Annotated in this window: 91 protein-coding genes (2 of these 91 cut by a window edge); 50 read left to right on the top strand and 41 right to left on the bottom strand. The window is 47.5% G+C overall.

The window, feature by feature from the left end:
* The 8 genes from AC1DXC_RS18375 to AC1DXC_RS18340 all read right to left on the bottom strand — a co-directional run.
* On the bottom strand, positions 1-1,274 hold the 5' portion of the coding sequence (locus tag AC1DXC_RS18375) for a peptidylprolyl isomerase (protein WP_477460634.1). 826 nt of this gene lie to the left of the window's left edge; 1,274 of the gene's 2,100 nt are visible here — the first part of the coding sequence; the start codon lies at positions 1,272-1,274; the stop codon falls past the left edge of the window.
* A gap of 109 nt (positions 1,275-1,383) precedes the next feature.
* Positions 1,384-1,959 carry an LPS export ABC transporter periplasmic protein LptC gene (gene lptC / locus AC1DXC_RS18370; RefSeq protein ID WP_477460633.1) on the bottom strand — a complete coding sequence of 192 codons (576 nt, stop codon included), beginning with the start codon at positions 1,957-1,959 and terminating at the stop codon, positions 1,384-1,386.
* Positions 1,960-1,970: 11 nt separating this feature from the next.
* On the bottom strand, positions 1,971-3,287 hold the full coding sequence (gene bamG, locus AC1DXC_RS18365) for a BamG family beta-barrel-assembly machinery protein (protein ID WP_477460632.1): 1,317 nt from the start codon (positions 3,285-3,287) through the stop codon (positions 1,971-1,973).
* The gene (locus AC1DXC_RS18360) at positions 3,280-4,023 is read right to left on the bottom strand and encodes a type III pantothenate kinase (RefSeq protein WP_477460631.1); all 744 of its coding nucleotides are present in this window, start codon (positions 4,021-4,023) and stop codon (positions 3,280-3,282) included. Before AC1DXC_RS18360 ends, bamG begins: the two co-directional genes overlap by 8 nt.
* A 2-nt stretch (positions 4,024-4,025) precedes the next feature.
* On the bottom strand, positions 4,026-4,718 hold the full coding sequence (purQ, locus tag AC1DXC_RS18355) for a phosphoribosylformylglycinamidine synthase subunit PurQ (protein ID WP_477460630.1): 693 nt from the start codon (positions 4,716-4,718) through the stop codon (positions 4,026-4,028).
* Between the two features lie 45 nt (positions 4,719-4,763).
* Positions 4,764-5,750: a DUF6427 family protein gene (locus AC1DXC_RS18350; protein ID WP_477460629.1), complete on the bottom strand. Its 987-nt coding sequence runs from the start codon at positions 5,748-5,750 to the stop codon at positions 4,764-4,766.
* A gap of 76 nt (positions 5,751-5,826) precedes the next feature.
* Positions 5,827-6,531 (bottom strand): hypothetical protein, encoded by a 705-nt coding sequence (locus AC1DXC_RS18345; protein ID WP_477460628.1) that lies wholly within the window; start codon positions 6,529-6,531, stop codon positions 5,827-5,829.
* A 95-nt stretch (positions 6,532-6,626) separates the two neighbouring features.
* Complete coding sequence (locus AC1DXC_RS18340; protein ID WP_477460627.1) at positions 6,627-7,610, bottom strand: glycosyltransferase family protein; 984 nt, start codon at positions 7,608-7,610, stop codon at positions 6,627-6,629.
* Positions 7,611-7,777: 167 nt separating this feature from the next.
* Here AC1DXC_RS18340 and AC1DXC_RS18335 point away from each other — a divergent pair, with 167 nt between their 5' ends.
* Positions 7,778-8,515, top strand: coding sequence for an EcsC family protein (locus tag AC1DXC_RS18335; RefSeq protein ID WP_477460626.1), 738 nt, complete (start codon positions 7,778-7,780; stop codon positions 8,513-8,515).
* 43 nt (positions 8,516-8,558) lie between these two features.
* On the opposite strand, the gene AC1DXC_RS18330 is transcribed toward AC1DXC_RS18335, so the two are convergent.
* Positions 8,559-8,900: a HopJ type III effector protein gene (locus AC1DXC_RS18330; protein WP_477460625.1), complete on the bottom strand. Its 342-nt coding sequence runs from the start codon at positions 8,898-8,900 to the stop codon at positions 8,559-8,561.
* A gap of 239 nt (positions 8,901-9,139) precedes the next feature.
* Between AC1DXC_RS18330 and AC1DXC_RS18325 the strand changes: the two genes are divergently transcribed.
* Positions 9,140-10,039: a VOC family protein gene (locus tag AC1DXC_RS18325; RefSeq protein ID WP_477460624.1), complete on the top strand. Its 900-nt coding sequence runs from the start codon at positions 9,140-9,142 to the stop codon at positions 10,037-10,039.
* 203 nt (positions 10,040-10,242) lie between these two features.
* Here AC1DXC_RS18325 and AC1DXC_RS18320 read toward each other — a convergent pair whose 3' ends face one another.
* From AC1DXC_RS18320 to AC1DXC_RS18300, 5 genes are all read right to left on the bottom strand, one after another.
* Positions 10,243-11,958, bottom strand: a complete 1,716-nt coding sequence (locus AC1DXC_RS18320; RefSeq protein WP_477460623.1) for a tetratricopeptide repeat protein — start codon at positions 11,956-11,958, stop codon at positions 10,243-10,245.
* Positions 11,955-13,670, bottom strand: a complete 1,716-nt coding sequence (locus AC1DXC_RS18315) for a tetratricopeptide repeat protein (protein WP_477460622.1) — start codon at positions 13,668-13,670, stop codon at positions 11,955-11,957. The genes AC1DXC_RS18320 and AC1DXC_RS18315 overlap by 4 nt, the downstream gene beginning before the upstream one ends.
* 20 nt (positions 13,671-13,690) lie before the next feature.
* Positions 13,691-13,936, bottom strand: coding sequence for a hypothetical protein (locus AC1DXC_RS18310; protein ID WP_477460621.1), 246 nt, complete (start codon positions 13,934-13,936; stop codon positions 13,691-13,693).
* Positions 13,937-14,074: 138 nt separating this feature from the next.
* Positions 14,075-14,746: a molybdopterin-dependent oxidoreductase gene (locus tag AC1DXC_RS18305; protein WP_477460620.1), complete on the bottom strand. Its 672-nt coding sequence runs from the start codon at positions 14,744-14,746 to the stop codon at positions 14,075-14,077.
* An 86-nt stretch (positions 14,747-14,832) separates the two neighbouring features.
* Positions 14,833-15,582, bottom strand: a complete 750-nt coding sequence (locus AC1DXC_RS18300) for a cytochrome b/b6 domain-containing protein (RefSeq protein WP_477460619.1) — start codon at positions 15,580-15,582, stop codon at positions 14,833-14,835.
* Positions 15,583-15,988: 406 nt separating this feature from the next.
* Between AC1DXC_RS18300 and AC1DXC_RS18295 the strand changes: the two genes are divergently transcribed.
* From AC1DXC_RS18295 to AC1DXC_RS18280, 4 genes are all read left to right on the top strand, one after another.
* The gene (locus AC1DXC_RS18295) at positions 15,989-18,763 is read left to right on the top strand and encodes a TonB-dependent receptor (protein ID WP_477460618.1); all 2,775 of its coding nucleotides are present in this window, start codon (positions 15,989-15,991) and stop codon (positions 18,761-18,763) included.
* A 5-nt stretch (positions 18,764-18,768) separates the two neighbouring features.
* A complete protein-coding gene (locus AC1DXC_RS18290; protein WP_477460617.1) occupies positions 18,769-20,181 on the top strand; it encodes a hypothetical protein in 1,413 nt (470 codons plus the stop codon).
* Positions 20,182-20,321: 140 nt separating this feature from the next.
* Positions 20,322-21,857, top strand: coding sequence for an IS1182 family transposase (locus AC1DXC_RS18285; RefSeq protein WP_477460616.1), 1,536 nt, complete (start codon positions 20,322-20,324; stop codon positions 21,855-21,857).
* A gap of 237 nt (positions 21,858-22,094) precedes the next feature.
* Positions 22,095-23,183 carry a metallophosphoesterase family protein gene (locus AC1DXC_RS18280; protein ID WP_477460615.1) on the top strand — a complete coding sequence of 363 codons (1,089 nt, stop codon included), beginning with the start codon at positions 22,095-22,097 and terminating at the stop codon, positions 23,181-23,183.
* 657 nt (positions 23,184-23,840) lie between these two features.
* Here AC1DXC_RS18280 and AC1DXC_RS18275 read toward each other — a convergent pair.
* The 3 genes from AC1DXC_RS18275 to msrA all read right to left on the bottom strand — a co-directional run bounded on the left by AC1DXC_RS18275 (position 23,841) and on the right by msrA (position 27,250).
* Positions 23,841-24,752 (bottom strand): restriction endonuclease, encoded by a 912-nt coding sequence (locus AC1DXC_RS18275; protein WP_477460614.1) that lies wholly within the window; start codon positions 24,750-24,752, stop codon positions 23,841-23,843.
* A 418-nt stretch (positions 24,753-25,170) separates the two neighbouring features.
* Positions 25,171-26,442 carry a CFI-box-CTERM domain-containing protein gene (locus AC1DXC_RS18270; protein ID WP_477460613.1) on the bottom strand — a complete coding sequence of 424 codons (1,272 nt, stop codon included), beginning with the start codon at positions 26,440-26,442 and terminating at the stop codon, positions 25,171-25,173.
* A gap of 313 nt (positions 26,443-26,755) precedes the next feature.
* A complete protein-coding gene (gene msrA, locus AC1DXC_RS18265) occupies positions 26,756-27,250 on the bottom strand; it encodes a peptide-methionine (S)-S-oxide reductase MsrA (RefSeq protein WP_477460612.1) in 495 nt (164 codons plus the stop codon).
* A gap of 493 nt (positions 27,251-27,743) precedes the next feature.
* Between msrA and AC1DXC_RS18260 the strand changes: the two genes are divergently transcribed.
* Complete coding sequence (locus tag AC1DXC_RS18260) at positions 27,744-29,714, top strand: gliding motility-associated C-terminal domain-containing protein (protein WP_477460611.1); 1,971 nt, start codon at positions 27,744-27,746, stop codon at positions 29,712-29,714.
* A 214-nt stretch (positions 29,715-29,928) separates the two neighbouring features.
* On the opposite strand, the gene AC1DXC_RS18255 is transcribed toward AC1DXC_RS18260, so the two are convergent.
* Complete coding sequence (locus AC1DXC_RS18255; protein ID WP_477460610.1) at positions 29,929-31,578, bottom strand: SUMF1/EgtB/PvdO family nonheme iron enzyme; 1,650 nt, start codon at positions 31,576-31,578, stop codon at positions 29,929-29,931.
* Positions 31,579-31,795: 217 nt separating this feature from the next.
* Between AC1DXC_RS18255 and porV the strand changes: the two genes are divergently transcribed.
* Both porV and ispF read left to right on the top strand, forming a co-directional pair.
* Positions 31,796-32,956, top strand: a complete 1,161-nt coding sequence (porV, locus tag AC1DXC_RS18250) for a type IX secretion system outer membrane channel protein PorV (RefSeq protein WP_477460609.1) — start codon at positions 31,796-31,798, stop codon at positions 32,954-32,956.
* A gap of 2 nt (positions 32,957-32,958) precedes the next feature.
* Positions 32,959-33,441, top strand: coding sequence for a 2-C-methyl-D-erythritol 2,4-cyclodiphosphate synthase (ispF, locus tag AC1DXC_RS18245; RefSeq protein ID WP_477460608.1), 483 nt, complete (start codon positions 32,959-32,961; stop codon positions 33,439-33,441).
* Between the two features lie 360 nt (positions 33,442-33,801).
* Here ispF and mnmL read toward each other — a convergent pair whose 3' ends face one another.
* A complete protein-coding gene (gene mnmL, locus AC1DXC_RS18240; RefSeq protein ID WP_477460607.1) occupies positions 33,802-34,764 on the bottom strand; it encodes a tRNA modification radical SAM protein MnmL/YtqA in 963 nt (320 codons plus the stop codon).
* Positions 34,765-34,893: 129 nt separating this feature from the next.
* On the opposite strand from mnmL, the gene AC1DXC_RS18235 reads away from it, so the two are divergent.
* Complete coding sequence (locus AC1DXC_RS18235; RefSeq protein WP_477460606.1) at positions 34,894-35,358, top strand: hypothetical protein; 465 nt, start codon at positions 34,894-34,896, stop codon at positions 35,356-35,358.
* Between the two features lie 77 nt (positions 35,359-35,435).
* The gene (locus AC1DXC_RS18230) at positions 35,436-35,828 is read left to right on the top strand and encodes a hypothetical protein (RefSeq protein WP_477460605.1); all 393 of its coding nucleotides are present in this window, start codon (positions 35,436-35,438) and stop codon (positions 35,826-35,828) included.
* Between the two features lie 147 nt (positions 35,829-35,975).
* On the opposite strand, the gene AC1DXC_RS18225 is transcribed toward AC1DXC_RS18230, so the two are convergent.
* The gene (locus AC1DXC_RS18225) at positions 35,976-36,317 is read right to left on the bottom strand and encodes a hypothetical protein (protein WP_477460604.1); all 342 of its coding nucleotides are present in this window, start codon (positions 36,315-36,317) and stop codon (positions 35,976-35,978) included.
* A 164-nt stretch (positions 36,318-36,481) separates the two neighbouring features.
* Between AC1DXC_RS18225 and AC1DXC_RS18220 the strand changes: the two genes are divergently transcribed.
* Positions 36,482-39,922, top strand: coding sequence for a methylmalonyl-CoA mutase family protein (locus tag AC1DXC_RS18220; protein ID WP_477460603.1), 3,441 nt, complete (start codon positions 36,482-36,484; stop codon positions 39,920-39,922).
* A 95-nt stretch (positions 39,923-40,017) separates the two neighbouring features.
* Here the strand turns inward: AC1DXC_RS18220 and AC1DXC_RS18215 are convergent, their stop codons facing one another.
* The 6 genes from AC1DXC_RS18215 to AC1DXC_RS18190 form a co-directional block, all read right to left on the bottom strand.
* Complete coding sequence (locus tag AC1DXC_RS18215) at positions 40,018-40,611, bottom strand: hypothetical protein (RefSeq protein WP_477460602.1); 594 nt, start codon at positions 40,609-40,611, stop codon at positions 40,018-40,020.
* A 10-nt stretch (positions 40,612-40,621) separates the two neighbouring features.
* On the bottom strand, positions 40,622-42,169 hold the full coding sequence (locus tag AC1DXC_RS18210) for a serine hydrolase (protein ID WP_477460601.1): 1,548 nt from the start codon (positions 42,167-42,169) through the stop codon (positions 40,622-40,624).
* A gap of 62 nt (positions 42,170-42,231) precedes the next feature.
* The gene (locus tag AC1DXC_RS18205; RefSeq protein ID WP_477460600.1) at positions 42,232-42,591 is read right to left on the bottom strand and encodes a DUF5615 family PIN-like protein; all 360 of its coding nucleotides are present in this window, start codon (positions 42,589-42,591) and stop codon (positions 42,232-42,234) included.
* Positions 42,591-42,821 (bottom strand): DUF433 domain-containing protein, encoded by a 231-nt coding sequence (locus tag AC1DXC_RS18200; protein WP_477460599.1) that lies wholly within the window; start codon positions 42,819-42,821, stop codon positions 42,591-42,593. The genes AC1DXC_RS18205 and AC1DXC_RS18200 overlap by 1 nt, the downstream gene beginning before the upstream one ends.
* Positions 42,822-42,953: 132 nt before the next feature.
* Positions 42,954-43,814, bottom strand: coding sequence for an ester cyclase (locus AC1DXC_RS18195; RefSeq protein WP_477460598.1), 861 nt, complete (start codon positions 43,812-43,814; stop codon positions 42,954-42,956).
* Between the two features lie 68 nt (positions 43,815-43,882).
* Positions 43,883-44,656 (bottom strand): helix-turn-helix domain-containing protein, encoded by a 774-nt coding sequence (locus AC1DXC_RS18190; protein WP_477460597.1) that lies wholly within the window; start codon positions 44,654-44,656, stop codon positions 43,883-43,885.
* Positions 44,657-44,815: 159 nt separating this feature from the next.
* On the opposite strand from AC1DXC_RS18190, the gene AC1DXC_RS18185 reads away from it, so the two are divergent.
* The 16 genes from AC1DXC_RS18185 to sov all read left to right on the top strand — a co-directional run bounded on the left by AC1DXC_RS18185 (position 44,816) and on the right by sov (position 67,314).
* Complete coding sequence (locus AC1DXC_RS18185) at positions 44,816-45,385, top strand: pentapeptide repeat-containing protein (RefSeq protein WP_477460596.1); 570 nt, start codon at positions 44,816-44,818, stop codon at positions 45,383-45,385.
* 268 nt (positions 45,386-45,653) lie between these two features.
* Entirely contained in the window at positions 45,654-46,709 is a 1,056-nt protein-coding gene (locus tag AC1DXC_RS18180; protein WP_477460595.1) for a type III polyketide synthase, read from the top strand.
* 2 nt (positions 46,710-46,711) lie between these two features.
* Positions 46,712-47,212, top strand: coding sequence for an isoprenylcysteine carboxyl methyltransferase family protein (locus AC1DXC_RS18175; protein WP_477460594.1), 501 nt, complete (start codon positions 46,712-46,714; stop codon positions 47,210-47,212).
* 222 nt (positions 47,213-47,434) lie between these two features.
* On the top strand, positions 47,435-47,710 hold the full coding sequence (locus AC1DXC_RS18170; protein WP_477460593.1) for an acylphosphatase: 276 nt from the start codon (positions 47,435-47,437) through the stop codon (positions 47,708-47,710).
* A 27-nt stretch (positions 47,711-47,737) separates the two neighbouring features.
* Complete coding sequence (locus tag AC1DXC_RS18165) at positions 47,738-49,240, top strand: lipopolysaccharide biosynthesis protein (RefSeq protein ID WP_477460592.1); 1,503 nt, start codon at positions 47,738-47,740, stop codon at positions 49,238-49,240.
* Positions 49,237-49,671, top strand: a complete 435-nt coding sequence (dut, locus tag AC1DXC_RS18160) for a dUTP diphosphatase (protein WP_477460591.1) — start codon at positions 49,237-49,239, stop codon at positions 49,669-49,671. The genes AC1DXC_RS18165 and dut overlap by 4 nt, the downstream gene beginning before the upstream one ends.
* A gap of 5 nt (positions 49,672-49,676) precedes the next feature.
* On the top strand, positions 49,677-51,419 hold the full coding sequence (locus tag AC1DXC_RS18155) for a tetratricopeptide repeat protein (protein ID WP_477460590.1): 1,743 nt from the start codon (positions 49,677-49,679) through the stop codon (positions 51,417-51,419).
* A complete protein-coding gene (gene lolB1 / locus AC1DXC_RS18150; RefSeq protein WP_477460589.1) occupies positions 51,397-52,188 on the top strand; it encodes a lipoprotein insertase outer membrane protein LolB1 in 792 nt (263 codons plus the stop codon). Before AC1DXC_RS18155 ends, lolB1 begins: the two co-directional genes overlap by 23 nt.
* Before the next feature lie 18 nt (positions 52,189-52,206).
* Complete coding sequence (locus tag AC1DXC_RS18145) at positions 52,207-53,526, top strand: murein hydrolase activator EnvC family protein (RefSeq protein ID WP_477460588.1); 1,320 nt, start codon at positions 52,207-52,209, stop codon at positions 53,524-53,526.
* Positions 53,527-53,582: 56 nt separating this feature from the next.
* Positions 53,583-54,065: a Sec-independent protein translocase subunit TatA/TatB gene (locus AC1DXC_RS18140; protein ID WP_477460587.1), complete on the top strand. Its 483-nt coding sequence runs from the start codon at positions 53,583-53,585 to the stop codon at positions 54,063-54,065.
* A 30-nt stretch (positions 54,066-54,095) separates the two neighbouring features.
* Complete coding sequence (locus AC1DXC_RS18135; RefSeq protein WP_477460586.1) at positions 54,096-54,266, top strand: Sec-independent protein translocase subunit TatA/TatB; 171 nt, start codon at positions 54,096-54,098, stop codon at positions 54,264-54,266.
* Between the two features lie 102 nt (positions 54,267-54,368).
* The gene (gene gatA / locus AC1DXC_RS18130; protein WP_477460585.1) at positions 54,369-55,793 is read left to right on the top strand and encodes an Asp-tRNA(Asn)/Glu-tRNA(Gln) amidotransferase subunit GatA; all 1,425 of its coding nucleotides are present in this window, start codon (positions 54,369-54,371) and stop codon (positions 55,791-55,793) included.
* A gap of 61 nt (positions 55,794-55,854) precedes the next feature.
* The gene (locus AC1DXC_RS18125; RefSeq protein WP_477460584.1) at positions 55,855-57,147 is read left to right on the top strand and encodes a lytic transglycosylase domain-containing protein; all 1,293 of its coding nucleotides are present in this window, start codon (positions 55,855-55,857) and stop codon (positions 57,145-57,147) included.
* A gap of 106 nt (positions 57,148-57,253) precedes the next feature.
* The gene (locus AC1DXC_RS18120; RefSeq protein WP_477460583.1) at positions 57,254-59,560 is read left to right on the top strand and encodes an NADP-dependent malic enzyme; all 2,307 of its coding nucleotides are present in this window, start codon (positions 57,254-57,256) and stop codon (positions 59,558-59,560) included.
* Positions 59,561-59,563: 3 nt separating this feature from the next.
* Positions 59,564-60,148, top strand: coding sequence for a Holliday junction branch migration protein RuvA (gene ruvA, locus AC1DXC_RS18115; RefSeq protein ID WP_477460582.1), 585 nt, complete (start codon positions 59,564-59,566; stop codon positions 60,146-60,148).
* Between the two features lie 98 nt (positions 60,149-60,246).
* Entirely contained in the window at positions 60,247-67,314 is a 7,068-nt protein-coding gene (sov, locus tag AC1DXC_RS18110) for a T9SS outer membrane translocon Sov/SprA (protein WP_477460581.1), read from the top strand.
* A gap of 216 nt (positions 67,315-67,530) precedes the next feature.
* Here the strand turns inward: sov and AC1DXC_RS18105 are convergent, their stop codons facing one another.
* Positions 67,531-69,345 (bottom strand): AsmA family protein, encoded by a 1,815-nt coding sequence (locus tag AC1DXC_RS18105; protein ID WP_477460580.1) that lies wholly within the window; start codon positions 69,343-69,345, stop codon positions 67,531-67,533.
* Between the two features lie 148 nt (positions 69,346-69,493).
* Between AC1DXC_RS18105 and miaB the strand changes: the two genes are divergently transcribed.
* The 9 genes from miaB to AC1DXC_RS18060 all read left to right on the top strand — a co-directional run bounded on the left by miaB (position 69,494) and on the right by AC1DXC_RS18060 (position 78,768).
* A complete protein-coding gene (miaB, locus tag AC1DXC_RS18100; RefSeq protein WP_477460579.1) occupies positions 69,494-70,939 on the top strand; it encodes a tRNA (N6-isopentenyl adenosine(37)-C2)-methylthiotransferase MiaB in 1,446 nt (481 codons plus the stop codon).
* Between the two features lie 62 nt (positions 70,940-71,001).
* Entirely contained in the window at positions 71,002-71,373 is a 372-nt protein-coding gene (locus AC1DXC_RS18095; protein WP_477460578.1) for a four helix bundle protein, read from the top strand.
* A 32-nt stretch (positions 71,374-71,405) separates the two neighbouring features.
* Positions 71,406-72,656 carry a sigma-54 interaction domain-containing protein gene (locus AC1DXC_RS18090; RefSeq protein ID WP_477460577.1) on the top strand — a complete coding sequence of 417 codons (1,251 nt, stop codon included), beginning with the start codon at positions 71,406-71,408 and terminating at the stop codon, positions 72,654-72,656.
* Positions 72,657-72,669: 13 nt separating this feature from the next.
* Positions 72,670-73,185: an LptE family protein gene (locus AC1DXC_RS18085; RefSeq protein ID WP_477460576.1), complete on the top strand. Its 516-nt coding sequence runs from the start codon at positions 72,670-72,672 to the stop codon at positions 73,183-73,185.
* A 21-nt stretch (positions 73,186-73,206) separates the two neighbouring features.
* Entirely contained in the window at positions 73,207-74,907 is a 1,701-nt protein-coding gene (locus AC1DXC_RS18080; protein WP_477460575.1) for a hypothetical protein, read from the top strand.
* 12 nt (positions 74,908-74,919) lie between these two features.
* Positions 74,920-75,276 carry a preprotein translocase subunit SecG gene (gene secG, locus AC1DXC_RS18075; protein WP_477460574.1) on the top strand — a complete coding sequence of 119 codons (357 nt, stop codon included), beginning with the start codon at positions 74,920-74,922 and terminating at the stop codon, positions 75,274-75,276.
* 223 nt (positions 75,277-75,499) lie between these two features.
* Entirely contained in the window at positions 75,500-75,796 is a 297-nt protein-coding gene (locus AC1DXC_RS18070; RefSeq protein ID WP_133230047.1) for a co-chaperone GroES, read from the top strand.
* Between the two features lie 187 nt (positions 75,797-75,983).
* Positions 75,984-77,618 carry a chaperonin GroEL gene (groL, locus tag AC1DXC_RS18065; protein WP_477460573.1) on the top strand — a complete coding sequence of 545 codons (1,635 nt, stop codon included), beginning with the start codon at positions 75,984-75,986 and terminating at the stop codon, positions 77,616-77,618.
* Between the two features lie 364 nt (positions 77,619-77,982).
* Positions 77,983-78,768 (top strand): mechanosensitive ion channel family protein, encoded by a 786-nt coding sequence (locus tag AC1DXC_RS18060; RefSeq protein ID WP_477460572.1) that lies wholly within the window; start codon positions 77,983-77,985, stop codon positions 78,766-78,768.
* A gap of 102 nt (positions 78,769-78,870) precedes the next feature.
* Here AC1DXC_RS18060 and AC1DXC_RS18055 read toward each other — a convergent pair whose 3' ends face one another.
* Together AC1DXC_RS18055 and amaB are read right to left on the bottom strand one after the other, a co-directional pair.
* Positions 78,871-80,508, bottom strand: coding sequence for a S8 family serine peptidase (locus AC1DXC_RS18055; protein WP_477460571.1), 1,638 nt, complete (start codon positions 80,506-80,508; stop codon positions 78,871-78,873).
* Positions 80,509-80,531: 23 nt separating this feature from the next.
* On the bottom strand, positions 80,532-82,073 hold the full coding sequence (gene amaB, locus AC1DXC_RS18050; RefSeq protein ID WP_477460570.1) for an L-piperidine-6-carboxylate dehydrogenase: 1,542 nt from the start codon (positions 82,071-82,073) through the stop codon (positions 80,532-80,534).
* Positions 82,074-82,310: 237 nt separating this feature from the next.
* Between amaB and AC1DXC_RS18045 the strand changes: the two genes are divergently transcribed.
* The 3 genes from AC1DXC_RS18045 (at position 82,311) to AC1DXC_RS18035 (ending at position 84,995) form a co-directional block, all read left to right on the top strand.
* Entirely contained in the window at positions 82,311-83,714 is a 1,404-nt protein-coding gene (locus tag AC1DXC_RS18045; RefSeq protein WP_477460569.1) for a tetratricopeptide repeat protein, read from the top strand.
* Between the two features lie 251 nt (positions 83,715-83,965).
* Entirely contained in the window at positions 83,966-84,724 is a 759-nt protein-coding gene (locus tag AC1DXC_RS18040) for a phosphosulfolactate synthase (protein WP_477460568.1), read from the top strand.
* A gap of 34 nt (positions 84,725-84,758) precedes the next feature.
* Positions 84,759-84,995, top strand: coding sequence for a hypothetical protein (locus tag AC1DXC_RS18035; protein WP_477460567.1), 237 nt, complete (start codon positions 84,759-84,761; stop codon positions 84,993-84,995).
* A 9-nt stretch (positions 84,996-85,004) separates the two neighbouring features.
* Here the strand turns inward: AC1DXC_RS18035 and AC1DXC_RS18030 are convergent, their stop codons facing one another.
* The gene (locus tag AC1DXC_RS18030; RefSeq protein WP_477460566.1) at positions 85,005-85,574 is read right to left on the bottom strand and encodes a hypothetical protein; all 570 of its coding nucleotides are present in this window, start codon (positions 85,572-85,574) and stop codon (positions 85,005-85,007) included.
* 3 nt (positions 85,575-85,577) lie between these two features.
* Entirely contained in the window at positions 85,578-89,825 is a 4,248-nt protein-coding gene (locus AC1DXC_RS18025; RefSeq protein ID WP_477460565.1) for a T9SS type B sorting domain-containing protein, read from the bottom strand.
* A gap of 140 nt (positions 89,826-89,965) precedes the next feature.
* Between AC1DXC_RS18025 and AC1DXC_RS18020 the strand changes: the two genes are divergently transcribed.
* The 3 genes from AC1DXC_RS18020 to AC1DXC_RS18010 all read left to right on the top strand — a co-directional run bounded on the left by AC1DXC_RS18020 (position 89,966) and on the right by AC1DXC_RS18010 (position 91,787).
* Complete coding sequence (locus AC1DXC_RS18020; protein WP_477460564.1) at positions 89,966-90,214, top strand: hypothetical protein; 249 nt, start codon at positions 89,966-89,968, stop codon at positions 90,212-90,214.
* Positions 90,215-90,446: 232 nt separating this feature from the next.
* Positions 90,447-91,157, top strand: coding sequence for a sensor histidine kinase (locus AC1DXC_RS18015; RefSeq protein ID WP_477460563.1), 711 nt, complete (start codon positions 90,447-90,449; stop codon positions 91,155-91,157).
* Positions 91,158-91,160: 3 nt separating this feature from the next.
* Positions 91,161-91,787 (top strand): response regulator, encoded by a 627-nt coding sequence (locus tag AC1DXC_RS18010; protein WP_477460562.1) that lies wholly within the window; start codon positions 91,161-91,163, stop codon positions 91,785-91,787.
* A 352-nt stretch (positions 91,788-92,139) separates the two neighbouring features.
* Here AC1DXC_RS18010 and AC1DXC_RS18005 read toward each other — a convergent pair whose 3' ends face one another.
* From AC1DXC_RS18005 to AC1DXC_RS17965, 9 genes are all read right to left on the bottom strand, one after another.
* Positions 92,140-92,940: a carboxylesterase family protein gene (locus AC1DXC_RS18005; protein WP_477460561.1), complete on the bottom strand. Its 801-nt coding sequence runs from the start codon at positions 92,938-92,940 to the stop codon at positions 92,140-92,142.
* Between the two features lie 418 nt (positions 92,941-93,358).
* Complete coding sequence (locus AC1DXC_RS18000) at positions 93,359-94,708, bottom strand: glucoamylase family protein (protein WP_477460560.1); 1,350 nt, start codon at positions 94,706-94,708, stop codon at positions 93,359-93,361.
* A gap of 17 nt (positions 94,709-94,725) precedes the next feature.
* Entirely contained in the window at positions 94,726-96,396 is a 1,671-nt protein-coding gene (locus tag AC1DXC_RS17995; protein WP_477460559.1) for a glucoamylase family protein, read from the bottom strand.
* Between the two features lie 417 nt (positions 96,397-96,813).
* Positions 96,814-97,647 carry a LamG domain-containing protein gene (locus AC1DXC_RS17990; RefSeq protein ID WP_477460558.1) on the bottom strand — a complete coding sequence of 278 codons (834 nt, stop codon included), beginning with the start codon at positions 97,645-97,647 and terminating at the stop codon, positions 96,814-96,816.
* A gap of 20 nt (positions 97,648-97,667) precedes the next feature.
* The gene (locus AC1DXC_RS17985; RefSeq protein ID WP_477460557.1) at positions 97,668-99,152 is read right to left on the bottom strand and encodes a RagB/SusD family nutrient uptake outer membrane protein; all 1,485 of its coding nucleotides are present in this window, start codon (positions 99,150-99,152) and stop codon (positions 97,668-97,670) included.
* Positions 99,153-99,162: 10 nt separating this feature from the next.
* Positions 99,163-102,186 (bottom strand): SusC/RagA family TonB-linked outer membrane protein, encoded by a 3,024-nt coding sequence (locus AC1DXC_RS17980; protein ID WP_477460556.1) that lies wholly within the window; start codon positions 102,184-102,186, stop codon positions 99,163-99,165.
* A gap of 261 nt (positions 102,187-102,447) precedes the next feature.
* On the bottom strand, positions 102,448-105,336 hold the full coding sequence (locus tag AC1DXC_RS17975; protein WP_477460555.1) for a ligand-binding sensor domain-containing protein: 2,889 nt from the start codon (positions 105,334-105,336) through the stop codon (positions 102,448-102,450).
* Positions 105,337-105,440: 104 nt separating this feature from the next.
* Positions 105,441-106,400, bottom strand: coding sequence for an oxygen-dependent tRNA uridine(34) hydroxylase TrhO (gene trhO, locus AC1DXC_RS17970; protein ID WP_477460554.1), 960 nt, complete (start codon positions 106,398-106,400; stop codon positions 105,441-105,443).
* Positions 106,401-106,596: 196 nt separating this feature from the next.
* Complete coding sequence (locus AC1DXC_RS17965) at positions 106,597-109,080, bottom strand: DUF5686 family protein (protein ID WP_477460553.1); 2,484 nt, start codon at positions 109,078-109,080, stop codon at positions 106,597-106,599.
* Positions 109,081-109,203: 123 nt separating this feature from the next.
* Between AC1DXC_RS17965 and kbl the strand changes: the two genes are divergently transcribed.
* From kbl to AC1DXC_RS17935, 6 genes are read left to right on the top strand one after another with little or no spacing between them, the layout of a single operon-like run.
* Positions 109,204-110,394, top strand: a complete 1,191-nt coding sequence (kbl, locus tag AC1DXC_RS17960) for a glycine C-acetyltransferase (RefSeq protein ID WP_477460552.1) — start codon at positions 109,204-109,206, stop codon at positions 110,392-110,394.
* A gap of 48 nt (positions 110,395-110,442) precedes the next feature.
* Positions 110,443-110,727 carry a DUF6364 family protein gene (locus AC1DXC_RS17955; protein ID WP_477460551.1) on the top strand — a complete coding sequence of 95 codons (285 nt, stop codon included), beginning with the start codon at positions 110,443-110,445 and terminating at the stop codon, positions 110,725-110,727.
* Positions 110,717-111,136 carry a PIN domain-containing protein gene (locus AC1DXC_RS17950; RefSeq protein WP_477460550.1) on the top strand — a complete coding sequence of 140 codons (420 nt, stop codon included), beginning with the start codon at positions 110,717-110,719 and terminating at the stop codon, positions 111,134-111,136. The genes AC1DXC_RS17955 and AC1DXC_RS17950 overlap by 11 nt, the downstream gene beginning before the upstream one ends.
* On the top strand, positions 111,136-112,173 hold the full coding sequence (gene pheS, locus AC1DXC_RS17945) for a phenylalanine--tRNA ligase subunit alpha (RefSeq protein WP_477460549.1): 1,038 nt from the start codon (positions 111,136-111,138) through the stop codon (positions 112,171-112,173). The genes AC1DXC_RS17950 and pheS overlap by 1 nt, the downstream gene beginning before the upstream one ends.
* Positions 112,170-112,661 carry a Rieske (2Fe-2S) protein gene (locus tag AC1DXC_RS17940; protein WP_477460548.1) on the top strand — a complete coding sequence of 164 codons (492 nt, stop codon included), beginning with the start codon at positions 112,170-112,172 and terminating at the stop codon, positions 112,659-112,661. Before pheS ends, AC1DXC_RS17940 begins: the two co-directional genes overlap by 4 nt.
* A 3-nt stretch (positions 112,662-112,664) precedes the next feature.
* On the top strand, positions 112,665-113,246 hold the full coding sequence (locus AC1DXC_RS17935) for a TetR/AcrR family transcriptional regulator (protein ID WP_477460547.1): 582 nt from the start codon (positions 112,665-112,667) through the stop codon (positions 113,244-113,246).
* A 4-nt stretch (positions 113,247-113,250) separates the two neighbouring features.
* Here the strand turns inward: AC1DXC_RS17935 and AC1DXC_RS17930 are convergent, their stop codons facing one another.
* Positions 113,251-114,099, bottom strand: coding sequence for a TIR domain-containing protein (locus AC1DXC_RS17930; protein ID WP_477460546.1), 849 nt, complete (start codon positions 114,097-114,099; stop codon positions 113,251-113,253).
* A gap of 203 nt (positions 114,100-114,302) precedes the next feature.
* On the opposite strand from AC1DXC_RS17930, the gene creD reads away from it, so the two are divergent.
* On the top strand, positions 114,303-115,343 hold the 5' portion of the coding sequence (creD, locus tag AC1DXC_RS17925; RefSeq protein ID WP_477460545.1) for a cell envelope integrity protein CreD. The gene runs 276 nt beyond the window's last position; only the first 1,041 of its 1,317 coding nucleotides appear in the window; it begins with the start codon at positions 114,303-114,305; the stop codon falls past the right edge of the window.

The following is a 115,343-nucleotide window of genomic DNA, read 5'->3' as shown; positions in this document are numbered from 1 at the left end:
ATCTGGCCGGTTTTGCCACTGAAAACGGCATTGTCGAAAATAGGTATCATGGCGTTGCGGCCAAAAGTGCCCAGATCACCGCCTTTTTCGCCGGATGCCCTATCGGTAGAGAAATCTTTCGCAAGTTCAGCAAAGCTTTTGCCGCCTGCCAATAGTTTCTTTAATGAATCGGCCTTGGCTAAAGCTTTATCTAAACCACCCTCTTTAGTAGGGTCGATAAGGATGTGGCGTGCCTGTACAGAATCGGGGCCAACTTTAGCGTCTAGCAGTTTAGCTATTTTGTAGAAGCCGTTAGACAGGTATGGGCCGTAAACAAAGCCTTTTTCTGCAGAGAACATCACCGAATCGAGCTGCGGCTCTAATTGTCCTTTCTTCTGGAAAAGGAACGGTGCTTTGTTAACCGAGTTTATCTGCACGAATAATGAATCGGTGGTAGATGCCTTAAAATCGGCCGCCAACTTATCTGCTTGTGTTTTTATAGCCAGGGTATCTTCTTTAGAAGGTGCCGCGTTGAAGCTTACGTAATCGAAGCTGCGCAGTTCCTGCTTGTTTTTAAACTCGGGCTTGTGATCGTTATAGTACGCGCTATAATCGTCATCGGTAGGGGTGACTTTGCTATCCGGTATGGATGCATAATCAAGCACGGTGTATTTGAAATTGGCAAGTTTGTTTTTGCCGGTGTAATCGTCTTGCGCATCCAGCGAGTTTACGTACAAGCCGTTGCTCACCAGGGCCATGTATTTTTGCCTTTTCTTATCCTTTATCAGTTCGGTAAGGAAGGTACCCCACTGCTTTATCTGCGCAGTATCTGCCTGTGGGCTCTGGATATAAGAAAGGAACTGGTTTAACCTATCGCGGCTGAATTGGCCTGTTTGCTGATCGGTAAACTGGCGCATAATTTGCTGATCCGGCGTGGTGCCGCTGATCATGTTCTGCCTTTCGGCATCGCCTACGGTGATACCCAGTTTCTCAACCTCTTTGCTCAATAGCTTATCGGTAAGGAACTGGTTCCAGGTGCTTTCCTGCAAATAAGTAGTAATCTGCGGCGAAATGGCCTGGCCCGATTGCTGCTGGAATTGCTTTGTAGACATATCCAGCCTGTCGTTGAATTCTTTGTTGCTGATGGTGGAGCCATTCACTTCGCCTATTTCGGAATTGCTATCCCTGAAAATTGAACTGCCCGACTTGATAACTTCGCCGGCAACAAACGCTAAAAGCGCAAAACCAATAAAAACTGCGAGGATTGTTCCCATCCTATCCCGCAAGTAACCCATGATACCCATATAACTCTTATATCTATTTTATATTTCTCAAAAAGAGGCGCAAGATACAACTTTTACTAAAATTCTATAGCACAATTTTTTGCGCCCCCGATTTGCCTGATTATTGCGACAATCCGTCGCCATTGACGTGTATAGTAGCGGTGGAATTTTGGAAGATGGGGTGCTTAAGGGCATCGTCGCTTTTAAAGCTGGTGCCCCGCATAATATCGCCGCCCACCTTGGTCATCTCCACCTGTTTGTTAGAATAAATTTGCTTTAAGTTCATGTCCCAAATAAGTTCTTCTGATTTGTAAACCGTGCCTTCGGCATTGGTGGCCACCACATTATGACGGAACTCGATGAATTTATCGTCGTTGCGCGTAAGGGCCGAGTCGGCAGTGATAGTGCCCGCCGGCATGGCATCTTTATCAAGGAAGGTAATCTTGATTCCCTTTGGCAGCACCTTGTAGGGCTTTGCAACCATATATTCAATCATCAAAGGCGCATTCAGCCGGAATTTCACCAGGGCCGAATCGCTGTAAATCAAATCGATATTGGTAGTTTGCTGTATGGGTTTGGTAGAATCGGCCGCCGCTAAAGCTTTTATTTTATTGATATCGTTTTCGCAGGCCGCCAGCAGCATCGTTATAAACAATGCCGGCAACCCCAACCTCAATACCAATAACCTGCTGCGCATGCGGCTGAATATTAATCGTAGCGGTACTTCACAAACCACTGATCGTTAAGCGTAAACGACAGGTGGAAGTTGATGTAGTTTTCTTTTACCAGTCCGTTGGTTAGCGTGCCCCGCTTGCCGTACTCTGCCGCAAGGTTTATTTTGTAGAATGCGGTATTGTTACGTGGCAACGGCAGGCCCATGCCAAAGGTGGCGGCATACCTTTTTATATTGGTGTTGTTTACGTTGAGGTAGGTTTGATCGTATATTACTCCAAAACGGTAGTCGACCCGGGCAAAGTAATTGGATAAAGAGTACATATTTGGCGTTACCTGGCCGCCAACATTCAAAGTTTTGCTGTTTTGAAGGCCCTTGTTTACGCCCGCAACGGTGAGCGAACTCCAGTTGCCTATGCTATAATCGGCACCGATAATGTATTTGCCATCGTGCTGGTAGCTGATGCCGAAGTGGTTTATCTGCGGCAGATTTATCTTCGATTTCGCATCCTTTCGGTTGATGAGGCTATCGGTAGCAACACCCTCGCTGCCAGCTTCGGTAAAGTAGCTACTTACGATATAGCTGTTTTGGGTGTTGAGCTTTGAACTTGCCGATGCCGAGTAACCGAATACCAGGTGTTTCTTTTCAGAAAAATCGAAGCTGTATTGTGCGCCGTAATCGTAATTAAATCCGTTGATGCTGTTGCTTTCTTCTATACGGGAGTTGAGGGTGCCGAACAGGTCTGGCACTTCGGTAGATTGCGTTTCTTTAAGGTTGCCGAATATGTATGATGCATTGGCACCGATAGACAAGTGCTTGCCTATGCGCACGCCGTAACCTAAATAAGCTTTTGTTAAGCCACCATCGCCCTGGTAGAGGTAGTTAACGGCATTGGTATCTGCAGGCAGGCCGGTGCCGAAATTGCTTTGTTTCTGGCGGTAGTTGTAGCCCAGCTCGGTATAAGGGCGCATGCCGAAGCTGATAGCCGATTGCTTTGACACCGGTATGCCGAATGCGATATGGCTGAGCCTGAAACTGGAGTTGCTTTGGTTGCTTAGCCCGCTTTTGCTAAGCGTATTGAAATTGCTGGAGATGCCCGCGTCTATAACCACATAATTCATGGATGAGTAGGCAGCCGGGTTTAAAAAGTTTATATAGTTGTAGCTGTTTATTTTATTGATTGCGGTACCTATGCCGCCCATGCCGATGTTTTGCGGCATAACCGAAGGGCTAAGATCGCCAAGGCCATACCTGGAATACGGCGAACTGGTAGTTGCGGTAGATTGGGCATTTGCACCCAAGGCGGTTGCAGTAAGAGAAACTATTATAAAGAGCCTTATATATCTAATCATTATGCTTTTGTATAGCTGCGTTTAATCCTTTAAGAACCAGGTAAGGCTCATTTTTTATATAGGGGGCAAAGATGCTATTTTTTAACAGCGTATCAAAAAAAATACTATCGCCCCCGTGTAGTATGATATTGTACGCTTTTTGTGTTTTTATGTACTCGTTTATAAAGCCCGTAAGCTCGTATTTGATGCCGTTTTGCACGCCCGACATAATCGCCGAGGCGGTGTCGTGGCCCATATTATCATCAAAATTGCTTTCAGCCTCTATCAGCGGCAATCCCCCTGTGTAATGATTTAAGGCTTTATAACGCATTTTTAAACCCGGCGATATGCTGCCTCCAAAATAATTTGCCCCTGCATCAACATAATCGTAAGTGATGGTAGTGCCTCCGCCTATAACCATGTTGCCGGCCAGCGGGTATAAATGGTATGCGCCTGTTACGGCTGCCAGCCTATCGGGGCCGAGTGTTTTGGGTGTTTTATAATGGTTGTTAATGCCTGTAGGTGTGCTGCTATCGAACTTTACTACTGTAATCTTTTGCTGAAGCGCGGCCTGCCATGGTTCGGCCACTGGCTTTACCGACGAAGCTATTGCCTTTTCGATGTCGTATTTGCGTAACAGCGCGTTAATCTCATCTTCGCCGGGTTGCTGGTATTGCTGCACCTCCAACAGGTCGTTATCTTTAAAAACGGCTATTTTGGTGAAGGTGTTGCCAATATCTATCGCCAGCGATATCATTTTTAGGCCTTAGCCAATGCCAGTATCGATTCGAATATCGCCAGCCCGTCTTCGTTGCCTACCAGGCTTTCGGATGCACGCTCAGGATGCGGCATAAAGCCGAACACGTTACGCTCTGCATTGCAAACACCTGCAATGTTCTCCAACGAGCCGTTGGGGTTGCTTTCGTCGGTAATGTTGCCGGCCTCGTCGCAATAGCGGAACAGCACCTGGTCGTTATCGTTAATGGCCTTCAGCACATCGGCATCTGCAAAGTAATTGCCTTCGCCATGGGCAATGGGTATCTTAAGGGCACGCTCCGGATCCAGCTGGCGGGTAACCAGCGAGTTTGCGGTTTGCGGCTTAAGGTAAATATTGCGGCAGATGAATTTTCGGTTTTTGTTGTGCAGCAATGCGCCGGGCAGCAGGCCCGCTTCGGCCAGTATCTGGAAACCGTTGCATATGCCCAATACCTTGCCGCCTTTCGCCGCAAATTGTATCACTTCCTGCATAATGGGCGAGAAGCGTGCGATAGCGCCTGAGCGCAGGTAATCGCCAAAAGAGAAGCCGCCGGGCAAAACAATGAACTCTGCACCTTGCAAATCATGGTCTTTATGCCACAGCCTAACTACTTGCTGGCCCATTACATTTTGCAAAACGTGGATGATATCTTCATCGCAATTGGAGCCGGGGAATATTACTACGCCAAATTTCATGCTACAAAACTAACACATCGGCCGAAATTTGAACGAATGTAAAAGTTAAAAAGTGTTAAACTGCAGGTATATTATGCTGATAAGCAGCAATAAATACAGGCTTTCGTAAAACCATTTGGTTGTTGCGTTGATGAAATAGTAGCTGCAGAACACTGCGGCAGGCACCGCGCACAGCAAAAAGTGGTTGAGGTTGAACTCGTTTTTGATATAAAAACTCAGCCCCGCAATCAAAAACATGACGAACAACAGCTGGAACGATTTGCGCACGTGCACGTAGCTTTTTAGGAAGTTTTGCTGCAGTTTTACGAAATACAGGCCGATAATGATGATGACCGGGATAAGCACCAGATAATCGAGATACCGGATGTGGATGCTGTTGGGGAATTTGGAACCGAGCGGTGCCCAGATATCGTAAAAACGGCCCAACCTGCCATTGAGGTAATACAATACCGCCAAAAAGAAGAACACAGTGATATAGCCCAATATGCACGATATCCACTCGCGCCAGTTAAAGGGCTTGAATATCATGAGGGCTATCCAGATAGCCAAAAACAGAAAGATAAAGGGGAGGTAGATAAGTGAGCCTATGGCAACGATCATACCCAGGTCGTAAGCGGTAGATTTGGCATCCTCGCTTTTATAAAAGCTGAATAGCTTGAAAAGCATCCAGATGACCAAAAAATTGCAGATAAGCGGCGCGCTCAACACCATGAAGGGGGTGAACAATGCCGTAAGCGTAACATACATCAGCGCGGGCAAAAAGCTGGGCTTGCTAAGCAGGTTGAAATGGTTTACCAGGTAATTGAGCAGCACGGCTTGCCCAAGCACCAGCACCCCAGCCAGCAGCATGTTTACGGCCGGCGAAAAAACATACTCATAAGCTACGGGTATCAGCAGGCGGGCAAAGGGCTCTACGAAAGTAAAGGCCAGCTTATCCGGCACGTGCACGGTGTAGCCGATACGCAACACGAAAAGCAGCACGGCAAGCCATAACACGTTAACAGGATTGTATGCCTTAAAGATTTTGATCATATGCCTTGCGTATGGCGGCAAAATTAGCAGAAAAAGCGATTGAGGCGTAATGGATTATCAAGGGAAAGCTGGTCAACTATTCGTACCGTTTAATCTTCGTGGAATCAATTTTAAATACCATGGGATTGATGGGCTTTTCTTGAACGGATATTACCTCGTAGGTTTTAGAGGATAATATATTTTTATGCGAACTATCGTAATGAACAGCTTTAAAATTTAAATAATAAGCCCCGGTTTCATCTATAACTTTATCAAAAAAGCCTATTTTCCAATGCTTAAAGTGCTCCTTGTTTACTCTTAGGTAATCTCTTGAAAATATAAAAGTAAAATCTGTGTATGTGATGGAGTTTTGTTTATGGTAACTAGTGTTCACCTCAAGCTTCTCGCAATTTCTCGAAAGTACCTTATCGCTCATCTTTTTTACTGTGAAACTTTCTAAACGTTCAATTGACGAACTTAATTCGAATTGATGCAAAGTGTCTGAATTGCTAAAAAGATACAATCGTAAAGGCTCGCTTTCGAGATAGTAGTCTTTGATTATGTGAAACTTAGGTGATTTAGCAGAATGGATACTGACATAATTCCCTTTTGAATAAAGAAATGAAACAGTATCATCTTGATTCAGGGAACTGTCCGGGAATTTAGCTATTTCGTGGTAGGTGATTATTCCTTCAAATTCTTTTGCTGCGGCGTTTTTCTTTTGTCCATTTGTGTATGTACAAGCGGTTTGGTAAAAAGCGAATATTGCAACGAGCAACAATAGCGATAACGGTTTAAGCATGCCACTAATGTAAGGAAAGTAAAAGTGGATTTACAATGTTAGAATAGAATTTCCGGGCACGTATAAATCCGAAATCACAATTCCGAAATCCGCAATCACCTCGCATATTTCTTCACCATATCATCCACTATTTGCGCGGTTTCGTCGGGGAAGTTTACGTTGATGCGGGTTTGGTCGGCCAGCCAGGCGTTGATGTCGGTTTTGAAGTGGTCGGTAATGGTGCTTACCACCTTTACGCCCAGTTTGGATGCCGAGAGGGCGTTGCATTGCTGCTCGTACTGGCCCTTCATGGGTATCATCATCACCTTTTTGCCCATGAACAGGGCCTCGGCAGGGCCTTCGAAACCACCGCCGGTAAGCAAGCCTGCGCTGCTGGCCAGGCTATTGTTGAAGCCATCGTTATTCACGGGGAACACCTGCACGTTGCCCTCGCGGTAAGGGGTTTTGGTGCGTTTTGAGAATATATGCCATTCGGCATTGGTGCCGCTGAGGTGCTTCAGCAGGGTTTTATCGCTATAGGCGGGCAGGTAAACGCTGTAATGGCCCAGGTTGGATGTCTCCATACGGCGGATATCGCTGCGGATAACGGGCGTATGTATAAAATCATCGTACCGTTCAAAGTGGAAGCCGATATGGTGCGTGGTGGGCGAATAATATTTGAAGAGCCACTCGGCCCAGTCCCAGCTTTTGGGGCGGGGCGTTTTTGGCGACACGAACGAGCATTGGTGACTCAACGAAACCGAGGGCACTTTTTGGAGGCGGCATGCCCAGGCGGTAACGGGTTCAAAATCGTTGATCACCAGGTCATAATCGCCCAGGGGGAGGCTGTGCATATCCTTCCAGAGCTGGCGCAGGTTCATGAGCTTGAATGTGGCCCAATTATCCACCCCGCCGTTTTTGCCGAACACAAAGCTGAAGCCATGGAACTTGTGCAGCAGAGGCTGACTTAGGCTCACCTCGGCCTCGGTGCCGCTTACGATGAGGTCAACCTCGCCGTATTGCTGCAGCAGGGGCACAATTTCGCGGGCGCGACTGATGTGCCCATTCCCGGTACCCTGTATGCCGAACAATATTTTCATAAGCGTAGAATTGTGGGCAATTTAGCAAAGAAAAATTTAGGGAAGATTATTAAATGATGAAATGAGGGTAAATGTGTAGGCGCTTACCGGTCAACAAGTGGCGTTTTACTTTTGGCAGTAACATTGCGGTATAATTATCATCTACTATTTAATTAACCCGAAACTGCATGGATGCCTACGAAGAACAAGCTTATGTACTGCTTACCCAATGGCGGCAAAACATGCAAAAGAAACCATCTCTTGCCAACCGCATAGCCAAGAGCCTGCAGAATAAGGTCAACAGCATCATCCCCGAGAAGGCACACAAAGTAATTACCATTACCATCGAAAAAATGGTGAAGGCGGTGCTTTTTGGCGCCAAGTACACCACCTCTGATAAGCTTGCGCCTGATGCTTCGCTGCTGTTGCGCGAAAGTTATGTAAAACGCGAGATAGAGATTTACCGCAAAACCGCCGCTGTGGAAGGTGCTATTACAGGCACGGGCGGCATTTTGCTGGGCTTTGCCGAGTTCCCAATTCTTATCGGCATAAAAATGAAACTGCTGTTTAATATAGCGGCCCTATATGGGTTTGATGTGAAGGATTATAAGGAAAGGCTGTACATCCTCTATATTTTCCAGCTTACCTTTTGCAGCCAGCAACGCCGCAACGAGGTGTACCACCTGCTGGAGGGCTGGGAAAGCTACAGCGCCAAACTACCCGTTGATACCGACCAATTCGACTGGCGCACCTTCCAGCTGGAATACCGCGACTATATCGACCTCGCCAAAATGGCCCAACTTATCCCCGTTATCGGCGCGGCGGTGGGCGCTATCGCCAATTACCACCTCATAGCCCAGTTGGGCGAAACGGCAATGAATTGCTACAGGATGCGGTTGTTAGAGCCGAAGAAAATTGGCCTTTAACGTTGATGTAAAGTAACCCCCGCACAGGTGGCAGGGCCCAGCATCATTTTGCAAGCAGCGCATTTCCTTCAAAAACTATCCCCGGCCAGCCATGAAGCATAAACTGCCTGATGTTTTGATGGTCTGTGGCATCGGGACTGGCCAGCACCGCGCGGTAATGCTCGGCAAACAGGTAAAGGGTATCCTCAGCACTTAAATTGTTTATTTGGGCAAAAGTAAAAACCTTGGCACTCCCCTGATTTTGTGTTGCTTCATTATAGGTATCGCCATTTTTAAATGCAGTGGGCTGGTGCCGGTAATGGCTTTCTATAAATTCAATAACCTGGCTAAACGTAATTGTATTTTCTTTCAAACCCGAAATTAAGGCAAGTACTTGTTCTTTCATGCCGCAAATTTGGGTAAAATAAATCTTTTGTGGGCTGGTAATATAGCTCCTGAGGGATGGGTTCAACTAGCCGGGCGATAAGTAAGGCCTCCAAATCTTGTCGCAATACACCTCTAAAATGACTCAATTGGCACCGACACGGTGGTGCGAAATCATTTAACTTTGAGGTAGTTAATTAATTCCATCAAAACAATTAACGCTTACTACTTTTTATATTACATAACCAAAATCATATACCTATGTTACCCATCAAACCGCACATCTGGTTCGGCCAAAGCGCTAAAGAGGCAGCCGAATTTTATGCAGGCTTATTGCCAAATTCCGCTGTTGATTATGTAAATCATTTCCCAATGGCCGGCGGCGAATGCGAAGTGGTTGAATTTACGGTTGCCGGTCAGCCCTTCCTGGGCATCAGCACCGGTCACGCATTGGGCATCAACCCCTCTATTTCCTTCTTTATCAACTTCGACCCCTCACTCGACCCGGATGCCGCCAAACACATCGACGAGGTATGGGCAAGACTTGCCGACGGCGGGAAAATACTGATGCCGCTGGACCGCTACCCATTTAGCGAGCGCTTTGGCTGGCTGTCCGATAAAAACGGCGTATCCTGGCAGCTCATCCTCACTAACCCGGCAGGCGAGGAAAGGCCGGTCATCATTCCATCGCTGATGTTTACCGAACCCGTGGCCGGCAAGGCCAATGAGGCCATTGATTTTTATTGCTCGGTATTTAAAGATGGCAAACGCGGCACCACCGCCCCGCGCCCTACGGATATGGGACCGGATAAAGCGGGCACGCTGATGTTTGCCGATTTTTATGCTGATAAAACCTGGCTGGCCGCTATGGATAGCGCGCATCAGCATGGCTTCGGGTTTAATGATGCTGTATCGCTATTGGTGCCCTGTGAAACCCAGAAAGAGATCGACTACTACTGGGAGGCTCTCTCCGCCGGTGGCAAACCCGGCCAATGCGGCTGGCTGAAAGATAAATACGGTGTATCCTGGCAGGTGGCCTCTACCGTGATGTTTGATGCGCTGAAGAACGGAAGCCCCGAACAAATTGAACGCGTTACGCAAGCTTTTATGCCAATGACAAAAGTTGAAGTTGAAACGCTGAAACGGGCGTATGAAGGGTAAGCTCTTCTAAATTGACTGGTGCCGTCCCCGCAGGGTCTGTTGAAAACGACCCTGCGGACCAAACGGCCATCCGGAGTGGGACAGATGTGCCCATTCCCGGTACCCTGTATGCCGAACAATATTTTCATAAGCCTAGAATTGCGGGCTATTTAGCAAAGAAAAATTTAGGGAAGATTATTAAATGGTGAAATGGGGGGAAAGACTTAAGGTTGCTCTATTAGGGAGTTGAGGAAAGCTTCTGGGTCTTCGCCCCAATGTTCGAGTACGGCACATGAAGCTTGTAGATATTCTTCACATGCGGGAATGAAGCTCGAAAAAGGCAATGCTATGGTTATCGCCTCCTTAGCTTGGCTTATCGCTTTTTCTCTGTCACAAAAAATTTCATAATAACTATAGAGCATACTTATATTGACAAGTAATGAGGCGATTTTTGGTAGGTAGACCTGTGGGTTAACCTTTGCCAATTGCCTACGGATTTCCAAGGCTTCGATGTAATTGACTTCGGCCTTATTGTATTCTTTCCTGTCGCTTTGCAGGTTAGCGAGATTGTTGAGGGCATTAGCCACAACAGGTAAATAAGCTTTCGGGTTAACTTCCGCCAATTTCCTACGTATATTAAGAGCCTCAGCAAAATTCTCCTCGGCCTTTTCGTATTCGTTTCTGCTCTTTTGTAAAGCAGCGAGATTGTTCAGCGTGTTTGCCAAATAAGGGAGGTATGTTTTCGGGTTTGTTGTAGCAAGTTGTCTGCGTATGTAGAGGGCCTCATTATAACCCTCTTCGGCCATATCGTACTCGTTTTTATCGCTTTGCAAAGTTGCCAGGTTATTCAGCGCCGTAGCCATATATGGCACGTAGGTTTGAGGGTTTGCTGCTGCCAATTGCCTGTATATGGCAAGGGCCTCAGCATAATTCACTTTTGCCTTATCGTATTCATTTCTGTTCTTTTGTAAAATGGCGAGGTTGTTGAGTGTGTTGGCTAAATAGGGCAGATAGGTCTGCGGGCTTGTCGTCACTAATTGCCTGCGTATGTGAAGAGCTTCGCTGTGATTAGTTTCGGCTTTTTCGAATTCGTTTCTGTTTCTTTGCAAAATTGCTAGGTTATTTAGCGTCAGGGTCACGTCAAAGAGATATTCGTGCGGGCTTGTAGTAGCTAATTCCCTGAGTATATTTAGAGCCTCACTGTAGTTAGCTTCGGCCTTTTCGAATTCGTTCCTGTTCTTTTGCAAAACAGCTAAGTTGTTTAACGTTTTTGCTTTTTCTTCGGGGTTATTTGCCCTCTGTAAAGCGGACTGCAAAAATACTTCCGCATCTTCAAATTGATTAATAAACTGGAAGAAATTACCGGCCTTCAGATAATACTTCCACCCCGGGTATATGCTAACTGCTATTTCAAGGCACTTACCCGCGCCAGGAAAATCGAATTTCAGTTGAAGCATTTCAGCCCTTAATAGGTAACTGTCTGCCAAGTCCCGCCTCCTTTTGTTAGGGGATTCCTCTTGTTGTTCAATTGACTTTAATTCTTCCTGCAAACGGGCTTCGCTTAATAAAGCCAGTGCCTCTTCCAATTTTGTGTCGATGAATAAATTGAAGGCTTGTTTATAAAGCTCGCTGCTTGTGGCTATATCCTTTTGCGCAAAATCATCCAGCATTTTGGTAATCTGCGTGGCCTGGGCATCGCGTTCTTCTGTTAGCCGTTCCAGCTCGGCAGACAGAGTGCTTGCTTTTTCCTGTGTGAGGTTTATGATGGTGTTTTTATCGTACAGGGCCTCCTGCAACTCTTTTATCCTTTCGTCTTTTTCGTGGGTAAATTTATCTATGAACTCGCTAAGAGTTACCTTAAGCGTGCCACCATCAACCAATTGCAGCACCAGGTTGTTGTCGCCATCAATTTTAACCGAGTTATATTGGATGAAGCTCATAGCAGCGGCTGGGTTTTTAGTGAATTTAGGAAGGCTTCGGGGTCTTCGCCCCAATCTTTTAGTACCTTGCTAGCCTTTCGGATGTAAGTAGCACAAGCCGGCACAGATGCAGAAAACGGCAACGCAATAGTAATAGCCTCCCGTGCATAACCCAGCGCTTTTGTTCTGTCCCGAAAACCTTTATTATAAGTATAAAAGATACTGATGTTTACCAGGGTCACTGCAACGTCTCGTAGGTAAGTCTGCGGGTTAGCTTCCGCCAATTTTCTGTAATTACCTAGGGCTTCATTATAATTGACTTCCGCGCTATAATATTCATTCATGCTTTCTTGCAAAGTAGCGAGATTGTTCAATGTTATGCTTACATAAGGTAAATAAGCCTGCGGGTAAACACCCGCGAGCTGCCTGTATACGTCTAATGCCTCGGTGTAATCGGCTTCTGCCTTGTCATTGTCGTTTAAGTCATGTTGCAAAATTGCCAGGTTATTCAGTGTGGCGGCCACATGCGGTAGGTATGTCTGGGGGTTGGCTTTAGCCAATTGCCTGCGAATTTCTAATGCCTTGATAAAATTGGCTTTCGCTCTGTCGTATTGTTTTCGGCCACTTTGCAAAATAGCCAAATTATTCAGTGTGCTACCTAGATTGGGTAAATAGGTTTGCGGATTAGCCTCCACCAATTGCCTGTATATCTCTAGTGCCTCATAGTAATTAGCTTCCGCATTGTCTTGTTTATCCTGGTCGTTTTGCAAATTAGCCAAGTTATTCAGTGTCATCGCCACATCGCGTAGGTAAGTCTGTGGGTCCGCTTTGGACAACTGCCTGCGGATTTCCAATGCCTCGTTGTAATGCGCTTCCGCCTTATCGAATTCGTTAAGACTGTTTTGCAACACAGCCAGGTTGTTCAGCGTAGTGGCGACAAGGGGGGCATGAACCTGTAGATTGGAATCCGGTAATTGTTTGTAATTACCTAATGCTTCGTAATAATTGATTTCTGCTTTTTCGTATTCGTTTTGGTCACTTTGCAAATTTGCCAGGTTGTTTAAAGTACTTGCCTTTTTATAAGGGTCATCCCCTGCGCCGAGCAACGCGTGCTGGTAATATTGGTCGGCTTCCGTTAACCGGTTAATGAATTTAAAGAAAATACCCGCCTCTAAATAATAAGCCCATTCGGGGCAAATCTCCACCGCCTTTTCTATACAAGCACCTGCACCAGCAAAATCAAATTGCAATTGTAGCATCTCGGAGCGGAGCAAATAGCTGTCTGCTAAGTCACGTCGCGCATGCTTGTCGCGTTCTTCTATTAAAGCTAATTCTTCTTGTAAACGCGCTTCGCTTAGCAGGGAAAGTGCCTCATCCAACTTAGCAGCAAGGAATAAATTAAAGGCTTGTTGGTATAGACCGCTGCTCGCGGTAATGTCCTTTTGCGCGAAATCTTCCACCATTTTGGTGATTTGTACGGTTTGGGCATCGCGTTCTTCTGTTATCCGTTGAAGTTCGACAGAAAGAGAGGCTATCTTTTCATCGCTAAAGGTCTCTATCTTTTCTTTATCGTATAACGCTTTCTGCAACAACGTTATCCTTTCGTCTTTCTCTCGGGTAAATTTGTCGATGAACTCGCTGAGGCTTACGCGCAGGGTTTCGCCATCAACTGATTGGAGCACCAGGTTGTTGTCGCCATCAATTTTTATGGAGTTGTATTGGATAAAGCTCATTGATGGATTCCTGTGTTGTTCTACATCATTTCAACATCGTGGTCTTCACCACGTACTTTCGCTGTATTATCCGCGGGGGTTTTGTTTGCGTTGCTGCCCATCTTTACTTTGTTGTGTTTGCCATCAATGTCGAGTTTATTCCGTCTGATGCCGTTCTCTCCCTTTAACTTCAATCCAAAAAAACTGACGTTTAAGCTCCTAAATACGAATATTGCTGCGATGATGGCGACAACGATGAACGCGGATATGATGTATTTATCTTCCATGGTTTACGAGGTTTAAGCAAGGCTAATATAGCTGAATATTAATTAATTGCAAATTATGGTGTGAGATTTAAGCCAGTGGTGTGGCAACACCGATCACAGACTGAAGTCACTATCCTAAACCATCGCCGCATATAAAATTCAGATCCCCGTGTACCACGCCCACCCCGATTTAATATCAGGCCCCGGATCTGTGAATTTGTCGGTTACTACGATGCGCCGTATGAACTTAACGCTTTTGTAACCTATTTGCGTCTCTACCCTAAGGCGCAGCGGGGCACCGTTGCGTGCAGGCAGGTCTTCGCCATTCATGGTATGGGCCAGGATGGTTTGCGGATGCAAGGCATCGAGCATATCAATGCTTTCCGCATAATTGTCGTAGCCATAAAAGCATACATAGCGCGCGGCTTGTGAAATGCCGGCATCTTTCAGTACCGCGCTTAGCGGCACGCCGGTCCACTCGGCAATAGCGCTCCAGCCTTCCTCGCAGGTGTGCCGGGTGATTTGTGTGCGCGCGCCGAGTTTTTTGAGGTCCTCCATAGTGTAGCTGCGTGGGTCGGCCACGCAACCTTCAACCGAAAGCTTAAAATCTTTAAAACTATTGCTTTGCAGCATTTGGTAATCCTTGCTGTATGCGTTTTTACTGGCCGGGTCGGCGGGGTCGCCAATATCGGTTACCGGGAAGCTGGTGATATCGCTTTTTGAGTATTCCATAGCCAGCGCCCGCTGCGAAAGCAGGCCGCGCTGTGCTAAATAGGTGAGGTCATCGCCCATCCGCAAAATATTGCCATAGGTTGGAGGTGCTTTCTTCAAGCAGCTTGAAAGTAGGAGGGCACCTGCCGAGGTAAGTCCCGCTAAAATAGCCTGCCGCCGATTCATCAATCGTTTTTTCTTCATCACTATTTGCCAAAAGTTATTGCCCAAATATTCCGCCGAAAGCCCGACCTGATGATCATCATCACGTGTACAAGTAAAAACAACAACAACAATGCCGCCGCAAAAAAGTGGATGGTGCGCGCCGATTGATGCCCGAAGAATATTTTTAAGAGGAAGGGAAAAGACGCGGTGATAGCCGGCGACATGGTAAAGCCTGTTAAGATAACCACCGGAAACAGGATTAAAATGACGAAAAGGTAACTGATTTTTTGCAGTAGCCCATATTTGCCTGTATAGTGCGTTTGCTCGCGAAAATGGGCCATAAAATCGCGCCAGAGTAACTTGAGCTTCAGTTCGCCGCGTCGCGGCGCCAGGTTATCACGTAAATGCCCGCTAAAAATGCTTGTAAGGAGATAAATTACGCCGGCTATAACCAGGAACCACGCTGCTAAAAAGTGCAGGCTGCGGCCCCAGCCGTTTTGGTTAAATATATCATATGTGCGGACCGCGGTTACCTGCTTACCGGTTAAATTCTTAAACGGGATGGTTTTGTCCCAACCGGCATGATGATAGTTACGGCTGATAGGAAGCTCAAACAGTGCCGGAGTAAGGTCGTTGCCCGACTTGCCCCAGTAAAGCCTTGGATGCGACATCAGAATAACATACCCACTAACCGTAAGCGCCATAAAACTTAAAGTAATGATAAAATGCGTGCTTTTAACCCAACGTTTGTGCGAGATAGCTTTGATATCGGAGCTTTGCGAAGTAATCATTTTTGAGCCTGTAATAAGCAACGTTTAGATAAACAGACTAAAGATAAAGTAATTTTAGTGAATCTGTAAAGTACGATTTTTTGGGGCATTCAGATTAATGGTTATGCGGTTTAAGTAATGCTGATATAACTGAAAATTTACCAGATGCGGGTGTTAGGGCTGAAGATGACGTTTAGTGTTGCGTGATAACAGCTAGCGTGAGCTGAGCACAGCATTACCGCCTGCAGCATCAAATTAATGTTAAGTAAGTATAAATAAAACATGCCGGGTTAGCGGGTAAAACGCCAATACGCTGCCCCCGTATTAACTTCATATTAAGGTTTAGACAACATATTAAAAACGGCCTAAAATTCAGTTTTGATACAGTTTTGTCGGGGTTTCTTTGCGGAATAATTAACCCCCAGATATGAAATACTTTTACTTGTACTACAAGTTTTTGCTGTTCTTTTCCCTTGGCCTGCTATTTTCCGCGGCCTCATTTTCACAGTCCATAAAAGGTAAAGTGACTGATGCATCAACCAAGGAAACACTGATAGGTGCCAGTATCCTACTCAAAGAAACGGGTAAAAGCCAAGCAGTACAGCTCGATGGGTACTTTTCCTTTAAAAACCTTAGCCCCGGCGTTTATAATTTGCAGTTCCGATTTGTATCGTATAAAACCAAAGAGCTTAAAGTAACTGTTGAGGCCGGTAAGCAAACTACTTTAAATGTAGCAATGGAGCCCGATACGCGCCAGATGAATGACGTAAACGTTGTAGCTAACGACGCATCTACTGATAAGCGCGCCCGAGTTCTGGAGCTGAAAGCAAACCAGGTGGTTAACATTGTTTCGGCTCGTAATATCGAGATCTCGCCGGATGTTACCGTGGCCAATGTAATGCAAAGGGTTTCGGGCGTAACCATAGAGCGCAGCAGCTCTGGTGAAGGCCGTTACCCCATTATTCGCGGTATGGAGAAACGTTACATCAATACTTTGGTTAATGGGATTAAGATACCCAGCCCCGATAACAAAAACCGTTTCATACCATTGGACCTGTTTCCGGCAGAACTATTAGAACGCCTGGAGGTAAGCAAAACCCTTACGCCATCAATGGAAGGTGATGCCATCGGCGGTACTATAAACCTGGTGATGAAAGATGCACCCGCCCGTACCTTATTCCAGGCTAATTTTGCAGCCGGGTACAATGCCGTGTTCAGCGGCGGCCGCGATTTTCAGCAATTCGACAGATCGACCATCAACAAGCGCTCGCCGGCAGAAATTAATGGCAACACATACGCTGCTACACCAGCCGATTTCCCGGTTAGGAATTTAAATTTTACACCGAAAAGCGCACCGGTTAATACGAACTTCGGTTTAACCTTTGGCGACCGTTTTGGTAAGGACGATAAGTTGGGTTTCCTGATTTCAGGTAGTTTCCAAAACAATTATACCGGTAATAACTCTACCTTCTTTTTGCCAAATGCACAGCCCGGCTTGAATAATATCCCGCAATTTATCGAATTGCAATCGCGCAGCTATTCGCAGCAAAGCAGGCGGATAGGGGTTAACAACAAATTCGATTACAAATTCAATAACCGCAATAAGATCTCCCTGGTGAATATTTATGTAAGGCTGGATGATTATCAAAGCCGCCTTATCAGCGACACCATCGCCCTAAACTCGTTAGTTGATGCACAGGCCCGCACCAGGTGGCAGTACCAGTCTATCTACAATTCAACTTTGCAGGGCGTGCACCAGTTAAATGATGCATTGAAGTTTGATTGGTCTTTAGCGTACTCAACTGCTAACAACCATATCCCGGATCAGGCCGATTTTACACACGAATACCCGGTTACCAAAACATCAACCAGTACCGATATTTTACAAGGCATGAACCGCATCTGGACGCGTAACAGCGATAAGGATTATGCTGCTTACCTAAACCTAACCGATAACTTCAACCTGTTTGGCAAAAAGTTTGAATTGAAATTTGGCGGCGTTGAAAGAAACAAAACAAGGGATGCCTACTACAATTCGTACAGCCTTACGCCCTTTTTAGGTACAGGGACATCGCAAGCCTATACTGATATTAACAGCGCGCAATACGTATTTAAAAGCTCAGGTGCATCACTTTACGTACCGGATGGTAACACCTACACCTTTAAAGAAAATGTAGTGGCCGGCTATGTGCAGGGCAAACTACAGTTGACCGATAAGTTAGAGGCTTTAGGTGGTTTACGTGTAGAACATACCCAGCAAAATTACGACACCCAGTTACCCGATGCAGTTGCATACAAATCGGGCAAGATCCATTATACCGACTTCTTGCCAAGTGGTATTCTGAAGTACAAGTTGAAGGAAAATCAAAATTTAAGGCTGTCTTATTACCGAGCCTTAGCAAGGCCTGGCTTTGCAGAACTGATTCCGGACGGGCAGCAAGGCGAAGTATTCAAAGAGTCGGGCAACCCGGCAGGTTTAAATCACACTACTGCAGACAATATCGACTTTAGATACGAGTTGTTCCCGCATGATGCCGACGAAGTGTTAGTAGGCGCGTTTTACAAAAAAATACAGGATCCGATAGAGTTTTCGGCAGTAAAAACAGGTGTTACATCGCAAACGCTTATACCGCAAAACTTTGGCGATGCACGCAATTACGGTTTCGAAGCAGTAGCAACCAAGTATTTCGGTCCCTTTGGTATCGTGGGTAATTACACCTACACCAAATCAAAGATCACATCAGATAAACTTTTTTCATACCGTACCGATGCCGGGCAAGTAACCTCCCGTATTCAGGCAGAAACCCGTCCGCTGCAGGGTCAGAGCAACCATATTGGCAACATTGCATTGGTTTATAAGAACCCTGAAATTGGGCTGGATGTACAAACTGCGTTTGTTTACACTGGTGCCCGCATAGCCCTGGTGAGCCCATATTACGGACTAGATTACTGGCAGGCGCCAACCAAACAGCTGGATATATCTGTAGAGAAGCGTTTTGCTAAAAAGTTCTCATTCTATGGTAAAGTTAACAACCTTACCAACACCCCTTATATACTGGAGCTGCACCAATCTTATACCGATTATTTAACAGCACCCGGTGCAAGGCCATTGTCGTTACAAACGGATGTAAACAACAAGATCATTGTGCAGAAAGACTTGTTTAAAACCAATTTCTTATTCGGCATACGCTATAAACTATAATCATCATGAAAAATAAAATATATCTCTTCCTCGCACTGGTTTCGGCAGGGCTACTGCTAAACTCCTGTAAAAAAATAGCCGATTACAAAGACCTCTCTAAAGCAGTTGTACTTGTAGCCGCGCCAATTAGCGATGCCGGCTGTTTAATACCCACAGGTTCTGCCACATCGTTAGCCGTAAAGGGTACCATGCTTGCAGGCAAAACCTATAACGTATGCGGTAACCTTATTGTAAACGAAGGCGATACGCTAACCGTACAGGAAGGCGTTACAGTTAACTTTAAGGGCAACTATGGTATTGGCGTTAAAGGCAATATGGTAGTATTAGGCACAAAAGCCAAGCCGGTTTATTTTACCGCTCCTGATGTGGTAAAAACTGATGAGATTGGTGCTAATCCCGCTTCAGACCCTGCGTTTGTTGGTAAATGGACCGGCATTATCGGCGGCCCCAACTGCAAAATGCTTATCATTAAATGGGCGCATATTGAGTTTGGCGGCGGAACCCCAAGCGGAGACATTGCTGTATTATCTAAAAGCCCATATCCAATTTATTTTCAAAACCCCTTCGGCATATTTGTTTTAGAAGATTCCTGGATGTATGGCAGCGTAGATGACCCTATCCGTACAATTGGCGGCAAAATAGCTATCCTGCGCAACACTTTTGAGAAGTGCGGTTATACAGGTGGCGAGGCCCTAAATGCCAAGGCCGGCACCGTTGGCGATTTTGCTTATAACCTTTGTATCGGTATGGCCACTAACGGTCCTAAACTTTCAAACTCTGGTGCCCTAACGGGTGTGCCGGGTTCTAACGTGCGGATGTATAATAATACCATTGTAAACTGCGGTTTCAGGAGAGCAGCCGCAGGTCGCGGCGGCTCTATCAACTTTGAGCAGGATGCCGCTGGTATGGCCTACAACAACCTGATGGTGAACTGTAAATTTGGTTTGCGCGTTGTACAAAACCCGATAGCCGATACCGCCAACCTCAAATACGGTTATAACTTCACCTATGCCGATTCTTTATCTGTAGCTAACCAAATTTATCCATCCTTATCGGTAAGTACAGCTATATCAAAAGCACCGGCTACAGATTTTCCATTACCCTCTTCATTTTTGCCTGCCGGCTGGAAACCCGGCGATGTGTATTCCGCAAATCCAGCGATACTTAAAGCAAACGATCCTCAATTTATCAATGGCCCTGTGCCGCTGCCTACCGGCGCAAAGCTGCGGGATATTGCCACTGTAGGAACATACAACTTTGCTTTGAAACTAACATCGCCATGTATAGGTAAAGGCTTTACCGGCTTTACACCAAAGGGAGAGGTGCCTGTTGATCCTAAATTTGGGGTGACAGAGTTAACCCCTCCCGGAAGAGATATAGGCGCTTACCAGGTGAATGGCACAGGCAATAAACACTAATTAACCAGGAACCAAAAGAGGCTGTATTATAAATCATGATGTAGCCTTTTTTATTTTTGACAAAGCGGCGCGAATTTACTTGTGAATAATTTGCTTCAATCATCTGATTTTCATATATTTATGTTATAAAAAGATGAAAGATGGCACTAAAGCGACCAGTTTTCAAGCCCTATAATCAGCAGCAGGTATTGGCTATTCCTCCTACGCTGGAAGAACTCATTCCAACGGCACATCCCGTCCGTGTTGTAAATGAGGTGATTAACAAGCTCCATATCGAACCTTTATTAGAAGCATATCACATTAGGGGTAGCTCGAGTTACCACCCGCAGATGCTGCTTAAAGTGCTCGTTTACGGTTATGTTACCAATACTTACTCCAGCCGGAAACTGGCGGCTGCCTGTAAGGAAAGCGTTTATTTCATGTGGTTGAGTTCGATGAGTTACCCTGACCATAATACCATCAATCGTTTTAGGGGCGTACGCCTGAAAAGCGCGCTTCGCAGTGTATTTGAAGATGTGGTTAAACTTTTAGCAGAGGAAGGGCTGCTGAGTATCGAAGAGATCAATACCGATGGCACGAAGATCGAAGCCAATGCGAACAAATACACCTTTGTCTGGAAAAAATCTATTGCAACTAATAAAGAGAAAATGGCAAAGCAGTTGTCCGAAATCTGGCTGTATGCCCAGCGGTTAGCTGCAGATGAGGATAAGATGCCCGATCCGCCTGATTTCACTTCTATCGATAGCGGTAAGGTAAAAGTAACCGTAGAGCAATTAAATGAAAAACTGGCCGGCAAAGATAAAATCGACAAAAAGATCAAAGACAAACTGAAGTACGTAACCAAACACTATCCGGCAAACATCGTCAAATATGAGCAGCAGGAAGCTATCCTGGAAGGAAGGAACAGTTATAGTAAAACAGACCCGGATGCTACTTTCATGCGCATGAAAGACGACCATATGAAAAACGGGCAGCTAAAGCCGGGTTATAATGTACAGATATCTACCTCCAACCAGTTCATCGTTAACTATTCCATTCATTCTAATACTACAGACACGAATACATTAAGTGCCCATTTAGCACAGCACGAAGCCAGCTTTGGCAAAGCGCCCGAAGTGCTTGTTGCCGATGCGGGGTACGGCTCTGAGGAAAACTACACGCTGCTCGAACAAAAGGGCACCACCGCCTTTGTAAAGTATGGTATGTTTGATAAGGAACAAAATGAGAACTACAACAGCAAGCACACGTTTGCAACCAACAAGCTTTTTTATAACCAGGAGAAAGATTGTTATATCTGCCCGATGGGCCAGCAGATGAATTACATCGGTACAAGTACCAGGAAAACCAGCAACGGGTTTGAACAAACCGTTAAAAAGTACCAGGCGGGGAATTGTGCCAACTGCCCACTGAACGGTGCCTGCCATAAATCAAAAGTAAACCGCATCATTGAGGTCAATGAAAACCTGAACCGGCTGAAACAAAAAGCACATGGGCTCTTAAACAGTGAAGAAGGCATAGAGCGGCGAAAAAAACGCTGTTACGATGTAGAGCCAACTTTTGGAAACATTAAACAAAACCACGGGTTCAGGAGGTTTATGCTTCGTGGTAAAGCAAAAGTCGAGATAGAATGGGGTTTAGTTGCAATTGCACAAAACCTAAGGAAAAAAGCAGCCTAAAAAGGCTTCTTTTTGACCAGATCCTCATAAAAAAGCGCTTATTAAAATCTCAAATCAATACAAAATCCAGCAGTGTCGCATTAGGCAATAAATACAGAGGCCGCATCATTTGAGTTATGATACGGCCTCTTTTTTTTAGGTACTTATATGAAGACTATTAAGATGAGACCAGTGAAATTGATGATTTTTTTTGGGCTGCTATTTGTAGTGCAGGCCGCTAATGCACAAAAAAAACAAATGCCACGAATACTAAACATGCTATTTAGTTCTGATGCGCACTACGGCTTAACCAGAGCCTTCAGGGGCGATACAGGTGTAACAGGGCATAGTGTAAACGCCGCCATGATAGAACAGATGAACGCCATGCCGGGGGTTATTATGCCGGCCGATTCGGGCGTTAACGGTGGCACGAGGGTGGGGGCGATAGATTATGTGGTGCAAACCGGGGATATAGCCAACCGGATGGAAGGTGGCGTGCAAACAGCGGCAGCTTCGTGGGCGCAATTTGAGCAAGATTACCTGCATGGCCTTAAACTGAAAGGGCATGATGGCAAGAAGGCGCGGTTATTAGTAACGCCCGGCAATCACGATATATCCAACGCGATTGGTTATGGCAAGCCGATGATACCAGCAACAGACCCTACCGCTATGGTGAAGATATACAACCTAATGTTAAAGCCTAAAAAGCCCCTTACGAACGAAACGTATAACTATCATACCCAAAAAATAGATTACTCGCGAAACATTGGCGGCGTGCATTTTATGTTTTTAACCCTTTGGCCAGATTCCGCCCAGCGTATTTGGATGCAGGCCGACCTCGATACCGTATCGGCCGAAACTCCGATCGTCATTTTTACGCACGACCAGCCCACCAGCGAGGCTAAACATTTTACCAACCCCGTCGCCCCGTTTAATATGACCCTGGAAAACAAATTCGAAAACCTGACGGAGGAACGATATAAAGAGGGTGCAATGGCTACAGCCAATGGCGGCAACACAGCAATAGAGCAGCGGGGCTGGGTTGCTTTTTTAAAGAAGCATCCTAATATCAAAGCATATTTTCACGGCAATAGCAACTACAACGAGTTTTATACCTATAAGGGTCCGGATAAAGACGTGGATTTAAAAGTATTCCGGGTAGATTCCCCCATGAAGGGCAAGTATTCGGCAAAGGATGAAACTAAATTATCCTTCCAATTGATTTCGCTGGATCCGGATAAGCAAATTTTAACGGTACGTGAATGTTTATGGGATACCGAGCCCCTGAACAAATCTCGAAAAATTACGATCGGAGCTACAGCTACCATATCGTTAAAGGTGAATTGAGCGGTACCAACAAATTGAACGCGTTACCCAAGCCTTTATGCCAATGACAAAAGTTGATGTGGAAACGCTGAAACGGGCGTATGAGGGGTAAGCTCTTCTAAATTCACTGGTGCCGTTCCCGTCTGTTGAAAACGACCCTGCGGACCAAACGACCACCCGGGGCGTGCAGGGTCCGCTATCGAGAGATGCGGCGGAGACGGAAATCGAGAGACTGCGGAGACAGAACAAATAGCCGCCAAACTGCAAACCCTTACCCTGCAAGGCATCAGCCAGCAGGGTAAGGTACGCCTCGCCGGCAGCCCCTATTAAAAGAGGCGTTTTTAGAAGAAGCAGAATTGGACATGGATTATTTGTTGGCGATATCGGGGTAGGAGGAAGCTGGAAGCTTATATCATTGTAGGACGAAGTTTATAAACTTCGACCAGTGAGGGATATCGGGGTAGGAAGCTTACAGCATTTTAGGGCGATTTACGCTACGCTAAACTTCGGCTAGTTGGTTGTCCAATTCTGCAAACGGATGTAAAAATAAAGAATCTCGACGCGCTATTATGTTATCTTGAAAACAAACTATTCATGCGCAGGAAATAGTCTCTATTTCCTGCCGCCAGTTCTATATAATTCTTTAAAAAAAGGCTGAAAGATACGTGTTGAAATATATTACAGTTTTGAAGTCCAATCTTTCAACTTGTTGAAATCTACCAAAGAAATCTGATGTTTAACGATTTCCGATAATGCTTTTGCTTCAGGCGTAAAATACGAGCTCGTAACCAATATACCTGCAGTAGCGCGGTCTGCGGTTACTGTACCTAAAAGCTCTCTAATTAGTCGTACTCCTACAGGGTTATCAGGCGAGTATCTTTTACATTCCGTATAAATCAAAAAATCTCCGAGGGCGTTATGTGTCAGAATTAATAAATCCTTACCACCATCACGCGTTTGGGGAGTAATAGTCACAGTATAACCCATTTTTTGAAACAATTCAGCTGTATATTCTTCAAATTGACGTGGAGAAAGATTATACATTGAATTTGGGTTTTTCTTAATTAGATTTAAATAGGTCTCATTAACAGCCTTAATATCCGTTATGAGTTTAGGCGTTTGAATACCCGAAATGTCATTTTGATAAAAGACTTCTGCTTGTTTGTTTTCGTACTTTAGGCTTTTTATCCCAAGTTCGCTATAGATTATTCCAATAACATTATCGACCGACTCTGTTTTTGAAATTATAGTAACTCCAATATCCTTAAATCTTTTAACAGTGCTAGAGTTTGGTAGATGCCTAGTATAGGCAAAAAGCTTTAATTTATCACTTTCTCCTCTCAAATAGGAAAGCATACTTATTGACGTATCAATATCTGCCTCGGAACTTAATTGAATATCGACTAAAAGGACATCAATATTTATTTTATTGATATTCTCTATTGCCGAAAAAATATCACGAGTTGATATGACGCTAATCTTATGTTCAGGCTCAAGTATCGAATAATTTCTTAATTTTTCATGAAAGTATTTTATGTCGGACACACTATCATCCAGATATAATACTTGTGGAGGTAGAGATTTATTCATAAAATTAACGTTGTAAAATAAAGATACGCAATTCTATTACAGCATCATATAAAGTTAAAGTATTGCCTTTGTTCTGCCGTTGTTGGTTGTTGTCACTAATAACTTCCCGATGCTCTCAATTCAGCCTGTGGTCGATGTTATCACCGCATTACTTCCATTGCAGCACTTTCGTAGGCTTATATTTACCCATGGATGTGTTATGACCTCGTTAGGTATATTCAGTATGTATCACCGCCACTTCTGGCCTGGATACTCATGCCAACTTCGTGGGCTACCCGCTACCCACCCATTTCGTGAGTATGCAGAGCGGGTAAAAGCCCAACCTATTGGTGACTTCTTCCTTTATAATTAAGGCACGAACCACACGCAGCACCTTGACCGAATATTCGCGCCAAGATGTGTAGTTATCGTTATTCTGTTACTCACCTAAATTAAGGTACTCTTTACGCAATTTTTTTACCATATCCCGGTAAACCGCCTGTGCTTTTTTGTTTTCTTCGGCAAGAATAAGTTGAAGTACATAACTCAGGTAATTCTCCCAAATTTTCCCATAAATCTCTTTGTAATTATATTGCCTGTTAATTGACGCCACAATAGCAGGTGCAAGGCGATAATAGCTGGCAATAAGTGCTTTCCCATGTTTTTGCTTTACCAACCAGCCATCTCTAAATTCTCTTATGGCCGTTAGTTCGGCGCAATCATCCGGTCGCCCCAGCGTTAAACAAGTGGCCGTTGTAATATAGCATCCCCCGCCACCGCCACCTCTACTGCCACCGCCTCTATTTCGCTTTCGGTCTTCCCATTCCTGTTGCCTTCTTTCATTTTCGTGCTGCCGTTGAAGCTTTCGTTCCTCCCATTCCCGCTGGTTTCGCTCACGCTCTCGTTGCCTTTCCTCCCACTCTCGTTGTTTTCGCTCACGTTCTACTTTTCGGGCCTCCCATTCCCTTTGCTTTCGCTCTCTTTCGGCTTTTCGGGCCTCCCATTCTCTTTGCTTTCGCTCATGCTCAGCTTTTTTTGCTTCCCATTCTTTTTGTTTTCGCTCCCGCTCGACCTTCTTTGCCTCCCACTCTTTTTGTTTTTTTTCCCGCTCGGCCTTGCGTAATTCCCATTCTCTTTGCTTTTTTTCGTTTTCAACTTTTTTTTCCTGCCACTCCTTCTGTCGTCTTTCGCTGTCCTTTTTCTTTTCGTGCACTCTTTCCATGGCCTTCCGTGCCCATCCATCCAAAGCTGCTAAAATTGAGGCCTTGTCCTCACGTCCCATTGGGTAAGCGAACGCTTTGTTGCGGGTATGTTTAATCTGCCTGAGCGCTTCATAGGGGTCGCCGTAAACAGCAAGGTCCGAAATGGGGTATAAATCTTGTTTTACGTAGTCATAATTTTGTGAAAATATCTCTTTTCTCCTCGAATCAATCCGATGTTTTGCTTCATTCCATAGTTGCCAGCAGTATTCTAAGTCTTCCTTGGTCATTTTGCCATCGCTCATAGTAACGAGCGCAGTTGCGGTGTTAAATCCATCGTTCCATCCTGGCCGCATGCGCTCGGTAGCGAGCCTAAGAAGCTCGCCAGCTTTTTTTAACGATTCCATACTATTGTCTGACGCGTAGCTATTGGCATCCTGAATTGTTGCGACCACAACTTCTTTTTTCTTTCTGGAATTATTGAGCCTGCTTTCTCTTTGCTTATCATCCATTGGTTAAGGTTTATAAGGTGTAAACGATACTATTGGCTTTTTGTCACTAGGGTATGGCAATGCTGTCAGGTGTTTAGACAAAACAACCGGTATACATACCCTATCTATTGAGTTGTAAAAGAGCCTTTTAGTGTTTCGAATATATTAAATTCCTAATGCAATACGTTGGCTGGGATAAAAATTTATAAATCCTGTCTGTCGCAAGTATGTCTCGTAGAGAAAGAGCGGCGCGTACTCTTACTCCCCTTAATCAACAAGGCCCCAAATCTTCCGATTCAGGGCCTTGCTTATTGTAATGTATTTTCCGGTTGGGTTATTCGCTCAGCGTCCATTCCGGTCGCTCGAAGTGGCAGGTGTAACCGTAAGGGTTCTTTTGCAGGTAGTCCTGGTGTTCGGCTTCGGCGTTCCAGAAATCACCAGCGGGCACTACTTCGGTAACAATTTTGCCGGGCCATATGCCGGAGGCATCCATTTCGGCGATCAGTTGGATGGCGGTGTCGCGCTGGGTATCGTCCAGGTAAAAAATGGCCGAGCGGTAAGAGGCACCGATATCGTTCCCCTGCCTGTTGCGGGTGGTGGGGTTATGTATCTGGAAGAAATATTCGAGCAGTTTGCGGTATGATATCACGGCCGGGTCGAATATCACTTCTATGCCTTCGGCATGCGTGCCGTGGTTGCGGTAAGTAGCGTTGGGCACGTCGCCGCCGGTATAACCTACAACGGTTTTAATAACGCCCGGCTGTTGCCTGATGAGTTCTTCTACGCCCCAAAAGCAGCCGCCCGCCAGTATGGCTTTTTCAGTATTCATTTTCGTTTTTATGATTAAAATCCAATAACAAACGAATTGTTTGTTGTTCGAAGTTAAAGATTATTTTGCTGTGGAGGAATGCGTTGCGGTCATAGGCGGGTAATAAGTTTAAAGGCGTTTGCTCGTGCTTTTTTTAAGCCTCGTTTTAGAGGGCGGTATCAAAAACCCATGTTGCCCAATAGACGGGAGTGAAATTAGATGCAAGGGTTTCTGCGCAAATATAGCGCACCGCAGCAACAACGGCGGTGACACGATTTTGACACCACTCCATAATTTGCAAATGTTTGATTAAGAGAATATTAATAGTGTTCACGGTGTTCACGCGGCGCAACGTGAACACTTTATGAACGCTTTTGAGCCTCTCTCTTTGCGAAGGGTTGGGGCGGGGCTTAATTAGCAGGCCAGTCCTTAAGTAAACCGCGTTGCCTGGCGCGCGCTCCCATATCCGATAAATTGCCTACATTTACCTCCGTGCGCCCTTGCACTATTACCTATGCGCCTGCTTTTTTCTACCATATTTTTTGCTTGTTGCTTGTTTTTTGCCGTAACGGCCGCTGCGCAGGTTTGCAATGGCAGCCTTGGCGCACCGGTAATCAACGAGACTTTCGGCCATGGTACTACCTTCAATCCCGGCCCACCGCTTGCGGCAGGGATTACCAACCTGCGCTATTTTAACGATAACTGCGGCGGCGATGGCGGCGAGGGTGTGTACACCCTGCAAACATCCATGGGTTCATCATGCAAAGGGGGTAGCTGGCAGTCTATCTCACATGACCATACCGGCGACCAGAACGGTTATATGATGATCATAAACGCCGGCGAACAGCCCGACGTTTTTTTTAACGAAAAGGTAGCCGGCAACGCGCTTTGCCCAAACACCACTTACTTTTTTGGTGCCTGGATCATGAACGTGCTGCGCGATTTGCCGCAAACGCAAGGCTATAGGCAGCCCGATATCACCTTCCGCATAGAAACCACGGACGGGCGCGAACTTAAAACCTACAATACCGGTATTATACCGCCCGAAAGCGGTCCCGGCAAATGGGTACAATACGGTACGCTTTTTACCACCCCTGCCGATGGAAGCGATTTTGTGGTGAAGATGATCAACAACGCACCGGGCGGTGCGGGAAACGATTTCGCGCTGGACGATATCACCTTTAGTCCATGCGGTCCGCTTATCCAAACCGGTTTCGGTACCATTGGCGATAATATCGCCCGCAGCAGCTGCAAAGGCGAGAACCTGCTATACACCCTGGTTGCCGATCAGCAAGGCTACGATAGCCCCACCTACCAATGGCAGCAAAACCTTAACGATGGCAGCGGATGGAAAGACATCCCCGGGCAAATCAATAAAAGTACCACCGTCACCATCCCCAATTCGGCACCGGGCAAGTACCAGTATCGCATAGGCATCCTTAACGCCAGCCAAATAGGTTCAGAGGCCTGCCGCATCTATTCGGACCCGCTCACAATAGATGTTTATGCTCCGCCCACCGTAACGCTGGCCAGCAGTATAAGCGGCTGCAGGGGCTTTCAGCTGCAACTGGGTGCAACAGGCGGCGATACTTACGAATGGACGGGGCCAAACGGCTTTACATCTATCAGTAGCAGCCCCACTGTAAGTTACAATGCCAGCCCGGCAAACAACGGCATTTACCGCGTAAGGGTAACGCGCAACGGCTGCGACAGCTACGCCGAAACCACCGTTACCGTGTATGATAAAGCCACTGTGCAGCCCATGGCCGATAAGCTTACCTGCGCCGGCACGCCGGTGCAGCTTACCGCGCAAACTGCCAATGCAACCACCTTTAAGTGGAGCCCCTCCGCCGGGCTCGATCACGACGATATAGCAAGCCCCATGGCCAACCCATCGGCGACAACGATTTACCAGTTGGAGGTGAGCAACGGCGGCGGCTGCCTTTCTACAGAAGCGGTTACCGTGAGGGTGTTGGCGACGCCTGTTGCTGATGCCGGACCTAAAATAAGGATGACCGAGGGGCAAACCGCCCGACTAAACGGTACAGCTAAAGGCGACAGCATTGTGAGCGTGTTTTGGACTCCGTCGGTGTTTTTAGATAATCCGGCTTCGCTTACGCCAACCACCAGCGCTACCGATGATATTACCTATACGCTGCATGTACTGAGCGGTACCTGCGGAGAAAGCACCAGCGATGTGGCTGTGCGGGTTTATAAACTGGTAACCGCGCCTAACACCTTCTCGCCCAATAACGACGGCGTAAACGATTTATGGCACATCAAGAACCTCAGTAGCTATCCCAAAGTGCAGGTAAGCATCTTCACCAAGGGAGGGCAACGGGTGTTCCAAAGCAACGGTTATGCAAAGCCCTGGGATGGAACCAGCAATGGCAAGCAGCTGCCAAATGGCACTTACTATTACGTAATAAACTTAAAGGAAGATAACCTGCAGCCTATATCAGGCTGGGTGGTGGTATTGAGGTAGCCTGAACCGGGATTTTTCGCAGTCGATTGTTTTCCACGGTGCTCAGGATGGCTTCGCCGTTAAGCGGATTAACGGGATCTTAAAAACGATTACCTGTTTACAAAACAGTTTGCTTTAGCACGCATGGCGTAATCCCGTTACCCCGGCAATACAAACAAAAAAGCCGCCCCTGTATACAGGAACGGCTCGCTTGGGGTTAAATGCCCGTAATATCTTATCTGGCCTTGTAAGGTTTTGCCTTTTTAACCGGCAGGTGTGGTTTACCTTCGGGGTGTATCTCAGGTGCGCCTACCATGGTCATGGCGCAACGGAAACCAACTTCGGCGCTGCTTTCGTCCTCGTCCATAAAACGGCGGGTGGCGGGGTTCATCCAAAAAGCCAGATCGTTCCAGGATCCGCCTTTAAATATCTTCGAATGGTCGTTAACCAAAGTGGTTGTACCGTACAAAGCAACATTCACCGAGTCGGCCGCACCACGGAAATCGGGATTATAAGCTTTGCCGCTGTATTTGATGGTGTTCGGCGTGGTCAATGGCACGGTAGCTCCTGTTCCGGGGGCGGGGGTACCACCTGCAACTCCACCGCCGTTAAGGCCCTGCTGCTGCGCTATCATTTCGCTGTATTTTTGTTTTTTATTGGATTTTGCAGGATCCTTTATAGGGCGGCCATACTTATCTTTTGCATAAAGGCCCTTAACCGGATCGGCAAGGCGTTTGTTAGTAAACTCGTTACCGCGGAAGGGGTTGAAGTCTTCCACCTCGTCAAACGATGTTTGGCGGTAAGTATCGGCCACCCATTCGTTTACGTTGCCGGCCATATTGTACAAACCAAAATCGTTAGGCTCGTATGAACGTACAGGTGCGGTAATATCGGCCTTATCGTTCAAACCGCCACCAACACCCGCGTTATCGCCGGCACCGCGTTTAAAGTTGGCCAGTATCAAACCACGTGTTTTACGGCTCGGAGAGCGTACGCCCAGGCCGTTCCATGGGTAAATCTTGCCATCGTTGATGTTTTCGAATTCGGTATTGCCTGCAAGCGATAATGCTGCATACTCCCACTCGGCTTCAGATGGCAGGCGGTAGCCTTGTTTCAAAACGCCATCCTCAATGCGTACGGGCCTGCGCGGGCCACCTTTGCCGTTACCGGCGGCAGCGTTGGGGTTTTGGTCTTTAGGCATATTCTTGCCGTCTATGCCGGCGCCGCGTATCTGGCCGTTCAGGTAAATATCGGTATTGAAAGGATCTTTTAAGCCCGGGCCACCGGTAGTGGCGCCTTTTTTGCCTGCAGCTTGTTTCCAGCTGGTCATGTACTGGTTCTCGCGCAGTATGTTCTCGTTGGTACGGTCGGTACGCCAAACACAATAATCCTGTGCCTGATCCCAGCTAACACCTACTACAGGGTAATCCTGAAAGGCAGGGTGGCGCAGGTAATTTTCTACGTAAGGCTCGTTGTATGATAATGGTTTGCGCCAAACCAGGGTATCCGGCAGGGCGTTGTAGTATAATTCGCCATCGTTGGGGAAGGTAATGTTTATCCAATGCAGGTAATCAAGCCAATCCTGGTTGCTCACCTCGGTCTCGTCCATATAAAACGATGGCACAGTAACCCTGCGGCGTATGTTGTTGTAATCATAGGTAACGTCCTGATCGGCACTGCCGCCCAAAACAAAAGTACCGCCTTCTATGGGCACCAGGCCCGGACCCGGGGTAGGATGTGTTTGCTTAAAACGCAGGTAACCGCCGTTGCTGCGGTCGTTATAGGTCATTCCCGTTTTCTGAGATTGTGGTTTATTACCGCAGCTGCTTAGCAATGTGCCTAAACCCAACAACACTAAAGCAGTACTAGTAAAAAGTGCTTTCATACTTTGCAAAATATCTATTTGGAGGTAAATCTAATAAAAATCAATAATAAAACAGCGCAATAAGCTGCAATTTTTAAAAATTGCAGCCTAACTACTAATCATTTAAACGGATTATTTATTACATGAGTTACAATAATTTAGTACAATAGTGGTTTAAACCCAAAACTTAACGAAAGCTTAGTTTTATTATTTTAAATATAAGAACTAAATTGCACCGATGAAGTATCTGTACACTAAGAGATTTGCTATATACGTATCATTGATGCTTCCGGCGGTGGCTTCGGCACAAACAGGTACTGATGGCAGCATCAACAGGTCAACAGCCGTGCCCTTCCTTAATATTGCTCCGGATTCGCGCTCGGGGGCTATGGGCGAAGCTGGCGTGGCCCTTTCGCCCGATGTGAATGCCAATTACTGGAACCCCGCCAAGCTGGCCTTTATGGAAACCGGCAACGATATCGCCTTATCGTACAGCCCATGGCTGCGCCATTTAGTGCCCGATATCAACCTGGCTTATTTAAGCTTTGCCCACAAAATTGATGACCGCAACACCTTCGGCGCATCATTAAGGTATTTTAACCTTGGCAGTATAGAGAATATTGATAACGATCAAAATAACCTTGGTACTTATAAACCCAGTGAATTTTCCCTCGATGCATCCTTTGCGCGCAAGTTCGGCAACAATTTTTCGCTGGGCTTAACTATGCGGTACATCAATTCCAACTTTGACAATGCCGCGTTCGTATCTGGCGGCAGCTCGGTGCAAAACAAGGCGGGCAATGCCATATCTGCAGGGGTGTCCTTATACTATAAAAAAGACTATGGCGATAGCTCTACCTTCGCCTTCGGTGCAAATATATCCAACATAGGCTCAAAAATTGCTTACAGCGATGCCGGTGCCAAATACTTTCTGCCAGCCAATTTAAAACTTGGCGTTGCCAATACCTGGCGGCTGGATGGTGCGAGCACAATTACAGCCACGCTTGATTTTAATAAGCTTTTGATACCTACACCGCCTTTGCGCGATGGCGACGGCAATATCATCTCGGGTAAAAACGACGATGTTTCGGTACCTGCGGGGATATTTCAATCCTTTGGCGATGCGCCCGGCGGCTTTAGCGAAGAATTGAAAGAAATCTCCCTTTCGCCCGGGTTGGAATATTGGTATAACAACCTGATTGCTTTGCGCGCCGGCTATTTTTATGGCAATCCAGGCAAGGGCACCCAGCGCTATGCCACCTTTGGCGTAGGGCTTAAGTACCAGGTATTTACTTTCGATTTTGCTTACCTGGCAGCAAGCCAGCAAAGCAGTCCACTGGCCAATACCCTCCGTTTCACCTTATCGGCCAGCTTTGGCGGTACCGGCTCTTTTAAATAATAATGGCTAAAATAAAAGTAGGTTTTGGTTTTGATGTGCACCAACTAAAAGCACAGCACCCCTTTATTTTGGGCGGTGTAAATTTGGAGCATACCAGCGGCGCATATGGCCACTCGGATGCGGATGTACTGCTGCACGCCATTTGCGATGCCCTTTTAGGTGCCGCCAACCTGCGCGATATAGGTTTTCATTTCTCTAATAAAGACGACCGCTGGAAAGGCATCAGCAGCCTGATACTATTGCAGCACGTAGTAGCTTTATTAGCCGAAAAGAACTGGCAAATAGGCAACATAGATGCCATGGTATGCCTGGAAGCACCCAAAATAAACCCGCATATCCCCACCATGCAGGCCAATATTGCAAAAGCGGCTGGCATAGATATCGATGACATATCCATTAAAGCAACCACCAACGAAACCCTTGGCTTTATAGGCCGCGAGGAAGGGGTTGTTGCCTATGCGGTATGCCTGATAGAGCGCGTTTAGGTGTGCAGATTAGGCTGGAATTTCCTGGAAATTTATAGCTGAAACTGGTACGATTTATTGGAAAAAGCTGGATTTTTTTTTGCTGCCTGCAGCACCGTTTTTAGCTAAAAACAGCGATTCTATGCAAATTCCGCACTTTTGTATTTGCAAAAAAAAACGACAAAAAAGCGCAAAAAACACAGAAAAACACAGATTTTTAAAGGTATTCTGGCAAATTAAAGCCTGCAGCAGCGGCAATAAAACGGCAAATAAGTTCGTCCCGAACCGGCCCGATTTACGGGATTTGTACAGCAATTTCTATAAAATAAAATTGGACAAACACCACATCATCTGCACATCTGAAATTTGCATATCTGCACGTCAAATCTTGCTTCCCTGCACCACCCCGCGGCTTAGTATCTTTTGGTCGATGTAGTATTGTATCTCCGATTTTTTGAGGCCCCAGTTGGGTGCTATGAGGAGTTCTCGGTCGCTCAGGCCAAAGAGGCGCTGGATGATGATATCCGGCCGTACCAGTGGCAGAAGCTCACATAAAAATTCAGCATATTCATCCAGCCCGAAAAGCTTGAATGGCTCGCGCTTGTACTTTACGCCCATTACGCTCCCCTCCACAATATGTAGGTGATGGAACTTCACGAACTTTATTTGTGCGTGGCGGTTTATCTCGTCGGCATATTTCAGCATCATTTCCTTAGTTTCCCAGGGGAACCCGAAGATGGTATGTACGCAAACATCCAGTTTGGTATTCTCGGTAAGCTTAAGGGCCTTTAGCAATTCATCGTGGCTGCAGCCGCGATTTATCTGGTTAAGGGTTTCGTCGTAAATGCTTTCCATGCCCATTTCCAGGTCTACGTCGAAACGATCGGTGTAGCTTTCCAGTAAGGCAATCTTTTCAGCATCGATACAGTCGGGCCGGGTGCCTACACTCAGGCCTACAATGTCTTCGGTACCGTAACTCAAAGCCTCATCGTACATCATTTTAAGGTAATGCGCGGGGGCATAAGTATTTGTGTTCGGCTGGAAATAAATGATAAATTTATCGGCTTTGTTGCCATTGCGGGCCCGCTCCATACCCTGCATCACCTGCTCGCGCACGGTTGGGGCATTGCGGCTAACCGAGGGGGTAAACGAATCTACATTGCAATATGTGCAGCCGCCGTAACCTTTGCTGCCATCGCGGTTGGGGCAGGTAAAGCCGCCATCAACAATAACCTTAAATACGCGGTGCCCCTTGTACTTCTCCTTTAGCCAGGGGCCGTAGTTGTTGTAGCCCTTTTCCCAGGGAGATTCCGTTTGTGGTATTTGCTGTATTGCCGGTTGCATTGCCGCAAAGGTAACAATTTATGCCGATACGCCATTTTGCCCGCTTGCCTGCCATGCTTTTTTGCACAGATATTTGCTTGGTTTGCTTATAAATACTTATATTGTGCTTGGAAACCAACCTTATCATCCATGAAGAAAATATTACTTTTCGCCTTACTCTGCACATTTTTATCCGCTTGTAAAAAAAGCGCCGCGCCTGAGCCCGATACCGGCCCCGCATCCATCATAGGCAATTGGGTAATGATTAACCATCAGGCCAGCGTTTACGATAACTCGAATAAATTCCTCGGCCTGGAGAGCCTTTACCTGGAAAAACTAACCTTCACTGCCGATGGCAAAATGCAGGAGACTACCATAACGGGCAGCACATATACATCTACCTATGTCACCAAGGCTGTGGGAGGCAAAAACTACCTGGTGCTCACCTCTAAGGACCCTGATACGGGCTACACTTATACCGACCAATACGAGATAACCGAACTTAGCGCTAACCGGCTGGACTTTACCACCGGCGAATTGTACAGCAGCGAGCCCTTCCCCTACAGGGATGGCATACTGGCCAAAGTAAAAATACGCATCGTAGCTACCCGGTAAAACTACCTCCAAAATACGCGGGCTGGTGTGCGTATCGAAACAACAACTGTCCGATTAAATTGGCTATTTTTACCATCATGAAAATTACCGTATTGATCTCTCGCCTGTTGCTGGGCGCTTTATACCTTATATTCGGCCTTGATTATTTCCTGCATTTTATACCCTACCAGCCGCCATTGCATCCGGGTGCTGCGGGCGTTTTTAAAGCCGGCCTGGTGGCTGCAGGTTACTTTTATCCTATGCAAAAAACCATACAGGTATTGGGCGGACTTTCGCTTTTGATTAATCGCTACGCGCCGCTTTCGGCGGTGGTGCTGTTCCCCATCAGTTTGAATGTATTATTGTTCCATACACTGTTAGCTCCCGAGGGCTGGCTGATGGGCGTTTTTTTGATAGCACCGAACCTGCTTTTGGGCTGGGGGTATTGGAAATATTATAAAAGCATGTTCATACAAAGGGCAGCAGCCTAGTGGCCACTGCCTTTTTGCGTTTTGTTGCTTTTGCACCTGCTATTCTTTGTCGGTCAAAGTAATCGAATCATCTTCACTGGAAAAGCTTTTGCAATAGTAACGGGGCATTCATGTTGTGATATAGGTATTTAGGATGTAGAGTTGAATTTATCGGGCTGCGCTGCGGCGTAACAGGTAATGCTGACCGTGTCCGTCGGTATAAACATTCACGAAAAGCCAACCTTGTGCGGCCATGTAATTAAGCGCCTCTACCATTGAGCCAAAGGTTAAGGGCCGGCCGCGCTCGTCAGCAATTTTATTATCTATACTAACGCCGGGCTTGCCGTAGTCGGCCTCCAGTTCGATGCGGCTGCTGAACACCTTGCCAACAGGTATTACGGCGCAATATGTTTCAACGTTTTTAACGGTATCGGTGCGTACGGTATCGGTTTGTGCAATGGCAAAGAAAGGCAGCAAGGCCATTGCCGGTAAAAGTAACAGGTTTTTCATAGGCGCAACAGTAGTTGTTTTGTTGTTAGAGGGATTGCTATGGTCGAGGTTTAACGACTACCGAAAATAAATTGGGCTTGCAATACCATGCTTTTTATTATGCAAGCATAGTTTTTTCATCTGCGAAATTTGGCTAATTTTACCTTCGAACCAATTTGCCCTGCATGGAAAGCATCGCGCCATATAAGTCTCAGCATAAGATCCGTTTTGTAACCGCCGCCTCGCTTTTTGATGGGCACGATGCTACCATCAATATTATGCGCCGAATTTTGCAAAGCACTGGTGCCGAGGTGATACACCTGGGCCATAACCGCAGCGTGGATGAAGTGGTAAACTGCGCCATACAGGAAGATGTGCAGGGCATTGCCTTAACCAGCTACCAGGGCGGCCACGTAGAGTACTTTAAATACATGCGCGATTTGTTGAACGAGCGCGGTGCAAAGCATATCAAAATATTCGGTGGTGGTGGCGGCGTGTTTTTGCCACACGAGATTGCCGAGTTGCACGCCTATGGCATCAGCCGCATTTACTCGCCCGATGATGGCCGAACCATGGGCCTGCAGGGCATGATAAACGATATAATGCAGGCTTGTGATTTTGCCAGCCCCACCCAAACCCTCCCCGGGAGGGAGGGCTTAAAAGATGTTATGGCTATAGCCAGGCATATAACAGCCGCAGAGAATGGCCAACAACAATCTTTGTCAGTGCAAAAAGTCTCCCCTTCCGGGGGAGATTTAGAGGGGGCTAAAACCCCCGTCCTCGGCATCACGGGTACCGGCGGTTCGGGTAAATCATCATTAGTGGATGAATTTGTGCGCCGTTTTTTAAGGGAGACGGATAAGAAGCTGGCGATTATCTCGGTAGATCCTTCTAAACGTAAAACGGGCGGTGCTTTGCTTGGCGACAGGATAAGGATGAACGCCATCAACAGCCCGCGTATTTATATGCGTTCGCTGGCCACGCGGCAGGCCAACCTTGCCTTAAGCAAGCACGTACAGGAGGCGATAGACATTTGTAAGGCGGCAGGGTATGATATGGTTATCGTGGAGACCAGCGGCATTGGCCAGTCGGATACCATGATTACCGATTACTGCGACCTCTCTCTTTACGTAATGACCCCCGAATTCGGCGCGGCAACCCAACTGGAAAAGATAGACATGCTGGATTTTGCCGACCTGGTAGCCCTAAACAAGTTCGATAAACGAGGCGCGCTAGATGCTATACGCGACGTGCGCAAGCAATACAAACGAAACCATATGTTGTTTAATGCCAAGGACGAAGACCTGCCCGTGTACGGCACCATGGCATCGCAGTTTAATGATCCCGGGATGAACACGCTGTTTGCCGCCATTATGAAAACGGTAAAAGATAAAACAAGTGTTGATTTGCTGGACGGAAAGGCCTTAAAGGTAAAAGGCGACGAATCGGAGAAGATCTACATCATCCCACCCGACAGAATACGCTATCTCGCTGAAATAGCCGAAAGCAGTGCAGCTTACACCGAATGGGTGAATGAGCAATGCAAGATAGCGCAGCAGATCTTTCAAGTTAAGGGAACTATCGATTTGTTGAAGGAACACGCCCCTAATCCAACTGTAGAGACACAATATTTTGTGTCTCCCGCCAAGCAAAGCAACGATGATAAAGAGACGCAAAATATTGCGTCTCTACGGGACATTTACGCCCACCTCGAAAGCCACCTGCACCCTGATTGCAAACGCCATTTAAAGGAATGGCCCGAAACCCTTGCCAAATACAAGGCCGAAAACTTTATTTATAAAGTACGCGATAAGGAGATAAAACAGCCTTTATATTATACCTCACTTTCGCAATTAAGCATTCCCAAGATATCCCTGCCCAAATACGAGGCATGGGGCGATATTTTGCGTTGGCTGCTTACCGAGAATGTTCCCGGCGAGTTCCCCTACGCTGCAGGCGTGTTCCCCTTGAAGCGCGAGGGCGAAGATCCTACCCGCATGTTCGCCGGTGAGGGCGGCCCCGAGCGGACCAATAAACGTTTCCATTACGTATCGCTTGGGCAACCGGCGCACCGGCTTTCTACTGCGTTCGATTCGGTTACGCTGTATGGTGAGGACCCGCACACGCGACCCGATATCTACGGAAAAATAGGCAACTCCGGTGTAAGCATCGCCACGTTGGATGATGCCAAAAAACTTTACTCGGGTTTTGACCTGTGCCACGCCAGCACATCGGTAAGCATGACCATCAACGGCCCCGCACCTATGCTGCTTGGCTTTTTTATGAATGCTGCCATCGACCAGCAATGCGAGAAGTACATCACCGAAAACAAGCTGGAGCATTTAGTTGAGGCTAAGTATAAGGAATTGTATGATGATAAGGACGTAGTGAGGCCGCAGTACCAGGGTGGCGATTTGCCAGCGGGAAATAGCGGATTGGGTTTAATGTTATTAGGCCTTACCGGCGATCAAATCCTCCCCGCCGATGTTTACCAGAAGATACGCGCCTATGCCATTGCAACCGTGCGTGGTACCGTACAGGCGGATATTTTAAAGGAAGACCAGGCGCAGAATACCTGCATCTTCTCTACTGAGTTTGCCTTGCGGATGATGGGCGATATCCAGCAGTATTTTATTAAGGAAAAGGTTCGGAATTTTTATTCGGTATCAATCTCCGGCTATCACATTGCCGAGGCTGGGGCAAATCCCATAACACAGCTTGCCTTTACCTTGAGCAATGGCTTTACTTATGTGGAGTATTACCTTAGTCGCGGAATGCATATAGATGATTTCGCGCCCAACCTGTCGTTTTTCTTCAGCAACGGTATCGATCCGGAATATTCGGTTATAGGTCGGGTGGCGAGGCGCATCTGGGCAAAGGCGATCAAAAACAAATACAAGGGGAACGACAGGTCGCAGAAGCTGAAGTACCATATCCAAACCAGTGGGCGTTCGCTGCATGCGCAGGAGATAGATTTTAACGATATCCGTACCACGTTGCAGGCCTTGTATGCTATTTATGATAACTGCAATTCCCTGCATACCAATGCCTATGATGAGGCCATCACCACGCCAACGGAAGAATCTGTCCGTCGGGCAATGGCCATCCAACTTATCATCAACCGCGAACTGGGCCTCGCCAAAAACGAGAATCCGATACAGGGTGCCTTCATCATCGAAGAACTAACCGACCTGGTAGAGCAAGCCGTACTCACCGAGTTTAAAGCCATTAACGACCGTGGTGGCGTGCTCGGTGCCATGGAAACCATGTACCAGCGCAGCAAGATACAGGAAGAATCGCTTTATTACGAAACCCTGAAGCATACCGGCGAATACCCCATCATCGGCGTAAACACCTTCCTTAATAGAAAAGGCTCGCCGACGCTGATCCCATCCGAAGTGATCCGCGCTACCGAAGAAGAAAAACAATACCAGATAGAAGCCATGCACCTCTTCCAAAAACGGAACGAGGACAAAGCCCCAACATTATTAAAAGAATTACAGCAGCGCGCCATAGCCGGCGATAACATCTTCGAAAGCCTGATGGAAGCCTGTAAGTATTGCAGCCTTGGGCAAATAAGCCATGCGCTTTACGAGGTTGGCGGGCAGTATAGGAGGAATATGTAATTCAGTTGGCAGTTGCCAGTGAGCAGTAGAAAACGTGCAGGTTACAGTAGGCTGTTTGCATGGAAAAAACTGCCAACTGAAAACCGCCAACCGATTTACGGTTGCTGTTCCTCGGCGGTACCTTCGTCTATCAATAATTTGAACCGCTTAAACATATTTCCTTCTACGCTGATGGATTTGAGGGTGCCACCGAGCCGCCATATTTTACCGGCATTGGTGTTTAAATCGGCTTCCGTCCATTTGTTTTTTAATACAATATATTCAAAAGCAAATATGGATGTTGCCTTCCTGTTGGTGGCGGTAACAAACAAGGTATCAGCACCACCAGATGCACGGGTAATGCTATTAAAAGCCCGCTTTACAGATACAGGGTGGCCGGGAAGGAGGATTGGTTTGCCCACAAATCCAATTACCTGTTTCAGTGCTTCCTCCTTAGTGACCTTGCCCAGGTCCATTAATCCAGATTCTGAAAGGATGTACATGTACCGAAGCACAGCCGCCTGATTGCCATTTGCTTCTGTTGCCGGAATACTGTTTAAAAGGGATAATGACAATTGATTTGCCGGTACCCAGTCTTCCGTCTCGAGGCTGCTAATCAGGTTGCTCCATTTTTGGTCATCGTTGGCAGATTGCGCCCGGGCCACAGAAAATGAAAGGAAAAGTAAGGTCGTAAAAAGAAGTCTTTTCATTATTTAAGTATTATTTGGTTTTCGCAAAATCCAAATCCTGAAAATCGTAACTGAAATCCGTTGCCGGGCTTATCGGCTTCATTTTCAGGCCGGTGGGCTTGCCGTTTTCATCGGTGGTAAACATAGCAAAGGCATCGGCATCCATGCTGCGCTTGTTCCATTTAATAACGAAGGTGCTGCCCTTATAAAAGAACATCTGCCCTATTAACCGCGGCGAGCGTTTTGCTGCGAACCATAACTGCCCGTCTTTTTGGGTGATGGTAACGTCGCCCAACCAATTGTCGTGATAGGTGCCTGCGTAAACGCCGGCATCTATGGGTGTTTTCTTTTGTTCTTCTATCTGCTTCCAAACACCGGCTACCACATTACTTGCACCTTGCTGCCCGGCTTTTTCTGCATCGTCGTATAGTTTCACCCAGTCCTTGCCGGTGTCGCCAATATAGCTGTCGATAATCTCGTTGGTAACGGAACTGAATGCCCCGCCCGATTGCTGGTTGGTGAGCACGATAATACCCAGCTTCAACTCGGGGAACAAGGTTACATGCGTAACCATGCCATCCAAACCGCCGGTATGGCTGGCTTTTAAATAGCCCTTGGCATCATTCAGGAACCAGCCAAGGCCGTACCCGCCAAAATGCGTGTTATAGGCGCCGGGGCCGGTTGGTAGCGGTGTTTGTATCGTCCACATCTGGCGGTGTACCGCGCTGCTGAACAGGCGTTTGCTCAGGTCATCGCCGTATTTGCCGTCGTTCATTTGCATAATGGCCCATTTGGCCAGGTCGTTTACACTGCTGTAAATACCGCCCGCAGCGTCTGTTGCCTCAAAAATATAGCGCGGGATAACCACCACTTTGCCGTCTACCGCGGCATGGGCATCAATGTAGTTCTTCGTATTTTTTATGTGGCTAAAGGTTGCGAAACTGCCAGTCATCTGCAGAGGTTTCATGATGCGGGTTTCGATAAAATCTTCCCAGCTCATGCCGCTTACGCGGGCAATCACCTCGCCGGCAACAATGTATAATTGGTTATCATAATCGAACTTGCTGCGGAAACTGCTCACCGGTTTCAGGTAACGTAGGTTATGGATGATGTCTTTCACCGTAAAATCCGTGGAATCGGGGAATATCATCAAGTCGCCCGCGCCAAGCCCTAAGCCGCTGCGGTGGGTAAGCAAGTCGCGGATGGTGAACTCGGCCGTAACGTATGGGTCGAACATCTTGAATTCGGGGATGTAATCGGTTACCTTATCGTCCAGTTTCAGTTTGCCTTCATCTACCAGCATACCAGTGGCGGCTGTAGTAAAAGCCTTGCTGTTTGATGCAATGCCGAACAGCGTATTGGCATCTACCTTTTTCTGGGTACGCAGCGAAGTCACCCCATAACCATTGGAATAAATAAGTTTTCCATCCTTCACCACGGCCACGGCAATACCCGGCACGTCGAAAGTTTTTAGGGCGAGGTTTGCCAAGCTGTCTATTTTTGCCGGGGTCATCTGGGCATTTGCAGTGCCGAAGATTAATGCGCAAACAGCGAGCGTAAGTATAGGGCGAAGGTTCATGGTAATGTTTGTGTTGAATAGCTAAATATAGGGAAAAGAGTGGAACGAAATGCCGTTCGTTTTTATTCTATAACAATTACTTGCTCCCTACTCAATTCTATATAGAATTCAAATTTATCAGACAGGGTCGCTATAGATGGAAAATGCTTTTCAAATAACAGGATCAAATCATTGTTCGAAATATTCCCCAAGACAATTCTAATGAGTTTTTTTGGAGTTTTATTGACGAGGTGGGAACTCATAAAATCGCTATCCTTAGTTACTACAACTAAATTGTTATCATCTGCATAACGGCTAATGGCGGCATCAGGCGTGTGCCACTTTTGTAGTATTTGATTTACGTGGATGGATTTGCAATCCGGTTGTTTATCCAGAAATTTAGACAAACTAATAGGTAAGTGAACGTCGACCAGGAAATTCATTAATTCATTTCTGCCAACGATTTGCCTGATAGGGTAATTTTTGCATAGGCTAAGGCAGCAAGGATATCTTCGCGCTCTAACTCCTCGTGGTCGCTTAATATTTCATCAAACGACATGCCCGAAGCAATCATATCAATAATAACTTCTACCGGCCAACGCATGTGGCGGATACATGCTTTACCGTGGCATATGTCGGCATCAATTGTAATTCTCTCCAGGTTATTATGCATAAAGTAAATTTACAAATAAATAATCTGCAAATAAAACGTGGTGCGAACTAAAAAACACTACACAAGATTAACGAGGTACACATCCTTCTAAACAGCAAAGCCGATGCCCCTAAGCACCGGGTTTGCTATAATTTACTCCATTATCATTGCTGCTTTATAAACGCCCCTATCCAGTGTTATACCCATTTGTTTGGTAAACTCGGCCGTGTTAAAGCCAATGCGCTTGTATTCGGCTTGTACGGCTTCTTTGGCACGGGCAAGGGCTTCCTGGCTTTCCCAAACGGCAATGGTGGTTAAGAGGGTATTCCCGGCCATATCGGCGCCTTCATAAACCTCATCGCGCACAAAGCCCGGCAAATTGCGGATAAACTTCCGGTTGTAATCCGTGCGTTTCATAAATTCCTCTTTTGCTGCCGCGGGGATAACAAATTTATCAATAAACACTACCTGGGCATTGTTGGCGGCCATGCGGTTCACATCTGCCGGCAGCACCTGTATGCCCTGCAAAAAGCCAAGCCTGTCGGTTTGTAAGTGGGCGGCAATCACTTTCCCGTCTTTTAACTGGTAAATAGCCAGTCCGTCGTTATGGGTAACCTGGTTGGTAGGCATAAACTTTTGGTACTGGTTTTTAAAGGTACCCGTCCACCGCCAGCGTATGCTCACTTTATCGCCTTCGGCAATAAGGTCTTCGATGTGCCAGTTGATATCGGGGAATGATTTGATGAGCGGGGCCACAAAGCCCTCAAAGGCATGCGGCCCTTTTTCTTCCTTAAAGCCTACATATTCCGGCGCAATTAAATCGGGTAGCAGCGCCATGCTGCGTTTATTCAGCGCCTGTTCGTACAGGCTGCGTATAACCTGTTTGTTTTGGGTAGTTACCATGATAGTTGTTTTGGTGGGTAGATGATTTGATTTTTTAGGTTGTGCGTTTGATGCTCCGGTGGCAAGTAGGGCCAGGGGTAACAGCATTAGCTTAATTGTTTTTGCGTTCATGTTGCAGATAATTTGTTAGCACAAAAATCCCAACAAGCGCAGTTCAATCCTTGTAAAAAATCATTGATTTACCAAAACAGCGGGTTGCGGAAGAAATCGGTAGGGGTTTGGCCGGTAAACAGCTTAAAATCTTTGTTAAAATGTGGCTGGTCGAAATACCCGGCGTTAAAGGCCAGTTCGTTCAGGTCGGTGCAATGTTTGCCCATGGCCAACAATTGCCTCATGCGTATAATTGCCGAAAATTGTTTGGGCGATGCGCCCGTTGCCCTGCGGAAGCGTTTTTCAAGTGCATCCTGGCTGATGCAAAGTGTGTCGGCGAGTTCTTTAATACGGATGTACCCTTTAGTTGCCCGTATTTTTTGCAAGGCAGTGGCCACTAGTTTATCGGCGGTGTAGTTTATGGGTCGCGCTAACAGAAAAGATTCGATGACGGCGATGCGTTGGATGTTGTTATTTGCTTCGGCAAGCTGCTCCTCTACCAGAACACTCTTTTGCCGGCCAATAATATCCTCCATCGGCACGCTGTTATTAAACAGTTCGTGTACCGGTGGCTTACAAAAAGCCGCCGCGCCTGCCTCTTTAAATATCACCAGTAAATTGCCCGATTGTGGCCCATATTGCATTACCCGGGCAGAGCGGCGCAGCCCCGATATCACCGAAAGCGGCAGCTCTGTTTCCATGCCTTCGGCGGTATAATTTACCTTGCCGCAAAACCTGAAGGCCATCACAAGCGCGGTATCGGGCAATACGCGGTTAATGTCGCCCTCATCGCTTTGGATAACCGCGTACTGTTGCACAAAGGGCGCTAAGGCGGCAGATGGCGGGTAAAACTCGGCTTTCATTTAATTAGTTGACAGGCAATAATTAAAGTTAGCAAAACGGCCGCAGCCTGCTAAACAGCGTTGCATTTATTACATTCCTGTGTAAAACGGGCAGAGATACTACGCCCAATCGTTTTCCACATCCACCCAAAAATTGCCGATAAGCTTATCTTTGCTGCTATGCAATCCCTCCTAGAAGACCAAACATTCACCAAACTACCCGCCGCCCAGCTAAAATCCGCTCAAGTTTATGAGCATTGCAAATTCATCAGTTGCGATTTTAGCAATGCATACCTGGATGGGCTTGTTTTTATGGATTGCAGCTTCGAAGATTGCAACCTGCTACTGGCGAGCGTGGGCAACACCGGTTTTCAAAACGTGCTGTTTAAACGCTGCAAGCTAAGCGGCGTAAACTTTGGTAAGGCACGCGATTTTTTGTTCGAGGCGAATTTTGAGGGCAGCATTTTGGATAACGCCATCTTTTACCAAAAGAAAAATAAAAAGTCAAAGTTTACCGATTGCTCCATGATAGAAACAGACCTCACCGAGGCGGACTTTGCGGAAGCAAAATTCATCAATTGCAACCTGCACCGCGCTTTCTTCAGCCGCACCATATTAAAAGGGGCCGACTTCCGTTCTTCCTACAACTTCAACATCGACCCGGATGATAACGTGGTAAAAAAAGCACATTTCTCGCTCAACGGATTGCCGGGATTGTTGGGGAAATATGATATTAAGATAGAGGGGTAACGGTTACCAAAATTTCGCCAACGTCATTATAAGCGAAGCGCGGCAACCATCGGCAAGCATAGTCGCTCTGCATATCCGACCTGCATACCGAGGTTTGCTTCGTGCAAGGACGCGGTGGAGAAAGCAACCCTTCGCCACAAATCCCCGTACTCCTTAAACTCACCCCATCCGCATTTGCGTAAGTAATCGCCGGGAAGGGATTGAGTTCCACCGAAACAATTTAAGCTTTTACGCTATTAGTACATCAATATAACATGCCCTCAATTATATGCCATCTATCGCTTCAGTATCAGGCGTAAGCCTTCCCTATAAAGTAAAGCAGCAGGATGTAAAGGCCCAGGCCCGCGCCCTGTTTGTGGAGCACTTCCCGCAGGTAGACCGGCTGATGCCCGCGTTTGATAATACCGAGATCGTCACCCGCAACTTCTGCAAGCCCATTACCTACTACGCCGAACCGAACACTTTCGAGCAGCGTAACGATGATTATATAGCAAATGCCCTGCAATACTCCATAGAAGCAATTGAGGCGGCGGTTGAAAAGGCTGGCATCAGGAAAGATGACATTACCGACCTCATCTTCGTATCCACCACAGGCCTCGCTACGCCCAGCATCGATGCGCTTATCATCAACAAAATGCGCCTCAATCCGCATATCAATCGAATTCCCGTTTGGGGCCTGGGTTGTGGGGGAGGCGTATCGGGCATGGCGAAGGCTAATACTTTGGCCAAAGCCAACCCCGATGCCATCGTGCTGCTGGTAGCCGTGGAGCTTTGCTCGCTTACCCTCATCAAAAATGATTACAGCAAAAGCAATTTCATCGGCAGCAGTTTGTTTAGCGATGGCATAGCTACAGTAATTGTAAAAGGCGATAACCATAATGCCGAAAAGAAGATCAACATAACGGCAAGCAGCAGCAAGCTCTATTACGACTCATTGGAAGTGATGGGCTGGGATTTTAAAGACACCGGTTTTAAGGTGCTCTTCTCCAAAGATATCCCTACCTTCATCCACGAAAATATCCGCGGCGATATCGATGCCTTTTTGGCCAAGCAAAACCTGGAACTGAAGGATATCAAAAACTTTGTGTTCCACCCCGGCGGTAAAAAGGTGCTGAATGCATACGCGGATGCTTTGGCCGTAGAAGGCGACTTTCTGCGCAACACCCGCCAGGTAATGAACGAAAACGGCAACATGAGCAGCGTAACCGTGCTATACGTGCTGGAGAAGTTCTTATCAGAGGGTTACGAAGATGGCTACGGCCTGATGCTGGCCATGGGCCCGGGTTTCAGCAGTGAGATGGTTTTATTAGATATGAAAAACTAAATATGTTTATCCTCTTTATCTGTTTCGTGATTTTCCAGCGCCTTTTAGAATTAGTAGTAGCCAAACGCAACGAGGCCTGGGCGCGCAGCCAGGGTGCAGAAGAGTTTGGTAAGGCGCATTACCCCTTCATCGTGGCCTTACACACGCTGTTCATCATCAGCATGATAGTGGAGTATTACTGCCTTCGTAACGGCGAATTTAACATGATTATGCTCGTGGTGTTCCTTATCCTCATCTCGCTAAAAATATGGACCATCGGCTCGCTGGGCAAATATTGGAACACCAAGATACTGCGTATCCCCAATTCCATCTTCATTAAGAAAGGGCCCTACAAACTGTTTAAGCATCCCAATTACTTTATTGTTATTTGCGAGATAGTAGTAATACCACTCGTATTCAATCTCTACGCTACGGCCATTGTGTTCACGCTTTTGAATGCCGTAATGCTAACCGTAAGGATACGCGAGGAAGAGCGGGTATGGGGTACAAGAATCGGGATTTAGTTGATTAATGCGATTTCCTGAATTGTCTTTTTCAGGGCGGGATATTTCTTTTAGAACAGGAGGCACCGGGGCCCGCTGCTTTTTCTACAATTTGTTTAAAAGCGAATTCGAAGATTTTGCAGGGCACTCGTTTTTTATTCCCGCCTATATTAAGTTATTTTGCATGGCTGGTTAGGCCGGTTATTTGCGCCCTGGCTGAATCGATATCGCAAACAATTATAAATGAAAAAACATCTCGACATAACAATAAAAGGCAAAGTGCAGGGCGTATCCTTTAGAGCGGGTGCCAAGGCAGTTGCCGACCAGCTTGGCGTAAAGGGAATTGTGCGCAATATGCCAAACGGCGATGTGTTTATAGAGGCCGAAGCCGATGATATGTTGATGGAAATGTTTTTGGAGTGGTGCCACGAGGGTGCGGAGCATGCCGTGGTTGCCAGCGTTGAAACCCATGATGGCGAATTAAAAAACTATCGTAATTTTGAGGTAGTAAAAAGATAGTTACGTAACTAGTAAGCAAGCACCCTATTGTCAACCGCAAAAAAATTCGCCGGGCAAACCTTCGTTTATGGTTTAAGCACCATTGCTGGCCGGGTACTCAGTTTTTTCCTCACCCCAATATATATCCGCACTTACCCTACAAGGGTTTACGGTATATTCGGTAACCTGTACAGCTACGCATCCATGCTAAACGCCCTGCTGGCTTTCGGTATGGAAACTACCTTCATGAGGTACGTAAACAAGCGGCCCGAGGATAAACAGGTTGTTTACAACAACGCGTTCGGCGCCATATTGATGGTATCGCTCACGTTTTTGGCGCTTACCTTCCCACTGGCCAGCCTTATTGCCGGCTGGATACGTATAGATGCCACAACGCCGCTGCCCGAGTACGTATTATTTATTAAGTTTTTCATCGGTACGCTGGTGGTTGATGCCCTCAGCGTTATACCCTTCGCCAAAATACGCGCCGATGGCCGCCCTGGCCGCTATGGCATGCTTAAACTTGTCAACGTGCTGATGTTTGTGGGGCTTAACCTCACCTTTATATACGTGCTGCCTGCCATTGTTAAGCATAACTGGCTGGGGGCGGGCATAATTGCACCCTGGTTTAAGCCCGGCTGGATAGGGTACGTTTTCCTGTCGAACTTCATCGCCAACTCCATCACCGCCCTTATGCTTTTGCCTGAGTTTGCCAAATTGCGGCCGAAGTTCAGCAAGTCGCTTTTTGGCGAGATGATGCTCTATAGCTGGCCCATACTCATCGCCAACTTCTCGTACCTGGTAAACGAAAACCTGGATAAGATACTGCTGGGCAAACTATTGCCTATAAAACAGAGCGCCACGCAGGTGGGCATTTATACGGCCTGCTCCAAAATATCTATCTTCTTAAGCATTTTTGTAAACGCCTTCAGGCTGGGGGCCGAGCCCTTCTTCTTCAGCCATGCTAAAAACAAAAACGCTACGCAAACTTACGCCCGCATCATGCATTATTTCGTAATTGCGGTGTGCATGATTTTCGTGGCACTGGTAGCGAATATCGAATTGCTGAAATACTTCATCAAAGGTAAGGATGCCACGCAAATGGCCCTATATTGGTCGGGCATTAAGGTAATACCCGTGCTGCTATTCGGGTATGTAAGCCTGGGCATCTACATGAATTTGTCGGTTTGGTATAAACTTACCGATCAAACCAAATACGGCCTGTACATCTCGGGCATTGGCGCGTTGGTAACCATCGTTCTCAACGTCATATTCATCCCGTCGTACGGCTACATCGCATCGGCCTGGATATCGCTGGCAGCATATACTACTATGATGGTGTTATCCTACGTATGGGGGCAAATACATTATCCCATCCCATACGTGCTAAAAAAGAACCTGGCGTATATCATCGTGTCGGTTGTGGTCGTTTACATATCGTTCAGCCTGTTCAAGCGCAACCTGTTTATCGGTAATGGGCTGCTTATATTATTCGGGTTGGGTACTTTATACATCGAACGGAAAGAACTAAAAGCTATATTTAGCAAATGAACATCAAAGTAATCAACAAATCGGCCAATGTGCTGCCCGCCTACGAAACCCTGCATGCGGCAGGCATGGATCTGCGCGCCGATCTGGAGGAGAGCATCACCCTGAAACCGCTGGAACGCCGCCTGATACCCACCGGGCTTTATATTGAACTGCCCGTAGGCTACGAGGCCCAGATACGCCCGCGCAGCGGCCTGGCTTATAAGCATGGCATAGGCATCGTAAATTCGCCGGGTACTATAGATGCCGATTACCGCGGCGAGATAAAAGTATTGCTGGTAAACCTCTCCGATACCGCCTTTGAAATAAACACCGGCGACCGTATTGCCCAGATGGTGGTTGCCAGGCACGAGCGTGTGGAATGGCAAGAGGCAGATGAGTTGAACGAAACAAGCCGTGGCGCCGGCGGCTATGGCCATACCGGTAAAAGCTAAACCAAATGAAAAAGGCAGCCCTATCCATATTATTGCTGGTTGGCATAATACCCGCACTGTATGCTCAAAAAGATAGCAACAGCAACAGTGTGCCCGGCAAACGCCTCAGCGCTATGGACAGCCTCAGGGTGAAGGACCTCTTCTTCTCAGCCATCCGCCAAAAAACGATTGATAATACAAGGCTCGCGTCAGAGTTGTTTAGCCAGGTGCTGGCCATAGATCCCAACAACGATGCATCGTTGTATGAATTGGCCAACCTGCAAAAAGGCCAGAATAACTACCAGGCCGCCGAGCCTTTGCTTGTGCAGGCAACCAGCCTAAGCCCCGATAACGAATGGTACTGGCTGGCTCTGGCCGATAGTTACGAAAAGACAAACAACATCCCCAAGCTGCAAGCTACCATGGATCAGCTGATACGCCTCAGCCCCGATAAGCCGGCCTATTACCTGGAAAAAGCCAATGCCTATTTCCTGCAAAAAGATTATCCCGAAGCACTGCAGCAGTTAGCAAAGGTGGAGGCGATAACAGGCCTTACCGATGAGCTGCAAATGACCAGGCAGCGTGTTTACCTTGCCCAGGGCAAAATTGATAGAGCTGCCGACGAACTGCTTAAATTGATTGCCGCAGACCCTAACCAGCTACGGTATTATCTGCTGCTGGCCGAACTGTATAACTCGAACGGCTTAAACGACAAGGCCATAGCTATATTGAACAAAGCAGCAGCCCTGCCCCAAACCACCACCGGGGCAACAGGCGGCATGCTGCATATGGCCCTGGCCGATGTTTACCGCGATAACAAAAACCAGGAGCAGAGCTTTGCCGAGCGCCGCATTGCCTTTGCCAACCCTGATGTGGATATTGAGCAAAAGATACGCGTGGTGCAATATTACGTTCCTCGTTTAACCGACCCAAAGATAAAGCAAGCCGTTTTAGAGCTTGCGCGCTTGCTTACCGTGGCGCACCCCGATAACGATAAGGCCTACGCCATATATGGCGATATGCTGGTGCAGGATGCGCAGTACCGCGAAGCTAAGCCTGTTTATAAAAAATCGGTGGCTATAAATGCGCAATCGTACCAGGTGCACGAGCAATTGGTGCGCATAGAGATGGCCGAGAGCGATTTTGAAGGGGCCATAAAAGACGGCGAATATGCCCTTAGCTACTTCCCCAACCAGGCCTGGATGAATTACCTGGTAGGCGTGGCATGGCAACAAAACAAAAATTACAACAAGGCGCTGGGCTATTTAAAAAACGCGGCGAGCCTGGAATCCAGCGATAGGGATATGCTTTCGCAATGCTATTCGGTAATAGGCGATTGCTATCATTCTATAAGCAACAACAAGCTTTCCGACGATGCGTACGAAAAAGCATTGAGCTATAACCCAGATAATGCTTTTACGCTGAACAATTATGCGTACTATTTGTCGTTAAGGAACGAGGCTTTAGATAAAGCCGAAGCAATGTCTGCCCGCAGCAACACCCTGCAGCCCAATACGGCTTCGTTCGAAGATACCTACGCCTGGATATTGTTCAGGCAAAAAAAATACAGCGATGCCAAAACATGGATAGAGAAATCGCTGAAGCACGATAAGGACGACAGCGCGGTGAAAACTGAGCATTACGGCGACATTTTATATTTCACCGGCGATGAGGCTGGTGCGCTGCAAAACTGGCAAAAAGCCAAAACGCAGGGAGGGGCCTCGCCGGCATTAGATAAAAAGATAAATGACAAAAAATACACTGAGTAAGATAGCCTTGTTGCTTTTGTTGGTTGTAGCCGCAAGCTGTAAATCGAAAAAGCTGGTAGTGGTAAGCCGCCCCACAAAAGATACCGCAACGGTAGTACCCAACGGCAAAGCCGAAAAACTGGCTGATATACGATCCAGGCAATCTACCTTCAATACTTTTAGCGGCAAGGCCAAAACCAAGCTGGATATCAACGGCAACGATAACGATTGTACCCTCAACATCCGCGTAAGCCGCGACCAAAAGATATGGGTTTCCATCACCGCTATTGCAGGGCTGGAAGTTGCCCGTGCATTGATAACGCCCGATAGCATACAGGTGGTAAACCGTTTCCAGAGCATTTACCTCAGCAAACCTTTCAGCTACATATACAGGTTTGCCGGCAAGCAGATAAGTTTTAAAGCACTGCAAGCCTTATTGGTAGGCAACGCGATAGACGGGTTGCTTAACCAGGATGCCCTGCTTACACCCGATGGCAATAATACCATTATTACCGGCAATCTGCAGGGCATGGTATATAAACTGCTGTTGGGGCCAGATCTTAAGGCCACTCAAACCAACCTGGTCAACCCGGCCGCCGCGCAAACTTTGGAGGTGACCAACAGGGTATTCATACAGGCAGATAACCGCATAGTACCATCGCAAATAGATATTACATCCGCTGCGCCGGGTAATAAAGTATTGGTAAATTTACGTTATACGCAGGTTGAGTTCGATCGCGTTTTAGAGTATCCGTTCAGTATTCCAAAAAGTTACGAACCAGCTAATTAAAAATCATATTTTTGGTAGATGAAATTTTTTAAAGTAGCCTCTGTTATTGTCGCCGTATTTATCCTGTCGGGCATTTTTGGGCAAAGCGCATTTGCGCAAACCAGTGCCGAGCTAAAAAAGCGTAAAGATAAGTTGACCGAGGAGTTGCAGCAGCTTAACCAGGAGTACGAAGCAACCGCCAACAATAAAAAGGTTTCGTTAAAACAGCTCAATAACCTCAAGATACAAATAAACCTGCGCCAGGAAAAAATACAGAATATCAATGCCGAGGTGCGCAATTTGGATAACCAAATCTCTGAGAGCAATAATACCGTACATAACTTACAGAGTCAGTTAGATCAGCTTAAGAAGGAGTACGCCGGCATGGTGCTTTTTGCCTACCGAAATCAAAGCGCCTATAATAAGCTGATGTTTATCTTCGCATCGAAAGATTTTAACCAGGCTTACCGGCGCTTGAAATACCTGCAGCAGTTCGGTACCTACCGCGAGCGGCAGGCCGGTTACATACAAGGCACGCAAAAAGAGCTGGGCATAAAAATAATAGGGCTGGATAAGGATAAAAAAGAGAAAAATAACCTGCTCACCGAGCAGGAGAAAGAAAAAATAGAACTTGGTAGGGCGAAGCAAACGCAGGTAAAGGTAATATCGGGCTTAAGCCAGCACCAGAGCGAACTTAAGCAGCAGCAAAAAGATGTGCAGGCAAAAATTGCGAAAACCACCCGCGAAATAAACAGGGCCATTGCCCGCGAAATAGAGGAGCTTAGGCGTAAAGCCGAAGAAGATGCCAGGCGCCGGGCCGAAGATGCCGCGCGTATAGCCGCTGCTAAAGCCAAAGCCGACAATGCGCCGGCACCTGTAGCAAAGAAGCCGCTGCCGGTAAGGCGGACCACCGATAGCGAGGCCCTAAACTCAACGCCCGAGGCAGCCAAACTATCGAACGACTTTTTGGGCAACAAGGGCCGCTTGCCATGGCCGGTAGCGAACGGACAGCCGATACACTATTTTGGTATATATACTGAAGACGGTATCCGAAATGAGAACAATGGCTGGGAAATTAGGGCCGGTGCGGGGGCGCCTGTTAGAGCAGTATTTGATGGCGAAGTGAAAAGGGTGATGGACATAAGCGGGACATATTTGGTTATCATAAACCATGGTGAATATTTTACCTCATATTCGAACCTTCGTACCGTAAGCGTTTCGGCGGGGCAGAAAGTAACTACCAAGCAAACTATAGGCACGGTGGCTACCGATCAGCTTAGCGGGGAATCATCTATAAACTTCACCTTGAATAAAGGCAAGACGTTTGTAGACCCCAAAGTATGGCTGACACCAAACTAAAATGCACGCGATAGCGTTGTAATTATATATATTTGTAACCTTAATTGTGAGATAAGATGTTGAGCACAGTTTTTTTATTCCTGAATATTGGCTCCGGCGAGATGATTTTGATCGTTTTTGCGGCGCTAATGCTGTTTGGTGGCGAAAAACTGCCCGAAATAGCACGCGGCCTGGGCAAAGGTATCCGCGATTTTAAAGACGCTTCTGACGATGTCAAACGAGAAATAAACAACCAGATAAACAATTACGAGGACAAGAAAACCGACCTTAAGAAATCGCTGGAAGAAAAAAACGAAGAAAAACAACCGGATCCCGCCCAGCCTGCGTATGTACCCATAGAAGGTACCCTGCCGGCTTTTGAGGGCCACTCTGCTACCGATGTGCTGGCAGATGAAACGCCGGAGTATGTACATCCTGTTTATGAGGGCATGCCTGAAACAGAACAAACAACTATTGCAGCGCACGAGAACGGCTCTGGCATAAACCTTACGAAGGCCGAAGAGCCCGCCAAAAAGACTATCGAAGAAGAATATAAATAAAAAAATTAACGTACATAAAAACTTAAAAAAATGGGATTAGGCGCACCGGAAATCATTCTGATCATTATCGCGATACTGATATTGTTTGGAGGTAAAAAAATTCCTGAACTGATGAAAGGTTTAGGCAAAGGCGTAAAGGAATTTAAAGACGCTCAAAGCGGCGAAAGCAACACTTCAACCGAAGAGAAACCAAAGTTATAATATTCCGATATCCTTGTGGGCAGCGTAATAGCTGTTTAAACTTATAAACTTATCTGTTGAAATTGTTATGCTTCAACGGATAAGTTTTTTATTTTAGGCCCCATGTCTAAAAATTATTCCTCTTACGCAGATGTTAAGAGAGGTTTGCAAAACGGTAAGCTTACGGCCGAAGGCCTGGTAAAAAGTTATCTTAAAAAGATAAAAGCAAATACCCGTTTAAATGTTTTCAACGAAGTATTTGAGCAGGATGCGCTGTCATCGGCAAAAAGTATAGATGCCCGCATCAAAAGCGGCACCGCCGGCAAACTGGCCGGTATGGTTATAGCCATTAAAGATAATATCTGCTACAAAGGGCATAAGGTGAGCGCATCCTCGCGCATCCTTGATAATTTCACTTCTATTTATTCATCAACCATCGTAGAGCGTTTGCTTGCGCAGGACGCCATTATTATAGGCCGTTGCAATTGCGATGAGTTTGCCATGGGCGCATCTAACGAGAACTCGTTTTACGGCCCGGTAAAAAACGCCGCCGACGAAACCCGCGTATCAGGTGGTTCATCGGGCGGCTCGGCGGTGGCAGTGCAGGCAGGCATGTGCCATGCAGCCATCGGTACCGATACCGGCGGCTCGGTAAGGCAGCCTGCGTCGTTTTGTGGCGTGGTGGGCTTTAAGCCAAGCTACGGGCGCATATCCAGGCACGGCATTATTTCCTACGCTTCCTCGTTCGATCAGGTGGGGACACTTACCAAATCCATCAGCGATGCGGCCCTGCTTTTCGAGGTAATGGCCGGCCCTGATGAATTCGATAGCACCCTATCGCATAAACCCGTTCCCGCGGCGGCAAACCACACCACTGATACGGGTAAAAAGAAGATTGCCTATTTGCAGGAAGCATTATCGAGCCCCGGCGTAGATGCCGAGGTGAAGAACACACTGATAAATGCCATAGAAAAACTGCGTGCCGATGGGCACACCGTTAAGGCCATATCCTTTGAGTACCTGGAGTACCTGGTACCTACTTACTATATTTTGGCCATGGCCGAGGCATCCAGCAACCTTGCGCGGTATGATGGTGTGCATTACGGCTACCGCAGCCCCAACGCTACCGACCTTACCAGCACCTACAAGTTATCCCGCTCAGAAGGTTTCGGCAAGGAAGTAAAACGCCGCATTATGCTGGGCACATTCGTGCTGAGCGCGGGCTACTACGACGCCTACTACGCCAAAGCCCAAAAGGTGCGCAAGCTGATCAGGGAACAAACCCGCAAGATACTTCAGGAGTACGATTTCCTGCTCACGCCAACTGCGCCCGAGCCTGCCTTCCCGATAGGGAAAAAGGAAAAAGACCCGGTGGTAACCTACTTGCATGATATTTTTACCGTGCAAGCGTCGTTGGCGGGCCTGCCTGCTATCTCGCTGCCGGCGGGCAATAACAGCAAGGGTTTGCCGTTAGGTTTGCAACTGTTAGCCAGCGGGTTTGCCGAGGAACAATTGTTGAATTTCTCCGAATATTTCCTGCAATTATAGAAAGTTTATACTTTAGTAAATAAATCCTCCGGCAAACCTAAAGCCCGGCATAACCTGCTTTATGAAGAAATTCTTTACGTTTTTGATTTGCGTGGCGGTATTGTTGGTTACTAAGGTTGATGACACGCAGGCACAATCTTTCAGCGCAGATACCTCTGCTTTGCTGCCTATAAAAGAAGTCACTTCATCTAAATACCAGGATGTTATTTTTAAACGCCGGCTCGATTCTATCCAGCGCGATGTACCCATGGATTACAATGTGTACGTACAAGGCTATATAGACAATTACCTGAGCCGCCGCGACGAGATGGGCCGCTTGCTGGGCCTCTCCAAATACTACTTCCCCATTTACGAAAGCGCTTTTGCCGCTGCTGGCGTGCCCGATGAGATAAAGTACCTTTCCATCGTGGAGTCGGCACTTAACCCCAATGCGGTATCGCGGGTGGGCGCAGCCGGCCCGTGGCAGTTCATGTCAGAAACGGCCAAGATTTACGGGCTGAAGATGACGGAATATGTAGACGAGCGCCGCGACCCCATCCAATCGAGCGCGGCCGCAGCCGCCTACCTGCGCGATGCCTACCAACAATTCGGCGATTGGCTGCTGGCCATTGCCTCGTACAATTGTGGCAAAAGCAATGTAGAGAACGCCCTTGCAAAAACCGGAGCAACCGATTACTGGTCAATCCGCCAGCTGCTACCTGCCGAAACGCGCGGTTACGTGCCGGCCTATATTGCGGTAACCTATATCATGAATTATTACAAAAGGCACGGTATCATGCCGCAGCCTACCACTATAGCCCTGCAAACCGATACGCTGCTGGTGAATAAGTACGTCCCGCTGAACCGTATTTCGGCTGCGCTAGGGCTGGATATCAAAGAAATGATGGTGCTTAACCCATCGTACCGCCAATTGATTATAAACGGCACTGCTGCCGAGCCACGCAGGATTATCGTGCCCCAAAGCCGTAAAGACCGTTACGCGATATTGACCGAGGCCATCAATAACCCCAACGCGGTTATACCGCCGTATCATCCGGTGTACGTACCGCCTCCGCCAAAACCGAAACCGGTAGTGGTGGCGCAGGCAAAACCTCCGGTTACGCAGCCGGCTGCACAGCCAACTACGCAGCCCGGACAAACCGCAGCCACTACAACCACACAGCCGCCGGCTTTGGTTGCGGCGCCTCGTAATATACCCGCATTCCATATAACAAAACTGGGCGAAACCCTGGTGGATATTGCCACCAAGTATGGCATAAGGGTAGAGGATTTGATGCTATGGAACAAGCAATTGGGCAGCAACCGGAATATCCGGCTGGTGGCCGGGCTTACCGTTAACCTAAACAAGAACTAAAAGATATTCAGCGGCCCGGGTACTGTCCATTGCATTACCGGGCTTTTTTATTACCAGCTTTCAAAAAAAGTAATCGTAGTTTTGAGGGCTTGAATTAGAGAAGAAGATGAATAAACCAAATCGTAAACAGGACGCCCTCAATTACCACTCCAAAGGCCGTCCGGGTAAAATACAGGTAGTACCAACCAAGCCTACCAATTCTCAACGCGACTTAACCCTGGCCTATTCGCCGGGTGTTGCAGAACCCTGCCGGGCCATTGCAGAAAACGTTGACGACGTATATAAATACACTGCAAAAGGCAACCTGGTGGCGGTTATCAGCAATGGTACGGCTGTGCTTGGCCTGGGCAACATCGGTCCCGAGGCCAGCAAACCCGTAATGGAGGGCAAAGGCCTGCTGTTTAAAATTTATGCCGATATCGACGTGTTCGACCTGGAGGTAAACGCCAAAACGGTTGATGAATTCGTGATGATAGTAAAGGCACTGGAGCCAACCTTCGGAGGTGTAAACCTTGAAGATATATCGGCACCAACCTGTTTCGAGATAGAGCGCAGGCTGAAGGCCGAGATGAAAATCCCGGTGATGCACGATGACCAGCACGGCACAGCCATAATATCCGGCGCAGCGCTGATGAATGCCTGCGAGATACAAGGCAAAAAGCTGGATAAGATAAAAATGGTAGTGAACGGTGCAGGTGCTGCCGCGGTTTCCTGTTCAAAAATGTACCTGTCGCTTGGGGTGAAGAAAGAAAACCTGGTGATGTTCGACATCAATGGGGTATTGGATACCAATCGCACCGACCTCGACGATATACGCATGGAGTTTGCCACCGAGCGCAAGGATGTTAAAACCCTTGCCGATGCCATGAAAAATGCCGATGTTTTCGTGGGGCTATCTGCCGGCAATGTGGTTACCCCGGCAATGCTGGTAAGCATGGCCAAAAACCCGGTGGTATTTGCCATGGCCAATCCCGAGCCGGAGATACAGTACGATTTGGCAGTAGCCGCCCGTAAAGATATCATCATGGCAACCGGCCGCTCCGATTATCCTAACCAGGTGAACAACGTACTGGGCTTCCCCTACATTTTCCGTGGTGCGCTGGATGTAAGGGCAACCGCTATTAACGAAGAAATGAAGATTGCCGCGGTACACGCTATAGCCAATATGGCTAAAAAGCCCGTACCCGAGGCAGTTAACCTGGCATACAACATTACCAACCTTAAGTTTGGCAGGGATTACATCATCCCCAAACCGATGGACCAAAGGCTGATAACCGAGGTGTCCTCGGCCGTAGCCAGGGCCGCCATGGAGAGCGGCGTGGCTCGTCAAGCTATTACCGATTGGGACGCTTATCACGAAGAATTGTTATCGCGCCTGGGCACCAGCAACAAGCTGATGCGCGATATTACCAACAAGGCAAAGCAGGCACCAAAACGTGTTGTTTTCGCTGAGGCTGATACTTACAAGATACTCCGCGCAGCGCAAATAGTAAAAGATGAAGGCATTGCAACGCCGATTTTGCTGGGCAATATCGAAAAGATAAAAGCCATCATGCGGGAGAACGAGCTGGACTTGGGCGATGTAGAAATGATAGACACGCGCGACGATTGCCCCCGTGTGCACGATTTTGCCGATTACTTGTTCAAGAAACGCCAGCGCCGCGGCATCACCAAAAACGAAGCCCGCAAAATGGTTGTCGACCGTAACTACTACGGTGCTTGTATGGTGCAATTCGGCGAGGCTGATGCGCTGATATCCGGCCTTACCAAAAACTATGTAGATACCATAAAGCCAGCTCTGCAAATCATCGGGACGGATGAGGGCGTAAACCGCGTGGCCGGTATGTACCTGATGATAACCCCAAAAGGCCCCGTGTTTTTTGGCGATACCACCGTAAACGTAAACCCAACCGTGCAGGAACTGGTAGATATAACCGTTTTGATAGAAAAAGCAGTATCGTACTTTATACCTAAGCCTAGAGTAGCGCTGCTTTCTTATTCCAATTTTGGTTCTAACGAGGGTGCGATACCCGAAAAAACCCGCGAGGCGGTGCGCATACTGCACGATAAATACCCCAATATGGTGGTAGATGGCGAGATGCAGGCCAACTTTGCCCTGAATGCTGAATTGCTGAAGGATAATTTCGGGTTCAGTACGTTGACAGGGAAGCCCGCAAATACGCTTATTTTCCCTACATTAGAGTCGGGCAATATTGCCTACAAATTATTGCAGGAAATTGGCGGGGCCGAAGCCGTTGGCCCAATTTTGCTTGGCCTTAAAAAGCCGGTGCACGTTTTGCAATTGGGTAGTAGCGTAAGGGAAATTGTGAACATGGTTACCATTGCCGTGGTTGATGCGCAGGAGAAAAGCCGCGCGGAAGCGTCATCAGCCAAGGCACGAAAAGCTAAATAGTATATGTACGATTATATTGATGGGAAGCTGGCGTTTAAAAGCCCGGCGCATGTTGTTATAGATGCGGGAGGAGTGGGGTACCATATCAATATTTCGGTAAATACCTTTTCACAGCTCCCGGCCGGGGAGCGCTGCAAACTGTTTGTTTGGCTGCACGTGAAAGAAGATGCCCACACCCTTTATGGTTTCGTAAGCGAGGGAGAGCGCAAGCTTTTCCTGCACCTGGTATCTATATCGGGTATTGGGCCAAATACTGCCCGCATGATGTTGTCGTCTATCACCCCCGATGAGATACGCAACGCCATAGTGCAGGGCAATGTGCCGCTAATCCAGCGCATAAAGGGCATCGGCCCAAAATCTGCCCAGCGCATTATTCTAGAGCTGCAGGATAAACTGCGCAAAGAGGGCCCGGATACGCTAACGGTAATTACAGGGTTAAAAACGGTAAAAGAAGAGGCGCTTTCAGCCCTTGTAATGTTAGGTTTTGTGCGTAATGTTGCCGAGAAAACATTGGACAGCGAAATCAGTAAGAACGGCGGCACATTAACCGTTGAACAGCTTATTAAACTGGCACTGAAAAGTTTATAATAACGATAAAATTTTGATAACCCTTGGTTAGAAAACTTACTTGTAAAATTTTTATAGGTACGCTTTTATTATCTGCATTTTGCGGAACCGGGGAACTATTGGCCCAGCAGCAAATACCGGGGCAGACCACCATCGCCCGCCCGGGCAGCACGCAGCCTGGTACGCAGCAGCAACAGCCCGGCCAGCAACGCCCCCAAACGCAGCAGCAAACCAACAACCCGGCCGATACCACCAAGCCGCGGAATACCGCGCCCTTAACCGGTGCGCCCAAGCTCACCAAAACCCGCAACCAGCTGGCTTTGGATGGCTATTTCGATACCGACCCACCGGGTGTGGTACGCACCGTAGTTTACGATCCGCTCACCAATACCTACATCGTTTACAAAAAGCTGGGCAATTTAAATTATGGTTTCCCGCAGTACCTTACCGTGGCCGAGTATTTAAAACTGCAGCAAAAAGGCGTACAACGCGAGTACTATCGCCAACTTGCGGATAATTATGCCTACGATTCGCAGCAGCCGGGGTTTATACCGCAAATAAAGGTGCGCAGCAAAACCTTCGAGCAGATATTCGGCAGCTCAAACATCAACATACGCCCGCAGGGTTCGGCGGAGGTAATTTTGGCAGGGCAGATAAACAAGAACGAGAACCCGCTTTTCAATACCCGCCAGCGCAGCCAGTTCAACTTTAATTTCGACCAGCGGATACAACTGAACGTTACCGGCGATATTGGCGATAAGCTGAAGATAAGCACTAATTACAATACCGAGGCGCAGTTCCAGTTCGAGAACCAGATAAAACTCGATTATACCGGCCACCCCGACGAAATCATCCAGAAGATAGAGGCCGGTACCGTAAGCATGCCCTTGAACACCTCGCTCATCACAGGCAGTCAGGCGCTTTTCGGCGTGAAAACGAAACTGAAATTCGGCAGGTTGGATATTACCACTATCCTGTCGCAGCAGCGTTCGCAATCGAAAAATATTACGATTACCAACGGCTCGCAGCAGGGCAATATATCCCTCACCCCGGCCGATTACGAGGCCAATAAGCACTACTTTTTGTCGCAATATTTCCGCAATAACTATAACCGTGCGTTGGCCAATATCCCCATTATCAGTTCCAATATCAACATCACCAAGATAGAGGTTTGGACAACCAACCGCACCAACGTTACCACCGATAGCCGCGATATATTGGGCTTTTTGGATTTGGGCGAAAACAGGCCGTATAACCCTACCATACAGGGCGGACCGGGCTTCAGCGGCCTGCCTGCGGGTTTTAGCGGGCCGGGTTTTACCCAGCAATCAAATAACTTGTTGGCCAGCCTGCCGGCAGGTTCCCGTGCCACCAACTCCAACGATGTAGCCAACTACTTCCGTGCAACGGGCGCAACAGATAATTATGCCAAGCTAACCTACGCCCGAAAACTTACCGAAAAGGAATACACCCTGCATCCGCAGCTGGGTTATATATCGCTGAATTACCCTTTGAATAACGACGAGGTTTTGGCCGTGGCCTACCAATATTCATACAATGGGCAGCAATACCAGGTGGGCGAGTTCAGCAGCGACCAGGCCGTTGACCCTGCCACGCCGAAGGTACTCTTCGTGAAATTATTGAAGAATGAATTGCTGAAAACCAATCTGCCTACCTGGGATCTGATGATGAAAAACATCTACTCGCTGGGCGCGTACGGTATCAGTCCGAATGATTTTAAGCTGAACATCAGTCGCTTGGATGACAAATCGGGCATCGAAAAGACCATAATGGATGAGGGCACGAACACCAAAAGCAAGCGGTGGCTGCAGCTGACGGGTGTGGATAACCTGGACCAACAGAGCGATAAACGGCCCGATGGCTTTTTCGACTTTTTGGAGGGGATAACCATCGATTCGCAGAACGGGCGCATTATGTTCCCCGTGCTGGAACCCTTCGGTTCCGACCTCGCGAAGCAATTCACCCCCGGCGAGGCCGACCTTGCGGCACGTTATGTGTACCAGCCTTTGTACGATTCTACCAAAACCATCGCGCAGCAACTCTTTCCCAAGCTAAACCGGTATCTGATAAAAGGAACTTACACCTCAACCCAGGGCTCTGAATACCAATTGAACGCCGTGAATATACCGCAGGGCTCCGTGGTGGTTACGGCAGGCAATTTAAAACTGAACGAGGGTGCGGATTACACCGTTGATTACAGTTCGGGCCGTATCCGGATATTGAACCAGGCCCTGCTTTCATCGGGCCAGCCTATCAATATCAAGATAGAGAATAACGAGCTTTTTGGCGTACAGCAAAAATCGCTTTGGGGTACCCGGCTCGATTACCGCGCAAGCGATAAACTGCTCCTCGGCGCAACCTTTATGCACCTTACCGAGCAGCCTATAACCCAGAACGAACTGGTGGGAGAGGAATCTATCTCTAACAGTATCTTCGGTTTCGATGCCAATTATACTACCACATCGCGCTTTTTAACCCGGCTGGTAGATAAGATACCGCTGATCAATACCAAGGCACCATCAACCATTAACCTAAGCGGAGAGTTTGCCAAACTGATGCCCGGCAGCCCCGGTGCATTAAATTTTGCCGGCTCTAAGAACGGTACTTCGTACCTCGACGACTTCGAGAACAGCCGTTCGGTTATCGATGTGAAGAGTGCGGTGAGCTGGCAAATATCCGGCACGCCGCAGATGTTCAACGAATCGCAACTGTTCAACGATTTAAGCTACGGCTTTAACCGCGCGCGTTTGGCGTTCTACAACATCGATCCTATATTTTATACCAATTCCGGCAATATCCCCATTAACCGCGCCGACCTATCAAACCATTACGTAAGGCAGGTGATAGAACAGGAAGTGTTCCCCTTTAAGCAATCGGTAACCGGGCAGCCGCTTACTTTGGCCACGCTCAATATGGCGTTTTACCCAACCGTGCGGGGGCCATATAATTACACTACAACGGGCATCAACCAGGATGGCACGCTGCAAAACCCTAAAACCCGTTGGGGCGGCATGTTCCGCAAGCTGGAGACGAACGACTTCGAATCGTTGAATGTGGGCTATATCGAATTCTGGGTAATGGATCCGTTTATCTACAAGCCCGCATCGCAGGGGGGCGACTTGTTTTTTAATCTCGGCAGCATATCTGAAGACGTGCTGAAAGATGGCCGCAAGAGCCTGGAGAACGGCCTGCCTATTGACGGCGCCACCGATAAAACCGACGACACCAACTGGGGCAGGGTATCTAAACTACAACCGGTTATCAACGCCTTCGATAACGACCCCAATTCGCGCGCATTGCAGGATGTGGGCTTGGACGGTTTGAACAGTACTGATGAGCAAACGAAGTTCTCCAGCATAGTGAACCAGGTGAAAGCTGTATTGAGTCCGCAAGCGGCCGCCGCTTTCGTAGCCGACCCATCATCTGATGATTACCGCTATTACCAGGGCCCCGATTTGGACCAGTCGCGCGCCGGCATTATGGAGCGTTATAGCCACTACAACGGCGCAGAGGGTAACTCCAAAACGGCAGAACAATCGCAGGCAGAGCTTGGTCTGCAAACCTCGGCATCAACCTCGCTGCCCGATGGCGAGGACATCAACAAGGACAACAACATGAGCCAGACTGACGAGTACTTCCAGTACCGGGTGTCTATCCGCCCGCAGGATATGCTGGTTGGCCAGAATTATATCAGCGATAAGGTAACCTCCAACGTAAAGCTGGCCAACGGCCAAACGGAAGCCGTTACCTGGTACCAGTTCAGGATACCGATAACAGACTACCAAAGCAAGGTAGGCAACATACAGGATTTTAAGGCCATCCGCTTTATGCGCATGTTTATGACCAACTTTGCCGATACCTCGGTACTACGCTTTGCCACCCTGCAGCTGGTGCGTGGCGAATGGCGTAGCTTCAACGCCGCCAACAACCCGCTAAACGTAATTGCCGACCCTGCCATACAAAACCCTGCAAACGATAACTCGGTGCTGGATGTGCAGGCCGTGAACATAGAAGAGAACGGCAATCGCACGCCTATACCTTACGTAGTGCCGCCGGGCATAAACCGCCAGCGCAACTACAACAACCTGCAGACGGATACCAAGCTAAACGAGCAATCCTTATCGATAAAAGTCACCAACCTGCGCGATGGCTACTCGCGTGCAGCCTTCCGTACCTTTTATAACGATTTGCGCTCGTACAAAAAAATACAGATGTTCATCCATGCCGAGGGCGACCAACTGGTAGATAACGACCTGAATGCCTTTATCCGCTTAGGTGTTGATTACCAGGATAACTATTACGAATACGAAGTGCCCCTCGCCATTACCCAGCCTGGTACGCGCGACCCGGGTGCCATTTGGCCAGCCAGCAACGAATTGGATTTGCAGCTGGATTTATTGACCAGCGCCAAGCTTGCCCGTAACAACGCCAAGCTGAATGGCCTGCCTTGGCCATTTACCACCCCCTTCGTATATACCGACGGGCACAATAAAGTAACCATAAAAGGCCAGCCGGATTTGAGTCGCCTTCGCACCATTATGGTGGGCGTACGCAATCCTTATAAAGGGAGCAACGCCGGGCCGGATGATGGACTGGATAAATCGGGTACGTTATGGTTCGATGAGTTGCGGTTGACGGATTTTGACCAGCGCGGCGGATGGGCAGCAACCGCAAGGGCCGATTTTGCTTTGGCCGATTTTGCCAACATCACGGTATCGGGCAGTAAGAGTACCGTCGGTTTCGGTTCTCTCGATTCGCGTGTGAGCGACAGGAGCCGCAGCGATAACCAACTGTACGATATATCGGGCAGCGTGGAGCTGGGTAAATTCTTCCCGGCGAAAAGCGGTATCAGGATACCGGCCTACATAAACGTTAGCAACGCTGTCGCCACTCCGCAATACGACCCGCAATCGCCCGATGTGGAACTGAAGAAAACCCTAGCCGCCGCGCCAACATCGCAGGCCCGGGATTCTATTCGGAACGTATCTATCGATTACACTATGCGTAAGAGCATTAACTTTACCAATGTGCATAAAGAGCGTACCGATGCCAGCGCGCCGGTACATGTTTATGATATCGAAAACTTTAATGCTACCTACGCTTATACCGAATACACGCACCACGATTTCATCGTGCAGAGCGACCTCGCCCGTACTTACCGGGTAAGCCTGGCGTATAACTACAGCAATCAGCCTAAATATTACACGCCTTTTGAGAAAGTAATAAAAAGCAACCTGCTGGCTCTGGCAAGGGATTTCAACTTCAGCCTGCTGCCATCGCGGTTGAACTTCAGCATTAATTTCGACAGGTATTACTCTGAGAACACGTTGCGAAACAACGACCCTAATAACTATATACCCATACCCACCAGCTTCAACAAAAACTTCAATATTACCCGGGTTTACGGAATTGGCTGGAATTTATCCAAATCGTTGCAGATGGATATAGATGCTACCAATTTATCGGTAGTAGACGAACCCGCTGGTCGCATCAACGGGCTTAAAAGAGATACCCTCTGGGAGAACCTGAAAAGGCTAGGGCGCACCACCAACTATAACCACACCATCAACTTTAACTATACCACGCCTATAAACAAGATACCGGGGATGGATTGGACGGCCCTGATCGCCCGCTACAGCACCCACTTCAACTGGCAAACCCAGCCCGAATTTGCCATCAACAACCCCGATTACAACATCGGCAACAGTATCCAGAATTCGCGCACGGTTCAGTTGAACCCTACGCTTACGTTCACCACGTTTTACAATAAGTTTAAAGCATTGCGCAAAGGAACTGCCGACAAGGGAGGTATCGGCGGCGTGCTACTGGGGATATTAACGGGCATCAAAAACGTAAGCGGCACCTACACCCGTACCGAGGGGACCTTTTTGCCGGGCTATCTGCCGCAGTCGAACTTCTTCGGGCAGGATTTTACTTATGATTCGCCGGGCATTGGCTTCCTACTGGGCAGCCAGGCCGATTTGCGGAGCCGTGCCGTTGCCAACGGCTGGATAACCAGCGATACCCTGCAAAACCAGCCCTACGTGCGTACCTTCAACTCTGATTTGCGACTTCGCAGCATTATTGAGCCGTTTAAAGATTTGCGGATAGAATTGATTGCCTTTAAAACACAGGACCGCAACTACCAAACCAACTTTAAATACCTGGCCAGTAGTAATAGTATAGAAAACCTTAGTCCTACAACTTCGGGTACGTATAGCGTATCCATATTATCGCTGGCTACCGCATTCTCAAAATCGACAGGGGTGAGCAATAAATCGACCACGTTCCAGCAGTTTTTGGATAACAGGGCGGTAATCTCCAAGCGTTTGGGTGCCACAAATCCTAACTCGGGCGTTAGTACCACAGGCTTTGCCGATGGCTATGGGGCCAATGCGCAGAATGTATTGGTGCCGGCGTTTTTGGCGGCCTATTTGGGTAAAGATGCATCCAGCGCCTCGCTGAGTCAGTTCCCCTCTACACCTATACCCAACTGGCAGATAACCTACAACGGCCTGGGCAAGATTGCCTTTTTTACCGAGATTTTTGATTCGTTCGATATCCGCCATGGTTACCGTTCGTCATACAACGTAAACGGCTACACTACGCTGCTACAATACCGCGAAGACAATGGCGGCGTAACATCGCGCGATGCCAATGCCGATTTCCTGCCGTTTTACCAGATGACGCAGGTGAGCATATTCGAGCAGTTCGTGCCGCTGCTAGGCGTAGACGTTCGTTTCAAGAACAGCATGACAGCCAACCTCGAGTTCCGCAAAACGCGCGCGTTGGCCTTAAGTTTGCTCAATAGCCAACTGGCACAGCAAAGCGAAAATATCGTGGTATTGGGCTTTGGCTACCGCCCCAAGAATTTCAAGATGCCATTTGGCTGGTTTGCCGGCAAGGCCAATAACGATATCAACTTTAAGCTGGATGTAGCCATCCGCGATAACAAAACACTGATATACCGCGCCGATGTGCAGGAGGCGGAAGTATCATCGGGCGCGAAGAATATCACCATGCGCCCATCTATAGATTACGTCATTAACCAGCGTTTCAACCTCAATATCTTTTACGATAGCAATATCACCAAGCCATACACCTCGCAAACGTTCAATACCTCGTTTACCAATTTTGGGATTAATTTGAAGTTGTTGCTGCAATAGAAAAGTAAAAAACTATGTCATTGCGAGCGATAGCGTGGCAACCTCATAGGACATTCGAATGTGCAAAGTTAACCAGGCGTATGAGCGTCCTATGAGGTTGCCGCGTCGCTCCTATCGCACAACTCCCACGCTGCTCCTCGCAATGACAATGAGTGAAAGGATATGCAAGTCGCTCTGCCTAGCGGGAGGTTGCTCCGTGCCTTGTGACGATTTTATTTACCCTTTCTTCTTCGCTTCCTCTTTCTTCTTTTTCAACGCTTCTTTAAACTTCTTATCCTCTTCTTCTTTCTTCTTCTTGGCATCTTTTAACAAATCTTCCTGCTCTTTGCGGGCATCGTCGGCGCTTTGTTTTTTGAATTTTTCCTCCTGAGCCTTGCCTACGCCGGCGCAGGGTTTTATTCCGCTGAGGATAGTTTGCCACACCGTTTTAAAGAAAGGAAAATTTGCCGGCCTAATGAACATCACCTTTGCCGAGCGCGGCACGTTGTTGCCATCATCCGGGTTATCGTGCTTAATGATAAAGGCGTTTGCCAGCGTAGTAATGACGGATTTTTTGGTATAATCTTTCCGCAGTACATCTATCTGCAGGTTGTTGTATAAAAACGATACCGTACCCGTAGAGGTTTTTTGCGTGCTGCGAATATTAAAATCGAGGCTTTTTACCCTTCCCGATGTTACCTTAACCAACGATAGCGGTACTATTGCCGGGTTGGCCTCTGCGATATCCATTGGCCCCAAATGCCCTTTATAACTGTAGCTGTAAGCCGCATCACTTAAATTAAAATTGAATGACAGACTGAATTTTCCTTTCCCCATAAAATAACTGGTAAGGTTTGCCGTGGCTATGTTGTTCTTTTTCAGTTGTTCCTGTTTATTGGTAAGGTTTAAAAACCGGGCATTGATGTTGTTGAAAAATATCCTCCCGGTTTTCATGGGGCCTTTATTGAGCTGCCGATACGTGGTGCTGAAGTTTTTCAGGTCGAGGGTATCCAAATTAAACTTAGCCTTAACAGCATGGCGGATGGCCCAGTGCGGAAAGGTGACCAGCCTGTCGGTAGTTTTCAAGGGGCCGTTGTAGTTGCTGTACACCTCAAAAAAACCTTTATACATGGTCAACTTGGATACATCCAGGTCCTGGTTTTTTTGATAGCTCATGTAATCGAACTTGCTAAAAACCATCGAATCTACCCGCAGGGTAAAGCGGTCGTCCTTTACTTTATTAAAGAAAGTGGTATGGTCCACCGGTTGCAGGTTTAGCCCGGTTACTATTAGTCGAGCCGTTTGGGTAGACAGCATTACCGATCTAACTTTGAAGGTATACAATCCATCCGCCGACTTACTGCTATAGTTGTATAGCTCTGTCCTCACATCCTTACAAAACAAAAACCGCGAGGTGTCTTTTTGCGTGGCGGAATCTATCAGCAAATCTGTGGCTTTCAGGTTTAATTCTTTAAAAGCTGATACAGCAATCTTAGGCCCGGTGTAGTCTTTATATTTTAGTTTTACATCGTTCAAATAGATCTCGCCTACATTGATCAGCTGGAGCGATTTGGAGATCTTTTGCCAAAGGGTGCGCTTATCTTTTTTTGCCGTATCGGGTTTCTGGTTTGGGTGATAGCTCACCTCCACATCCGGCGCATTCAGCGTAATACGGCCAATGTTCAGCCTCTTTTTAAAGTACAGCGTAAGCAGTTGCATGTGCGATACCACCAGGCGCTTCACCTGCAATTCGTACAGGTTATTTGGGGCGGTGCCTTGTTTTTTCTTAAGGTTGTAAGCGGCGGTATCTACGCTAAGTTTGATATCGTAGAGGGTGGCAGTGCCGCGGAGGATGTGCAGATCGGTGTTACCTATGTCTACCCGGTAAAGGCTGTCGCTGCTTTTTAGAACCTGGCTTTTAATTTTATCAGCCAGTTTTGGGGCAAAATAGCTATTGGCGAATAGCGCGGCTATCAGCGTTATGCCCAATATGGAGAGCACTACAATAAGGGATATTTTTTGCCAGCGTTGCCGGAGTAGTTTAAACGCCATTTATAGGGTAATTTATTTATGCCGAATGATGAGCCTCTTTAAAGGGCTTTGTTCTAACAATAAAACATTCATTTTGTTAGTCGCTGACAAACTGTCACATCATTAACTAAAATTTTGTATTTTTGCCCTTCAATTTTTAAGGATGACGATGGATTTGCTTATACCGGATAAGGCACATGACGAGAGCAGGCAGGGCGAGGCTTTGGTATTGAAGCCCGTTGGCAAAAATAACGGGCGCAAGCTTTATATAGAAAGCTATGGCTGCGCCATGAATTTTTCCGACAGCGAGATAGTAGCTTCGATACTGGCCGACAGCGGGTTTGAAACCACCGGCGATTTTAATAATGCCGATGTGGTGTTCATCAACACCTGCTCTATCCGCGAAAATGCGGAGGTGCGCGTGCGTAACCGCCTCAAAGAATTTGCAGGTGCCAAGTTTAAAAACCCGGGCATGGTGGTTGGCGTTTTAGGCTGCATGGCCGAACGTTTAAAAGCCAAGTTTTTAGAGGAAGAAAAACTGGTAGACGTAGTTGTGGGTCCCGATGCCTACCGCGACCTGCCAAACCTGATAGAACAGGTAGACGGTGGCCAGCGCGCGGTGAACGTACTGCTAAGCCGTGAAGAAACCTATGCCGATATCAGCCCGGTGCGCTTGAATAGTAATGGCATCAATGCCTTTGTATCTATTATGCGTGGCTGCGATAATATGTGCTCGTTTTGTGTAGTGCCCTTTACCCGCGGCCGCGAGCGTAGTCGTGATGCTGTTTCGATAGTAAAGGAATGCACCGAGTTGTTTAATCAGGGCTACCGCGAGGTTACGCTATTGGGACAGAATGTGGACTCGTATAAATGGACAGCACCGGTAGCGGAGGCTGAAACTTTAGCTGCTGGCGATGAGGTGAAGATTGTCAACTTTGCCAACCTGTTGGAGATGGTTGCCTTAATCAACCCCGATTTGCGCGTGCGTTTCTCTACCTCGCACCCAAAGGATATTACCGACGAGGTGTTGTACACCATTGCTAAATACGATAACATTTGCAATTATATTCACCTGCCGGTGCAAAGCGGTAACAGCAGAATATTGGAGCTGATGAACCGCACGTACGATCGTGACTGGTACATCAACCGTATTGATGCTATCCGCAGGATAATACCTGAATGCGCGATATCTACCGATATGATTACCGGTTTCTGTACCGAAACAGACGAGGAGCATAATGATAGCGTAAGCATGATGGATTACGTGAAGTACGATTTTGCCTACATGTTTAAATATAGCGAGCGCCCCGGCACTTTAGCCGCCAAGCGTTATGCAGATGATATACCCGAAACCATTAAACAAGCACGTTTGGCCGAGATTGTGGCCAAGCAGCAACAATACTCGTACTACCGCATGCAGGCACGTTTAGGCAAGTTAGAAAAAGTGCTGATAGAAGGCTTCTCCAAAAAATCGAACAATGACTATTGCGGCCGCAGCGACCAAAACGCCATGGTAATATTCCCTGTAACGGAAGGATACAAACCGGGCCAATACGCAAATGTGTTGGTAGAACGGACTACATCGGCAACGCTGATAGGAAGAATAGTGGGATAGAAGCAAGAAGTCAAGAATCAAGAGTCAAGAATCAAGAGACAAGAAAAAAAGCGAAGACCGGTATGAGACATAACTTTAAAAACTTAAAGGTTTGGCAGAAATCGATGGACCTTACAGATATGACTTTTGAATACTGCAAAAACTTGCCTGTTGATGAACGCTTCAACCTTATCGATCAAATCAACAGAAGCTCTTGTTCTGTACCTTCAAACATAGCTGAAGGTTCTGGAAAAAATACAGATAAACATTTCGGCGAATTTTTATCTATTTCTATTTCGTCTTCGTTCGAGTTAGAAACCCAATTATTAATATGCGAGCGACGGAACTACGGAAAGGCAGACAAATTGAAAGTGTGTCTGGAACTAGTTTCGGAAGTTCAAAAAATGCTCTTTTCGTTTAGAGAATATATCTTGAATAAGGAGCCAAACTCTTGATTCTTGGCTCTTAACTCTTGATTCTAATATACATGGAAATACAAGAAATTAAAAATCGCTTCGGTATCATTGGCAATTCGCCTTTGCTTAACCGGGCAATCAATATAGCTAACCAGGTATCTCCAACAGATATTTCGGTTTTGATAACCGGCGAGAGTGGTAGCGGCAAGGAAGTGTTTTCGCACATCATCCACCAGATGAGTCCGCGTAAGCACGGGCCGTTCATAGCGGTAAACTGTGGGGCCATACCCGAAGGCACTATCGATTCGGAACTCTTCGGGCACGAGAAGGGTGCCTATACAGGTGCCGTGGGCGAGCGTAAAGGTTATTTCGAAACCGTAAATGGCGGTACCATCTTTTTGGATGAGATTGCCGAAATGCCCTTAGGCACTCAAGCCCGCTTGCTGCGCGTGCTGGAATCGGGCCAGTACATCCGTGTAGGGTCATCTAAAGTAGAGAAAACCAATGTGCGCGTTATAGCCGCGACCAACGTAGATGTATATGATGCAGTGAAAGCAGGTAAATTCCGCGAGGATCTGTACTACCGCTTAAACACCGTGCCGCTGCGCATACCACCCCTGCGCGACAGGAAGGAAGATATTTTCCTGTTGTTTCGCAAGTTTACAGCCGATTTTACCGATAAATACCGCACGCCGCCCATTCAGCTGGATGAGGATGCGCAACAGGTGCTCATTAATTATACCTGGCCAGGCAACGTCCGTCAGTTAAAGAATATGGCCGAGCAACTGGCCGTGTTGGAACGCGACCGAATTATTACCGCTGCAACTTTGCTCACCTACATCCCGCACGAAACGGGCCGGAGTAACTTGCCTATGCGCCTGGATAACCAACCCAAAGAAGATTTCTCGGAACGTGACATTCTGTACAAGGTATTGTTCGATATGAAGCGCGACATGGTGGAACTGAAGAAGCTAGTTGCCGATATCATTGAACATGGCGGCGTGAGCGTTAACCATCAAAATCACTCGCAAACGCTTACGCAATTGTATCGCGACATTGAATTACCGCAAAGCAATCATCAGGAACCACAATTCACTTTGCAAAAGCCGGTAACAGCAGGTATCAACAGCGGCAATGCCGATGCTTACAATATTACGCACGATGCCGAGGAGGTGGAAGAATCGCTCTCGCTGGTGGATAAAGAATCGGACCTGATACGCAAGGCCCTCAAAAAGCATAAAGGCAAACGCAAACTGGCGGCAAACGAACTAGGCATTTCAGAAAGAACCTTGTACCGTAAAATAAAAGAGTTAAATTTATAGTTATCATAGGTATATGACTAAAAAGCTATTTTTATTATCGGTTGCGGCAAGCCTGGTAATATTGTTCAACTCCTGCTCGGTATCGCTCAATGGCTCAGCCGTGCCGAAGGAGCTTAAAACCATTAATATACAATATTTCGAAAACTCGGCCCCCCTGGTAGTAAACACGCTTAGTCAGAGTTTTACAGAAGCATTGAAGAATCGCATACGCACCCAAACCAGCATTAGTATTGTAAGGGGGGAGGCCGATGCCACCATCTCGGGAGCTATAACAGGTTATAGCTATGCGCCTATTTCGATACAGGCAACCAACAACAATACGGCACCAATTGCCGGGGCCAGCCGCCTAACCATAACCGTAACGGTAAAATTTACCTACGATAAGGATAAAAAGCTTAATTTTGAGCAAGCGTTCACCAAGTCGAAAGATTTTACGGGCGATATTGCATCGCAGGAACAGCAGCTGATATTGGATATCAACAAACAGCTCACCGACGATATTTTTAACAAGGCGTTTAATAATTGGTAAGCATTTTGTAGTTTTAGCAAGGTGGAGCAAAATATAGATAACAGGCATAAGGAAATTTTGTGGGACCTGCTGGCTAACCCGGCCGAGAACGGCCAGTTATATAAGCATAATTTAGAGCGGCTGGTGCAGGATAACCCGCAGAGCGGCCTATTGCAGGTAATGTATGCACGATCGGGCCAAACGCCCGATGTACGCCGGGCATCTGCCTATTTTAGCCCTAAAACGCTATATAAAATACTGCACGATGCCGATGACCTGCTGCCCGTAGCGCGCGAGCGGATAAACAAAGGCCTTAATGGCGTGCACGCTGCCGAGCCCGAAAACTACTTCAACAGCGGCCCTGCTTCCGAAGTAGAAGACTCAGTTACCCGCCCCATCAATATCCCAACAATTTATCAGGATGAGCCTGTTGTTGCGCCATCTCCTTTAGATGCCGTAGAGAACCTTCCCGCATTTGACGAAAGCAAGGCAGAGCCGGTTTATACACCCGCACCGGCAGCAGCCATTACGCAGCCATCAGCACATGAGGACGACGACGAGGAGGAATATGATAATCCCTGGGATTTTTCGAAACTAGACGATGTTAAGGCTGTAGAAGTTGACGCTTCGGCAGAGCCTGTGCCTGTTGTTGCAGAAGCACCGGATGCCGAGCCAATTAAGCCTGCTCCTGAGCCTGAAACCCTTGCGCCGGTGATGCCGCCAAAGGCGGAAGATATTACTACGCCAACAACTGTTGCGGAGGCGCCCGTTGGGGATAAGCCGGCAGAAAATCAGATAACACAGCCGGCAGATGTATCGTCGTTCGATACCTATCAGCCCGAGAACGTTTTCCATAAGCAAGACTACATTACAGACGAAGTTTACAACGAGATAGTAAGCATAGATGATATAGGTGTAGAAAGCCTCAGCAATAAATTTGCCGAAGACGAACTACCAGAAGATACTATAGCAGATACAGCGGATGAAGATGTAGCTACCCAGCAGAGCTTTATAGATGCCGAAACTGAAAAGCTCATTTATGGCAACATCGCCGCTACAGATTACCTGTCATTCGATAAAAAACTGGATGAGCTGCGCACCGGTGGCACAGTATCGGAACCGGAAGCTGAAACTCCTGCTGCGCCGCAGCCCGTTATTGCAGAAACCCTTGTTACAGAAGCACCGCGGGCAGAACTGCCTATTGCAGCCGCATTGGTAGAAAAAGAGCAGGATATGGTTTCCAAGTACAACGATGAAACTCTACCATACAGCTTTATGTGGTGGTTGGATAAAACGCGTAAAGAGCATGCCGCGGCATACCAACCATACGCACCGGCTGTACAAAGCAATACCTCAGCTAACAGGGGAGGCACAGATGAGTTGCAGCAGCAGTATTTTGCCAATATATTCAACCTTACGTCTGTCAGCAGCATAGGCAATATAGAGCCGCCGATGGTAGAATTCGACCCAGCTAAGAAAGAGGACGTAATTATCGAACGCTTCATCCATACTGATCCGCAGATAAAACCGCTTTCGCCAGATAAGCTGGATAACGAGAATAAAGCCAGGAAAAGCGCCGAAGACCAGGATGCTATGGTGACCGAAACCCTGGCCCGCATTTACGGCGACCAGATGTTATACCATAAAGCCATAGCTACTTATAAAAAATTGATGTTGAAAATACCGGAAAAAAAGCTTTACTTTGCAGCCCAGATTGAACAGTTAGAAAAGAAAATCAATTAATAAATAAAAGAAATGTACTTATTCTTAATCATCCTCACCATCATTATATGCTTTCTTTTGGGCCTTATCGTATTGATACAGAACCCTAAAGGCGGTGGTTTGTCATCAAATTTCGCAGGCTCTTCGCAATTAATGGGTGTGCAAAAAACAGGCGACTTTTTGGAGAAAGGTACCTGGGCATTGGCTATCAGCATTATGGTGCTTGCACTTGTTATCAACGTAACGGTAAAAGGCGGCGTACAAAAAACGCAGGATCAGGGCCTTACTAAAGAGCAGATCCAAAAAATGTCTAAGCCGGCTACTTCTACACCGCAGCAACAGGTATTGCCTGGCCCTACTGCTACACCGGCTGGTACAACAAAACCGTAAGTTATTTACGAAGATATTATCAGGAGGCTCTGGATTTTTTCCAGGGCCTTTTTTGGCTAATTACGGGGCTGACACGATGGCACGCGCATGTTAAACCATTGTTACCATAGGCAGGGTAACTAATATAAATCTGACAATAAAACAGGAAAGGCTGCCTTGGCATAATTGATGTGAAAAACTATAACGAAAACTTAAAATTATAATTTCAACAAATAGTATTACTATGTCATTAAACATTAAACCAAGTGCAGACAGGGTGGTTGTACAAGCCGCTGCTGCCGAAACTAAAACTGCTTCGGGCATTTACGTTCCCGAAACAGCGCAGGAAAAACCACAAAAAGGCACGGTAGTGGCTGTTGGCCCTGGTAAATATGCCGACTTGTCTGGCACGCTAATCCCGATGTCCGTTAAAGTTGGTGACGAAATCCTATACGGAAAATATGCCGGTACCGAAGTTACCGTTGACGGTAAAGAGTACCTGATCATGCGCGAATCTGATATCTACGCGGTATTTAATTAATTGTTGAAAGGTTGTAAAGTTGAAACGTTGGAAGGTTAGCCCTGCACGTTCAACAAAATTTCAACCTTAAACTCACACGAAAAAAAACAAGCAGTTCGAAGGTTATAGCGATGTGATGCTGGAAATATCACAGACCACATTGAAACTTTTCAACCTTTAAACATTACAACATTCAAACAACAAAAAAATGGCAAAACAAGTTAAATATAATGTTGAGGCACGCGACGCTTTAAAACGCGGTGTTGATATACTGGCTAACGCAGTTAAAGTAACATTAGGCCCTAAAGGCCGTCACGTAATCATCGACAAGAAATTCGGCTCACCGGCTATCACCAAAGATGGTGTTACCGTAGCTAAAGAAATAGAACTGAAGGACCCTATCGAAAACATGGGTGCGCAAATGGTTAAAGAAGTAGCCTCTAAAACTGCTGATATTGCAGGTGATGGTACTACTACAGCTACCGTTTTGGCCCAGGCTATCGTAACTTCAGGTATCAAAAACGTTGCAGCCGGTGCTAACCCAATGGACTTAAAACGCGGTATTGACAAAGCTGTTGCAGCTGTTGTTGCCGACCTGAAAGCTCAGAAACAAGATGTTGGCGACGATTTCGAAAAAATAAAACAAGTAGCGTCTATCTCTGCAAATAACGACGAAGTTATTGGCGAGATGATTGCTGATGCGATGAAAAAAGTAGGTACAAGCGGTGTTATCACTGTTGAAGAAGCAAAAGGCACCGAAACCGAAGTGAAAACCGTAGAAGGTATGCAATTCGATCGTGGTTACCTTTCTCCTTACTTCGTAACCAACTCCGAAAAAATGGAAGTTGAGTTAGATAACCCATACATCCTTATCTACGATAAAAAAATCTCTTCGATGAAAGAGATTCTGCCTATCCTGGAGAAACAGGTACAAACCGGCAAACCATTGCTGATTATTGCCGAAGACCTTGATGGCGAAGCATTGGCTACTTTGGTTGTTAACAAAATCCGCGGTTCGCTGAAAGTTGCTGCTGTAAAAGCACCAGGCTTTGGCGATCGCCGTAAGGCTATGTTAGAAGATATCGCCGTATTGACAGGCGGTACCGTTATTTCTGAAGAAAGAGGCTACAAACTGGAGAGCGCTGACCTGAGCATGCTTGGCCAGGCCGAAAGGATTTCTGTAGATAAAGACAATACTACTATCGTAAACGGTGCCGGCGATTCGGATTTGATCAAAGCGAGAGTTAACGAAATCCGTGCGCAGATAGAAACCACTACTTCTGATTACGACAAGGAAAAACTGCAGGAGCGTTTAGCTAAATTAAGCGGCGGTGTTGCTGTGCTTTACATCGGTGCTGCTTCTGAAGTAGAGATGAAAGAAAAGAAAGACCGTGTAGACGATGCTTTACATGCAACCCGTGCGGCTGTAGAAGAAGGTATCGTAGCAGGTGGTGGCGTTGCCTTCATCCGCGCGGTAGCTGCTTTAGCAAACCTTAAAGGTGCCAACGACGATGAGAACACTGGTATCCAGATCATCCGTCGCGCTATAGAAGAGCCACTTCGCCAGATCTGCCAAAACGCAGGTGTTGAAGGTTCTATCGTAGTACAAAAGGTTAAAGAAGGCACAGGCGATTTCGGTTACAACGCACGTACCGATGTTTACGAGAACCTAATTGGCGCCGGTGTTATCGACCCAACTAAAGTTGGCCGTGTAGCATTAGAAAACGCAGCTTCTATCGCATCGATGCTGTTGACCACCGAGTGTGTGTTGGCCGACGATCCGGAAGACGAAAAAGGCGGCATGCCACCAATGGGCGGCGGCGGCATGGGCGGCATGATGTAATATCAGAAGCCCCCCGGCCCCCTAAAGGGGTAGTATAATTTGAAAACCCTGTCTGATAAAACAGACAGGGTTTTTGTTTGGATGATATTCTGTACAGTGGGAAATAGCATTTATGCGCCAACGGCACTGGTTTTAAGCAGTTCCAAGCAGCAAAAGCCACTATATGTGAAATTTTCGTAACTATATTATTATTCGGGTAGTTAGGCATAGCGTTTGAATAAGGTATAGTACTATGAAAAACTTAAAAAACAAAAAGACACAAATACACAGCCGCATAGTAGAGTGGGTGCTGTTTAAAGGCCCGGAGCTATTCGTGGCTTTCTATAGCTAATAAGCAAATTTTCCTTAATTTTGGCCCCCATCTATGGAGCTAAAAGAATTCTATACCGCTTTCCATCAATGGTTGATACACCGCGGGCCTGACTACGCAGCAGGCATAATCGTATTTTTTGTAGGTTTATGGTTTATTCGCTTCCTTAAAAGCCGCCTGCATAGCCGTATGGACCGCAACCAGGTCCACTCTTCGCTGAGGCCGTTCTTCTTAAGTTTATCTATTACCGCTCTTTATATACTGCTCATTATCTCCGTGATGAATATCATCGGCTTCGAGCTTACGGTATTCACCACCATCATCGGTGCATTCTCGGTTGCGGCCGGTTTGGCGCTTTCGGGAACGTTCCAGAATTTTGCGGGCGGGGTGCTTATCCTGCTGCTGAAACCTTTTGAGATAGATGACAGCATTGTTGCGCAAGGGCAGGATGGGAAGGTAACCTCGATACAGATCTTTTATACTGTATTACTTACTGCCGATAATAAAACTGTTATTATCCCCAACGGGAAACTGTTTAACGAAGTAATTGTAAACGTTACCCGCGAAGGCCGCCGCCGACTTGATTTTGAAATAAAACTGGGCTATGCCGCCAATGTAACGCAGGTTAAGCAGATTATCAATGATGCGATAGAAGCCATCCCCGCTATTTTGCACGAACCCGCTACCCGCGTAGGTGTTGTAGCACTGGAAATAGATGGCGTAAGGTTTACCATAAACGTTTGGGTGGAGCCAGCCAACTTCCTGGCCACCAAAATAGAGTTGCAGGAACGCATCGTAATAGCCCTGGCCGAAGCGGGGGTAAAGTTACCGGGCGTGTAGGGTGAGTTTGCATCTGTTAGTGAAACATATAAATAACAAAGCCGGCCTGTTGAGGGCCGGCTTTGTTGCGTTAATGGCTATTCGTGGTTCGCCGGGATATCGTTATATCACAACTTTTTCGCCTTTTAGTTTTGATGCTGCAAGCAATGCCCGGTAAGCATTTACGATGCCGCCGGTTTTAGATAGGCTGGTAAAAGCTACTTTATCCTTTGTGCCTGGTTTAAGCACCATGGTGCTGGTTAACGGCGTTGCCGATTCGAGCAGTACTTGTTTCAATTGCTTTGCGCTAAGGGTTGGGTAATACTCTAAAACCAATGCTGCAATACCTGCGGTAATGGGCGAGGCAAAGCTGGTGCCATCTGCCGTGTTGAATTCGGCATCGGTATCAACCATGGTTACTTTTACCCCCGGCGCAAATACATCTACGTTGTGCTTGCCGTAATTGCTAAAGCTGCCTGCCAGGTTTTCATCGAACTTTGCAGACGATGCGCCCACGCTGATTAAGTTATCTGCATCGGTACTGCTGCCATCGGCAAAAATATCGTTAGGGTATTCGGGGCTTGCATCCATATCCAGGTTATCGTTGCCCGATGCCTGTATCAGCAGCACGTCCTTGGATGCGGCGTACTTGATGGCAGCATCAACCCAATCTTTATGCGGCGACAGCTTCTTGCCAAAGCTCATGTTGATGATATTGGCACCGTTATCTACCGCGTAGCGTATGGCGTTGGCAATATCTTTGTCGTATTCGTCGCCGTTGGGTACTGCTTTAATGGCCATAATGCGCACATTATCAGCTACGCCGTTGATGCCGTAGCCATTGTTGCGCACAGCGGCTATCAGGCCGGCTACGCCGGTGCCGTGCGATGCATCTGCAAATTTGAGCAAGCCGCTACCATAGGGCTTGCCATCCTGTACGTTAGGGTCGTCGCCTACAATGCGTTTACGGGCATCCAAGTCGGGGTTAACATCATTGTTCAGTTTGGCCAGGTACTCGCTAAGGTCAGATATGATCTTGGCGTTGGTAGCGCCGCCGCCCTCCTGGTCGAAAACCGATTGCCAAACATATTTGCTTTGGTTAATGGTATCGTTGCTGGCTTTTATGCGCGCAAGGTCCTTCACCGTAAAAGATGCATCGGTTTTTAGGCCCAATGCGCGTTTGATGTAGCCGCTGGTCGCCATCAGGGCGTTCATGGCAGGCTGCAGCTGCTCAATCTCGTCCTTAGATTTCTTTACCGTGGTTTCGTAAATGAGCTTCACTTTTTCCCAGTAGGCAAATTCTTTTTCGCTACCTGCGGGTGCGCTTACCAGGGTGCCATATTTTTCTTTCAGCCGGTTGTACTCGCGTACTTCCTCGGTGGTTTCGGTAAAATCACATTTGCCGCCGGGTCCGCCCAAAAAGTTCCAGCCGTGTATGTCGTCTACATAGCCGTTATGGTCATCATCAATGCCGTTGCCGGGGATTTCCTTGGTGTTGGTCCACAGGATAGGTTTCAGGTCGGCTTGTGCGGTGTCAATTCCGCTATCTATGGTGGCAACCACCACTTGCTTACTTTTTTTGCCGGTAACGAAGAGGTAAGCCTGCTTTGCGCTGATACCGAAAAAGCCATCGGTTTTCAGGTCCATCAGGTGCCAGGCTTTTGGCGGTTCGGGCGCGGATACCTGGGCAAAGCTGTTAAAGTTGCTTAGAAGTGCGCCGCACAACACCGCGCCGGAGAATAATCTGCCAAATTTGTGCATAGATATATACTGGGTTTAAAATGTTAAAGGTCGAATTTGATGCCTTGTGCTAAAGGCAACGTTTTTGAGTAGTTAATAGTATTGGTTTGGCGCCTCATGTACACTTTCCAGGCATCCGAGCCCGATTCGCGGCCGCCGCCGGTTTCTTTTTCCCCGCCGAACGCACCGCCAATTTCTGCCCCCGATGTGCCTATGTTTACGTTGGCAATGCCGCAATCAGAACCCGCGTAGGATAAAAATGTTTCTGCCTCGCGAAGGTTATTGGTCATGATGGCCGATGACAGGCCCTGCGGAACGCCGTTTTGCAATTCGATAGCTTCTTCGATGGTTTTGTATTTGACGAGGTACAATATAGGTGCGAAGGTTTCGTGCTGCACTATCTGGTAATGGTTCTCAACCTCGGCAATACAAGGTTTTACATAACAGCCCGATACGTACGCTTCGCCCTCCGGCTGGCCGCCCTCTACCACAAAGTTGCCGCCCTCGGCTTTACATTTTTCAATCGATGCTAAATACAAGGTAACTGCATCCTGATCGATCAGCGGGCCCATGTGGTTATTCTCGTTAAGCGGGTCGCCTATTTTTATTTGTTTATAGGCATTTACCAATTTCTGTTTAAAGGCCTCGTAAACGTTCTCGTGGATGATGAGCCTGCGCGTACTGGTGCAACGCTGCCCGGCAGTACCCACGGCACCGAATACCGCCCCGATGAGCGACATATCCAGGTCGGCATTTTCGGTAATAATAATAGCATTGTTGCCGCCAAGTTCAAGCAGGCTTTTGCCCAGGCGCGCGCCCACGGCGGCGCTTACGGCCTTGCCCATTCGGGTAGATCCCGTTGCAGAAACTAATGGTACGCGGGTATCGTTGGCCATTAATTCGCCAACTTCGCGGTCGCCTATTACCAGGCAGCTTACCCCTTCTTCAATATTGTTTGCTTTAAAAACAGCTTGGGCTATGTGCTGGCAGGCGATGGCTGTCAAAGGTGTTTTTTCTGATGGTTTCCAAACGCATACGTCGCCGCAAACCCAGGCCAGCATGGCGTTCCAGCTCCAAACCGCCACGGGGAAGTTGAAGGCGGATATAACGCCTACTATGCCCAGCGGGTGGTACTGCTCGTACATGCGGTGCTCGGGGCGTTCGCTGTGCATGGTAAGGCCGTATAGTTGGCGGCTAAGCCCCACGGCAAAATCGCAGATATCTATCATCTCCTGCACCTCGCCGTAGCCCTCCTGCAGGCTTTTGCCCATCTCGTAGCTTACCAGCGTACCCAGCTCTTTTTTGTTGGCGCGCAACTGCTCGCCTATCTGCCTTATAATCTCTCCGCGCTTTGGCGCAGGTATGGTTCGCCAGGTTTTGAAGGCTTTGGCAGCACACTGCACTACGGCATCATAATCGGCAGCGGTGGCCATCTTTACTGAAGCTATCTTCTTGCCATCGGTGGGCGAAAAGATGTCTTTAACCACCGCGTTAGGGCTGCTGCCCCAGTTGCTGCCGGTACTAAATGCTTCATTTATGTTGTTTATATGTAAATGATGAAGTACATCTGATATTATTAAACTCATAATCGTTACTTTTGTCAAAGGTAAAAATCTTTAGGGCAAATCAGATCAACCCGCCGGCCCATCCGCTCAAATGCTTCCTATTTATTATCAGGCACTTGTATGAGCGGCTGTTGAGAATGTGCGTATGTTGAAAACTTATTTGTTTTAACGATGCTTATTGTTGTAATTTAAACACATGTTTTAGGCCTTGCGGGATTAAAACCTCCCAGGGGATGTGTGTTCTGCAAATAAACTTGAATGGAAGAAGAATTTGAATTTGGTTTTACCGAAGATCCAAAGTTTTCGGTAGAACGGTACGAGGAAATGATCCGCAACCATGATCAGTACTTTTTTGATGCGCAGGCTTTTGAAAACATCATCGACTACTACATCGAAAAGAACGATCCGGCTAAGGCCCTGCAGGTATCAGAGTACGCACGCAACCAGCACCCCTTTGCAGCTGTCTTCCTGATAAAACAGGCACAACTGCTGGTGGTAACCAACCGGTCTACAGAGGCATTTGCCGCACTGGATAAGGCTGCTATGCTGGAAGCCAGCGATGCTGATATTTACATTATCCGCGGCAACCTGTACGAGAGTATGGAACGCAATGCCGAGGCATTGGAGAACTACGAAAAAGCGCTGGACCTGGCCGAAGAAACCGACGAAATACTACTGCACATTGCCTACGTTTACCAAAACATGGGCGATTACGATACCGCCATTACCTACCTTAAGCTATGCCTTAAGCAGAATATGGAAAACCAGGATGCCCTGTACGAACTGGCCTTTTGCTACGATGTGCTGGACAATCAGCAGGAGAGCGTGCAGTTTTATCAGCAATACATCGATAACGAGCCATACAGCTACGCCGCCTGGTACAACCTGGGCAACGCTTACACCAAGCTTAGCCTGTTCGAGAAAGCCATAGACGCTTACGATTACGCCATACTGATTAAAGACAGCTTTGCATCGGCCTATTTCAACAAAGGCAATGCCTTGGTGAACCTGGAAAAATATGCCGAAGCCATAGATGTTTACCGCGAAACTTTCGAATACGAGCAACCCAATGCCGATACCTATTGCGCTATTGGCGAGTGCTACGAGAAACTGGAGCAGATGGACGAGGCGCGTTCTTTCTATAAGAAATCGGTGAAGATGGATCCTAAGCTGGCCGATGCCTGGTTTGGCATTGGCGTAACATTGGATTTTGAGGAACGCTATTTTGAAGCCCTGCACTTTTACAAAAAGGCGCTGGATCTTGACATTGCCAACGCCGACTACTGGTTTGCCATTGCCGATGCCGAGTACAAGCTGGGTCACCTGCCCGAAGCAGAATCGGCCTATGAAAAAGTGGTGGAACTAAACCCGCTGGATGTAGATGCATGGTTGGACTACTCATCTATCCTTTACGAACAAAAACGGCTGGCAACGGCTATAGAAGTCATCTCATCGGCCATTAAGAACAACCCCGAGGCAGCAGAGCTTTACTATCGCATGGTGGCTTACCTGTTTGCCAAAGGCGAGTATAACGAAGCCTTGAACTTTTTGGAAATGGCCCTCACTTCGGACCCGGAGAAACATTTCATCCTGTTCGATTACCTGCCCCAACTGCAGGATAATAAAGTCATCGTCGATATCATCAACCGGTACACGAAATAGCGGATGTGCAGATATGTAGATTTCAAATGTGCAGATGAAGGAAAGTCATCTGCACATTTTTTTTGCCTTTAACATTTCTTTCTGCACATCGCCAGGCATCTGCGCATTGTAAAGCTTTTGTTAAGTTCTCAATAAATCTGCGCATCCTAAAAAATCGGCACATCTGATATTTGCACATCTGCACATCCTTGGCTTACCTTTGCGCCATTAATACTTTTAGTTATAAGCTATAACCAAACGCACATCTATACATGAACTATCATATAAACAACCTGCCCGAACGCACCGCGAAACCCCGTAATAAAGGCCTCACCATGGTGATGGACAAGGGCCTTAGTCTGCGCCAGGCAGAAGATTTTATTGAGATGGGCGCAGGTTATACCGATTTGGTAAAACTGGGCTGGGCAACCTCCTACGTATCGCCAAACCTTGATGCCAAGCTGAAGCTGTATAAAGATGCCGGTTTGCCGGTTTATTTCGGAGGAACGCTGTTCGAGGCGATGATCGTGCGCGGGCAGTTTGATGATTACCGCCGCATATTGGATAAATACCAGATGGAATATTGCGAGGTATCTGATGGCAGCATCAATATAGAGCATGACGAGAAATGCAATTACATCCGCGAACTGAGTAAGCAGATTACCGTAATATCCGAAGTGGGTTCTAAGGATATCCAAAAAATATTCGCCCCCTATAAATGGATAAAGTTGATGAACGCCGAGATAGAAGCCGGCAGCTGGAAGGTAATTGCCGAAGCGCGCGAAAGCGGCAACGTAGGCATCTACCGCGACTCTGGCGAAGTAAGGCAAGGGCTGGTAGATGAGATACTCACCCAAATCCCCGAAGAAATGATTATTTGGGAAGCGCCCCAAAAAGCGCAACAGGTGTGGTTCATCAAACTCATTGGCGCCAACGTAAGCCTCGGCAACATCGCCCCGGCAGATATCATCCCCCTGGAAACGCTAAGGCTGGGGATAAGGAGCGATACGTTCGAGCACTTTTTGAAGTAAAAGCGTATCTTTAATCCAAAGCCAATCTGTAAGCATGGTCAAAGTTATTATTTACGCCATTATAGCCCTGCCACTTATTGTGTGGTTTATAGTATCCAGTAAAAAGAAATCCAAATGGGGCTTAAATTTAGGCCGTGTGGTTTGCCCGGTATGTGGCACAAAGCAGCCTATTTTCAGGATGCCCGCCAATAGAGAGCAGGCCATGTGGGGTGGAACAACCTGCCCCAAATGCCACACCAATCTGGATAAGTATGGCAATATTATTTCTTGATATGTACCCTTAACCGCTAATTATCCCTCTGCAAAAATCGCGCAATTGATCATCACGCGTTTCATCCCCGGCAATTTGCTCTACTAAATGCATGTACTTCTCTTCATGGTATCGCATGAGCCCCAAAATACATTCGACATAGGTTAAGAAGAAGCTGCCCCGCTCCTCCAGTTTTTTCAATTGGATTTTTTCTGCCGACTCCGATTCCATATATTTTAAAAGATTAGCCGCCTTCCATGCAAGTTCTCCCTTATTATTAATAATCCATTCTTCTAACCTGGAGATAAAATTTCGAGGCACATCAAACTCGTCATCAACGGAACTTTCTTCCAATAAATTGATCGCAGCATATAAATAATCTGTTAGCCAGGCATCTTTTTCATCGGCTAAACTAATTTGAAGAAGGAGCGGAGCTATAAATGCTGCGTTTTTAAGCTCGGAAAGTAAAGAAGCAAACTTGTTAGTGTTTTCTATTTTATTGGGTTGGGCAATTAGCACGATCAGTTCACTTTTAAGCGTTGCAAAATTGTCAACTAAGACATCGTACAGAGTGTTCAGTTTGTGATTTATTTCAGCCACGGTTTACCTTATAAGCGTAATATATCCCGTTATCGCAGGCGTAGTTTTATCCAGGTTGATAACGTAGTAGTAGGTGCCGAATGGCAGGCGTTTGCCTTTTCGGGTGCCGTCCCAGGTATCGGCAGCGCCTTTTGCGGAGTGATATACCTCGGCCCCCCAGCGGTTAAACACTTTAACGTATGCATCCGGGTAATCTGCCAGGTTGCCAATTTCCCATTTATCATTGTAACCATCGCCATTTGGCGTGAAAATGTTGGGTATCACCAAATGCACCTGTACGGTTACCTTTACAGTTGCGGTGTTTATGCACCCACTTGCCGAGCGCACCGTTAAGGTGTAAATAGTAGTTTTATCAGGTGTGGCGGTGGGGTTAAGTACTTTCGTGTTATCTAACCCGGCCGATGGGCTCCAGGTAATATCCGTGCCCTTACCTGCCGAAGTGCTTGCGCTCAGTTGTACGCTATTGCCTTTCTCTATAATCTTATCGCCGCCGCCATTAACAACAGGTATGGGGTTTATTACCATGCTGATGCTGTTGCTGGTGGCAATACCCGGTACGGCGCAATGCGCATTGCTGGTAACCTTACAGGTTACCACATCGTTATTGGCTAGTGTGCTGCTGGCAAAGGTGTTGCGGTTGGTGCCTGCGTTTGCGCCGTTTATTTGCCATTGGTAAGCTGGGCTATTGCCGCCGTTCGTTGGCGTAGCGGCAAAGGTGATTGTTGTACCGTAGCACACATTGTTCGCATCGTTGGCTATAGTTACCGATGGGCTAACCGGGCTGGCCACATTTATGGTGATGCTGTTGCTGGTGGCCGTTGGCACGGTAGTACAGGTGGCATTGCTGGTGATAACGCATTGCACCACATCGCCGCTGATAAGCGAATTGATGGCGAATGATGCGCTGTTACCGCCCACGCTGCTGCCGTTAAGCAGCCATTGGTAAGCAGGTGCTGTGCCACCGTTTATGGCCGTGGCCGTAAAGCCAACCGTCTCGCCCGGGCAAATGTCCGTTGCTGATGCCGCGATAATTGCCGACGGCGTTAAATAGGGATTTACTACCATGGTAACCGTGTTGCTGGCAGCAGGTACCGGCGTGGCACATAGCGCATTACTTGTCAACAAGCAGCTTACCTTATCGCCATTGGCCAGCGCGCTGCTGCTGAAAGTATTGCTATTATTGCCGGCATTAATACCGTTTACCTTCCATTGGTAAACCGGCGTGCTGCCGCCGTTTACCGGCGTTGCCGTAAAAGTAACGTTAGCGCCGGTGCAAATGGTGCTTTGCGAAGCTGATATGCTAACCGATGCCGGACGGGTAGGGTTTACAAGCATGGTTATGCTATTGCTGCTTGCGGTTACAGGCACGGCACATTTGGCGTTGCTGGTTATGCGGCAGCTTACCACATCGTTATTGGCCAGCGTGCTGCTCACGAAGGTGCTGCTGTTACTGCCTGTATTTGCGCCATTTACCAGCCATTGGTATATGGGCGTAGTGCCGCCGTTGGTTGGTGTGGCCGTAAAGGTAACCGAGGTGCCCGCACAGATATTGTTCCCCGATGCTGAAATGGTTACCGAAGGGCTCACCGGCGTGTTTACGATGATACTGATGCTGTTGCTACCGGCGGTTGGGGCAGCGCTGCATGGGGCATTGCTGGTTACTATGCAGGTTACTACATCGTTGTTAGCCAGAGCGGTGCTGGCAAATGTGGCGCTGTTGCTGCCCACATTACTGCCGTTTACCTTCCATTGGTAGGCCGGGTTGGCCCCGCTGTTCAAAGCCGTTGCCGTAAAGGTGATATTATCTCCCGGGCATATGTTATTGGTAGATGCGACGATGCTTACGGAGGGGCTGAGGTAAGGGTTAACCACCATGGTAACCGTGTTGCTGGTTACAGGCGGCGTGCCGCATGGGTTGGGGGTGCCGGTAAATATGCAGGTAACATTATCGCCATTGGCCAGCACACTGCTGCTGAAAGTATTGCTGTTAGTGCCGGCGTTTACGCCGTTTACCTGCCATTGATAAACGGGGTTGCTGCCGCCGTTTACCGGTGTTGCCGTAAAGGTTACGTTGCTGCCCGCGCATATGTTGTTTTGCGATGCTGCTATGCTCACCGAAACAGGCGGGCTTTGGGTTACCACCATGGTAATGGTGTTACTGGTAACGCTTTGCTGTGTCAGGCATGTGCCGCTTACGGTTACCGTGCAGGTTACTTTGTCGCCATTAGCAAACCCGCCACTACCGTAAGTGAGGCTGTTGGGGGTGCCTGCGTTTAGGCCATTAACCTGCCACTGATAAGTAGCGTTGGCTCCGGCGTTTGTTACTGTAGCGGTGAAGTGAACAAATATACCCGGGCAAATATTGTTTTCTGAGGCTGTAATGCTGATGGTTGGCGGGGCAGTGCTGTTAACCGTCATGGTGATAACGTTGCTGGTAACGCCGGGCGGATTGGCGCAAGGGGCGCTGCTGGTCAACACGCAGGTTACCTTGTCATTATCGGCAAGGGTGCTGCTGCTGAAGCTGGCACTGTTGGTGCCCGCGTTTACGCCATTTACCCGCCATTGATAAGCGGGCGAACCGCCGCCGTTTACCGGCGTTGCTGTAAATGTTACCAAAGTACCTGCGCACACGTTAGTCGCTGATGCTGCAATGGAAACTGAAGGCGTTACGCTGCTGCTCACTTCCACATGCACGTTGGCAACATCCACGCAGCCATCGGCGCTCGTTATCTCAACGGTGTAATCAGTACTTACCGCAGGCGATGCCTTTGGGTTAGCGATGTTCGGATTATCAAGCCCAGTGGCAGGCGACCATTTGTAGCTGACACCGCCGTAGGCCGTTAATTGTACCGGCGACGAAGGGCAGGTTTCTACCTCGCTATTTTTTACGTTGCTCGATTTAAAATCCGAAAAGAAACCGTAAAGTGTCCCGCTGTTCGTGCCTCCATTGATAAAGCCCAGCGAAAAATTCCCGGCGGAATTAGAAAAATTAAGCGCGCTGCCGGAGCTAACTGCGTTGCTGAGGTCAATCCGGGAGGTAACATATGCGCCTCCTGTGCCGGGCACCACAAAAAAATCACTGGCTTTAATCAGCGAATTGTCGCCGTTGACGCTAAAGCTATTCTGAAGGCCGTTTTTGGTGGTTATCAAAACAGCAAACAACTCATCCTTGCTCCGCACGATACTTACCGATTTGGAACCCGTGCAATTCAATTTAGGGATTACTGCCGAACCCACTTCGCAGCCATTGCCTGTTAAATGGTAAACGTATATTTTCTTGTCGGATCGTATGTAAGTGCTGGTGTTGGTTAAATTGAATATGGTCGATTGCCCTTTAGATAACGTTGCCGATGGGCCGGTACCACCATCAATGTAAATGGATGTACCATCTTCAACCGCCATCACATAAATATTATCGTTGGGTACTAAGAATCCTCTGGTAACGATGTACTCTGTGCCCAGTACGTCGGTTGGTACGGCCTGGTCACCAATAAGATCGGCACAGCTGGATACCTGCACCAAGTCATCTTTCAGGGTTATGGCAATGAGATTATCTGATGATATATACGAGCCATGCAGGTGCCCGCTTGCCGCGCCGCTTGTTGCTACGGCCGAAAAAGTTTGCCCGGCGTTCAGCGTAATGGTGAAAGGGATACCGGCGTTATGTCCTACGATGTTTTGTTTAGGGTTGATGGTGACATGGGTATTATCCTTAGTTGCCACGATATCGAAAGAGTTGGCAGCTGCGCTGTAGGCGGTAGATTCATCGTACGTGTACTGAGACGAGATAAAAAATTCCGTGCCGAGCGCATTTTTTCCTTTCAGCGAAAATATCTCGGGGTTGCAATTGCAAAAGCCGCTCACCACTTCGTAATAGGCTGTTATATCGGCGGTTGATTTAATAAGCAAGCCTTTATTTAGAGTAGTATTTGCGGGTGCGTTTTGCAATTGGTTTATCCAGGGGGTAAGGTCTACGCTGGCGGTAGCATTTGGGCCAATATCCTTTATAATAGGTATAAATGATGGGTCGGCAGGCATGGAAATCGTTACCGTAGCCTGCGACGCAGCTGTAGTGATACGAAGCGCGATAGGTTTATTGAAATCGCGGTTGGCATCGTAAACATTGGGCACCACAAACCAAAATTCATTGTCTGTTTGCGCCGAAGCCAGGTGCGGCAGCAATACAATAAGCCCAAATAAAAATGCTTTCAGGAAGAGCAGGCTGTATTTAGCAGGCTTAGGATGTTTCATTAGGGGCATATAGCTACAAAGCATTACAATAATAAACATTATCGGCGTAAAATCAGTGGATTTTTTTGGAGGAAGCAGTGTTTAGCCTTGTACCAAACATACCCGGCCACCACCTGTTATCCTTAAAAATAACAGAACCCATGAGCGAGCCTAAAGACAAATCCCCCATACAGCACCCAACCGGCGACCCGAAAGTAGATGCCGCTGAACAGGATGTGATCACCAACAACGAAGAGTCCAACAAAATCGTCAACACTGATGATGCCGTGGCCGATATGGAGGGTATCGAAACTACCCTGAGCGAGGATGAACCCTCCACCGCCCTCAATGCCGACCGCGACATAACCAATAGTGAGGAAGCCAATGGCGATGAACCGGTGGTGAATTAACGCGCGAATAAATACCTGCAATACGGTATAGCTATTAAACTTTCCGGGCTTTAGCTTTATGCTACTGGGGTGGAGTATCAAACATAAGCATTTGAGGATGCCGATGACATCGCAGCTTGCAGCTTAAGCCATGTATATCGCAATATCTACATTATATTCACCACTGGTATTAACGGGAAATCGCGTTAGTGCAATCGGCCTGATTTGCGCTATATTTATCTTTTCCGTTGCAATGGGCTACCTGCTTTACAACCGCTACCAGCTTAGGCAAACGGCCATTTTGCAGGAAGGGATAATAAAGCGGCAAGAGATGGCTACCAAAGGCATTATAGATGCCGAAGAGGATGAGCGGCGGCGCATAGCCGGCGATTTGCACGATGGCGTGGGGCAGCTGCTATCGGCAACGCGCATGAATTTGGATACCCTGCTGGAGCTCATAAAACTTACCGACCCGGCCAGCCTGGCCCTTGCCGCCAAAATAATGGACATGGTTGATGAAGGTTGTAACGAGGTACGCGACATTGCCCACCAGATGATGCCCGATGTGCTATTGAAGATGGGCCTGGCAACAGCCCTGCGCGATTTTGTGGATAAGATAGATTCGCAGCGACTGAAGATTGTACTGCAAATTGCCGGACTGGAAAACAGGCTGGATAACAGCGTAGAGGTGGTGCTTTACCGGGTGATACAGGAAACGGTAAACAATGTGCTAAAGCACGCAAAGGCAACGCAGTTGGATATACAGGTAATGATGGACGGACACGAGTTATCGGTAACCATTGAAGATAATGGGGTAGGGTTCGACAGCAACCGTCGCGGAGAAATCGGTGGCATAGGCATCAAGAATATCCTTACCAGGGTTGCGTATTTAAAAGGAACCGTAGATATATCATCGTCGCCGGGGATGGGGACACTGGTGGCAATTTTGATACCTTTACCATAAATTATGAGCGCTAAAAGTATTTTTATTGTAGACGACCACCAGATGGTTATCGACGGGTTGAAACTCATCATCAGTACCATACCGGGTTTTGAGGTAATAGGCGAAAGTACCAGCGCGCCACGTGCACTGGATAGGTTTGCAGAGCTTATGCCCGATATTTTGCTTACCGATGTGAGCATGCCCGAGATGAGCGGCATAGAATTTACCCGACTGGTGAAAAAGAAATACCCGCAGGTAAAGGTGCTGGCGCTGTCCATGTTCAGCGAGAGCCAGGTGGTGGCCGAGATGATAGATGCAGGCGTAAGCGGCTACATCCTCAAGAACACCGGCAAGCAGGAACTGGTTGAGGCGCTGGGCAAAGTGGCATCCGGGCAAAACTATTTCGGGCCGGATATTACCTTACAGCTGATGAAATCGTTCAAGCGTAACCAGGAGGAATCGCGGCTTACGGATAGGGAGATAGAGATCATCAGGATGATAGAGCAGGATTTTGGCAACAAGAAAATTGCCGACCTACTGTTCATTAGCGAGCGCACCGTAGAAACCCACCGAAAGAACATCCTGCGAAAAACCAATACCCAAACCGTCGTGGGCCTGCTTAAATACGCTTACGAACGCAAGATTATCTAGGGCACATACCCGCCATAATTTTCCAGGGTTATTTTATAGAAATGTCGGAAAAATTCGATGGAATTGGGTCGGACCGGCAGAAGCCTACTGTCGATTTTCGTCAGCCGCTGCAGGTAAAAATTTGCCAAAAAACCGTAAAAAATCCGAGTTTTTCGGAGGTTTTTCGGTGTTTTTCTTAGTTTTTTGGGTGATTTTCCTGCGGAACTCAAAACGGCCAAATTTGCATGCAATGGCGTTTTTACCCCAAAAATACACTTTTTGACCGAAAAAAAATTCCAGCTTTTTCCAATAAATCGCACCTGTTTCAGCTATAAATTTCCAGGAATTTCCAGCCTTCCTAATTCATCCTTTTTTATTTACTATGCGAGAATAGCCAGGGTATCAGATCCGGCTCTGCGAAGGCATCGTCCCAACTGTTATGGCCATCGTTGGGGTACACGGTGTATTTAGGGGTTGCGCCGGCTTCTTTAAGTGCTGCTACCATTACCTCCGAATGATCCGGCGGTACCACGTTATCCTTGGCCCCGTGGAATATCCACATCGGCACTTTTTTGGCGTAGATTTTAGCGTTGTTGGTGTTATCGCCGCCGCAGATGGCAAAGGCCGCCGCGAACGTTTTGGGCTTGCGCCGCAATATCTCAAAGGTACCCATGCCGCCCATAGACAGGCCGCCGATGTACACCTGCTTTTTATTGATGTATGGCTTCTCCAGCATTTGGTCTACCAGGGCCAGCAGCGCGCTCATGGCAGCGGTAGGCTCGCCACCCTCCTGAAAATGGAACTGCCATTTACCTGTCGCGGTTGTATCTGCCTTTACATTGCTCCAGAAACTGCTTTTGGGGCATTGCGGGTAAACTACAATAGCCGGGTACTTTTTGCGGATGGTATCATCCAGGAACAATTTTGGCCCATAGGCAAGTTGCACATCGTTATCGTTACCGCGCTCGCCTGCACCATGCAGTACGAAGATGAGCGCATACTTTTGCTTGGGATTGAATTTTTTGGGGAACAGGATGCGGTAGGGCAGGGTATCTGTTTTGTTGATGAACGAACCCCTGTCGAAAGCGGAGTTTACCTGCGCAGCGGCAAAAAAAGGCGATGCCAGGCATAATATGCCCAGCATCCCTGTAATCAATATCTTCTTCAAAGTCATAGTATCAGTTTAAGGTGTTGCGTATATCCACGCCCCGGAAAAAACAACCACCGTCATGCTGAACTTGTTTCAGTACCCCATCATAAAAGTTGCCACCGTGCTTAACGGCTTTGTAAGCTGGCTTCCCGCCGTGTGGGGTGCCGAAATAAATTCGGCATGACGTTTTTTTATTTTCCAAGTACGTCGGGTATCTATGTAAACGTAAATAAATTATACTTTATTCCCACCGCGCCCCCAAAATATTTTGCGCTTGCTATAAACTTTAGGTATGTCTCGTCCAACAGATGCTTCGTTCTTGCTCCTAACAAATACTTTCTATTTTGTCATTCTGAGCGATAGCGAAGAATCTACTAGCCACAATGCGTATCCGATTTGCAAGTCGGTTAATAGATGCTTCGTTCCTCAGCATGACAAGCCCCTAATTTTTGCCAATATACGGGCTTTTGAAATCGAGTTTTTTAAGGCCCTGCTGCACCTCGGGCGCGCTCATAAAAAGCTTCCAGAGCAAGCCGCTGCGGTAGTTCTCAATCATTACTACCTGCGGACCCTGGTCTATCGCCAGGTACGATTTTCCGTACCAATCTTTCTGCTCGCTAAAAGCATCGGTAAAGCCGTATTCGCCCCAAATCTTATCGCCCAGATCATAATAGAAATGGCGCAGGGCCTGCATCGAATATTTAGGTGTATAAGGGAATGCCGATATGGCCGCCGTTGGCGATATTACCCCCAGATCGTTGGTGGGCGAGTGGGCATTGTAACCCTCGTAGTTATCGCTGGCGGTAAGGCCCCAGCAATTTTCGCCATAGCCTTTGAACTTTTTGGGGTTATCCAGGCAATAAGCGCGGTTGATGAGCGTGTGGTTAAGATTTTGTTCCCAGTAGTCGGCGTAGCGATCTTTAAGCCCGGTTGGGTTGAGGCCCATGAACGAGTATTGCGAAAAGAACAGCGGGCCGCCGTAGTCGAAACCCAGGGGCAGTTTATAGCCATAAAAGGTTTGCCCGTTCTTAAAGAAATCGCTTTGCGCCCAGCCGCGGTGGTAAACATCGGCGCTAACCGGGTAGCGGTCGCCACTTTCGGCAAGGATGTAGGTAATTAAACATTCGTTGAAGCCACGGATAGGGAAATTCATCACCCAGCCGTTGTTAGGGCTCCAGTGCCAGTACAGGTTATCGCGGCCGCCCTGGGTGTACCAGCTCCATTCTATCTCGCCCCACATCCAGCTGATCACATCGCGTATGTGGCGTTCTTTTGGGGTGTTGGCGGTAAAGTATTGCTTGGCGCAGATAAGGCCCTGGAACAGGTACGAGGTCTCTACCAGATCGCCGCCATCATCTTTACGGCCAAAGCGGATGGTTTTGCCTGTTTCGCCATTGAGCCAATGCGGGAACACGCCGTGGTAAGCATCGGCCTTCCACAAAAAATCTACCATTTTGGTCATGCGGTCAACCGCCTGCTCGTGCGTAACGAATTTGCGGTGGTCGGCGGCAATCAGCGCCATAATGCCGAAACCGCTGCCGCCGGTGGTTACTACTTCGTTGCCGTAATCGAAGGCTACGTTGCTGCGTTCGCGGGCCAGGCCGCTGGTGGGGTGGCCAAAATCCCAAAAGTAACGGAATGTTTGGCGTTGTACCACGTCTAACAGGGCGCTATCGCTCAGGTTTTTGATAATGCCTACCGGCTTGATGCCATCGGCAACCTTGTTGACTTTTTGGGCAAAGCTGCCTGTTGCCATTAAGGAAAGCAACGACAGGAGGTATAATTTCTTCATTTCTTCTGTTTATAGTGTTATAAATTGGGGCTGGTAAAGCCAAGCCCTTTCATGCCGGTTTTAATTTCGGGGCAGCTCATGAATAAGTTCCAGAGCAAGCCGCTGCGGTAGTTCTCTATCATCACGATTTCCGGCCCCTGGTCTATCGCCAGATACGAGCTGGCAAACCATGGGTTGGTGAGGTTGAAAGCATCTTTGAAGCCATAATCGCCCCATAGCTTATCGCCCAGTTTGTAATAAAAAAAGCGGAGGGCCGCCATTGATTGTGTGGGCGTATATGGCAGGGAAGATATAGCCGCAGTTGGTGATATTACCCCAACATCGTTAGTGGGCGAGCTTGCGGTGTAGCCATTTTCGATATCGCTTGCGGTAAGGCCCCAGCAGTTTACGCCGTAGCCGGTGTTGCTATTGGGGTTGGCTACGCAGTAATTGTAATTGATGAGGCTATGCGCCTTGGCCTGGTCCTCGTAATTGGCGTAGGCATCGGCCAGGCCGGTTGGGTTTATGCCCAGGAAGGAGTAATGCTCAAAAAACAACGGTCCCGCCTGTGGAGGGCCTAAAGGTAGTTTTACGCCATAGTAGGTGTTGCCGTTTTTAATGCTGCCGTTGCTCGCCCAGCCATTGTCATAAACTTCTTTGGGGATGCCATGCGTAGGGGAGGAGGCCGCAAGTGCGTACACTACCAATGCCTCGTTCCATCCTGTGATCTTCATGTTAATGGCCCATCCGTTGCTGGGGCTCCAGTGCCAGTACAGCACGTTTTGTCCGCCCTGCCTAAACCAGTCCCACTCTACGTTATTGTACAGCGTGGTGATATCGGCACGCAGGGTAGTTTCATCGCTGCCTGCGCCGCTGTAGTATTGGCGTGCAGTAAGCAGACCCTCCATCAGGAAAGCGGTCTCCACCAAATCAGCGCCATTATCTAAATTGCTAAAGGGTTGTACTGCCCCGGTTGCGCCGTTTAGCCAATGCGGGAACGCGCCATGGAAGGTAACCGCCTTGGTTTTCAAAAAGCCGACTATCTTTTGCATACGAGCCAAACCATCGGCACGAGTGATGAAGCCACGATTTACTGCGGCCACCATGCCCATTATGCCAAAGCCGCTGCCGCCGGTGGTAACCACGTCGCCATTGGTGTTGCGTTCGCGGGCAAGGCCACTGGTGGGGTGCCCAAAATCGTAAAAGTACTTAACTGTTTGTTTCTGTACCAGATCAAGCAAAGCATCGTCGCTTATCGTAGGGAACTTATCGTTAGCATCGATAGCGGTAACCAGACTAACGTCTATACCCGATTGCAGGTAGCCGCCCTTGGTCGACTTTAATGCCGTTGTAATACTAAGCGTATATTTTTGAATAGCATTGAGGGTAGGCGAAACAACAATGGTGCTATCACTGTTTTTGTAGGTGACCATGTAGGGTGCTATAGCGCCACTGCGGTCCTTCAGCGTTAATGCGTTGCTAACCGAATTGTGGTCAACAGCTGCCAGAAACGAAACTTCGATAGAAGGTGCCTGGCTAACATTATTGTAAGTAAAGCCACTAACAACACCGTCTACTTTCAGCGTATTGAAGCTGAAGGATGTTGTAACCGGCGGTACCGGCGGGGCCGGCGTAGGGGAACTGCCTTTACCACAGGCAAAAAGCAATAACGATAAGTACATCCCCGCATAAATCCTTAAATCTCTCATCTGTTTTCTGTTTTTCAGCTTTGTAGCAAATAGTGTTCAAAATAATCCTGCAAGCCCGCGTCGCGAGTTGACTCACCCTCCCCACAGCTGTGGGGACTACCCGACCCTCTCTGCTTCGCAAAGAGGGTTTAGCTTCAATTCGTTTCACCCTTATTTCCCTCTCTGCTTTGCAAGAGGGTTTTAGCTTCAGTTTGTGTTCACCCTTCTTTCTTCACCCTCTTTGCGAAGCAGAGAGGGTCGACGCACGATAGTGCCGTCGGGCCTGCCTGTCGGCAGACAGGGTGAGTCAAATATACGAGCGACAAGAAGCGAACTTTCAATGTTTCGAACACTCAAGCCTGATAGCCTGCGTTTAAAAAATCATAAAAAAAGGTTGCCCGGTTATTACGCCGGGACAACCTCAACCCCAATCAAATATTACTTTCCTCTGCCTTCGAGCTTTACCAGCGCACTAATGTCTGCTGCGCTCAAGGCTTTATTGTAAACTCTTACTTCATCAAGCTGGCCGGTAAGGAAACTTGCCCATGGCTCTGCACCATGAGAGGATGTTTGGCTCGGGCTCGTCATGAACTGAACGGTGCCGAATACAAACTTGCCAACGTTTTTAAGTGCTAGCGGACCTGCCAGGCCTGAAAGCGTACCTGCCTTTAAAAGCGATCCGTTAAGGTAAACGCTAACAGTTGAATTAGCCTGATCGTAAGTAACGGCCATGCTGTTCCATTTATCGAACAGGTTTACGGCGTTATTGATCTCCAGGGTCCTGTCATCTGTTCCGTTGAACACATGGATGCGGAGTTTACCTGCATCGTTAGTACTGCCGTTTTCTATAAAAAACTCAATGTTACCCCAAAAGCCTGTGGTGTTAGCCAGCGAAAACAAGCCAATTACGCCGGTTGACGGAGGAGGCGTTTTGAACCATTCTGTTACGGTGAAGCTGGTAAGGCTTGCCACCGATGCAGGGGGCGTGCCTATAATATAACCGTTTGTAGCGCCTTGCAAAGCCTGCCCCTTGATACCAGCAGCATAACCTATGCCGGTTGCTGTGCCGGTGGTGTTTGATACGCTATCCACAGCGTTGCCGTTGAAACCATAGTATGCTACCAAATTAGCTGTGGCTATCTCCTTGCTGCTGGTGTACCCGCCTATAGATAATGGCGGGGCATAAGTAGAGGGGTCGAACTTTTTTTGGCATGCTGATAGCCCAAGCACCAATGCCGACACGGCTACCAATTTATATGTAATTTTTTTCATGACGTTCTCTTTTGAATTGATTAGTAACCTGGGTTTTGAGTTAATACGCCTGCACTCAGATCTATCTCTGCCTGCGGAATGGGCCAAACCTCGTTCTTGCCTGCTTTCCAGCCTTTAGGGCCGAATACCGCGGTACCGCGTCCCTGGCGGATAACATCGAAGTAACGGTCGAATTCCATAGCAAACTCTACGCGCCTTTCTTTCCAGATGGCTGCCTGCAATGCTGCTTTATCGGTAGTGGTAACCTTTGGCAGTATGGCTGCATTGCCGGCACGTGCACGCGCCCTAACCAGTTCAAGGGAGGCAATTGCCTGCGCGCTGTTGCCGGTTTCGTTTGCTGCTTCGGCATTCATCAGCAATACATCAGCATAGCGTATAACGCGTATGTTTTGCTGCACGCCCTCGTTAAAACCGCTTACCCACTGGCTGAACGGTACGTATGATTTTTGATTGTACATAGGGTTATCGCCCACTGCGTCTATAGCATCGCCCTCAGGCGTAGTTTCGCCACGGAAGATGATGGTTGCATCGCGGCGCGGATCGCCCGGCTCATAGGCGTTGGCCAAATCCAGGGTTGGTACATTAAAACCCCAGCCGCCACCATTAGCGCCCCTTACGCCTTGCACTTGTGAGTACTGCGAGTTTGATGCATCGCCATTGCCTTTTACCAAATCGCTCTGTATCTCAAATACCGACTCGGAGTTGTTCTCGTTATTGGTGCGGAACAGCTGCTCGTAGTTAGGGAACAACGAGTAACCCAGGCCCATTACCTGGTTGGTATAGTTAAGCACGTCGGCCCATTTTTGCTGGTACATGGCTACTTTGGCGTGCAGTGCAAGCGCGGCACCTTTAGTTATACGTCCTGCATCGGCAGCGCCATAGCTTTGTGGCAGTGTTGCGGCGGCATCGGTCAAATCCTGCTCAACGGCGGCCCAAACCTCGGCCTTAGGCGTACGCGGTTTGTTGTATTCAGTTGCATCTTTAGGCACGTTTAGGCGCAATGGCACATCGCCAAAAGCACGCACCAGCCTGAAGTAGGCGTAAGCGCGGATAAACTTAGCTTCGGCCAGGTACCTGTTCTTCAGGTTGGCATCCATGCTGATGTTGGGTACGTTATCCAATACCTGGTTGGCAAAGTTGATGGTTTGATACTGGCCGGCCCAGAAATCGGCAATCTGGCCATCGGTAGATGATGCCGTATAGTTATCGAAGTTGTTGAAGAACGATGCATCGTTCACGCTGCTGCCTTTTTCGGCATCGTCAGACGGTACGCTTTCCACCGCAATAGGCGCAAAAGCGATGTTCTTCCACTCGTGCAGGTTGGCATACATAGCGTTTACGGCCTTGGTAGCATCGTCCTGCGTTTTCCAGAACTGTACGGCCGGGGTTGCTGCCTGGCGCGGCTCATCAAGGAATGATTTTTTACACGATTGTGCAGTAATTAATACCGCTGCAAAAAGCGCAATACCTGTTACTTTTTGCATGTTATATTTTTTGAAGTTCATCTTTGATCAATTAAAAAGTAACGTTTACACCAAAGTTATAAGTTGCGTATAACGGATATACGTTATTATCGATACCTGCATTTGTAGGTGCTCCACCAATTTCGGGGCTAAAGCCTTTGTATTTGAAGAAGTTGATAGGGTTTTGTGCGTTGGCAAAGAACCTTACCTTTTGCATATGCAGCGTTTTAGACAATGCCGACGGCAGGCTGTAACCCAATTGGATGTTCCTTATCCTTACGTAAGCGCCGCTTTCTACATAGAAAGAGTTTGGTGCCGAGTTGGTAGTTGAACCAACGTTTACTGATGGGTAAGTGTTGGTACTGTTAGCGCCTGTCCAGCGGTTATCGTAAAAATCTTTGCTGAAGTTTTCGTTACCGAAACGGTAGGCGATGTTGGCATTGTAGATGCTTACGCCTGCCACGCCCTGTGCATCAATAGCCAGATCGAAGGCTTTATAAATGAACGAGGTGTTTAAACCGAAAGTGTATTTCGGGTTAGGGTCGCCAAGCGATATACGGTCTTTACCATCGATGATTTTATCGCCGTTTTGGTCTACGTATTTAAAGTCGCCTGGTTTTGCGCTTGAGGCTTGTGCCGAAGAGGTAACCTCAGCAGCAGTTTGGAATATGCCTGCCACCTGGTAACCGTAAAACTCGCCGATTGGGCTGCCCAATACGGTACGGGTTGACAGCGCTCCGTTTGCAAGGCCACCGCCACCTGCATAGATAGGGTTGGCACCGGTTACGGTTGATAATACTTTGTTTTGGTTGTAGCCAACGTTGCCGCCTACTGTGTAGCTGAAATCGCTGTTTACAGTACCTCTCCAGGTTGCAGAGAATTCTACGCCTTTGTTCACGAAATCGGCCTGGTTGCCTATGATAGTGCCCGAACCGGTACCCACTGATGACAGGATAGGGATAGCGAAGATGGCCTGTTGTGTTTTACGGTTGTAGTAATCCAACTCGAAGGTTAAACGGTTGTTCAATACGCCCGCCTCTAAGCCTATATCGGTGCCGACGCCGCGCTCCCAAAAGATAGCAGGGGGGACCACAGAGTTAACGCTTGCACCGGTGTACGGCACCTGACCGGTACCGAAAATTGCGGTAAGGTAAGCTGCCTGGGTTACGCTTAAGGTAGTTGGGTTGAACGGCACGCCCGAGTTACCCACTTTACCCCAGCTGGCGCGCAGTTTCAGGTTATCGAAGATGTGCTGATCCTGCATAAAAGGTTCTTTGCTGATTACCCAGCCTGCACCCACCGATGGGAAGTAACCCCAAACGTTGTTGCCATAAAACTGCGAAGCTCCATCCTGCCTGATAGAGGCATTCAACAGGTACCTGTCTTTAAATGCGTAGTTTACACGGGCAAAGTATGATAAGGCAGTGTTTAACGAACCGCCGTCGGTTACGTTACGGCCTGTAGTACTACCTAACGACAGGTAAAGGTCGGCATCGCCATTGCTGTAAGGCACGTTTTGTGCACTAGCGTTGAAGTTGTACGATTTGTAACGCTGAGCGGTATGGCCCAGTAACACGGTTAACCTGTGATCCTTAGCGAAGGTGTTTTCGTAGGTTAAGGTGTTTTCCCAAATCCAGTTGCGGGTTTCGGTACGGTTTACCGATAGTACGCTCAGGTTATTGCGCTGCGCAAGCGTAGCCGTGTAAACAGGCGTGTAGTTGCGCACTTCGGCCTGGCCTATATCGCCACCGAAGCTTGTGCGGATCTTAAAGTGCTTGAGGAAATTAACCTCGGCATACGCGTTACCGGTAAAACGGTAGTTCTGCGATCGCTGGTTATAAAAATCGAGCGTTGCCTGTGGGTTAAAGTTGTTACCGCCGCCCAGGTTATAATCGTTAGGGTCGCCGTAGCTGCCATCGGCATAATATACCGGCAACACAGGGCCTGCAGCGTACATCTGGCGGAATATACCGCCGGGGATATCGTTTGACTTACTGTACAAGCCGCTCACGTTGTAGCCTAATTTAATAGCGGTAAAAGGTGTGTAATCGTTTGTTAAACGGGCGGTGTAGCGTTTGTAGTTATTGCCTTTAACGTTACCATCCTGATCAAGCATACCAACCGAGAAGTTGTACTTCGATTTTTCGGTACCGCCGTTAACCGACACGTTGTGGTTGGTTACGAAGGCATCCCTTAAAATTTGCTTGTACCAGTCGGTGCCCGCGCCGAAGCTGTTCGCATCGGCAAATAAAGGTGAGCCGCCATTAGAAACGGCTAATTCGTTGATTGCTGTAGCGTACTCGGTAGCATTGGCCATTTTCACCGGGTTGGTAACGGTTTGCCAGCCTGCGTAGCCATTGTAGTTAACGGTAGCTGTACCGGTTTTGCCACGCTTGGTGCTTACCAATACAACGCCGTTTGCTGCGCGGATACCGTAGATGGCGGTGCTGGATGCATCTTTAAGGATGCTGATGTTCTCAATGTCGCTGGGAGCCAGGAAGCTGATATCATCATACCAAACACCATCTACTACATAAAGCACGTTGGTGTTACCGTAAATGGTACCTGTACCGCGTATTTTGATTTGTGGCGATGCGCCGGGCGAACCCGAGTTGGTAATTTGTACACCGGCCACCTTGCCTTGTAAGGCAGACACGGGGTTTACCGAAGCTTGTTTGGAAATGTCATCGCCTTTTACGGTTGCGACAGAACCGGTTACATCAAGCTTGCGCTGGGTACCGTAACCTACAACTACAACCTGGTCTAGTTGGGTTGATGACGGTTGCAGCTTGATATCTAAATTTGTTTGGCCGTTTACGGCAACCGATTGTGTGGTGTAGCCTATATAGGAGACCTGTAAAGTTGCGTTTGACGCGGCGTTTAACGAAAAAGCGCCGTTGACATCGGTTTGGCTACCTGTTGATGTTCCTTGTATCGCAACCGTTACGCCGATAAGCGGCTCGCCTGTTTTAGCATCAGTAACTTTACCTTTTACGATAATGTTTTGAGCTAACGCGAAAGTTGAGAAAAAAGTGAACAATAGAAGTAACCCCGAGATAGTATAAATTCTCTTCATAGTGGGTAGTGATTTGTAAGTACTTAGATTAATTGGTTTTTTTGATAGTGCGAAGTTGCGGAGTTAATACATTTTTAACAAATAATGTAACTCTACATTAATACATCACTTTGAAAACGCTTTCTCACAGAAATTTTATGAAAAATGTAAATAACTGACTATTAGATTATTATAATACGAATAGTGTACCAAGTACATACTACAACAACTTCTTAAAGTCTGTTGTATGGGTATAGGCGTATGAGAGGTAATGATGTAGTGTTACAGCTCGATGAGAAACTCCACAAGGTTTTTATCATGCTCTAAGTTGAGCTTTTTACGGAGCCTGTAGCGCCTTATTTCTACCCCGCGGAGGGAAATATTTAAAAGCGAGGCCATTTCTTTGCTGCTCATGTTCATGCGCAGGTAGGCGCACAGTTTTAGGTCGTTGGGTACCAGGTCGGGGTGGTCGTGTTTTAGTTTTTTGAAGAAGTTTTCGTGTGCCTCGTTAAAGCTGCTCTCGAAGATGTTCCAGTCGCGCTCGTCGCTCATGCCCTCGTCAATCACCTTGTGTATTTTCTTCAGTTGCTCTTCGGGCAACTTTTTGCCGGCGCTATCTTTAAAGTTGTTTATCTCCTCGCTTATCTTCTGCAGTAGTTCGTTTTTGTAAACGATATTCATAGCGCTGTTGGCCAGTTCGCGGTTTTTGCTTGCAAGATCGGCCTGTAGTTGTTCATTTTTGATGGTGACAATATGCTGCTCGTTGGCAATAGCTTCCTGCCGTAAAAACTCTTCTTTTTCGCGTTGCAGCTTTTCCTGTAGGTCTACCCGGTGGCGGCGCAGCTTCAGGCGATAATAATCGCGGATGGCGTAATACGCCAGTATTAGTAATATCACGTAGAAAACGTAGGCAACGTTGCTTGCATACCATGGCGGCGACACCTCGAAAGTAAACACGGTGATATCAGACAATATCTCGTCGTTTATCTTCGCCCGCACTTTAAAGTGGTAAGTCCCCTGGTCAAGGTTGGTAAAATCTTTTTGCCCTTGGGTGCTCCATTCCGACCATTGCCGCGAGTACCCCTCTAAATAATACTGGAATTTTATCTTGGCTTGCCGGTAATAAGGCAGGGTGTAAGAGATGCGGATGTTGTTTTCGGCATGAGGCACTTGCAGGTTATCCAGCATGGCGCCATTGTCGGCCATCAAAGAAATCAGGTCTGTAATGTTCTCTATTTTTCGGATAAGCACTTTGGGGCTGCGGATGCGGCTTTGCAGCAGGGCATCCTCATCGTTTAGGATAACGAAGCCATCATCTACGCTGATGAGGTAGATGGAGTTGTTGATGAGGTTGATGTTTTCGTAATGCTGCACCATTTGTCCGCTCAGGATGCTGAAACGGTTAGAATCGATAGCCAACTTGCCCGGCGCGGAAAGATCGGCAAGGGAAACGCGGCCATTGTTGATAAACCAATATTTTTTGCCAATGGCCGGTATCAATTTGCCCGACGAGGCGAATGTGCCCAGCTTACTATTAAGTTGCTTGTACTTCTCGAACCGGTCGGCAATATCGTCATAAACAAAAAAGCCCACATCTGAGGAGAACACCACCCGGTTATCTAAATTGAAAACGTTTACGTTATAGCTGCCGGGCAGGCCCTGGTGCTCATCGTAATATTTTACCGAGGTAGCCTTTTTAAGGTCGGCGCTGAGGGTGAGCTTGTATATGCCTTTGTAGGCATGGCTCACCCATATCTGCCCCTTGTTGTCCTGCTCTACATAGCGGGAGGGTTCGCCGAAGCCTTCTATCTTATGGTCGAACACCCAGTTGCCGGCAGCATCCTTGCGGTATATTACCAGGCCGGTGTAGGTGCCTTGTATCAGTTGATGGTCGTTGAGTTTTTTGATGGTCCAGCCGCCGTTTACGCTGGATATTTTGGTGATGGCATTGCCGTTTACCTGGTAGGTACCGTCGTTATGGCCGCAAAGCAGGCGGCCATCCTGCAGGGAGAGGTCCCACACCTGGCCCTGCGAGCCGGGGATGAGCTTAAAATCGAAGGACTGGAACAGCCGCGGGTTGCCGGGTATTACCCAATCGCTGTAAAACAGGCCCTGGTTGGTGCCCAAATATATTTTATTGTTGAAGATGATGCTGGAATACACCGTGCCAAAGCGCCCCGTTTTATCGAAATAAAAGTATAGCGGCGAGTTTACTTCAATGCGGTCGATGCCGTTATCCAGCCCGGCCCAAAGGTTTTGCTCGGCATCGGTATAAAGGCTTAAAACGGTATTGTTTTGTAAGCCGCTCGATTTGTTGATATGCTGGATAACGTTGCCGGCGGTATCGATGATAATAATACCATTGAGGATACTGCCATAGGCGAAGTATTTGCCGGGTATCTGCGCGCCGTTGTTAAGCTGGTAGGTTTTCAGGAAATCGTTCGCCTGGTTGGCCCAGGGCGTAATCTGGCTGCCATTGTAAATAAACAAACCGTTTTTTGCGGTGCCGATAAGGAAACAGTTATTCTTAAAGGGCAGTATAGAAAGCACCCCGCTGTTGCCCAATATTTTGCTGCCGGGTATAAATACCAGTTTATTGTTCTTTAGCTCGAATAGTCCCTCGTTCACTTCCTCCACAAAATAGCGCGAGCTGCATTTAAGCAGGAAAAGGAAAGGTTTGGGGGCTTTTACTACGGTTATTTTTCCGTCGGCGTAGATGAATATCGAACCAAACGACTGGAAGATGACCCGGTTGCCATCTACGTATATCTTCCATATCTCTTCGTTGAGGAGTTGTTTGGTGTTTATCAGGCCAATGAGCGAGTGGTATTTTAAGAAGCCGGCCTTGTTATCTTCCCAGTAGCCAAATTCGCCGAAACCACCTGCGTATATCTTGCCTTTGCCATCGGCAGCAACCGAGCGCACGATCTGGCCGTTGGGCATATGGTAAAGCTGCCAGTATTTGCCATCGAAGGCCAGCAGACCCTCGGCATTGCCAAAGTACATAATGCCATGCTCATCGCGCGTAACCGACCAGTTTTGGTTGCCGCTTTGGTACTGCGCCTTGGTGTAATTTTGCACATAAGGCACCCCGATGCTTTTGATATCGGCCGCGAAAGAGGCAATATTCATTAAGAGCAGGACGGAAGCCAGCAGGACGTTTTTGCGCATAGATGATTGATAGCGATAGGTAGCCGCCAAATATTTGTACGAAAATACGTTTTTGGGGTGGAATAAAATGAAATAAGCTTAGCGATGGCTAAGCTTATCCTATATTAATCTGCCAATTGCAAATTCCCTTTTTTTGCCACATTTACCGGCTGGGGCACTTTTACGTAATAGCCCGTGCCATCGTAAACACGCTTGCGGGGGTGCTCTTTGCAAGCATCGCTGCAACAGCCATCCATGGCGGTGCCGCACTCATCGCACTGAGTAAAGTGTTCGTTGCACTCGGGGTTGGCGCAGTTGATCATCTTTGGCGTGGTTTTGCCGCAGTTTAAGCAGGTAGATATTACCACAGGGTTCACGCTGTTCACATCAACCGAAAGGCGGTTATCGAACACATAGCATTTCCCTTCGAAATCTTCGCCGCCGGCTTCCTTGCCGTATTTAATGATGCCGCCGTGCAACTGGTACACATCGGTAAAACCTTCGTGCAACAGCAGGGCCGATGCTTTTTCGCATTTGATGCCGCCGGTGCAATAGGTGAGTATCTTTTTATCTTTATACTGCGCCAGCTCATTGATCATGGCCGGGAAATCGCGGAAGTTCTCTATATCCAGCGTAAGGGCGTTCTTGAATTTCCCCAGGTTATGCTCATAGTTAGAGCGTACATCAAGCACCACCACATCGTCACGATCTTTCATGGCCAAAAACTCAGCGGGTTCCAAATGCTTGCCGGTTTGTTTCTGCGGGTTGATCACGTTAGGATCGCGCAGGCCCGAATGTACGATCTCCGTTTTATAACGACAGTGCATTTTCACAAACGACGGCTCGTCCACCTCATCTACCTTGAAGTCGATACCGGCGAAGCGTGCATCGGCATGCAGGGTATCCATATAGGTGCTGCAGGCTTCGGCAGTGCCGGAGACGGTACCGTTCAAGCCTTCTTCGGCTACAATGATGCGACCGGTTAAACCTAAGCTTTTACAGAATTTTAAGTGATCGGCAGCAAATTGCTCCGCATCGCCTATTGTTGAATAACAATAGTATAGTAGTGTATTGTATTTTGCCATAATCCATCGATACCGCTGCAAACGGTGTTAAATGAGCCGCAAAGATAGGGAATTAGTCGGAAAGTCGGAAAGTCCGGAAGACGGAAAGTTTGGAAATAGGGAAGACGCGGGCGTTTTACAAGCCACAAAGTCTGAGGGCGAAAATTGCAGCGTCTTTCTGACTTTCGGTCTTTCCGACTTCCGAACTCAACAGGCGCTAGCGTATCCCATAAAATATCCTTATCCCTTGCAGGTACTTTTTGTTGCCGGCGTAGGAGATACCATAATCTACCCGGAAGATGAGGCGCTGCACGCCCACGTAAAACTCGCGGTAGTTGGGGTTGCCCTTGGTGGTTAAATAGTTGGCACCCATTATTTCTTCCAGTTTCAGGCGGCGTAAGAAAGGTATTTTGTTGAGTAATGAGCCTGCGAAGTTATGCTGATAGTGCGCTTCTAAGAAACCCCCGTTGGTGCTGTAGGTATAAAAGGGCAGGAAGTGGAAACTACCGATGTAGGTAGGGTCGAACGTACGGCCCTGGTTACCTAAGTAGTGGTAGTAATCCATAAAATACAGGTGTTTATTGTTGAAATAACCGCCCCCGGTAAGCTTGAAAGCCGAGTACCCCGATAAGCCGATGCGGATATTATACTGCGAAATATCAGCGGACGCAAAATCATAGTTCACGTCAGACCCCAACACACCCTGGAAGCCTTTGCGGTAAGTAACCGTAAGTGTTGGGTACTTAGATGGCAGGTTGAATTTGCCGGTTGGGCGGGTGATGTACTGCTGATCGAACGTAAAAGTAGCTGCCGTGGTAAACGATAGTGCCTGGTGCTCGGGGAATAGAATCGAACGGTCATCCGGCGGGGTGCCGTCTGGCGCCAGGGGGTTGTTGGAGGTGAACTCCTTGTCCTTAACATCAACCAGGTGGCCTAAATTGGTATTGTATAATTGCGAGCGACTGGAATAGCTGAGGCTTGCGCTCCACAATACGCCGTTGGCCACTTCGCGCTGGAAGCCGAAGGCGCCGAAATGCGAGCGGTAATATTTTACATAGTTGTTTTCGCTCAGGATGGTACTCAGCGTGTTGAAGTATAGCGAGCGCGTACCTACATTGTTCAGATCCAGCACATCGCTGCCGAAATTTACCCAGTACTTCGAATTATGGAACGGGTCGTTTAGGTACTCGGCCAACATATTTGCGCTGAATATCTTGTTAGAGAAACCGTAACGCAGGGCAGGGGTTACCGCAAAGGAATGGAAGTCATCAATAATATGGGTATAGCGCACCTTTGCGTTTATGCCAAAGCCCTCTACCGTGTTATAATAAAACGTTTGTAGGAATGGATAGATGTATAGCGAATCCTTTTCGGTACGGTTGCTGGCGTTGTACCCAAATATAATGTAGCCGGGGTAGTTAATACTGTTTTTTGTATGCTGCAGCGTATCGAGGTATGCCTCGGTTTTATGGTAGGCCGCTACACTGTCTTTCTTCTGGTAATCGCGGATTTCTAAGGCCGTGAGCGGTACGGGGCGGTTAAATTCCCAATAGGTGGGGGTTTTTAAGTTCGATGCCGTATCTATTCGCAGCACTTCGCCGGTGAAGAAGCCTTCGGGGTAGCTTGGCTCCAGCTTATAGTTATTGTAGATGCCCTGGTAATAGCCGCCGAATTTAAAGCCCAGCACCGAGCCCTTAAAATTGAACAGCACCGAAACAGGCATCCACACGCTATCGGTAATGGGGATGTATTGCTGCTTTACCTGCAGTGTATCAACCAGGTTTAGCGAGTTGCTTTTACCACGTAGCATCAAATCTACGCTGTAGATGCGCCAATCGCCCTCTACGATGTAGATATTGCCGGTAAAAAGCTGCCCGTATTCGTGCTTGGGGATAACCTCTATTTTATCAATCGTTTGCCCGTTTTGCACGGTGCTGCCAATGAGTTTATAGCGGTAGAAATTGAATGCGTAAGATGCTACAGGCGATACGTAACCACGGGTGCTAAGGCCTGGGATGCTGAAAATGTTATGGTAAAAATTGGCCTGTAAATCTGATGCTTTATTGTAGCCGAAGGCAGTATTGATACCCGCGTTGCGCGATGCGATGGTGATTTCTTTTACTTTATTCGGAGATTGGTAGTTGAAAGTAGATAACGACTCTGATTGGTATAAGATGCCCCGGCCCAGCGAATCAAGATCCAGTGCGCGGGTAACCGCCGCGCTGCGCAAGGATTTTGGCGTACTTAGCAGTTTTTGCACGCCTTTCACATATACGGCGCAGGAGTAGCCTTTTACCTCGTTGAGGTGGGCTTCGCGTTTGGCAATCACCATACGCATAATGGTATCGCCCGGGTCCTGGTTATTGCGCCATTTATCAGAAACCTGGGTAAAGCGTAGCTCTTCATCCAGCATCTGTATATCATGCACCTCGTCGTGGTCGGTAATGGTGATGGTTTCTGCTTTTACCGCATAACCGGCAAGGCGGTAAACTACATTGTAGGTACCGGGACTGAGCTTAAAGTGATAAACGCCTTCTTCGTTGGCGGTAGTGCCGTAGGTAGAGCTGCGGATGTAAACCGATGCAAAGGCAACCGGCTCGTTTTTTTGCCCGGTGATTTTGCCCGACAGGATATATTGCTGCGCAGAGGCGCTGATGGCCGTAAACAGTAAACAAACAAGCAGAGGTAAGTGTCTTTTCATAGGTCTTACAAATAATAGCTTTTTAGTCGAAATGTTTGTTTACTGCTGTAATATATTAAAAATGTTTCAGGTAAGCGGTGGTTTGGCGTTTATGTTTAATTTTGCAGGCTAAACAGCTATTTTATGTACACAACATTGCAGCCGGTTTTACAGCAGGAACTTGCCGATATAGAAGCCGCCGGATTATATAAAAGGGAAAGGATCATCACCTCGCCGCAGGGCGCGGATATTACCGTGCAGGGTGGCCAGGAAGTGATCAACTTTTGCGCCAACAACTACCTTGGGCTATCGGGCAACCAGCGTGTTATAGATGCCGCGAAGGCAACTATGGATACGCACGGCTACGGTTTGTCATCGGTAAGGTTTATCTGCGGTACGCAGGATATACATAAAGAGCTTGAAAAAAAGATAAGCGAATTTCTCGGCACCGAAGATACCATCCTCTACGCTGCGGCTTTCGATGCCAACGGCGGGGTGTTCGAACCCTTGTTCAACGATCAGGATGCTATCATATCTGATGAGCTGAACCATGCTTCTATCATAGATGGTGTGCGCCTTTGCAAGGCACAGCGCCAGCGTTACAAACACGATGACATGGTCGACCTGGAAGAGAAACTGAAAGCAACGCAAGACCTACGCCATCGCATTATCGTAACGGATGGAGCATTCTCTATGGATGGTACCATTGCCCAACTGGATAAGATTTGTGCATTGGCAGAGCAGTACAATGCTTTGGTAATGATAGACGAGAGCCATTGCAGCGGCTTTATGGGCAAAACAGGCCGCGGCACGCACGAGCACCATAACGTAATGGGCAAGATAGATATCATTACCGGTACCCTGGGCAAAGCCCTTGGTGGTGCATCAGGCGGTTTTACTTCCGGCAGGAAAGAAATCATCGATATGCTGCGCCAGCGCTCGCGCCCATACCTGTTCAGCAACACGCTGGCACCGGCTATCACAGGCGCTTCTATAGCCGTATTGGATATGCTGAGCGAAACAACCGACTTACGCGATAAACTGGAAACCAACACCCAATACTTCCGCGAGCAGATGACCGCTGCGGGCTTCGATATAAAACCCGGCGTGCACCCCATAGTGCCCGTAATGCTTTACGATGCCAAGCTTGCACAGGAATTTGCCGCTAAAATGCTGGAAGAAGGTATCTACGTAATCGGTTTCTATTACCCCGTTGTACCACAGGGTAAGGCCCGTATACGCGTACAGATTTCTGCCGCGCACGATAGGAAGCATCTGGATAAAGCTATCGCAGCCTTTACCAAGGTGGGTAAGGAATTAGCGGTGATAAAATAAATGTTACGTATAAGTTTTTTACATTTGTACGTATAAATCGGAATTGATATGGCAACTACAAAACTGACATTGAGTGCTGATGAGCAAACCATTGAGTTGGCCAAAAGGATAGCTTCAGAAGATAATATAAGTGTGTCTAAGCTTTTTAAAGAGCTCCTAAATGATTTTTCGAAGAAAAGGAAAAAAGAAGACCCGCTCATCGAACGCTACAAAAACATGGTGATATCTGACGACATCAAGGCGCTTACAGGAATATTAAAAGGTAAGGTGCCTGATGATGTTGATTATAAAGACCTGAAGTGGGAGTATTTAAAAGAGCGGCATGGCTTATAAACATTTATTTGTAGATAGCGATGTGATATTAGATATGTTGGTTGAGCGAAAGCCATTTTCCATGTACACAGAAATGCTGCTTGAGGAAAAAAAATTGAGCGGTGTTCGATTAAGTACGTCAACGCTCATTATCGCCAACATAAATTACATATTGACCAGAAGTATAGGAAAGACGGGTGCTAAGGAAGGAGTGAAGCGGATTACCAAGCTGTTAGAGATTTTTTCTTTTGAAAAAGATGCTATCGAAAGTGCCCTGGCCGGGTCTTTTACCGATTTTGAAGATGCTATCGAAAATCATATCGCTGTTAAACACAACTGCGACCTCATTATAACCCGCAATATTAAAGACTACAAGCAATCCAACATCCCGGTATTAACTGCCGAACAATTTTTAAGAACAATACTATAATGCAATCAAAAATAGATCAGTACACCAGCGAGATAAAAGCGTTCACGGCTGCTAAGGCCGATGAACTGGAAGCTTTCCGTATTAAATTCTTAGGTACCAAAGGCATCATCAAGGACCTTTTCGAGCAGTTCAAAACCGTTAGTGCCGATGAGAAACGCACTTTTGGCAAAGTGCTTAACCAGTTTAAGCAGCTAACCGAAGCACGGTACGAAGAAATAAAAGAATCGCTCGGCTCTGCAACGGTAGATACCAAATCCGAGATCGACCTCACTTTGCCCGGCAACGGGCTGGAGATTGGCTCGCGCCATCCGCTTTCGTTGGTGCGTAACGAGATCATCGACATTTTCAAACGCTTAGGCTTCGTAGTAGCGGAAGGCCCGGAGATTGAGGACGACTGGCATAACTTCTCGGCCCTTAACTTCCCCGAAGAACACCCCGCCCGCGATATGCAGGATACTTTCTTTATCCGTAAAGGCGACCAGGAGAAAGGCGATATTGCCCTGCGCACGCATACCTCATCGGTACAGGTGCGTATGATGGAGAACGGCAAGCCGCCGTTCCGCGCCATTATGCCCGGTCGTGTTTACCGTAACGAGGCTATTTCGGCCCGTGCGCATTGCTTCTTCCACCAGATAGAGGGGCTTTATGTGGATGAAAACGTTTCCTTCTCAGATCTGAAGCAGACGCTTTACCACTTCGTACAGGAGCTTTACGGCGAAGGTACCAAGGTGCGTTTCCGCCCGTCGTACTTCCCTTTTACCGAGCCATCGGCAGAGATGGATATTTCCTGCACCATTTGTGGCGGAAGTGGCTGCAACATGTGCAAGTACAGCGGCTGGGTAGAAATATTGGGTTGCGGCATGGTAGATCCTAACGTTTTGGAAAACTGTGGCATCGATAGCAAGAAATACACAGGCTTTGCATTCGGCATGGGTATGGAAAGGATTGCCAACCTAAAATATGTGATAAAGGATCTGCGTTTATTCTCTGAGAACGATGTTCGTTTCTTGAAGCAATTTCAAACAGAACTGATATGATGAATAATAGTGAGCGGAGAATGGTGAGTAGCGGATGGTTTGCCTGGCCGATAAAAACCATTCACCGCTTAACTGCTCACTACTCACCATTAATATTATTTGCCGCGTTGGTATTGATGGGTTGCGGCAAGCAAGAAAATGTGATCCCCAGCGTACCGGTTAATTTCCGCGCATCAAAAACCGACCCGCGCCTGGCAGCTTTGAACAGCGCAGGCGGCTCAGTCGTTATATCCGGCTATGGCGTTGCCGGCCTGCTGCTATACCGCCAGGCCGATGGCACCTACAGTTGTTACGACCGTTGCAGCAGCTATCAGCCCGAAAAACTTTGCGCCATTAGTCCCGATAATACCGGCTTTACCGCTACCGACCCTTGCAGCGGCGCCAAGTTCTCGCTTTCGGATGGGAGCCCGGTGAAGGCACCGGCTACAAAATCGCTGCGGGCTTATAGCGTAAATGTGAGTAATTTTGAGATATTTGTATCAAACTGATACATGGAGGCCGATAAAATTAAAGATAGTATTAAGCGGGCAGCGCAGGATCTGTTCCGCAAATTCGGTTACCATAAAACCAGCGTAAACGAAATTGCCAAGCGGGCAAAAATTGCCAAGGCTACCATTTATAAGTACTTTGAGAGCAAGGAAGCCATTTTGCACGTGCTGCTGATGGATTACATTAAGCTGAGTGTTGACGAGTTGATTAACACCAACATCCCCGAAATGGATGAGGAGGCCCACCTCAATAACCTCATCATGAAAACCTGCCGGCTCTCTTACACCGTTTGCAACGAATTTATCGGCTGGGATTTCATCCGCGAAAGCACCAACTCGCAGGATTTTTTAAAGAACCTGAGCAACGAGCTGGAAGACCTGCTGGTAATGAGCTTTACCCAGCTGGCCGGCATCCGCAAGCACGAAACCTACCCGCAGCGCCTGCGTTTTTTGATCAAATGCAGCAAAAGCATCGTATTCAGCTTTGCCTTTACATCGGTAAGCGATAGCGACGTGCGCAAGAACTTCGTGTCCTTCCAAAAGGAGATATTGCCTTATTTGGTAAAGGCAGCAATATTGGTTTAGGGGTTTATTCGTCAAAGAAAAGTCCACGATTAAGTCGAGATTGATTTTTCATTATATAGTATATAGCTCGTTCGAGTCTATGAATTGCAATTGCTAAATCTTCTGGATTTATCGGGACTTCTGAAGATGCACCTGCTAAAGTCGATTTAAGTCTATTGAGGCCCATTTCTAAGTCGTGGATGACTTTCGGACTTATGCCTACACCCGTACGTCGTAATATCGAGGAGAAATATTTTTCGGGGAATAAAAACTCTGGATTTCGAAGCAGTTTAAATTGTTCTCTCGACAACTCTAATATTTCTTCGATTGCATCATTTTTGGCAGCTTTTGAGGCATCATCACCATCCTCATTAGCAGAGACTTTGTTTGCTTCCGGTAAATAAGAGTCAAGTTTCTCTTTTAAAGTTTCCCACCAAACGTCAAAGGTCTTTTTAAGTTTTCCTTCGTCTAGTTTATCAGAAACTAATGCGTTATTTATGCTAAGAACTAATTTTACGAAATCTTTCTTTTCGTAGAGGGTTGATTGAAACTGTAATAAGGGGCTTTTTTTTAAATCCGAAGGCTTGAGTCCGAATAAAAATGGACTCACATTCGAATTGTTAAACGCTTTTGATAACGCTCCAGCCTCAAAATTAATCCATGGTGCCTCTAAATTTTGAGGAGTAATACATAGTATTCCAAAGGATGAATCTTCTAGCTCTTTTGCAATATCAATGCTCCAACGGGTGCCTTTATCGATGTCCTCTGACGACACATAAGGCTGTATGGATTGTATTACAAATGGTAACCAATCCCTTAATTCAATTGCGATTTTATGGCTGAGTTCACCAGACCAACTTAAGAAAACTTTCATTGTTAAGTATTTAGGTTCGCCTAAGGTAAACATTTATTCTGAACAAAATTTCTTCACTTAATTATTTGGAAATATTCCTCTAATTCATTTACTTTGTTATTCAAAGTACTTTAATGCAGCGTCCATTAAGTCGCCACAATACCTCGGCGATTATTTTTTAAATAATTACTTTGAATTGCAAAGAACTTTTAAATTAAAAACATATGATAGACCACCTGCAACCTCCACCAAAAAAATGGCACGAAAGTTCCATCCTAATCAAATTAACGGTAATCACCTTAATTATCCTGGCGCTGCTTATCCCATCATCGTGGATACAAAACCTGGTAGACGAGCGACAGGATATTCAAACTAAAATGCTAAGCGCGGTTTCTGATAGCTGGTCGGGCAGCCAATCGGTGCAGGGGCCGGTATTGGTTATCCCTTACAACAAGGTGCTCGGAGCCGCAACTAACGCAATAGGGTACATTTACCTGTTGCCGAACGATTTGTACATAAATGCAAAGCTTAAAACGCAACCATTTAATCAGGGAGTTTTCGATGTAACAGTGTATAGCTCCGCTATTGAAGTAAAAGGCAATTTTACCCAGCCTAACCTGGCTAAATTAGGTATAGATGCCGGGCAGGTGATGTATGATAAGGCACGGTTGCTATTCGGTATATCTGATATCAAGGGGCTTTTAAACAACCCGGTGGTAAAGATACAAGGGCAAAATTACACGCCTGAATCTACATCAGGCGACATACGCCCCTTTGAGCAGTCGCTGCAGGTGGGCTTCTCCTTGCCTGTCAGCAGTAGCATCGCCTTCAGTTACAACCTCGACTTAAAGGGTAGCAATGATATTAATTTCCTTCATCTGGGCAAAGCCACCGACGTGCAGTTTAAAAGCGACTGGCCAACCCCGCAATACAACGGCCGTTACCTGCCCGATACACGCGACAGTACTTCAATCGGCTCGGGCGCAAAATGGCATAGGTTATATTACAACAGGCCCTTTCCGCAGCAATGGCTTAACGACAATACCATCCTGAACAACCCGAAAACAATTGCTGAAGCTACTTTCGGCGTTCGGCTGCAACCGCCGGTAGATGAGTACCGAAAAGTAACCCGGACTAACAGATATGCTACGCTCATCATCATTCTTACATTCGTTTCCCTGTTTTTAACAGAGTTGATACGTAAGCAACCTATCCACCTGTTTAATTATACGCTGATTGGTGCTGCCATGATCGTGTACTATATA

It is taken from the genome of Mucilaginibacter sp. P2_D11 (assembly GCF_056404435.1).
The sequence above is the reverse complement of the archived record's forward strand: the minus strand, read 5'-3'. Positions and strand labels throughout refer to the sequence as shown.

Bases quoted from the DNA above. Each gene is read 5' to 3' on its own strand.
- lptC (WP_477460633.1), bottom strand. From the start codon at position 1,959: ATGCGCAGCAGGTTATTGGTATTGAGGTTGGGGTTGCCGGCATTGTTT.
- bamG (WP_477460632.1), bottom strand. From the start codon at position 3,287: ATGATTAGATATATAAGGCTCTTTATAATAGTTTCTCTTACTGCAACC.
- AC1DXC_RS18360 (WP_477460631.1), bottom strand. From the start codon at position 4,023: ATGATATCGCTGGCGATAGATATTGGCAACACCTTCACCAAAATAGCC.
- purQ (WP_477460630.1), bottom strand. From the start codon at position 4,718: ATGAAATTTGGCGTAGTAATATTCCCCGGCTCCAATTGCGATGAAGAT.
- AC1DXC_RS18350 (WP_477460629.1), bottom strand. From the start codon at position 5,750: ATGATCAAAATCTTTAAGGCATACAATCCTGTTAACGTGTTATGGCTT.
- AC1DXC_RS18345 (WP_477460628.1), bottom strand. From the start codon at position 6,531: ATGCTTAAACCGTTATCGCTATTGTTGCTCGTTGCAATATTCGCTTTT.
- AC1DXC_RS18340 (WP_477460627.1), bottom strand. From the start codon at position 7,610: ATGAAAATATTGTTCGGCATACAGGGTACCGGGAATGGGCACATCAGT.
- AC1DXC_RS18335 (WP_477460626.1), top strand. From the start codon at position 7,778: ATGGATGCCTACGAAGAACAAGCTTATGTACTGCTTACCCAATGGCGG.
- AC1DXC_RS18330 (WP_477460625.1), bottom strand. From the start codon at position 8,900: ATGAAAGAACAAGTACTTGCCTTAATTTCGGGTTTGAAAGAAAATACA.
- AC1DXC_RS18325 (WP_477460624.1), top strand. From the start codon at position 9,140: ATGTTACCCATCAAACCGCACATCTGGTTCGGCCAAAGCGCTAAAGAG.
- AC1DXC_RS18320 (WP_477460623.1), bottom strand. From the start codon at position 11,958: ATGAGCTTCATCCAATATAACTCGGTTAAAATTGATGGCGACAACAAC.
- AC1DXC_RS18315 (WP_477460622.1), bottom strand. From the start codon at position 13,670: ATGAGCTTTATCCAATACAACTCCATAAAAATTGATGGCGACAACAAC.
- AC1DXC_RS18310 (WP_477460621.1), bottom strand. From the start codon at position 13,936: ATGGAAGATAAATACATCATATCCGCGTTCATCGTTGTCGCCATCATC.
- AC1DXC_RS18300 (WP_477460619.1), bottom strand. From the start codon at position 15,582: ATGATTACTTCGCAAAGCTCCGATATCAAAGCTATCTCGCACAAACGT.
- AC1DXC_RS18295 (WP_477460618.1), top strand. From the start codon at position 15,989: ATGAAATACTTTTACTTGTACTACAAGTTTTTGCTGTTCTTTTCCCTT.
- AC1DXC_RS18290 (WP_477460617.1), top strand. From the start codon at position 18,769: ATGAAAAATAAAATATATCTCTTCCTCGCACTGGTTTCGGCAGGGCTA.
- AC1DXC_RS18285 (WP_477460616.1), top strand. From the start codon at position 20,322: ATGGCACTAAAGCGACCAGTTTTCAAGCCCTATAATCAGCAGCAGGTA.
- AC1DXC_RS18280 (WP_477460615.1), top strand. From the start codon at position 22,095: ATGCCACGAATACTAAACATGCTATTTAGTTCTGATGCGCACTACGGC.
- AC1DXC_RS18275 (WP_477460614.1), bottom strand. From the start codon at position 24,752: ATGAATAAATCTCTACCTCCACAAGTATTATATCTGGATGATAGTGTG.
- AC1DXC_RS18270 (WP_477460613.1), bottom strand. From the start codon at position 26,442: ATGGATGATAAGCAAAGAGAAAGCAGGCTCAATAATTCCAGAAAGAAA.
- msrA (WP_477460612.1), bottom strand. From the start codon at position 27,250: ATGAATACTGAAAAAGCCATACTGGCGGGCGGCTGCTTTTGGGGCGTA.
- AC1DXC_RS18260 (WP_477460611.1), top strand. From the start codon at position 27,744: ATGCGCCTGCTTTTTTCTACCATATTTTTTGCTTGTTGCTTGTTTTTT.
- AC1DXC_RS18255 (WP_477460610.1), bottom strand. From the start codon at position 31,578: ATGAAAGCACTTTTTACTAGTACTGCTTTAGTGTTGTTGGGTTTAGGC.
- porV (WP_477460609.1), top strand. From the start codon at position 31,796: ATGAAGTATCTGTACACTAAGAGATTTGCTATATACGTATCATTGATG.
- ispF (WP_477460608.1), top strand. From the start codon at position 32,959: ATGGCTAAAATAAAAGTAGGTTTTGGTTTTGATGTGCACCAACTAAAA.
- mnmL (WP_477460607.1), bottom strand. From the start codon at position 34,764: ATGCAACCGGCAATACAGCAAATACCACAAACGGAATCTCCCTGGGAA.
- AC1DXC_RS18235 (WP_477460606.1), top strand. From the start codon at position 34,894: ATGAAGAAAATATTACTTTTCGCCTTACTCTGCACATTTTTATCCGCT.
- AC1DXC_RS18230 (WP_477460605.1), top strand. From the start codon at position 35,436: ATGAAAATTACCGTATTGATCTCTCGCCTGTTGCTGGGCGCTTTATAC.
- AC1DXC_RS18225 (WP_477460604.1), bottom strand. From the start codon at position 36,317: ATGAAAAACCTGTTACTTTTACCGGCAATGGCCTTGCTGCCTTTCTTT.
- AC1DXC_RS18220 (WP_477460603.1), top strand. From the start codon at position 36,482: ATGGAAAGCATCGCGCCATATAAGTCTCAGCATAAGATCCGTTTTGTA.
- AC1DXC_RS18215 (WP_477460602.1), bottom strand. From the start codon at position 40,611: ATGAAAAGACTTCTTTTTACGACCTTACTTTTCCTTTCATTTTCTGTG.
- AC1DXC_RS18210 (WP_477460601.1), bottom strand. From the start codon at position 42,169: ATGAACCTTCGCCCTATACTTACGCTCGCTGTTTGCGCATTAATCTTC.
- AC1DXC_RS18205 (WP_477460600.1), bottom strand. From the start codon at position 42,591: ATGAATTTCCTGGTCGACGTTCACTTACCTATTAGTTTGTCTAAATTT.
- AC1DXC_RS18200 (WP_477460599.1), bottom strand. From the start codon at position 42,821: ATGCATAATAACCTGGAGAGAATTACAATTGATGCCGACATATGCCAC.
- AC1DXC_RS18195 (WP_477460598.1), bottom strand. From the start codon at position 43,814: ATGAACGCAAAAACAATTAAGCTAATGCTGTTACCCCTGGCCCTACTT.
- AC1DXC_RS18190 (WP_477460597.1), bottom strand. From the start codon at position 44,656: ATGAAAGCCGAGTTTTACCCGCCATCTGCCGCCTTAGCGCCCTTTGTG.
- AC1DXC_RS18185 (WP_477460596.1), top strand. From the start codon at position 44,816: ATGCAATCCCTCCTAGAAGACCAAACATTCACCAAACTACCCGCCGCC.
- AC1DXC_RS18180 (WP_477460595.1), top strand. From the start codon at position 45,654: ATGCCATCTATCGCTTCAGTATCAGGCGTAAGCCTTCCCTATAAAGTA.
- AC1DXC_RS18175 (WP_477460594.1), top strand. From the start codon at position 46,712: ATGTTTATCCTCTTTATCTGTTTCGTGATTTTCCAGCGCCTTTTAGAA.
- AC1DXC_RS18170 (WP_477460593.1), top strand. From the start codon at position 47,435: ATGAAAAAACATCTCGACATAACAATAAAAGGCAAAGTGCAGGGCGTA.
- dut (WP_477460591.1), top strand. From the start codon at position 49,237: ATGAACATCAAAGTAATCAACAAATCGGCCAATGTGCTGCCCGCCTAC.
- AC1DXC_RS18155 (WP_477460590.1), top strand. From the start codon at position 49,677: ATGAAAAAGGCAGCCCTATCCATATTATTGCTGGTTGGCATAATACCC.
- lolB1 (WP_477460589.1), top strand. From the start codon at position 51,397: ATGACAAAAAATACACTGAGTAAGATAGCCTTGTTGCTTTTGTTGGTT.
- AC1DXC_RS18145 (WP_477460588.1), top strand. From the start codon at position 52,207: ATGAAATTTTTTAAAGTAGCCTCTGTTATTGTCGCCGTATTTATCCTG.
- AC1DXC_RS18140 (WP_477460587.1), top strand. From the start codon at position 53,583: ATGTTGAGCACAGTTTTTTTATTCCTGAATATTGGCTCCGGCGAGATG.
- AC1DXC_RS18135 (WP_477460586.1), top strand. From the start codon at position 54,096: ATGGGATTAGGCGCACCGGAAATCATTCTGATCATTATCGCGATACTG.
- gatA (WP_477460585.1), top strand. From the start codon at position 54,369: ATGTCTAAAAATTATTCCTCTTACGCAGATGTTAAGAGAGGTTTGCAA.
- AC1DXC_RS18125 (WP_477460584.1), top strand. From the start codon at position 55,855: ATGAAGAAATTCTTTACGTTTTTGATTTGCGTGGCGGTATTGTTGGTT.
- AC1DXC_RS18120 (WP_477460583.1), top strand. From the start codon at position 57,254: ATGAATAAACCAAATCGTAAACAGGACGCCCTCAATTACCACTCCAAA.
- ruvA (WP_477460582.1), top strand. From the start codon at position 59,564: ATGTACGATTATATTGATGGGAAGCTGGCGTTTAAAAGCCCGGCGCAT.
- AC1DXC_RS18105 (WP_477460580.1), bottom strand. From the start codon at position 69,345: ATGGCGTTTAAACTACTCCGGCAACGCTGGCAAAAAATATCCCTTATT.
- miaB (WP_477460579.1), top strand. From the start codon at position 69,494: ATGGATTTGCTTATACCGGATAAGGCACATGACGAGAGCAGGCAGGGC.
- AC1DXC_RS18095 (WP_477460578.1), top strand. From the start codon at position 71,002: ATGAGACATAACTTTAAAAACTTAAAGGTTTGGCAGAAATCGATGGAC.
- AC1DXC_RS18090 (WP_477460577.1), top strand. From the start codon at position 71,406: ATGGAAATACAAGAAATTAAAAATCGCTTCGGTATCATTGGCAATTCG.
- AC1DXC_RS18085 (WP_477460576.1), top strand. From the start codon at position 72,670: ATGACTAAAAAGCTATTTTTATTATCGGTTGCGGCAAGCCTGGTAATA.
- secG (WP_477460574.1), top strand. From the start codon at position 74,920: ATGTACTTATTCTTAATCATCCTCACCATCATTATATGCTTTCTTTTG.
- AC1DXC_RS18070 (WP_133230047.1), top strand. From the start codon at position 75,500: ATGTCATTAAACATTAAACCAAGTGCAGACAGGGTGGTTGTACAAGCC.
- groL (WP_477460573.1), top strand. From the start codon at position 75,984: ATGGCAAAACAAGTTAAATATAATGTTGAGGCACGCGACGCTTTAAAA.
- AC1DXC_RS18060 (WP_477460572.1), top strand. From the start codon at position 77,983: ATGGAGCTAAAAGAATTCTATACCGCTTTCCATCAATGGTTGATACAC.
- AC1DXC_RS18055 (WP_477460571.1), bottom strand. From the start codon at position 80,508: ATGCACAAATTTGGCAGATTATTCTCCGGCGCGGTGTTGTGCGGCGCA.
- amaB (WP_477460570.1), bottom strand. From the start codon at position 82,073: ATGAGTTTAATAATATCAGATGTACTTCATCATTTACATATAAACAAC.
- AC1DXC_RS18045 (WP_477460569.1), top strand. From the start codon at position 82,311: ATGGAAGAAGAATTTGAATTTGGTTTTACCGAAGATCCAAAGTTTTCG.
- AC1DXC_RS18040 (WP_477460568.1), top strand. From the start codon at position 83,966: ATGAACTATCATATAAACAACCTGCCCGAACGCACCGCGAAACCCCGT.
- AC1DXC_RS18035 (WP_477460567.1), top strand. From the start codon at position 84,759: ATGGTCAAAGTTATTATTTACGCCATTATAGCCCTGCCACTTATTGTG.
- AC1DXC_RS18025 (WP_477460565.1), bottom strand. From the start codon at position 89,825: ATGAAACATCCTAAGCCTGCTAAATACAGCCTGCTCTTCCTGAAAGCA.
- AC1DXC_RS18020 (WP_477460564.1), top strand. From the start codon at position 89,966: ATGAGCGAGCCTAAAGACAAATCCCCCATACAGCACCCAACCGGCGAC.
- AC1DXC_RS18015 (WP_477460563.1), top strand. From the start codon at position 90,447: ATGGGCTACCTGCTTTACAACCGCTACCAGCTTAGGCAAACGGCCATT.
- AC1DXC_RS18010 (WP_477460562.1), top strand. From the start codon at position 91,161: ATGAGCGCTAAAAGTATTTTTATTGTAGACGACCACCAGATGGTTATC.
- AC1DXC_RS18005 (WP_477460561.1), bottom strand. From the start codon at position 92,940: ATGACTTTGAAGAAGATATTGATTACAGGGATGCTGGGCATATTATGC.
- AC1DXC_RS18000 (WP_477460560.1), bottom strand. From the start codon at position 94,708: ATGAAGAAATTATACCTCCTGTCGTTGCTTTCCTTAATGGCAACAGGC.
- AC1DXC_RS17995 (WP_477460559.1), bottom strand. From the start codon at position 96,396: ATGAGAGATTTAAGGATTTATGCGGGGATGTACTTATCGTTATTGCTT.
- AC1DXC_RS17990 (WP_477460558.1), bottom strand. From the start codon at position 97,647: ATGAAAAAAATTACATATAAATTGGTAGCCGTGTCGGCATTGGTGCTT.
- AC1DXC_RS17985 (WP_477460557.1), bottom strand. From the start codon at position 99,152: ATGAACTTCAAAAAATATAACATGCAAAAAGTAACAGGTATTGCGCTT.
- AC1DXC_RS17980 (WP_477460556.1), bottom strand. From the start codon at position 102,186: ATGAAGAGAATTTATACTATCTCGGGGTTACTTCTATTGTTCACTTTT.
- AC1DXC_RS17975 (WP_477460555.1), bottom strand. From the start codon at position 105,336: ATGCGCAAAAACGTCCTGCTGGCTTCCGTCCTGCTCTTAATGAATATT.
- trhO (WP_477460554.1), bottom strand. From the start codon at position 106,400: ATGGCAAAATACAATACACTACTATACTATTGTTATTCAACAATAGGC.
- AC1DXC_RS17965 (WP_477460553.1), bottom strand. From the start codon at position 109,080: ATGAAAAGACACTTACCTCTGCTTGTTTGTTTACTGTTTACGGCCATC.
- kbl (WP_477460552.1), top strand. From the start codon at position 109,204: ATGTACACAACATTGCAGCCGGTTTTACAGCAGGAACTTGCCGATATA.
- AC1DXC_RS17955 (WP_477460551.1), top strand. From the start codon at position 110,443: ATGGCAACTACAAAACTGACATTGAGTGCTGATGAGCAAACCATTGAG.
- AC1DXC_RS17950 (WP_477460550.1), top strand. From the start codon at position 110,717: ATGGCTTATAAACATTTATTTGTAGATAGCGATGTGATATTAGATATG.
- pheS (WP_477460549.1), top strand. From the start codon at position 111,136: ATGCAATCAAAAATAGATCAGTACACCAGCGAGATAAAAGCGTTCACG.
- AC1DXC_RS17940 (WP_477460548.1), top strand. From the start codon at position 112,170: ATGATGAATAATAGTGAGCGGAGAATGGTGAGTAGCGGATGGTTTGCC.
- AC1DXC_RS17935 (WP_477460547.1), top strand. From the start codon at position 112,665: ATGGAGGCCGATAAAATTAAAGATAGTATTAAGCGGGCAGCGCAGGAT.
- AC1DXC_RS17930 (WP_477460546.1), bottom strand. From the start codon at position 114,099: ATGAAAGTTTTCTTAAGTTGGTCTGGTGAACTCAGCCATAAAATCGCA.